The sequence below is a fragment of the Paenibacillus sp. KS-LC4 genome, from assembly GCF_036894955.1.
Classification (GTDB): Bacteria; Bacillota; Bacilli; order Paenibacillales; family Paenibacillaceae; genus Pristimantibacillus.
Map to the genome: position 1 here is coordinate 1528599 of NZ_CP145905.1, position 115343 is coordinate 1643941.

Here is a 115343-nt window from a genome sequence, read left to right on the forward strand (position 1 = left end):
AGGAACCCGCTGGATGTTAAGTTTCAATATACGGAAGCCATTGATGACCCGGAAAAACAGATGCGTATTAAATATGCTTGCTGCCATTATTATAAAGTCGAAGGCGGCCGTTACTGTTATACCTGTCCACGTATTAGCAATACGGAACGGGATCAGCGTCGAAGCGAGCACCGCGCAAAGCTGAAATAGTACTTGTCCAAATATCAGATCATTGTCGCTCATGCATCATATAAGGTGGCAATGATCTTTTTTTAACCTCAATTAACTGAAAATTGCGAATTTTCTTATTGTAACTTCATGATATTTGAACTATAATGAGTCCCAAGAACTATACATATAGAGATAATTAGGGAAACGCTTATATATAATGACTATTTTACAACTAGGAGGAATGTGGGTATGGAGTTGGATTCAATGTCGCTGGCAAGACAAGTTGATTTTGTGTTTCGGCAATTGGAGGAGGAATTAATGAATGCGATTGCAGGAACGGTATGTATACATATCCGCAACAATGCGGTTGGGAAATTTGGCATGAGGCATAATCCTCTAGAGACGAGAAATGGTCAGTTTGAAAAGCTGAGCTCAGGCATGACCGCTAAGCAGGTGCAGGATTTTCGCAAGATGGCGATAGAGGGTCTTAAATATAGACGCAATTGGACGCATGGCGAGATTATGTATGATTTTGCTGTAAAGAATGGGGCTGGATCATGGTCGGCAAGCGTCTGTTATGAGTCAAATTACAATACGTCGAACTGGAGCTACCGATATAAGCAGCCGCGCCAATCGAATTTACGCGAGCTGTATCCTGGTGCTGAATAAAGCAGGGAATATAGCAGGCTGTGCGCTGAGATTTCAGCATTTAATGAATATAGCGATTTATAGAGAAGGAGCCTTCGGAGCCGCTGTATATGAAGCGGCTTCGAAGGCTCCTTCTTGTTCAAATATAAGAATTTATAGGTTTTTCATTTATAAATAGGCTTATATTTCTAAGGCAAAGCTTTTCGCACGTCCTAGAAGGACGACGAAGTCGTATTTGCTTGGTTTCGTATGTAATAAAGCTAAAAATCAAAATTCGCATAGACATAAGGCGATTCGGGTGCCTTAATCCGTTTAATCGTGTCCAGCTTTAAGGTCAAAATTTCGTTGCCATTATACATGGAGGTCATCAGCTTGCCCGATACTTGTACCCAATCATCTGCGGCAAATTCCTTATAATCGTCTGCATGGCTTACTTGAACCATTAAACCATACGGAATGGCATCTGCCGAGCAGCAGGTCATGGCAAAGCGGCTAACGGCAAAACGCTGCTCCCCCATGTCAGCTTCTTTGTAAATAAAACCGCTGATATCAATCGTTTTGTCCATAAAATTATCTCGAAACAAATCGAGTGTTGTTAACGTCTCGATATAAGTCGCTTCCGGGATGGCGATTTCCGGCTTCTGATACAGCTTCATGCCATATTCGGCATGGGCCTTCGTGTATTCATCATACGGGAAACGCTCTGCTAATGTCAGCGGCTTTGGCGCAATGGAAGCGGACGGCTCAGGCAAAGAAGCGGCAAGCTGGTCGGGCTCGTAACCGAGTGGCTGGACTGTCGTAGAAGCCGTGAAGCTTACGCCCTTCTTCGCTGCGGCCTTACTCCCCAGTACACCGGCAGGCGAGAAGAAGCCGAGCGCCAGCGGGAAAATAAACAGGCTGTAAATGACCGTGTTTTTGAACACGGACGGCGATGGGGCATGCTCACATCCGCATTCAGCCGAATGCTTGTGCTGCTGGCGCCGCTCTTTCAATGCGAGAAACAGCTGATGAATGGCTGCGGCATACAATCCAAGAGCAGACAGTTTGACATAGAGCTCCATCCTTGGCGCAATATAAAGGGAGAGCTGATTAGTGCGGGATAAATAAACGATAAGCAAGGCGAATGCCGTTAATATAAGTGCTCTAAGCAGATGATGCTTCATGTCCATACCTCCATAATCCAGGCTCCGAGTCCAACCAGTATGAAGCAGAGCAAGGCGAGCGCCAGTACAATTTTGAGCCGAAAGGCGGACAGCAGCATAAGCATATTTTTAAAATCAATCATTGGGCCAAATACGAGAAAGGCGAGCAGCGGGCCGCTTGTAAACACATTGCCGAAGGAAGCAGCGATAAAGGCATCCGATGTTGAGCAAATCGATAAAATAAAAGCGAAAGCCATCATCGCCATATAGGATAGCAACGGCTGATCGGCTACCGTCGCAAGCACACTCCGATCCATAATAGTCTGAATCGCAGCCGTTAGCATAGCGCCGAAAATTAAATATTTACCCATTTCAAAAAATTCATCGGAAGCATGGCCTAGCATGGCAGACAATCGGCTGCCGAGACTGCCCCGAGGTTCCGCGTGATGATGCTCGTGAGAATGGCTATGATCATGCTGGTGTCCATAATGTTTACTATGACTGGAATGGACAGCCAGCTGTGGATTGCCCTCATCCCGGAGCGGACTTTTTCGCATGAACATATGCATAATCAGCCCGATTATTACCGCCGCCACAAAAGCAAGAATCAGGCGAGCATAGGCCATTTCTGGAGCTGCGCGAAAAGCGGCAAAGGTGGCTGTGAACACGATTGGGTTGACGACGGGGCCGGCAAGCAAATAGACAATGCCGATATAAGCGGGCATGCCTTTGCGGATAAGCCGTCTGACGACGGGAATCATGCCGCATTCGCATAGCGGAAAAGCAAGTCCAAGCAAGCCGCCGAACAGCACCCCGGCAATTGGGTTTTTAGGTGTAAACCTGCGGATGATCTCATCCGTGACGAATACTTGAAGCAGGCCGGAGAACAGCACGCCAAGCAGGATAAACGGAATAGCCTCTAAAATAATGCTCAAAAAAGTAATTTTGAACGACTGAGCGTGTGAATAGTCCAGAAACGCGAACGGTGAGGGCCGATTTAAAGCAATAGCGATAATCATTCCGGCACAGCCAAGCGCCAGCAGAAAGCTTATGTAGCGAAACCTGAAAATCGGCATATAAAACCACACCCGCTTTTTATAGTAATTATTACGATTATATCATAGTTTATGCTGCCGGAAAGCAAAATAGGACAACTTTATGAGCCGAAAGCGGCTGCCCTGCTGCTTGACATTGGCTGTTAGCGCTGTATAATCATTGTAAATGCGATGAAGGGAACAAGTAAGCGCAGGCAAATTGCGTCCAGAGAGCCGGTGGGTGGTGTGAACCGGTGCAAGCCTGAAGCCGAATGGGCCCCCGAGCCGAAAGCGGAACGCAGCGACTCGCGCTGCTAATGCTTCTCCGGAAATTCCCCGTTATGGAATATTGAAGGCTGTTCCGATTGTAAAGTCGCTTCATAATGGCGATTACGGATAGCGAATTAGGGTGGCACCACGGTCCCTCGTCCCTTGCGGCGGGGGATTTTTTGCGTTGATTTTTAAATTGGAGAGGAAGATTGAGGATGAAAAAAGTATTATCAGGCATTCAGCCAAGCGGTCAGCTGACACTGGGAAATTACATTGGTGCAATGAAAAACTTCGTCAAATTGCAGCATACCGAGCAATGTTATTTTATGATTGTTGACTTGCATGCTGCGACGCAGCTGCCAGACCCGGCCGCTCTGCGCGAGCAGACCGAAGCGGTGGCAGCTTGTTATATTGCTGCTGGTATTGACCCGGCAAAAGCGAGCATTTTCGTTCAGTCGCATGTGCGGTCACATGCTGAGCTAGGATGGATTTTCACAACGCTGTCCTATATGGGCGAGCTGGAGCGTATGACGCAATTTAAGGACAAGTCACAAGGAAAGGACTCGATTCCGGCAGGGCTGTTCGTTTATCCATCCTTAATGGCTGCTGATATTTTGCTCTATAACGCTGATCTGGTTCCGGTAGGTGACGATCAAAAGCAGCATTTGGAGCTGACGCGCGATCTTGCAGGCCGATTTAATAATCGTTTTGGCGAATATTTTACTATACCAGAGCCTTATATGCCTAAGCATGGCTCACGCATTATGTCTCTTGATGATGGCAGCAAAAAAATGAGCAAGAGCAACCCGAATGCAGGAAGCTTCATTGCTCTGCTCGATCCGCCAGATGTCGTTCGCAAAAAAATTAGCCGTGCGACAACGGATTCTGGCCGAGAAGTGAAATATGATGTAGCGGGCAAGCCAGAAATCAGCAATCTCATGAGCATCTATGCCAACTGTTCAGGCTTGACGATTGAAGAGGTTGAAGCCCGCTATGAAGGACAAGGCTATGGACCGTTCAAAAAAGCGTTGGCTGAGCAGGTTGTCTCCGTGCTGGAGCCGCTGCAAGCGAGATACCAAGAAATTCGCGCATCGGGCGAAATCCACGATATTTTGAAGCAGGGTGCTGAGCAAGCTGCGGAAATAGCAGATCGTACGCTAGCCGATGTAAAAGAAAGAATGGGCTTCCTAGCGCCAAAGCGCTAGTTGTTTTGCTGCTTTAGCCGTCTAAGTCTCGCTTTCACAATGAAGCCTCCGCCGATTGAGAATAACGTAAGGACAGCAAATAGCAGAGCGAGCCAGGCGTTATAGCTCATGGAAATGGCGGTAGCGCTCATCAAAAGTACAGCAATGACGGCGAAAAGCAGCGATAATGGCTTGGACATAATGAGGTTCTCCTCTAGGGCTGTAACCGCCCGATAATATTTTTTTGAAAAGCCGAATAGTTTCTTGAGTCATGCACATAATAAGCTTGCAAGCTTGCAACATATCACAGTGTACATTCGAAAGGAGAAATTCCTAATGTCTAGAAGTAACACATTGGTGGTGCCACAAGCAACGCAAGCTCTGAATCAATTGAAGCTAGAAGCAGCTCAAGAGCTTGGTGTTCAAATTCCGGCAGACGGTTATTACGGCAATATTTCGACTCGCGATGCAGGTTCGCTGGGTGGATATATTACGAAAAAACTAGTACAAATTGCCGAACAACAATTGTCTGGCGGTTACCGTTAATCGTTTTTTTCTATACAACAAAGCAACGCAAGAGAGAAGCGCAGGGGAAACCCTGGGCTTTTTCTTTTTTGTTTTGATACAATAGACTAAAATAAAGGAAAGCTGCCTCCTTCTATTGTGAAGGAAGGAGCTTTCCGCCGTCAACCCATAAAGACTGAGCTGTTAATAAGTATTCATTCGCAGCCGCTTCATTAACCGTTCGTCGCTCAGCCAGCCAACGTAGGAGCCTAAAGTTTTATATTCCTTATCCATTAATAGGACGCCTAGAAAAGGGTACTGCTTGCGATGTCTGTAGCGGACATCAGACCAACGCACCTCATAGCCCCATTCATGCTCGGTGACATCGGCGCAGGCAAATTTGGTTAAGTACAGGAAGGAGCGAATCGCGGGATCGCTTTTGGATCTGACCGCCGCGGGATGATCGGAGCATTTTACCCTATCGACCCAGCGAAGCGAGCCATTTCGCAAATCGCCAACGGCAAAGCTGCCATCCTTCATTTGCTTGACCACATTCCATATGCTGAGCGATACGGTTGGAATGAGCACATATCCGTCTGCCGATTGATGTTCCTTATCCAAGTCAGGCAGCCTCCGCATAATGCTCCGCTGTGCAATCGTTCGCCATACAAAATAAGCGGCTGTAAACAAATAAAGAATCGGAAAAATAATCGTTGGGCTTATTGCCCCGATAGCCCACAGTAAAATAGCAACAATGTGGGTAATGAAGATCACGGGATCAAAAATGTGTATAATGTTCCATGAAATCCATTTTTCCGTGAAAGGCCGCATCGCTTGTGTGCCATAAGCATTAAATAGATCGCTCAGCACATGGATGCATACGGCGAGAAGCACCCAGCCTCCTACACGGAGCAATGGCAGGCTGCCATGGTAAAACAGTTCCAGCAAGCCGGTAATAACGACGGTCCAAATGGCTATTGCAGGAATCGAGTGTGAAAGTCCGCGATGATTGCGAATATAGCTGGCATTGCCCTTTAGGCGCAGCAGCATATCGGCATCTGGAGCTTGCGAGCCAACAACCGTTCCAATCAAAACTGCCGTATGCAGCGTTGAATCAGCTGCAATTACGGGGTCAATGGTCGCAAGGCCTGCAAGGCCGATGCCTATAACTAAGTGTGTTCCTGTATCCACGGTAGCAACCTCCAGTATCTTCATTCAATCTTCTGTATACGGTAGTATCGACGACCGAGGACTGATTTATGAAGGAGAGTAAAGGAAATGAAAAGGGGCTGTAACGATGTATATTTGCTTTGCGGAATATCGAATTAAAGCAGAAAATAAAAACGAGTATTTACACTTTGTAGAGCAGAAGAAAGCCGCTCATTCTGCACTCCATGTTTATGAAGGAACAGATCAGCCCGAGCTATTCGTTGAGGTTTGGCAGGCGGAAAGCTTGGAGGAGGCGGAGCAAATAAAAGAAGAACGCCTGAATGAGCGTTCTTCTTGGCGCCAGATGGCTGATTGGGTGCCGGGCGGCGCGGCAAAGGTGCATGTGTGGACGTTTAAGCCAATTACCGCTCCATAAAGGCTATTGGCGGCGGTTATTGATACTAGTCGCGGCTTGTGTTTAACGGTGTACTGTTTGTGATCATGCCGCCTTGAAATGGATACTCATAATTGATTGGACCATCAAAGGTGACATAGTCCAGATTGATGGAAAGAAGCAGGTAGCGCATGCCGGTTGTTGGATCGCTAATAATAATGTGGTCGCGACCTGCCGCCTCTATAATGCCGCGGAATGTTTTGGCGTTCCACTCACGGTTGTTTTCATATGTCATGTAGAAGGTGGCCATTTTGCCACGGTTAAGCCGTAAAATGTTTTCTACGTATGATTCCTCTACGATTGGAACGGTAACTACATTGCCGCCTGATGGGGTTACGAAGGAGCCGCTAGGGACGTTAACCGGCATCGGCTGCATCGCTTGCATACCCGCTACCTGCTGCATGGCAGGCATTTGGCCCCCCATCATCGGCTGCATCATTGCTGGCATCGGCATCGGCGTTGGCATTGGCACGGGCTGCCCGCCCATCGGATGAGGATAGCCATAGCCCCCTGTATTTGCTGGATTAACCGCTGTTTTGTAACCATAACCATTCGTCATTTAAAATTCCTCGCTCTCCAAATAAAAAATCATTCGTTACCTTTTCTTTGCCGCTAATATACACTTGGACAATTAGCCTGGGTTGGCACGAAGAAGCAGTGGGCTTTGTAGCGGCCGCTGTTTGACTGATTGTACCAGGTGTCGGGACAGCCAGCAGCGGGGCGGAAAAACCAGAGCGCATTCGACGCTGGATGCTGCCGTTCGCCGCCAATGACGCGCTCGGCGAGCCGGATGTCGCGATCGCGCGCTTTTTGATAGAAATAGCCTTTTTGGGTTGCCTCAAAGCCACCGGGGCTTTGAAACACCATCTGCGGGATGGAGCGAATATTTCTAAAATCGAGGCAATTGCCTAGTACGCGGTTGACGCCAACATTGCCAACCATCAGCATGCCAAGCTCGCCTTCCCCTTCCGCTTCTGCGCGCATCAGTCTAGCCAGCATCTTCGTATCCTCTGCATTTGTCTTGATGACTGCCACGGGCAAGCTCCTTTCAACCCTCAATGATGCTCCGCCGAATAATAGGCGAATGATCATGGGCGTTAAACTACATACTTAGTGTATTGTGAGCCCAGAGAAAGGGTTCCAAAAATATTTTTAGCTTCATCTTGAGTGGCAAATTGATGAACAATAAGCTTGAGCGTTGTCATAACGTGGTTTTTTCTGTATGATTAAGAACGATTGACCAATGAAATGTATGGGCGCTACCTGCGCCTTGTCACATACTCGGGAGGCTCGCTTCGTGTTTAAGGACTTGATAGCATTGACAAAACCAGGTTTGCTTCGGCTCAATATGTTTGCAGCCGTCGGCGGCTTTTGGGTAGCTTCCAAATGGCAAATTGCCTGGTTTGATCTGCTCTGGATGCTGATTGGCTCAACGCTCACGATGGCGTCTGCTTGCGTCATTAATAATTATTGGGATCGTGAGCTGGATCAGAAGATGGAGAGAACGAAAGGACGAGCTTTGCCGACAGGGCGCTTGAAGCCGCTGTTTGTGCTTGGATACGGCCTTGTGCTTGGCATTATTGGGGAATTGGTGCTGTTTATAGCCGTTAATCCGTTGACGGGCTGGTTAGGGCTTTTGGGCTGGTTCGTATATATCGTTATTTATACGATTTGGTTGAAGCGCAGCTCCACTTGGAGTACATCGGTAGGTGGAATTTCGGGAGCGATGCCTCCGGTAATCGGTTATTGCGCAGTCACGAATGAAGTGGATGCAGGAGCTTGGCTCATGTTCGCTTTATTATTTTTATGGCAGCCGGCTCATTTCTGGTCGCTTGGCATTAGACGCGTGGAGGAATATCGCACGGCTGGCTTCCCTCTGCTGCCTGTCGTTAAAGGGATTAGACGCACCAAGCTGCAAATGATTCCTTATGTAGCGCTGCTTATACCTACATGTTATCTCATGTTCCATTATGGCTATACCGGCTATGTCTTTCTAGTGTTGTCGATTGCAGGCAGTGTATTGTGGGCGGTTCACACGATTCGCGGCCTTAGGGCGAAGGATACGGAAAAATGGGCAAAAACGAATTTTCTTATCTCAGTCAACTACTTAATGGTTGTATTCATTGTAATGATCGTTAATACGGTAAGGTGAAACGGCTATCGCCGTCCTTTGGCGGCGCAGCGCGTTTCAATCCGAGAAATATAAGCATATTTATAAGTGCAAAGCTTTTAATTTCTTATAGTTTAAAATAACGTGTCATGTTTGGACAAGCTTCATGGGGGGAATGGGGAAAATGGATTTTCTGAAAAAGCATAGCTTCAAAATTGCGGTGCTGGCACTTTGCTTGGGCATGGGCATATATTTATTAATGACCAATGTTTTTAAACCGGAAAAGCCAATGCCGGTTCTGCAAGAAGCGCCAGCCTTCGAGCTAACGGATTTGGACGGCAATAAAGTGACGAAGGAGTCGACGAACGGCAAAGCAAGATTGGTTTATTTTTATTTTGCCAATTGCCCGGACGTATGTCCGCCAACGACATTCCTACTGTCTCAGGTGCAGGAAGGCTTGGAGAAAGAGGGCATACTTGGAACGGATGCCGAAATGATCTCGATTACATTCGATCCTGAGCGTGATACAACCGAGGTTATTAAGGCGTTCGCGGAGCGAAATTATGCCAAGCTGAATGAAGGCTGGATGTTTTTGCGAGGGGATGATCCGCAGGCGGCCATCAAGCTTGCTCAGGATTTTGGCGCGAGTGCCATTAAGGACAAAGAGGGAACCGGCTTTACACATATGAATGTGATTACTCTGGTGGACAAAACAGGCCAGATTCGCAAGTGGATTGCTGCAAACAATGAGGAATTGACGCCGGAAAGCATCGTTGCTGATATGAAGCGGCTTGCTAAGGAATAGCGATGGCTATCTTTTATCATATTTTATGGAGTAACATTGCGCCGCTTACATTGATGATAGCTATAGGCTTCTCAATGCAGCGGCTTTTTTCTTTAGATATTAAAACCTTGTCCAAGCTGAATTTTTACGTTTTTTCGCCAGCGGTTATTTTTCAGCTGCTGCGTACGACAGAGCTTGAAATGAGCCTTATTTGGAAGGTGCTGCTGTTTGTCGTTATCTTTATGGTGCTGCAAGCTATAGCCGTAGAAATCGTTGTGAAAATGCGAGGGCTTAAGGGAGGCATGCGCGGCTCCATGCGTAACAGCGTGCTATTCTATAATAGCGCTAATTACGGCATACCGCTTAATCAACTGGCGTTTGCCGGAAACCCGATGACGCTGGCGGTACAAATATTAGTCATGACGACGCAGTCCTTTTTGCCGAATACGTATGGCATCTACAGCGTGAACGCTCATAAGCTGTCCTTGCGCGATACGCTGAAGACGATTTTCTCCATGCCGATCATTTATGTCATTCCGCTCGCATTTCTGCTGAAAGGGCTTGACGTAGAGCTGCCGCAGCCGCTGCAAATGCCGATTGAATATTTGGCAAATGCGTTTATTGGAACGGCCCTCATTACGCTCGGCGTCCAGCTAGGCAGCATGAAATGGCAATTCGACAAGCGTCTGCTTGGCAATGTGCTGCTGTCGAACGGGCTTCGCTTGATTGGAGGCCCGCTGCTCGCAGCTCTTGCTATTTGGTTGATCAGCGCCACAGGGCTGTTCGTATTCGATAAGCTGACGACGGCGGCGCTAATCGTGTCAGCCTCGGTGCCTACCTCGCTTAGCAGCGTGCTGCTGGCGGTGGAGTTCGACAATGAGCCGGAGTTTGCTTCTCAGGCGGTGTTTTTGTCAACGGTGCTGAGCATTGTGACGGTATCGTTCGTTATTTTCATCCTTCATATTTAATCTTTTGGAGCAGGAGCGGGAGGAGGGTACAGAATATGTTCCTCTAATCCCGCTTTTTCCAATTGGGCGATGACATATTCCTCGGGAGTATGCTCTACGCCCGAATAACCGCGCCTCGTATAAATATGCTCGGCATCTGGAAACACATCGCGCAGCATGCCCCGAATGCGTTTGCCGGATGAATCATTGTCTGTGAAAATATAAACGTGACGCTCGGCGATTTGCCTCTTCAGCTTCTCAAGCTGCTCGGTTCCGGGAGTTCCGTATGTACAATAGATCGGAATGCTTTCGTCCAGCACGCGCCTGACGCGGCTTTTATCATTTTTACCTTCTACAATAATCGCAATGTCCATCATGCTGATCACCTTGTTTTTTTTCTATAGTTTATCAAATTACAAGGGGAAAAGCTTGCAGCCATTATGCCATTATGCAGTAAAATGGGTTTGCGTTACAAGCGGGCTGCGACGGTGGAAAGGGAGAATCGACACAGCGAGCATCAAAACGAGAAAGGCGATATAATACGGCGACATATAGCTGCGCAATTGACCGGCAAGCATCGGACCGAGGAAGGCGCCAATCGAATAGGCAATGGATAGGGTGGAAAAGGTGCGGCCGTAGCGTGCGCCTCCACTTAGCTCAATAAGCAAGATTGAAATGGCGGGAATGACGATACCTTTTGCCATGCCTACCATCAGCAGCATAACGGCGAAGGGCAGCGGCGAATCAGCGGCGATGCTGAAATAAATCAAAGCCAGCGCGAGCGCTCCCCACAGCGTACGGCGATAGGCGGAGAAGCGGTTGAGAAACAGCATGCTGAGCGTAATGAGAGCGCCGAGGCTGACAACTGAAAAAAGCAAGCCCGTCGTCAGCATGCCAGCGGTCGTTGTCGCCATGAGCGGCAGCTCGAAGGAGAGTATGCCCTGTGCGCAGCTGATGCCAACCGGCAATATATAAATGAGCCAAGATACGGACTTCGAATCGGCAGCCGCCGGGAAAGCCAGCTTTTGGGGCTGAACGCCGGCAGGAGTGGCAGGGACGTCAGCTGCCGGGATATCGCGGATGAAAAACAGCGCGCATATCGCAGTTACGATTAAAATCCAGCCCAGCATATAAAAAGCGGTGGTGAAGCCGATTTTGGCTACCATATAAGCGCCGGCTGCTGGTGAAATGACGGTCGCCAGCGTATGTACGAGCCCGTTGCCGGCCATAAGCTTGCCCTGCTCGGTACGGTTGCTCGTCATCCGAGCAAGCAAAGCCAGACATGCCGGTGAGAGGAAGGCGAGCACGAAGCCGCTGATAGAGCGAAGGACAAGCAGCTGCCAAGGATTCGTCACCCCCGCTTGAAATAAGAGGATGATCCCTGCTCCAAGCAAGCTGAAGACGATAAACAGCCTGCTGCCAAAGCGATCAACGCCATAGCCGGCAATAAGGTTGCCGGGCAGATGCGTAATCGAGTACATGCCCATCATCAGCCCGATGAACGAGGGCGCTGCGCCAAGCGAAATGGCGAAAGGCGTCAAAATTGGATATTGCGCATGCAAATCAAAAAAAGCGACGAACAGAAAAAAATAGAGCCAGATGGCGGTTTTCATCAGGCTTCACCTCCAAATTGTAATCAGCCTAACGGGGAGCATATGGATGGCGGCAGCGCGGGTTCCATTCATAGGCCATGCCCCTCGGCCATATAAATTACTTGTACGCCAAGGTCGGACAGGATATGTCTGTATAAAGCGGGATGCCTAGCGTTTACGCTGGATTCCAGCTGGGGTATAATGTTTGATAATAGCAGTGTCCGCACGTTATAATAGGAGGGGTCAGGTTGGAGTTTCTGGATTTTACAAGTTATGACTGGAATACTTGGAGCGATTTTCTGAAGGAGCATTGGTTTGTGCTCGCGATTGCGCTTGTTGTGCTGCTGCTTGTTATCCGTATCGTCAAAACCGTTGTCAAATGGGCCTTAGTCGCCGTTATCGTGTTTGGCGTTATCGTCTATAGCGGCTATACGATGGAGGATTTGAAGGCATTTGGCACGAAGCTGGAGGAAACAACAGGAAGCCTTAAGCAGGAAGCCATCTCAGCTATGATTGGTGAAGCGAAGAACGCCAAGTTTACGACGAATAAAGACGGCTCCTATACCGTCGCAACAGATAGCGTAGCGCTGACTGGGGTTCCGGGTACGAATGAGGTTTCCGTATCTTACCGTGGAAACGATTTATTCAAAATGCAAATTGACGAGACGATACAATCCATTATTAATCAGGCCAAACAAAACAAACCATAAGCACTTTTACTAAAATATTGTTTTAGCAATGAATGAGGGGGATTACGGGAATGACGGAATGGATTCAGGCAGGCAGCCAAAGCATGATGGAGCCTGTCACTGCTGCCGTTCTCCTGGTGCTCCTTGTCTCACTCATTCAGGGATTGATTAGGGGCGCATCGGGATCGGCGAGGCGCCTTTTCTTTTTTGTGTGGGAAAGCATCGTCATCGTCGCTTGTCTTGTCCTCGCCTCGCATTGGGCGGGCAAGCTTTCGCCCGTTGCAGCGGATATGCTGAGGAAGCATGTTATCGTCCCTAGCAGAGCGCTGGGGCCGATTGAGCAGGCATGGTACACACTGATAACGAGCATAAGGGATTTTGCGCTGCTGCGTTATGTGCTGCTCTTTCTAGTCATTTATATGCTGCTGCGAGTTGCTGCCTCCGGGCTTAACCCATTGTTTGAGCTCTTATTTAGACGAAAGGCTCATGTAGACGGAGATGGCCGCCAGCAGGAGCGACGGATGACTCTCCCAAGACAGCGGGCGGCAAGCCGCGCTTTTGGGGCATTGTTAGGCGGTATCCATGGAGCAGGCCGAGCCTTCATTTTCCTTGCTGTGCTGTTCGTGTACGTGTCCTTGCTGCCGAGTGGCGTTGGAGCACAGATGATCAAGCAGTCGCCGCTGTATACGCAGGCTGCTGTATTGCTGGAACCGGTGGCGGGGGATATGCTCGCTGGACGCGGTCCTGTGTTAGCCGAAGCGATGCAGGCAGAATTCCAAAATATTTTACAGCGAAAATATGAAGTGATTGATTATGCTATACCAGCAAGCATTGAGCAGGCGGCGGTGCAGATCGTCAAGGATGCAAAAACGGATGAAGAGAAGGCAAGAGCGCTATATGAGTGGTTAGGAACGCGAATTGCGTATGATTGGGACAAGGCGCGCCAATACGAGGAGCAGGGCATTTGGCAGGAGCAATCTCCGCAAAACACATTTGATACGCGAAAAGGTGTTTGCATTGATGTTGCGAGATTGTATGACATGATGGCGCGAGCGGTAGACGTCGAGGTGCGGGTCGTAACGGGGCTTGGCGCAGATGGGAAGGGCGGCTATGGCCCCCATGCGTGGAATGAAGTGCGTATAGATGGAAAATGGCTGCCGCTTGATGCAACTTGGGCTTCATCGGGCAATTGGTTCAATTCGCCTGATTTTGAGCAGACGCATATTCGGGATAAGCAGCTAAGTATTTAATTCAATTATTCATTTTATATACTTAATTTATATTTGAGGTGAGCAGGTTGACGGATGATCCACAGAAAAGGGAAATTAACAATAAACGCCATTTTTCCTTTCGCCTGAACTTATTTTTCTTTATCGTTTTCGGTTTGTTCAGCGTACTGATTATTCAATTGGCTATTTTGCAGTTTGTTGAAGGTCCGACGCTTAGCGCGGCAGGCAGCAAGAAAAGCACGCGAAATGTGAAGATCGCGCCGATTCGCGGCAATATTTATGATTCTGAAGGCAAGGCCATTGCGTATTCGACCTCAACGCAGTCGCTTTATTTCAGCATACCGCCCAATTATAAGACGGAGGAACTGAAGAAGCTGGCTACAGAGGAAGCGACCAGACTTGTAGAGGTGTTTGATAAATACGGAGACCCCGCCCTGAAAATGACGGTGGAAGATGTCATTATGCAGATGGATTTAGGATTCAGGCTCAATACCATTTCAACGCCAAGACGTATAAAGACAGGACTGACAAATGAGGAAATCGCTTATTTTCTCGGCAACAAGAGCAGCTTTGTTGGCTTAGATATTATGGAAGAGAGTGTGCGTCACTATAGTCAGGATACGACGGCGGTTCAGCTCGTCGGATACTTGAAAAAATATAAAGGTGTACGCGAAAACTTGGATTTTTATGGAGAAAAGGCGCAGGAAAAAGACCCTCAGCTCCAATACTTGGAGGATGAAGAGGTAGGATTTGACGGCCTTGAGCTATTATATCAAGATATTTTACGTGGTAAAAACGGGCTGAAAAGCTATCCGGTCAACAATCAGGAGGTTATTGTAGGCCCTGTACAAATTACGAATCCGGAAAAAGGCGATGACCTCTATCTGACGATTAATCGAGGTGTTCAGCAAACAACAGAGCAGGCGATTATGGATCAGATTAAGAAAATCAGTACCTCATCCATATCTGCTGAACGTGCGCCTTATGCAAAAATTGGTTTTGCAGTAGCGATGGAGGTAGAGACCGGTAAAGTAATTGCAATGGCCAGTATGCCGGACTATGATCCGAATATTTGGGCGGGCGGCAGCATTAGCCAGAAGGATTATGACAACATTGAGAATGTCGTTAATAATGGAACCATTACAGAGATATATCCGAAATATGATTCGGATGAGGAGCGTAAAAGCCATCCCTCTTCACTCGTTCCACCGGGATCGACGCTTAAGCCGCTTTCCGTTTTGATTGGTTTAAATGAGGGTTTGTTTACAACAGAGTCTATTTACAACGATACGGGTTTATTTACTTTTGGTAAAGCAGGGCATGAGGTACCCATTCGAAATGCTGGTGGACACGTCTATGGGGCGCTTGATCCTGCTAAAGCTATTGAGAAATCCTCCAATCCCTTTATGGCGGCGATGATTGGCAGCAGGCTGAACCAAAAATATCCGGGTATTGAGGGTATTGATATTTGGGACAAATACATGAAGGAATTTGGCCTGGGTGTATCAACAGAAAGTGGACTTCGCATGGAGAAAAAAGGCAGCGTCGATTATTACCATGAGTTTGAGACGGCAAGTGCGCAATCCGCGCTCATTCGTGCCTCGTTCGGTCAACAGGCTCGTTATACAGCCTTGCAGCTGGCACAGTATGTTACGATGCTTGCTAATCATGGCAAGCGGATGAAGCCGCAATTTGTCAATGAGATTAAAGATTCCGAAGGCAATGTGGTGCAAGCCTTTGAGCCCGTGGTGCTCAATACAGTCGAATTTCCTGATGCTTATTGGAAAGAAATAGAAAAAGGCATGGGCAAGGTCGGCGTGCAAGGCTTCGATGGCGTAAGCTATACCTTTAATCGTAAAACAGGGACAGCACAATCGTCCGTTAAAGGCAGAACGGCGGATAACGGTGTATTTATCGCTTATGCCCCTGCTGACAAACCGAAGCTTGCAGTTGCCGTCATTATGCCGGACGGCGGTTTTGGCGGCTGGGCGGCAGCGCCGGTTGCCCGTAAAATTTTTGACGCTTATGATTATGAGATTGGCCTGAATGGTGTTCCGGGGAAGGCAAAGGATGCCGTGGCTTCGACAGATACAAATGCTGCCGGAACGGAAGCAACGGTGCAATAACACGCCCCAGTTAAATCGTCTATTTTTCAAGACCTTTTCAACAGCGCTGCTGATTGGAGAGGTCTTTTTTTAAAATAAATGTTGCACTAGAGAAACTTTTTTGTATAATATAAACAAAGAGGCGCTTAGCTAACTTACATTCGCATAGGCAAAATAAATCATTGCACTGAAAACAAATAGATGGGCAGGGGATTGGACTAATGAAGAAGCAGCGTAAAATGAATTCGGCGTTGAAGCGGTTAATTATGACGTTAATGTTTTTGGCATTATCCGCAGTTGTATTAGCAGGATGTGCAAGCGGCAGCGGCAGTGAGACGGCAAACGGAGATGGAAAACTAAAAATCACGGCGACGACCGGAATGATTGCTAATGTGGCGGCAGAGGTCGGAGGAGACGACGTTGTTGTAACAGGACTTATGGGGTCGGGTATCGACCCCCATTTATACAAAGCATCGCAGGGTGATGTAAAAAAGCTGGATCAGGCTGATATTATTTTTTATAACGGCTTGCACCTGGAAGGGAAAATGGGAGAGATGTTCGAGAAGCTGGAGAAGCTGAAGCCAACAGTAGCTGTCTCCTCGCAAATTCCACAATCGGAGCTTCATGGTAATCCAAACGGCGACTCCACTACCCATGATCCGCATATCTGGTTCAATGTTAAGCTGTGGATGTCTGCCACCGAGGTTATACGCGACACGCTAATGGAGAAGGACCCAGCGAACGAGGCGGGCTACAAGGAACGGGCGGAGGCTTACCTGGCGAAGCTTGAGGAGCTTGATCAATATGCAAGAGAGCAAATGGCCACGATTCCTGAAAAAGGAAGAATTCTCGTAACGGCGCATGACGCCTTCGGATATTTTGGCGCAGCTTATGGTCTAGAGGTCACAGGCTTGCAGGGAATGAATACGATGTCTGAGTATGGGTCGAAGGATGTAAGCGAGCTGCGAGATTTTCTCGTCGAAAAACAAATCAAAGCGGTGTTCATTGAATCCAGCGTGCCGCGCAAATCCATTGATTCCGTTATCGAGGGTGCTCAAAAATTGGGGCATGTTGTGACAATCGGCGGCGAATTGTTTTCTGACGCGATGGGCGATCCAGGCACGGTGGAAGGTACTTATATCGGTATGGTTAAACATAATGTAGATACAATTGTAAATGCACTCAAATAACAAGACGCAGTGAGAGGCGATGGCTACTATGAAAAATCATTTAAAAACGGCAGCTCCTTTGACAATTGAAGGCTTAAGCGTAGCTTACCAGAAAAAACCGGTGCTGCGCAGCGTATCTTTCTCGGTAGAGGAAGGGGAGCTGATCGGGGTAATCGGACCCAACGGAGCGGGCAAGTCTACGCTGATGAAGGCGGCGCTCGGCCTCATTCCTCGCCTTAGCGGGGAAGTGCTGATCTATGGCAAGCCGTATCGCCAGCAGCGCAGGCTGATCGGATATGTGCCGCAGCGCGAGTCGGTGGATTGGGATTTCCCAACGAATGCGCTGGATGTCGTCATGATGGGCCGTTACGGCCATCTGGGCCTGTTCGGCCGCCCGGGAGCAAAGGAACGCAGGCTTGCGATGGAATGCTTGGCGAAGGTCGGCATGGCTGATTTCGCCACAAGGCAAATCAGTCAGCTGTCCGGCGGCCAGCAGCAGCGGGTATTTCTGGCGCGGGCGCTCGTGCAGGACGCGAAGCTGTATTTCATGGATGAGCCATTCGCAGGTGTCGATGCTGCAACCGAGAAGGCGATTATTACGCTGCTCCAAGAGCTGAAGCGGCAGGGGAAAACGGTCATCGTCGTCCATCATGATTTGGCGACGGTCGAGGAATATTTTGATTCTGTGCTGCTGCTCAATGTAGAGCTTCAGGCATTTGGCAAGACCGAGCAAGTATTTACACAGCAAATGCTCCAGCAAACCTATGGCGGACGGCTTGCCTTTCTAGAGCGTGGCGGAAATGCCCGGCTTGCTGTCACGAAGGGGTGAGGCTGAGATGGAAACGTTGTGGAGACTGCTTCAAGATCCGAACATGCAATGGATTTTTCTAAGCTGCACGCTGCTTGGCTTAAGCAGCGGCGTCATCGGCAGCTTCTCCTATTTGCGCAAGCAAAGCCTGATGGGTGATACGCTGGCTCATGCGGCGCTGCCCGGCATTTGTATTGCTTTTATGCTGACAGGCACCAAATCGCTGCTGTTTTTCCTGCTTGGAGCAGGAGCAGCTGGCCTTGTAGCTACGTTCGGCATCGGCTGGATTACGCGTCATTCACGGATCAAGCATGATGCGGCAATGGGAATTGTATTGTCGAGCTTTTTCGGCTTCGGCATCGTATTATTAACGTTTATTCAGCATGGCGAGTACGGCAATCAATCGGGACTGGATAAATTTCTATTCGGTCAGGCGGCCGCAATGGTTGGTTCCGATGTACTTACGATGTCGATAGTGAGCTTATCGCTCATCGCGGTCTGTACGTTATTTTTCAAGCAATTCAAGCTTGTATCCTTCGATCCCGGCTTTGCGCGCGGACTTGGCTATCCTGTGGCTTTGATTGAGCAATTGCTTATGTTTTTGATGGTCGTAGCTGTAGTCGTAGGTATTCAAGCAGTCGGTGTTGTGCTGGTGGCCGCGCTGATTATTACGCCGGCGGTATCGGCGCGTTATTGGACGGATAAGCTAGGCTTTATGGTTGTCATCTCGGGCGTGTTCGGCGCTATGAGCGGCGGAATCGGCACGATAATTAGCTCGCTTGGCTCGAATTTGCCAACGGGTCCGCTGACCGTGCTTGCGGCAACGGCATTATTTTTAATTTCGGTATTGTGTGGTCCTCGCAGAGGCCTGCTCGCAAAACGGCTGCTGCGGCTCAAAGTCGCACGGAGCATCCATGAGGAGCAGGGGCATAAAGAACGGCAGCTGAAGGGGGAAGCGACGTTATGAGCGATTTTTGGATATTGCTGACGGGCTCGCTTGTCGCTAGCTGCTGCGGCATACTTGGAGCTTTTCTCGTTTTGCGAAAAATGGCGATGATCGGTGATGCGATCAGCCACTCGGTTATGCCGGGCATCGTTATTGCTTTTCTGATTAGCGGTTCACGCGATTCACTCGTTATGATGCTTGCTGCAATGGCTTGTGGTTTGCTTGCTGTATTCCTAATCCAGCTGTTTCAGCAAAGCGGCATTCAATCGGATGCGTCCATTGGCGTTGTTTTTACCGCGATGTTTGCTGCCGGGGTACTGCTGGTGAGCCTGTATGCCCGCCAGGTGCATCTCGATCAGGATGCGATTTTATACGGAGAAATTGCCTATGTGCACTGGAATACGTGGACGCTGAACGGCGTCAGTATGGGACCGATAGCGGTATGGCTGCTAGGCATTACGTTAACGGTCATTTTAGTCGTCATTGGGCTGTTCTATAAGCAGTTCAAGCTATGTGCCTTCGATCCAGCCCTTGCGGCTGCTTGTGGCATCCCCGTTGCCTTGTTCCATTATTTATTGATGGGGCTTGTGTCGATGGCGACGGTCAGTTCCTTCGAGAGCGTAGGAGCGATTCTCGTGGTCGGGCTGCTGGTTATTCCTGCTGCGACCGCTTACTTATTAACGGAGCGGCTGAGTGTCATGATCGCTTTGAGCGCAGGTGTGGGCATTGCCAGCACATTCATTGGTTATGGCTTGGCGACTGTGCTAGATGCCTCGATTGCAGGCTGTATCGTGAGTTCTGCGGGTGTGCTGTTCATCTTGGCCCTGCTGTTCTCGCCTAGCCATGGCGTTATCTGGAAAAAATGGCGTTTGCGCCGTTTAGCCCAATAATACGCGATATGCGAACTTTTCTTTGGCTGCGTTTTATCGCGCAGCATTCATGAAGGCCAGCCGGAAATTTGCGGTTGGTCTTTATTTTTTTGAAGTGGAGCAGGATCGTTTGGCTTACGCCCAAAATATGATAAAATGGCTGTATTGCATCAAGAGATGATGTTATGCAGCAAATGCAGGAGGTAACGATGGCAGATTATAAATTAGTAGCACTCGATATGGATGGGACGCTGCTGAATGAACTGAGTGAAATTAGCGATGAAAATGCATTGTGGATCAGAAAGGCGCTTGATGCCGGTGTAACGGTCAGTTTTTCGACGGGACGCGGCTTTCGCAGCGCCTTGCCGTTTGCCGAGCAATTGCAGCTTGAAACGCCGATGATTACGGTAAATGGCGGCGAGATTTGGAAGAAGCCTCATGTGCTGCACCGCAGAGCGCTGCTTGATCCGGTATATGTAGAGCGGCTTCATAAAATTGCGCAGAAGCATGTCGGCACCTGGTTTTGGGCATACAGCACGAAGGACATCTACAATTTAGAAAAATGGATAACGCCAGCGGATGATTATGAAGCCCATCATTGGCTGAAATTCGGTTACTACACCGAGGATGATGTCGTACTTAAGAAGATTTATGAGGAAGTCAGCGAGTGGGATGCGCTTGAAATTACAAATTCCTCGACGAGCAATTGGGAGATGAATCCAAAAGGTATTACCAAAGCATCCGCGCTGAGCGAGCTTTGTGAAGTTATGGGTATAGACATGTCGCAGGTCGTTGCAGTTGGAGACAGCTTGAACGACATAGCCGCTATTCGCGATGCTGGACTAGGCGTTGCTATGGGCAATGCCCAAGATGCTGTGAAGGATGCGGCTGATGTTATTACGCTGTCGAATAATGAGCATGGCGTTGCCGAAATTATTAAGAATTATGTGCTGAAGGGATGAAAACGGCTTGGACATCTTAGGCTGGTCTCTCGTTATCATTTTATTTATTGTCGGCATGGCGGGTACGGTGTATCCGATACTGCCAGGGGCGCTTGCCATTTACGCCGCGTTTTTTGCTTATGGTCTGTGCATTACCTTTGAGCCGTTCGGCTGGGTTTTTTGGACGCTGCAAACGCTCATCGTCGTTGTGTTGTTCGTAGCGGATTATGCGGTCAGCGCCTGGGGCGTCAAGCGATTTGGCGGCTCCAAGGCCTCTATAATCGGCAGTACCATCGGCCTTATATTGGGACCATTCGTCATTCCAGCTTTCGGTCTCATTATCGGCCCATTCGTGGGCGCGGTCATCGGCGAGTTTTTCGTCGTTCAGGAGTGGAAGCATGCTGCGAAGGTAGGTATTGGCTCGCTTGTCGGATTACTGACTAGTGTTGTGGTGAAGGTTGTTTTGCAATCCATCATGATTGTGCTCTTTATTGTTTGGCTGGTTGTGTAAAGGATGATTGATGAAAATAGTGCTGCGCTGCGTAAAAGGGTTGGTTTTCGGTCGCTGTTGCCCCAGAAATTTTTGAATATATCCGCTAAGCGGTGTAATTTCTGGGGCAAAGGCGAACGCTTCGCTCCTCAAATCCAACCCTTTTACTCCGCTTCGCCCTTTTCTTCAACAACCCTCTACACAAAAAAGCTCAGACTATCCTTCGCTTTTTACAGTTAAAACCTGAAAACCGTAAAACCTGAAAACCGTAAAACCTGAAAACCGTAAAACCTGAAGACCGTAAAACCTGAAGACCGTAAAACCTGAAGACCGTAAAGTAAAGCCTGAAAACCTGAGAGCAAACAACTGGACAACAACGTTTTGAAATCGGTTTATTATATTTGGAGGAGCTGAGAAGCGATGATTAAAGTGACGGTCTGGAATGAGTTTTTGCATGAGAAGGTGCACGAAGAGGTGCTGCGCGTTTATCCGAATGGCATACATAACGCTCTAGCAGCAGGCATCGCCGCCGATTCATTTGAAATCGCAACAGCTACGCTGGATCAGCCTGAGCACGGGCTGACCGAGGAGCGTCTGAACAATACGGATGTGCTGATCTGGTGGGGACATATGGGCCATGATCAAGTCGAGGATGCGATTGTCGAACGCGTGCATAAGCGAGTCATGGAAGGCATGGGACTCATTGTTTTGCATTCCGGTCATTTTTCGAAAATTTTCAAAAAACTAATGGGTACTGGCTGCGATCTAAAATGGCGCGAAGCAGGCGAGAAGGAACGCATCTGGACCGTGAATCCGGCGCATCCAATTGCTGCCGGCTTGCCGGAGTACATTACAATCGAGCATGAGGAAATGTACGGCGAGCATTTCGATATTCCCGCACCGGATGAGCTCATCTTCATAAGCTGGTTCGAGGGCGGTGAGGTGTTCCGCAGCGGCTGTACCTTCTACCGCGGCCAAGGGAAGATTTTTTACTTCCGACCAGGTCATGAAACATATCCAACCTATTACAATGAACAAGTGCTGCAAGTAATCAAAAATGCGGTTCATTGGGCAAAGCCTTCCCATGCTGGAGCACCCATCCGCGGCAATCACCAGCCGCTTGAGCCGCTTGTTAAACCATAATCTTGCATTCGAAAGAGAGACATACCTGCTATGAAGAAGGATTCACTTATTAAGGGAACATTGATTTTAGCCATGGCCGCACTGGTCGCCCGCATGCTTGGCATTTTCCAACGGGTGCCGCTGGAGCATATGCTGAGTAAAGAAGGCCTGGCGAGCTTTACCGTCTCTAATAATTTATATTTAACCTTGCTCATTGTAGCAACAGGAGGCATCCCGAGTGCCATTAGCAAAATGGTGTCCGAGCGTTATGCGCTTGGCCGCCAACAGGAAGCGCAGCGCATTTATAAGGCGGCGCTTCTGTTCGGTCTGGTAACAGGACTTATCTTGTCTACTTTATTGTATGTTTTTGCACCACAGCTGGCAGCATCTCAGGATTTGCCTAACGCGGTATTCGCCATTCGGGCGATAGCGCCAACGCTGCTCTTGTTTCCTCTAATCGCCATGATGCGCGGTTATTTTCAAGGGCGCCAGCTGATGATGGCGGGCGGGCTCTCGCAAATTATGGAGCAAATTATGCGCGTTATTGTCGGTGTCGGCTTGGCGATTGTTGTACTCGCCTGGGGCTGGGGTGACCAGATGGGGGCAGCAGCAGCGTCCTTCGGTAACTTTTTCGGAGCGATAGGCGCTATTGCGGTGATGGTGTGGTACGCAGTCAAGCTGCGCCGGACAGACAAGCTCGAACTGGACAAAATGCAAACAAGCAGTGAGAATGCTCAAACGCTTGCTTTACAAAAAGCCGAGGCCTCACGTATTCCGTATCGCGCTATTTACCGGGAAATATTTTCGATTTCCATTCCGATTGTCGTTACAGCTATAACGGTTCAATTCATGTATATGGTTGATAATTACTTGCTCATGAAATTGCGGTCGGGCGTTTACAGTTATAATGAGGCAGTTGAGGTATTAGCCGATTTTGGAGGGAAGGCGCAATCCATTGCGGGTATTCCGCCAATTTTGGCGATCGCGCTAAGTACCTCGATTATTCCAGTCATATCTTCTGCTTTTTCCGTGCGAAATATGTCTGAAGTTAATCGCCAAACGTCGCTCGTCATGCGTATTGTACTGTTTACAGGCATTCCAGCAGCACTGACGCTTGCTGTCCTCGCCTATTCGGTTACAGGACTGCTGTTTACAGGGCCGCAAGGCAGCGGTATTGTGGCGGCTTTGACAGCAGGTACGATTTTTCAAGCGACGATGATGATCAGCAATTCGGTATTGTTTGGACTTGGCAGACCGCGGTTAGCGATGTACAACACATTAATTGGTATTGGGCTCAAACTGCTGGGCAGCTTCGTATTGGCTCCGATATTCGGTATTTATGGGCTTATTGCCGCATCGACGCTTTGTTTTATTTTTATTACCTGGTTTAATTTGCAATCCATTCGCAGCTATGTGCAATTCAATGTGCTGGGCCGCCGCTGGGTGCCTTATTTTGCAGCGGTACTCGTTTCGATGGCAGCAGGCTGGGGAGTGGACAAAGGGCTCAGATGGCTGTTAGAAGGGATTGCGTTGCCTGATAGGCTGACCTATGTGATTTCTCTTATTGCAGCGGGCATCGTTATTGGAGGTTTGTATTTGGGTCTGCTCATCCTGCTGCGTGTCGTGACAGCGGAGGATGTCAAAGCTTTCCCTGGACCGCTTCGCAAGCTGTTTGCCAAGCTATTCAGGCTGACGGGCCGTGCTGCGGTGTAATAGGGATGCTTCCATACATTTACACTGGTGTTAGGCTCATGTACAATAAAGAGGATTTTATTCATTTTTAAATTGTTGGCGAGAGGGGTCATATACATTGAAAAAGCTGGGGAGCTTAAGAAAAGGGGTCGTCTTGCTGCTGTCTTTGGTGCTTGTGTTTGTTGCAGGCTGTCAGGCTATTAGCGGTGTCGATCTAAATAAGGCGATTACGAACTCGCTTAAGGTTACTTCTTATGAGGGCGAGCAAACGTTGTCGCTGCAATTAAAAATGAGTGAAGAAGAGCTTGAAAATATGGACGAAGATGAACTTGCGATGATGAAATTGCTCAACAACGCAAAGCTTGAGCTGACAAATATTAAAGTACAGGATGACACGCATGTATCGTACAGCGGCAAGCTTCTGCTTGCTGACACGATTTCTATTGGTTTTTCCCTCAAAATGTCCGATACAACGGCCGTCGTAGAAATTGAAGGGGCGAAGCAGCCCTTTGTTCTGGACATGAGCGAGGCGGGCCTGCCTTCCTTAATGGGCATTTCTGGCGCGATTGGCCAGTCCGTAACGGGTGGTCCGCCAGACGCCTCGCTCGTTGAGCTGGGCAAAGAAATTATTGATGCAGTAAGCGGCTATTTTATTAATCATCTGCCTAATCCCGATCAAATTTCAGTAAATGCGGTGCAGGATACGATTAATGGCCAGGCGGTATCCTTGATGAAGGTTCATACGGAACTTGATGGTCCTGCTATATGGACTTGGATTAAAAAATATGTCGATGTTCTCGTAAGCGATCGTGCTGGTCTGGACAAAATGGTTAAAGGTTTTGTAGAAGTGCTTGCCAGCCATCCGGAAGTATGGGAAGCGATTGGTGAAGTCAATCCTTTTGACCAACCGGTTGTGCTTGATGGTCCTACACAAGAGGATACGATTAAAGAACTCGCAGACAGCCTTGCAGAAGAGCTTGCATACTTTCAGGAGGAGCTGCAAGCGATAGAGGAAGAGGAGGACGGCATTCTCCTTGATTCTTTATTCAATAAGGCTACGACACTGAAGACAGACGTTTACGTGGACAGCAATTTGGACATACGCAAGCAAGTAGTCGAGGCAAACATTTTGCTTGGCGATATCGAGCCTGAGACGCAAATGAGCATTGTCATTCGCTCCGAGAGTCAAAAATGGAATGTAAACGGAGCAGTGAAGGCGGATGCTCCAGTCGTAAGCGAGAATGCCATTAATTTGGATGATATGTATGGCCTGAATGGCTATGAAACGCTGCAATGGTTTGACAAAAGCTCACATGCTTATGATCTGTTAAAAAATACGTTCCATGTGGGCGTTCAGACGGTAGAGCTTTATACACAGGATTATGGCAATCCGCCCATTATAACCCCTTCGAATATTACGCTTGTTCCTTTGCGTGATGTGGCGGAGCAGCTTGGCGCTACGATTTCATACAATAAGAAGACGAAGCAGCTGACGCTATTCGATAAGGCGACTGATACGACGATTATAGTGAAAAATGGAAGTGACGCCGCTATTGTGAACGGCAAGTCGGTCAAGTGGGCTTATCCGGCAACTACGGTAAACGGAACGGTCTATGTTTCAGCCCGCAACCTTGCGAAGTCGCTTGGCGCAACTCTGAAATGGGATTCTTATTATAACTCAGAGAAATATTTAATCATTGAACGTGAAGTTGGATAAGAAGGAGGAATGGACAAATGCTTAAATTAACGACAGATGCTACCTTTCGGGAAGCTGTACAGGCCGATGAACTGACGGTTATCGTATTCAAAACAACATGGTGCAAGGATTGCCATTACATTGAACCATTTATGCCGGAGCTTGAGCAGCAGTATGCAGGAAAAGCGGTTTTTTACGAAATTGACCGCGATGATTTGCCAGATTTATCATCCGAGCTGAACATTCTTGGCATTCCAAGCTTCCTTGCTTTTCGCAAAGGCCAGGAGGTTGTGCGGTTCGTTAATAAGCTTCGGAAGTCGCGTGAGGAAATCGAACAGTTTGTAGATCGCGCCTTGCAAGTATCCGATGCTTTGGCGGAAAACCAATAAGCACAATTTGCAAAGTCCGTGCGGCGCTGTCGCACGGATTTTTTTATGGTCACAGAAGCATCATAATTAGAGCCTTGATGGACAAGTGTCACATTTTCAACATGGCTTTTGGCATATTTTATGGCTATAATGAGTGGTAATTCAAACGAAAAAAGGTGATTGTACGAATGGTTTCAAGCCGTTTTCGCAAATTTTCAGTTGCAACATCTCTAGGCATGCTAATCATACTGCTGAACGGTGCCTTGGTCACGAACATGGATGCTGGCAGAGGCTGTGGAGATGACTGGCCTTTATGCCACGGAAAGTTTATACCGGCCTATACATTAGAATCGTTTATCGAATACACGCACAGGCTTACTACGGGGATTGAAGGCCTTTTGGTCGTTGGGATGTTTATTGCGTCCATTGTTTTGTTTAGACGAGACAAAATCGCCTATAAGCAGCCGCTGGTATTCGCAAGCAGCTCCTTGTTTTTCACAATTTTACAAGCGCTGATGGGTGCTGCTGCTGTAAAATGGCCGCAATCCCCGTGGGTGATGGCGATTCATTTTGGCATATCGCTTATGGCATTTGCCTCCACGCTGCTGCTTGTATTTTGGGCTTATCGCAACAAAAATGGCCAAGCGGTTGAATTTTCTGTACCAAGGTCGATTTTTCCGCGTTTATTAGGCTTAGCGGTGTACATTTATGTCGTTATTTATTTAGGCGCATATATTCGTCATACCGATTCCGGTGGCGGCTGTCTGGACTGGCCGTTATGCAACGGGAAAGTCATTCCTGATTTTGAAGGAGCTGAAACGATAGTATTCATTCACCGCATAGGCGCCGTTATATTGTCTCTTGCAATTGCTGGTGTATACCTGCATATTCGCAGGAAAAGTGGCGCAAACGGAGGACTGACTCCTATGGCCAGACTCTCGCTCATTCTCGTGTTGACGCAAGTGTTAAGTGGAGCGTTGCTCACATTGACGATTACTAATTCAAATTGGTTTGTTTTTACAAATTTATTGCATAATCTCATTGTTAGTGCGCTATTCGGCGTTATAATGGATATGTTGGTGCGTTCTTGGAGGCTGCGGGAGGGCGCTAAATAGCCTATAGAGGACGGAGGCACACAAGATGTTGCGATTTCTGTTTGACGAGCCAGAACGGGCAATAGAGGGACGACACGGTGAAACGGTGCGTTTAATGGAGCAGTTTATATCGCAGCTTCATAGCAAGGTGGCAGCGGGCAAGGATGTGGATCATAAGCTTCGCACGTATGAGATTTGGACACGCGGTTTAATTTCTTCCTTGAATGAGCTGGAGCAGAGCCATTATGCAACGCTTCGCTTTAAGCAGAAAATTAAATCCAGCTCGGTTAGCCAAATGCAATCCGATGAGTATCTTATGTATCAGCGCTATGTTTATTTTGACAAAAATGCATTCATTCGCGTTTTCGCCTTGCTTGATAAAATAGGCATTTTGCTAAACGATTTGCTCGCAATGAAGACAGAGCGGATTAAACCGCATTTTTCCTATTTCACGGTGCTGCGGAATATGCGAGAGCGTGGTGTGCATCGACCGCTGACCGGCGGTCTTGATGAGGTCAAAGGCTTAACGCAGGAGCCGATGGCCCGGCTGCGCAAACGGCGCAATGCAGAAATCCATTATATGAATTCCGAAATGCTTGATGATCTTGTGCAAAGCCATAAAGGCTATGGACTCGAAGTAAAGCTAGAAAACATCATGGCGCAGTCACAAGACCTGGCGGCTGGAGTAGCAATGGTGACCGACACTTTATATCTTACGTTCCAGTACGCTTGCGGTTATATACGAAAAAGATAAATAATTCGTAATCGCAAGGAGGAAGCACTGTTGGAGTTGAATGGAAAAACGGCGCTTGTAACAGGGAGCGCCAAAGGCCTTGGCAAAAGAACTGCACTCGAGCTTGCGAAGCAGGGCAGTCATATCGTCATTAATTATTTCAAGAGCGAGCAGGAAGCCGAGCAAACGAAAAAAGAAATCGAACAGCTCGGCGTAAGCGCTACCATTGTACAGGCCGATCTTTCAACGAAGGATGGTGCGACGAGGCTTGCTGATGAAGCGGCAAGCTGGAGGGGCGGCATCGACATTTTGGTCAACAATGCGGGACCGTTTGTTAGGGAGCGACGGCTGTTTGCCGACTATGAGTTTGCCGAAATATCGGACATGCTTACCAGCAACCTGCTCAGCGTCATGCTGCTGGACCACAAGCTGCTATCAGGCATGCGTAGCCGTGGCTGGGGCAGAATTATTCATTTTGGGTTTGGTCACGCCGGAGAAGCGCGGTCTTGGCCCCATCGCGCTGTATATGCGGCTGCCAAAACCGGTCTCGTTTCCTTTACGAAATCGCTTGCCGTTGAAGAAGCTGCTAATGGCATTACCGTCAATATGATTGGTCCTGGCGACATTCGCGGAGCGAATAAGGAGCGGACGATTGCCGAGGTGGAGGGCCAGGAGGATACAGAATCACCGCTTGGCCGGCCCGGAACAGGTGAAGATGTAGCACGGGTAATCACCTTTTTATGTGAACGGCGCTCGGATTTTTTAACGGGGAATATTATTAATGTCACGGGCGGTTTCGATCCGATTCGTCCTAATATTAAAGGTTTGTGAACCGAGCATATGCAAGTGCCTGCCCGCAGCTGAATAGAACATGCAAACGCCGAAAGCCCGGTAGTCCTCTGAGGACACCGGGCTTTCGCTATAGCTTGCAATAGGTTACGCTTAAAATACTTGAACGACTTCGACTACGCCCTCAACCTCTTCAAGCAGTGCGCGCTCAATTCCCGCTTTAAGCGTAATTGTGGAGCTCGGGCAGCTGCCACATGCTCCCATCAGGCGAAGCTTAATGATACCGCCCTCAACGTCTACGAGTTCGACATCTCCTCCGTCGCGCTGCAGGAACGGACGCAATTTATCCAGTACGTCCAATACTTCATCGTACATTGTGCTTTGTGCTTGTTCACTCATTGCAATCATCTCCTTTCTGTCTTATTATAGTACAAAGTCGTGCAATTGAAAATGGATACCTACAGCAAGGTAAGGTGTAAAGCTTATGTTTAAGACAATGATTGAATATTGTACAAGCAATGCCCACCATGGAACCGTGGACATTATGCAGAAATTCGAGCAAGAGGATCTCTACGAAATTACAGAATATGGCTGTCTAGGCAACTGCGGCGAATGCTACTTAAAGCCCTTTGCCCTCGTCGAGGGGGAAATTGTCGCCGCCGATACCAGCGATGAATTATATGGAAAAATTTGCGAAGCTATTATTCGTCAAGAGAACGATCGTGACGCACTGGACAAGCTGCTGGACGATCTTTAACCGAAGTGGCGCTTGGATCGCCATAAAATGCCGCTTTTTACGAGGCGTGGTACACGGCCCAAAAGCGGTGTGCCGCCCATAATGCCAAAGCCGCTCTTTTTCCCGAGCGAACCGAGAACGCCCTTGAGCTTGATTTTGCCAAGCCGGGGCGTTTTGTCATGCCAAATGGCCTGCATGACTTCAGCAATTTGTTTGCCTTGTGCGCCAGCCGCCTGTCCGCTTGGGGAGAAGGGCAGTGAAGCACAATCTCCGACGATGAATACGCCGCTGTGGGAAGGGAGCTGATGGTGCTCATTAATAATCAGCCTTCCTTGGTTATCCTTCGGCAAGTCCAGACGCTGTACAATTGGCACTGGCTGAATGCCTGCCGTCCATACCGTTACATCGCTTAGCAGCGCTTTGCTGGAGTTTTGATCGTGCAGGACGCCCTGTTCAAGCTTGCATAGGGAAACATTGCCGAGCATTTCAACCTCATGGCCTTTAAACCATTCCGCCACGAACAATTGCAGCTTGCCTGGAAAAGCTGACATGACGCCTGCACCACGGTCAATAATGCGAATATTCAAATCCGGACGGCTTTCACGCAGCTCAGCAGCTACTTCAACGCCGCTCAGTCCGCCGCCAACGATCGACACCTGTCCATAAGGCTTGACGTCATTAAGCTGTTGATACGTTTTTCGTGCGGCAGAAAACGTTTGAATGCTCGTAGAGAACGCTTCTGCCCCTTCAATGCCATGATACTTATCCGTACAGCCAAGACCGATAACGAGCCAATCGTAGGAGATCGGGTCTTGGTGCTCCAAATAGACCAGCTTATTATCGAGGTCAAGATTGTCAACCTCGCCATAAACCGTGCTCACGCGCGAGTCCGTCGGGAACTTGACGCGCAGCTCCAGATCGGACACTGTTCCGGCAGCGAGAGCATAATATTCTGTCTTCAGGCCCTGGAACGGCATGCGGTCAATTAGAACGATGGATACATCAAGCGGAATATGCTTCTCAATCAGTTCTTCAACAATAGCAAGGCCGCCATAGCCGCCACCTAAAATTACTAATTTTCTCATTTACGCCTCAACCCCGCATTATTATTAATCTGATCTATCGTGGATGCTGCAAGGGTGTGCATGTAAACCGGAAGCAAGTCCTGCGCTATGCATACACGCCTTAATATATGTGATTGGTTAGATCATTACTCATAAATCTTAACTTCGTTGTAGAAGGTGTCACGTTCAACTGGAACGCGTCCTGCACCTTTAATAAGCCAAATTAAATCCTCACGAGTAATGCCTTCTGGCGTAAGTGCGCCTGCGGCGTGACTAATACGCTCCTTCACGATGGTGCCATGAGCATCAGAGGCTCCCATTGTCAGGGCGACTTGCGTCAGCTGTGTGCCAATATTAATGAAATAAGCTTTAATATGCTGGAAGTTATCGAGCATGAGGCGGCTAATCGCGATCGTCTTTAAATCCTCGAAAGCGGAGTTGCGGCGTCTAATGCCTGCTTTAGGATTTATCGGCTGCATCGACAAAGGAATGAAGACCAAGAAGCCGTTTGTTTCATCTTGCAGCTCACGAATTTGCATCATATGTCTTACGCGATCCTCTTTGCTCTCAATGGAGCCGTACAGCATCGTTGTATGAGTTTTTAGGCCAAGGTTATGCGCCGTGCGGTGAACATCAAGATACTGTGACACATCGGCTTTCGTTACGCGCATTTTTTTGCGATATTGATCCGACAAAATTTCGGCGCCGCCGCCGGTCAGTGATTTCAGTCCTGCATTCATCAGTTCTTGCAGCACTTCTTTGTACGTCAAACCACTAATCCGTGAGAAAAAATCAATTTCAGCTGCCGTATAAGCCTTCAGCGTGACATCGGGATATTTCTCATGCAAGGCTTTCAGGGAATCGACATAATATTGGAAAGGCACATGCTGGTTGTGGCCGCCAACAATATGGAATTCGCGTACGCCCGGATGAATATGCTGTTCGACGTATTCGATCATTTGCTCTCCGGTTAGCGTATAGGAGCCAGGCTCGCCTTCATCCTTACGGAAGTTGCAAAATGCGCAGTGCGCTTCGCATACATTCGTGAAATAAAGGCTCATATTTTCAATAAAATAAACCTTATTGCCATTTTTGCGTAGGTTTGCTTCGTTCGCGAGCTGGCCAATCGTCAGCAAATCATCTGACTCATACAGAAATACGCCATCCTCGAGTGTCAGTCTTTGCCCGTTTCGAACCTTCTCAATAATTTCCTGCATACGCTTCTGTTCTGTAGGTACCGCGATAAACATATCGGCATCCTCCTTCAATTTTTCCGAGTAATGTTGCTATTAAAAAGACATAAAAGCCGGCGAATGCGATCGTCAGCTCAATCGGGTCAACCTCAGATAAGGACATCACTGTCGGTACTGATTGGGCTAATTGTGAAAAAAATAACTTGCTGATCCGATTTAGTTTGAAAAATAGCACCTTGAGATGACATTATTATAAACCTCTATGGTTGCAGCGGCAACTATTAAGTCATAGCTTTGCCATAAATGGAAGTGGGCAAAGCACGCTTGAGCTGTTTCATAAAGAGGAGTATACTAGATATATAAGCATGAATTAGAATCGTATTTTGCAGGGAGGTCATGAATGATGATCACAATCAGTGAATCGGCAACTGATAAAATAAAAGAAATGCTGGAATCGGAGGGAACTCCGGATATGTTCCTGCGCATCGGCGTGAAGGAAGGCGGCTGCAGCGGCTTCTCCTACAGCATGGGATTTGATGATGAGCAGTCCGTGGACGATAAGGAAATGGATATGACGGGACTGAAAGTCGTCGTTGATCAAAGCAGCCTGCGCTATCTGAACGGGCTGGAGATCGACTGGAAGGAATCCGCTATGGGCGGAGGTTTTACAATCGAGAATCCGAATGCGAGCGCTACATGCGGCTGTGGAAGCAGCTTCCGCACGGCGACGGACGCGGGCAAGCCTGCTGAAGCTGGCGAGTGCTAAGGTATTAATACGAGGGTTGCTGATAAAGACCTCTTATGATGGTAGTTAAGTGCTTCTACCATACGTAAGGGGTCTTTATTGTGGTATTGAACAACCACAAGCGAGTTTCCGACATGAACGGCTGCAAAATGCTAAAAACCCATAACAGGAAACTGTCCCTATATTTATAGGAGTTATGTTCGTGCTATCGGTTGTTGCGCTAATTTTATGTGAAAAATTTCTGCCTTCTTGTGACAATATCTGTATGCGAAGCCGATAACATAGATAAGGGACGAAATTAAACTTTTGTAAGATGGGGACGAGGCTATGGAGCAGCAAAAAACAACGGAGGCATTAGCTCGCAATACGCGAATTGGCGACGTATATCAGGTGAAGCAGGTCATTCATCAAAGCGAGCTTTCGATTGTGTATAAAGCGCGGCAGACGGCCACAGGAGAGCTGAAGCTAATCAAGGAGTTTTTTCCGCAACAGCTGGCGAGGAGAAAAGCGGATCATTTAACGGTAGGCTATGGTCCGGCCTTTGCTGAGAAATTTCGCGAGCTGCTTTGCGTCTTTGCTCAGGAAGCTATTCTATTAAAAAAGCTCGATCATCCGCAAATTGTAGCCTACACGGACTATATAGAAGCTCATGGAACAGCGTATTTAGTTACGGAGTTTTGCCGTGGGCTAACCTTGGAGCAATATTTACAGCAGGAGGATGTCTCCTTATCACAGTCAGAGCTGCTGAGGATTGCTGGAGGAATAGTGGGCGCGCTGAAATATGTGCATGATCAGGGCATCATACACCGCGATGTGAAGCCGGGCAACATTATGATTGACGAAGGCAGCGGGGTGAAGCTGATTGATTTTGGCTCAGCGATTCCTTATGGGAATGCTGGGAAGCAGCTTATTTTTACTTCAAGCGGCTATTCGCCGTTGGAGTTTTATTCGGAAACGTCGCGGCAGGAGCCCGTATCTGATATTTATAGTCTAGCGGCTACACTCTATTATATTTTTGCGGGGAAAGCGCCGCTTGATGTACGGCAGCGTTTGTTTGAAGATAATCTGGCCGCGGTAAGATCGTATAACCATCGCCGCATTAGCGTTCCATTCGAGAAGCTTATCCATTGGGGACTTGCGATGTCACCGGAAAAAAGATGCCGCTCTCTCGGCTGGTTCGCTGTGGCTCTTCGCTGGGAAGGCTTAATAACCGCTGGCAGAAAGCGTGTGAGGCAGCTGTAGTGGACAAAAAAGCATCGTTTCTTCTATTAGAAATAAAGAGTATAATTTGCAAAGCAGAAGCACGAAGAAGCGTCTAAGACAACATATCGACTTAGGCGCTTCTTTCGTGCAAGCATCGGTATATCATTATGCTTAATTATTAGCTTTATATAAGAGCCCCATTCTCAAGCTCAATCCGGCCGTGTAAAAATATTCGTATTCGCCTTAATTGGCTTATAGCGCAGCTCGATCTCCGTAATACCATCCTCGAACGTAATATACAGCTTGTCGCCATATTGCAGCGGCTCTTTGCGATCGTTGCGCAGCGCGGTTTTGCCGCGAACAAGTGTACAGCGCGAAGTGTGCTTCACGAATAACGCCCCTTTTTTTCCTGCATAGAAGGTAATCGCAGCTGCTTCGGGCAGCGGCTCATTAATATCAAGAGAATGGAACAGCTGTTGCAGCGTAATGGAATGCTGCGGGAACGAGGTCAACGGCCAATACGTTACCGGAATTTCATTGCCGCTCGCTGTATTGAGGAAGAAGCCCTCAAGCCTGCCAGCAAACGGCGGCTTCGGACGCAACATGAAATAAAGCACCACTGCGACAATCACCAGAATTAGTACGCTAACTATAATTTGAAGGTACAGCGTCCAGACGGACGTTACCTCCACTTTAATCGTTCGAACCAAGGAGCCGCCCTCTGTGTCGGTTGCTTCAATGACTAAGTCGGACGTCCCCGTCTTGAGCGGTTCCAGCTGCAAAATACCATCTGCTGTAATCGCTGCATCGTAATGGTTAGAAGCAGTCGAGGACGCTAGCCTGAAGGTCAATGGATCATTATTCGGGTCCATGAACAGCGTGCTTAGCGCAATATCAGAGCCGCCATCCTCCTTGCTGAGCTTAATGCGGCCATCACCTGCCGCTACTGGAGGCAAATTATTAACGGTCAGTGCTCCGCCCGGCATCACGCGGTAGAAATCTGGTCCTTCCATTCGGATGCGCCAGCTGTAATTGCCCGAGATCGGGAAGCTATAGCCCGCCTCCAGCTTATCCTCTGCCAAAGCCATCGGAATTTCCTCTGATTTTTTCGTATCCTTATTGGTAATCGTAAGCACTGCTTTCACCGTCGCATAAAAATCAGCATCTGCCAGCGGCGAGCTGTCAGGATGGAACAGCTGTGTTTCGAACGGTGTAGGCTGGCCCTTTACAATCTCCTTATCCGAAGATAGCTTTGCTTCCCCATTCAGCTCGTAGTTTGCCAAAATATAAATTTTAACCAGGTCACCTGACACGCCGCGGAATTTCAAATTAAAGGTGCCCTTAAGCGGCGACGTAATTTTTAAAATCGTATATTTGCTCGAATTATACATCCGAATATTGCTCGATTGATAAAAGAGCTGTGTCTCATTAATCGGTTTCTCCGAAATAAGAATAATATTTGCCTCGCTCATGCTCCCGTTCGCAATCGTAACTGGAACCTCCTGCAAGCTGCCCTTTGCTGTCAAAGCGGCAACCGGAAGCAATATCGACTGCACCTGATCGGCATAAATCTGGTTGAAAATTTCCGGCAAATCCTCGGCGCTGCTCGTCATAAACGATTTGCCGCCCGTTTCCTTAGCGATGCGGGCTAGCTCGTCTTTATTAACGGTCCCGTCATGATTAAGCCCAATCGTATAAATCGGGAAACCATTCTTTTTCGCCAAATTGATAGCTGCTGTCACATCTTCCCCTGAATCCTGCACTGTACGGTTGCTGGAGTAAACACCGAGATCCGTAGCCCCGTCGGACAAAAGCACAACGTAGGCCTGGCTATCCTCCTTACGCTGCTCCGCGAGCATATTTGTCCCTTTGAGCAGACCAAGTCCAATGTCCGTGTAGCCTTTGCGCTTCAGCGACTCGATTGAGCTTTTCAAGCGGGTGCGCTTCTCCTTGACCGACATATCCGTCAGTGCCTGGCTATCCACAATCGAATGATTATAAGCGACGTATCCGATGCGCGTACGCTCTGCCTCGCTCATATCCATCAGCATATGGATAACCTCGGCGGATGTATTGCCAGGATCGGTTTCGGTCATGGAGTAGCTCGTATCCAGAACGAACATGGCATCAAATTGATTGGAGGGCGGAGCGGTCTCCGCGGCGGCAGCAGGTGGGATGGGAACAGAGAGACCGAGCGACAAAATACCTATGCATAAAAATAATAAAAAGTGTATAAATGGTTTTTTAGTCATAATAGTGTCTATAATCCCTTTCTTTCTAGTTATTTATTGGTTGAACAATGGATTGAATATGGAAGTAAAGCTCGGTGCGGAGACGGTTATAGGGCGGGCGGCTTATCCGGAAAAAGTGGCGATTTACATTGTTTAGGCATTACTCTAAGAATATTATCGGATAACGACTAAAAAATAGTAATAGATTTCATAAATTAGAGACTTTAGTTCTATTTATTAATGTAAATAAGTATGAAAGTCCTAAATTGAATTTATTGACAAACAAGGATTGGAGTGTTTAGTATTATTGGTGTAAAGTCTAACTTTGTAATAATTTGTATGAAGAATGAGCCAATTGCAGGAAGGAGGGGCGCTATTTTTGCTGAAAAAGGTAGAATCACCACTGATTTTGCTAGCTTCCGCTTAAAATTATGCGCCATGCCTAATGGACATTATTAATCAGACGAACCGAACTATTCTTTTTGAGGAAATTAATCCCGAAAAACTGGACTTGATAACGCTAGTAGGCGACGTGAAGGGCATTGATAGCCTAAGCGACGACAAGGTAAAGGAACTGAATACGAACCTGCTTGTTCGCAGCTTTGATGAGTTTCTCGACAAGTTTTCGCCAAGCGTGTATTCCTTTTTCAATGCAGCGAACCAGAAGGTTGTTTATTCCTTGAAAAAGCCTGAAGGGCTTGCCGAGGATCAAATTTCAGAAATTAAGATCGACCAGCACAACGATTTTCTGAAAATGCTGTTCACGCTCATTGATGCGAAGCGCAGTCAGGGCATTTCCAACGTTGATTTTAAATTCGAGCATTTGCTCGACATGATTTCTCCGAAGAAGGTCATGGACGATATTCGCCAGGTGCGTAAGGAAATCCACTACCTGTACAGCCAGTATGAGAAGCTGGACGATGGCGATCCGAAGCAGCTGGATATGGGCGACAAGCTCAATGTGCTCTTCGAGGAAGCCAGCAAAAACTATAACAATGTAATGGCGATGCTTCCGCTCGCAATCGAGGATATTAAGACGCGGCTGCTCCTTGGCGGCTCACAGGAGGAGAACGCAAGCGAAGCGGTGCAAATTGGCTTGCTGACGATTGGTGAAAGCGGCGAGCTGAAGATCATCGAAGCACCAAAAAGCGATAGCCAAGAGCTGATGCTGCTTGATGAAAACAGCGGCAGCGCGTTGTCCGAAGTGTTCGCGGATGATTACGGCTCGGTGACGGATTCGCCGTCGGCCTATGTAAAGGATCTGGTTGTGCGTACATTCTCGCCGCTGCCAGCTGTTCAAGCAGATGTGGATACAGCGACAGAAGTGAGAAACTACAACACCTATCTGGAGTTTTACAAAACGGCGAAGGATGATTTTGTCAAAACGGTTAAGCCGCTTGTGGAGAAAATTTTGGGCGTAAAGATGTTTTTCGACCAATACACAAGCAAAAACAAAGGTATGGCGCCGTCCCTGCTTATAACGAACAATAAGCTCGACATGACGGTTAAAAGCAGCAGCATCACTAGGCTTGAGACGTACCTGAACACCGTAAATGCGAAAAATGATTTTACCGATACGATTTGGTTCGGCATCGTGCCATCCGTCGAGCTTGAAACAGCCGGAAAAGTAAAAGTATCGCGCGAGCGCTTCAAAGGCAATGAGCAGGTCGTAAAGCAGGATGGCAACAGCATGGAGTCGCTTTCTTCCTTGCTGAACGTGCTGGGCGAATATAAGATTCAAGTCTTTTTCAGCTTTGAGACTGGAGAAGAAACCACCTTCAGCAACATTGCCACTGCGGGCATCGACAAGTATTTGGACAAATGTAGCGTGCTGACCCGCAAATCCTACAGCGAATTCGCTATTCCTACCGTGCCGAACTTCACCATTATTCCGAAGGACAAGTCAGGCGTTGTCATTGACAGCCGCATGCTGCAAACCGAATATGGCGTTCAGCTTTCGCAGGAGAAGGAAGACATTTTGCGTCTGTGGATTGAGGGTGTTTATGTAGGCGCAGCTTATGTTGCTGCTGGCCTTGTAGCCGCTTATCAATGTCCGGAATATTTGCGTGACCAGTACAAGACGGTCAGCCGTGAATATCCAGGGGTACGCTTCGACATTGAAGCAGGAGACAATGCGCTTCGCGTTCCGACGACGATGGCGAAGGAGATTTCCGGCTTCACCAACAATATCAAGGATGCGATTAATCGCAAAAACTTCGGCTTTATTTTCTCCTCGGAAAATGCGCAGCTGCAAGCGAAGGACATTAGACGCATTACGGTGTACAAAGCGAGAAGCCTTGCCGCTTCGGAGGATGGATTCGACTCCATCTATAAGACGCTGGTCAGTACGTATGTTGAGCGTATTCTCCGTTTCCAGACAGGCGACTTCAAGCATGAAAATATCGTGAAGTTCTTCAGCAACAACCCGAGCAGCCAAAAAAGTAAATGGCTTGGCTCGCGCGGCTATACGAACTCGATTATTCACGATGGCGATGATATGAGCTTCATCATTGATGAGAAGAGCAATCTTTGCCACATTGATCTCGTGTTCAATGGCAATGTGAAGAACCTTGAAGTAATGATTACAAAAGGCACGACGCCGGTTAAGGCGTAACGCCTTTCGCTTAAGGCAAGTCCCCAATCGGGTGTTAAAGGAGAACGCCTTCGGGCGTTCCCCTTTCAACATATATAGAACTCGTCAGGCGCTAGCACCTGCGGGTACACCATTTCAAGGAGGAATTTTAATATGGGATTTAAGTTGACGATTGAAGGCGCAGAAAAAATCGAGCTGGGCTTGGACAACATCCAAACCGTAAAGTATGACACAGATACACCGGATGATTCCAATGCACGCTCCACGGATGTAGGCGCTACGCTTCGCGTTAGCGGCAAAATCATCACAGCAACAGACGGCGATGCTTTCGACGACACGCTGAAGCTTGCTAACTGGTCGCTCGTGCCTGCTGAAAAAGCAGACAGCTACCGCAAAGTAACGCTTGAAGTGATTTCCGCTGACCAAGTGGTTCGCAAAATCCACTTCCCGAACGCGTTCGTTGTTGACTACACAGAAAGATTTGGCGACACAGAAGGCGTCGGCACATTCGAGCTGTACATTAAGCAAAAGAAAGACAAAACCGAATTGACAACAATCGACGGCGGTTACCCGCTATAAGGTTAAAATCGGCATTGCCCGCTCGCGGGACTTGTTTCCTATAGAGCAGGCTACCAAATTCAAGAGGCACATTTATGCCTCTTGAATTTGATTAAAGGGGTATTTCCCATATTTTGAAAAGTGATGAGGGAGCTGAGTGAACAACTATTATGACGTTTTGGGCGTCCCGAAAGAGGCGGACGCAGCAGCAATTAAGCAAGCTTATCGCAAGCAGGCCAAACGCTATCATCCGGATACGAATGGCGGAAGTGCAGATGCCGAGCGCAAGTTTAAGGAAATTCAGTCAGCCTACGAAATACTAGGTGATCCAGATAAACGGAGCAGCTACGATGCGTCGCTTTCTGGCAGAGGGCATGCAGGCGGAGCTAAAGGCAACGCTTCGGGTATGGGCGCGAATGCTGGCAGGAAAGCGGCTGGCGGGGCGGCAGGAATGGCGGGCGGGGGCGGCGATGGAACACCGCTGTCAAAGCAGTTCGAGCAGTTTTTCGGCTTTAAGCCGCAGGGCAAGGAAGGCATGACGCAGAAGTCTGACGGCAAACCAAGCAATCCGCTGGATACGACGGATTTATTCAATCGCTTTTTTGGCAAAAAATAAAGCGGTGTCAAATGTTCAAGGAAGCGGGAGAACGGAGGAATGACGGTGAAGGCGACGGCTGTATCAGGTCGTAACCCGAGCGGCAGATCGGCAGGCATTATAGCCCTGGATATCATTATCGCCATTTTGGCTATTGAAGCTTTATATTATGCCTTCTTCATCAATGAAGACAAGCTGCTGCAAGGGGCAACCGGCGTAATCGCTGGAATTTTTATCGTTGTATGGCTGGCGGTCAAATGGAGACCGAAGTGGAAGAGTGCAAGCCAAGCGGCGGTTATTACTCGGCTCGTCATGATCGACGAGGAGGGTGAGCGCTTGAAGGAATGGTACATAGATGGAGAAACCTCGCTTTTAATCGGCAAAAGCTCAAGCCGCAGCGATGTTGATGTAGACCTCTCTGATGCTGAATATGCATCGATCATCAGTTTGCAGCATGCTGTGCTGAATCACTCTAAAGGCATTTGGTATTTGGAGGATTTGGATTCGACGAACGGTGTAGGATTGCGCAAGTACAACAATAGCGTCATTACGAGAATAGATAATGAACAGTCATACCGCATTGACAGCGGCGATCTGATTGTCATTGCCAATACGAGGCTGCTCGTTAAATAACGAGAGTCTGCTGTACATAACGAAGAACATACCGCGAGACGCGCGTGAGGCAGCTATGGATTAACGTTGCGGCAGCGTGCGTTTACGATTAAATAGACGGGGGAAGAGCTTAGATGAGTTTGACAAGATGCCCGAACGGCCACATGTTTAGCACTAGAAAGCATGGCAATTTATGCCCTTATTGCAGTATTAGCGTCGAGCCTGCGGCAGTCAAGGGTGGTGAGCGCAAGGCAGCCCAACAGCTGGAGACGGATGATAAGACGATGCCTTATTTGGGCGAGGTGAAGGGAATTCATCCAGTAACGGGCTGGCTCGTCTGTATTGAAGGGCCGCAGCTTGGTCAAGATTACCGCATTATGGCGGAAAAGAATTTTATCGGCCGCTCGGAGGAAATGCACATTCGCATTATTGGGGATAACACCGTCTCCCGCCGCAATCATGCCGTTATCGTCTACGATCCTAAGAAACGCAATTTTTATTTGCTTCCGGGCGATGCTTCCGGTCTTGCTTACCACAACAATGAAGCGGTTTATTCCCCTGTCGAGCTGACCTCCTACGATGTCATCCAGCTCGGACATAGCAAATTTATTTTCATTCCGCTGTGTGGCGCCCATTTTGAATGGGAGTCGGAATAAGCCAATGATTATGATGAGGCTGATGGATATTCCTCCGATCATTATATTGCTGGCTTTTCTAGCTGTAATTGTGTCGCTGCTGCTCATCCGGCGGCGCCTGCTTGCAAACAGCCCGGAGAAGGCTGAGCCCGCGAATGCCGTACAGGAGCTGCCAATTGGCAACGGCCAGACGATTGGCGCGAGAAACGAACAGGATGATTATTTTGCCAGTGCCGAGACGCCGCAAGGGGTTGTTGCGGTGCTGGCAGATGGGATAAGCGGCCTTACGAATGGGCGAATGGCAAGTACGGTGGCGGTCACAACTTTTATGCGGCAATTTATGAATGTCTCCGCTGAGAAGGAGATCGTCCCTTTTATTTCTAAGGCAGCTAAGCTTGCTAATAGTGAAATTTTAAGGCAGCTGGGCGGTGCAAGCGGAGGGACGACGCTTGTCGTTGCTGTTATGCGCGGCCTGAAGCTGTATTGGGGCGCCGTCGGCGATAGCATTTTGCTCATCTACCGCAATGGTGACTTCATCCCGGTTAACCAAAAGCATACCTATGCCACGCTGCTGGAGGAACGTTATTTATCCGGTGAAATTACCAAGGAAGAAGCGCTCGCTGATCCTCAACGCAAGCAGTTGATTAATTATTTAGGCTATGAGGGCTATAAGGAGATGGAAATCGGCGAGAAGCCGTTCGAGCTGATGCATGGCGATAAGGTGCTGCTGTGCAGCGACGGTCTATACAATACCTTGTCGGAGGTGGAAATGGAGGAGGCGCTGAATAAAAGTCAGAACCCCCATGAAGCAGCCGAATACATGATTGAGGCGATCGAGAAAAAACGTTTGGCCAATCAGGATAATGCCACCGTCATTGTGCTGGAGGTCTGGTGATCTTGTAATCGGCGGCAAGCGACAAGGATGCGGAGGTACAGATGAGAAAGGAAAACAGCAGCTTCAAAACGGATTTCCTGTCGGAGGCAGGGACGTTTATGGAAAATCGGGATTATTTTGCTTACGTCGAGCTGGATGACAGAGCCTGCTGGATTGTCGCAGATGGCTGCGATAATGATTTGGATGTCCGCAGTGCCGAAATGGTGGTGCAATGCCTGCTTGAGAACTTCACGCATAAGCCGACAATGTCAAAGCGCAAGCTGGAGGCTTATTTGCAGGAGGCGCAGGATTGGCTCCGCCTTGAAAGCAGGCGAGTACGGCTTAAGGCCAGCCTGATTATGGTCGCAACCGATTATACCCGCATCGTATGGGCGGTAGCCGGCAATGCGCGGCTTTATCATTTTCGAGGCGGGCGGCTGCTCCAGCAAAGCAAGGATTTGTCGCTCGCACAGGCGATGGCGGATCGCGAGAGCATTTCTGCTTATAAGGTGGACCGTCATGAGGAGCGTCATAATTTACTGCAATACGTCGGCAAGCCGGAGGGCTTAGAGCCGTTTATTTCGAAAAAAACGGCGTTAAATGACGGCGATGTGCTGCTGCTCGTGACCCCGGGCATCTGGGAAAGCGTAGACTTGCCTGAAATGCTCGATTCGCTGGAGGATACGGAGGACCCGACCGCACTTGTCGATACGCTGGAGGAGGTGCTGCTTAGCAAGCAGCAGCCGATCATTGGCAATTATACGGCGGCAGCTGTCTATGTAGATAAGGTGTATAAGGAAGACAAGAAAAAATGGAGCAAATGGGTGAAGCGAATTGCGCTGGTGATGATTCCGGTCATCATTGCGGCTGGCTTCGCTATTTATTATAAGGGCCGAACCGCAGCGCGGATCGCGGAAGGCATTGCCAATATGCTCGAATATGAGCAGACGGGCGACACCTACGTCGAGGAGCGAAATTATGCACAGGCGCTGAAATCGTACAGCGAAGCCCGTGCAGAGGCGAAGAAGCTCAAGGATAAAGTGCATATCGCCTTGTATGGCGTGAAATACAAAAAGGTCGATCTTATCGTCGCTGGCGACGGTTTTCTAAAGGACGGCGATTATGAGAAGGCGCTGACGCAATACAAGAAGGCGAAGGAGGAGACGAAAAGCGACGAGCTGTACGACCAGCAGGAGCTGGATCAGAAAATAAGCCAGATTGATGAATATGTCCGTATCGCCGCGATGGTGCAGGAGGCGGATTTGTTGGCCGAGGGGCAGGACTATTCGGCCGCGGTGCTGCTCTACAAGCAGGCGCGCAAGGCGGCGCTTAATGTGGGGTTTGCAGAAGGCGAGAAGGAAATAAAGACGAAGCTGGATGAAGCCGAGGCGAAAATCGCCGAGCTTGTGAAGGAGCAGAAGCTGCTCAAAGCCGAGAATTTAGAGAAGCGCGGCGATCGCAGCTTTGCCGCCGGCAATTATGAGGCGGCAATAGACGCTTATACGCAGGCACAGGCGATTTATCAGGAAATCGCGGTGCTGGAGCCGGTGCTGAAACTGGAGCGCAGCATTGGCAAGGCGGAGGATAAGCTGAACCCGGTGCCAAGCCCGGCGGCGGGCGGCGATGCAGGCACGGGAAGCGATGGCGGAGCGGGAAGTGCCGGTTCCTCGGGAAGCGGCAACGGAGCGAGCAACGCAGGAGCTGGAAGCGGCAGCGGAGCGAATAGTGATGCTGGCGGAAGCAGTGCGGGCAGCGGCAATGCAAGCAGCAGCGCTGGCACCAATAGCGTGGCAAGCGGCAGTGGTGCAGATGCTAATCCGGCAGGCGGCACCGCGAATAACACTGCCGATGCAGGGGCTTCAGCTGGAAGCGGCGCGGGAACGAGCGGCGGTGAGGCTCCTGCTAATCCGGCGGCAACGCCAGCTATGGCGCCTGATCAGGAGGCGACGCAGCAGGCGAATACAACGGGCTAGCAGCAAAGGCTAGGCCAGAGCACAGCATCCAGCAGGGAGGGAGAACGGAATGAAGGATATCATACAGGGTCGGCTTAGCCGGATGGAGGATTTGGAGCAGCGAAAAATATTAAAGCAGCTCATGACCAGCATGTTCAACGGGGTCGTCGATTATCAGGAGAAAATGAATCGCGACCTGGAGCAGCGCATCTTCGGAGAGCTGGGAGACAATGACGACAAAAATGATATTTTCGTCACCGTCTGTGCGCGGGAGGATATCGATCCGATTCATGATTTTTTATATCCCATGCTTCCAGGCGATGCAAAGCCGCCGGAAATTCCGCTGCATGATATTATTGCAGGCTTAAGCCGTAAGCAGGAGTGCAAGCTGCTGACGGTGTTTATGGAATGCGGCTATCCCGAGCTGAACGAGCTGCTGGCACGGCGCCGCATTTTTCAAGGGAGGATGGAAACGAATCGGGGCAGCTATGCGATAAGTGCGCGTGTGGAGCGGAGTCAGGTCTATACGGGCGAGATCGAGCGGCTTTATGATGTTTTTCAAAAAAACGGCATAGCGTGGAAAACGCTGAATCATCCTTACGCCTATAAATTTATTGATCTCATTCTGACTGGGAGCGATCGCATTCCGGAGGAAGATGAGGAGATTTTAGAAATTAGCGTTGATCTGGAGCAGTATGAGCGGTTTAAAAAGCCCGACATTGTGCCGCTATGGAACATTGAGCGTCTGGAAATTCGCAATAGCGGCTTTCCAGTGCCGGCTGCGGATCGCATTAATTACGAGCATGTGCTGTCGCTGCGCAAAACCGGAGCGGGTCACGGCTATCTCGTAGATGGCGATGAGCAGGATGTCCGCTACATCAAGCGCTCTGCTGAGGATTTGACGGTCGTCAGCCCGAAGGAGGCTTCCGGTGTATGGAGCGTGTGGAAGCTGACTCAGCCTATTATGTCTCAGGTTGGCAGGCTGGCTTATCCACTGTTCTCCAACCGCAAGCGCGAGGGCTTTATCGGCAAATATGCCCGTCAGCAATCGGTGACGGTACGCGCTGTCGGCGAGCTGATGCGGCTTGTACATTCGTTTGAGGCGGCGGATGCGCTGGAGCTGGCTAGCGCCGAGGTTGATGGCAAGCCGCTTGGCCGCAGTGGACAGACATACGGAATGAATCCTTTCATCAGCGATAATATTCGTTCGGAATCGGGCAAGAAACGGCTAAAGCTGACCTTTCGGAGACGCGGAATGGCGCAGGCGGGAACTGAGTTTGTGCTGAATGATGTCATGAGCTTTATAGTTTCTGAAATCCAAATGCATTTTCCGGAATACAGCTGTGAAGGAGAATGGGCTTGAACTATGTATGGGATTTAGTTATCAAAACCGAGCAGAAGGGGCTGCCGCGCAAAGGGCTTTATTTTACGCCCGCCAAAGTATATTCGCCTTATATGGAGCTAAGCCTGCCGGATCTGAATGCTTCAATGATGGATCGGGATATTGAGGTTAATGCGGATTATCGCTTCACTGAAATTTTTGACGGTTTGTTTCATCCGGATATGGAGGAATATGTTGAGCTGAGAGTGGCCCTGTTCGATATTATGATGCATTTTCTAGCCGATGTGGATTTATCGCAGGGGATGAACCTGAGGGAATATTATATCCGGTTTATTTTGCGGGATATGGAGGAGGGCTTGTTCGGCGATGAGGTGAAGCATGGGCTGACGCTGTTCACCCGCGATGAGCGGGAGGTTATAGCGGTCAATCTGCTGCGGCTTTATGAGACGGGCGAGGCTGTTTATCTATTGAAGGATACGATGCGCAAGCTGTTCAAGCGCTCGACGATATATGTGAATTGCGAGGAGAAGGACGAGCTGGTGTTTTATGTCGGGCAGAAGCGGACGGAGGCAGTCGAGGCGCGAATTGAGATGGTGCGGCGGCTGTTCCTGCCCGTACGGTTTGTGACCGAAATTTATTGGGAATATCATTTTGGCCTGCTTGATGTGGAAGAAACGATGCAAATCGACCGCATTGCGCTCTATTAGAGACAAAGGAGGAGGGCTGTCATTATGCGCAGCTATACCTATAAATTAACGAAGCCCGGTGCTGAAAATAACGCAGGAGAGCAGGCCAAGTACGAAGTAGCGGCATCTCGCGAAGCGGAGCAGTCTCAGGATGGTAACGGGCAAAATCAAGGTCAAGGCGGCCGCGGTGGCAACCCTAATCGTTATATGGATGAAGCGGGTGCAGGCGGAAAGGGCTATGGCCGTGGAGGAGCAGATGGCGGTCATGATCTAGGCGGTGCAAGCAATGGACGCGGGTTAGCGGGCGGTTATGGAAATGATGGCCTGGATGATGGCAGCTATGGCTACGGAAATGCTAACGGCAGTGCAAGCAAAAATGGGAGTGCGAACGTTAGGATGGCCGGCACAGGTCCAGCGGCCAAGCTTGGTGGCGGCTACTTGGATAAAGAGGATACAGCTAACAAAGGCAATGGAATTGGGAGTGGGAGTACCCGTAATTCGAATAATGGTGCTGGTGGCAGAGGTGATACGCGAGGACCCTCGGGAGCGGCTCGCCAGCCAACCGGCATGAGAACACATTATGCGCCGCAAGGAGCGAAGGGTCTTGACCCGCAAGCTGCTCAAAATGCTCGCGACGCAGCGGCTAGGCGCTATTCGCTTGCTGAACTGGAGCAAATGACTACGCATCAGCTGCGCAGCATTTGCCATCAAGAGCGTATCGTCAAAGGTGTTGTGGAGGCGCAGAGCCGCGAGGAGCTCGTTCGCATTGTGCTGAAATATCGCGGCGCAGTTGAAAGCCTGTTTATTGATGAATATGAGGAGCAGGGCTTTGAGCGGCTGGAATATGCGTTGCAGCATTATTTAAATACGCCGCTGCGCGATGCGGCAAGCATCCACATTCCGGCGAAAATTACGATATACAACGGCTTGCCGCTGGGTCGGCGGGATGGCTATCAGGTGCGTGCGCCTTATGTGCCAAGCGTCTGCGAATCGAATGTGCTGATTGTCAATGAGCAGGAGGAAGTATGCGGAATTTTGCGTCTGGTAAAAGATGGATTAGAGCCAGGCGTCTTTATGCTGTGTGCAGATAAAAATACGGTGTACCGCCGGACGGCGAATCGCAATTACAGCCTGCTGCTGTTCCGCAAGCAGGATTCGGAATATTTATACAAAGCCTATTACAGCAATCGACTGATGCCGCCTGCAAATTTGCATTACTGGCGCATGCCGGTGTCTGAGCTGGACATTCGCGAGGTGGAGCAGACGCAGGCGGTGCTGGCCATAGACTTCGGCACATCAAATACGACGGCCGGCGCATTTCTCGATTATGGCTTTATTGCCGAGCCGAGCAGCCACGATATTTTAAACGGCAAGCTGCGGCTGGGGGCGATTAATTATGTATCCTTTGCCAAAACGGCAGAAGGCGATGCGGCTGGCGGGGACTTCATCCATTCCGGCGAAAGCGCAGGAGGGATTGCCTCCACGGCTGGCTGGATCGAAATGCTGCCCACAGCGATAGGCGTAGCCGATTGCGCTGATTTAGGCAATATCCAGTACACCTACGGGTATGAGGCGATGCGCCAGCTCAAGCATAACGCCCATGCGGGGAAAACGAGTGTTTTTCTCGGGATGAAGCGCTGGGTGAATGGCATTGGCAAAATGGAGGAAGTGAGCGACGCGAGCGGCAATACCGCCGTGCTGAGACGAAGCGAGCTTATACGTGCTTATTTGCTGCATGTCATTCAAACGGCCGAGCACCAGTTCAAATGCCGCTTCAAGAATTTGCATTTTACAAGCCCGGTGAAGCTGAAGGAGCCGTTTATGGCGATGTTCAAGGAAGTGCTGCAAGATGATTATGTCATTGAAACGGAGCATGCGCTGGATGAGGGCATGGCGGTGCTTTACAACACGATAGCTGACCAAATCGAGCAGGATCGCTACATGGAAGGCGAGACGTTCGATGCGCTCGTTATTGATTGCGGCGGGGGAACGACGGATCTATCCTCGTGTCGCTTCCGAATTGAGGAAGGGCGCATTTCATATAACATCGACATTCGCACCGCTTACGAGAATGGCGACACGAATTTTGGCGGCAACAATCTCACGTACCGGGTTATGCAATATATCAAAATCGTGTTTGCCGATTATTATGCCCGTGGGCGAGTACTGACGGATCTCGATGAGCTGATTGGAATACCTGGTGCGGACTTATTCCGCCATGTGGACGAATATGGCGTCGCGGCGGTATATGAGCCGCTGGAGCAGCGGTACCGGGAAGCGGAGCGGGTGCTGCCGACGCGCTTCAAGCAGTACGAGAACCGGACACGTGACGATTATTGGCGGGTGCGGCGCAATTTTTATTTTTTATGGGAGCTGGCAGAGGAGCTTAAGGTTGCATTTTTCCGCCGAACGAGCACGTTTCGCAGAAAATTCGAAATCGCGGAGCAGACCGCGCGTTCTGGGCGAATGAACCGCGGGGACAATGACCTTGAGGTCATGCCAATTGCGGGATGGTGCTTGTCGCTGCTAGAAGACGGCAGGTTCACCGATCGCCACGACAGCCCGGATGCGGTGTTCACGGTTAATGAGATGTCCAAGCTGCTGCGGGCAGATATTTATAATATTGTGCGGGCTTTTTTGGAGGGTTTTTATGAGGATGGCTGTTTGCAGCAGTACGCGATGATCAAGCTGACCGGGCAATCGTGCCGGATCGAGGCATTTCGCGAGGCGCTTAAGGAATTTGTGCCGGGGCGCAGCATTGAGTTTGGGCTGAAAGCCGATGAGGCAGGCAAGGTGCCGGAGCTGAAGCTGGCATGCCTGCGCGGGGCGATCCGGTATTTGACAGCGCGCAAGCTGGGCCAAATTCAGACGACGGTGACGCGAAGTGCGCCCGTCGTACCTTATACGGTGACAGCCTATACGCATCAGGGCGGCGAAAAGGTGCTTATCAGCAGCATGGAGCAGCTAAGCCGGATGCGGGGCGCGGTGTCGCGGCCGATGCATGTATCGGAGGTCGCTTTCTATCTCAAGAGCGGGGATGACAAGCTCCAGCGCAAATACGTATATGACAACAGCCGGAGTGTGTACAGTGCCGCGTTATATGAAGAAATCGCCGCCTTGTACGGCGAACAGATTCCGCAGGAGGAAACGGATTTAATCGTAAACGGGGAAGTGAAGTTTTTCGTCGTGACGGGTGAAAATCAGTGGGGCTTCCATATCGTACCGATCGCACGGACGCAGGAGCAGCTGTTGCTGGGAGAGAAGCGGCTGTTCACTTTCGAGGACGACCTGTCGGAGCTGGATTTCTTTGACGGGCTGAAATAGATAGGTACAGATATAGATACAAAGATAGATACAAAGATAGAGATAGAGATAGAGATAGACACAGAGATAGACACAGAGATAGAGACAGAAAGCTAAAGAGGAAGTGTCAGGAGATTAGAAGGGTGAAATAGACAGGAAGGAAGTGAGCGGGCATGTTTGCAGACCGCTATCCCAGCTTTCAGAAGGGCCGAATTCTAAAGACGGAAATGCTCAGCAATTTGCGGGATTACCCGAGGCAGATGTTCGACATCCAGTACAGCAGCTATTCGGATGGCATTATTTGCGGGGCTGAGGTGCTGGTGGGTGAGGAGACGCTCACGATTAAGCGCGGTATCGTCAAGCATGGCGGGCGGCTGTTCAGCCTAGAACAGGATTATGAGCTGCCTTATTCGGCTACGGGAAATGAGACGCTGATTAAAATTTGCTTTCCCTCCGAGCCGAGCGTGCGCAGTGATATTACGAGCTATGAGACGGATATTGTGCTGGAGCCTGCTGGTCAGCTGCGCGGGAACGAGCTTGAGCTGGGACGGTACAAGCTCAAGCCGGGCGCGAGGCTGCGTCAAAGCTATGAGGGGTTCCATGATTTGATCACCGAGTACAACACGGTACAGCTCATTCATGTGGAGCATGCTGCATACGGTCGAAGCACGATGGACCCGATTGTTATGCGGCTGTATGGAGAAGAGCTGCTGATGCGCGGCTGCTCTGACCCGCATGATATCTCGTTTGCGATGCTGTGCCTGAATGAAGGGACAGTAGCGATGCCTGTCATTGAGCATTATGTAGCAGCAAGGCTGGGATTGGAGCGCCGAGGCGTGCAGCGGGGCTTCCATATGGGGTCAAAAGGCGGTTCTAGCGCTAGCGGGGGAGCGTATTCGGCGGCTGGCCGTGAACGGTCGGGCGATGCAGGGAGATTTGATGACCCGCCTTCGGTGGACCGTGAACAGCTTTATGGAAATTTGCGCCGCATCCTTGGCAGCGTGCACCGCGGCGGAGCAGCCAAAGGCGATCTTCGCCCAGGCGGCATGCGGCGGATGCTGGTGGATTAAGGACGTTTAATAAGCCCGTTCAACCGCCGCTCATGCCGTTTGGGAAAGAGTGAGCGAGCGCTCGCTCGTAGCAGGCTCCCTTTTTTAACCATTTAATAGATTAGAGGCTTAGAAGCAGGTTAGTCCAAGAACATGAAAGATGAATTGAAGGAGGACGACAAGTTGGAACATGCTGATGAGAAAATATTGAAATTGCTGCAAGAGATGGAGACGCTTGAGAACCCGCAAACGATTCATGCCGCTAGCATTCGAATCGGAGTTGAAAACTATGTGTTTGAGCCTGTTTTCTTTTTCGATGAGCGTTTATCGGTGCATTTGCCGAGCCAGTTCAAGGACATGGATGAGCAGTCGAGGAAAGCCAAATATCCGTATGAGGCGCGTCCAGATAATATTAAGGCCAATGCGGATGGAAGTATTGCTTTTACGCTGAAATATGTGGATGAGGACTTAAGCGACCCTTGGGTGGATGAGCTTACGAATGGCATGAAGAGTATGGTGAAGCGGGCGAATCCGGCGAATGTTTTTTATACGACAGAGGTTGAGGAAATTAATGGGAAACGCATCGGCTTCTTCGACTTCAAAAGCTCGGCGCTCGACGGCTACCTATATACGATTATGTTCTTCCTTGCGCTGGACGGTAAGGCGGTTATCGGGTCCTTCACATGTCCGTATAGCCTATATGCCGACTGGCGGGAGATTGCTTACCAAATGCTGCAAAGTATCCGGGTATACGAAGAAGCAGAGGAAGAGGTGCAGGCATGAGTGAACGTACAGTAAGACCGACTGAGCGAGCAGGACGTATGGAAGCTCGCGGCGCAAAACAGGAATCCGGTGGCATGGATTTTATGGCAGGCCGTGCAGAAAGACCAGCAGGTCGGGCGGAACGCTCGGAAAACAAAAATACTCACCCAGCCGCAGCCGCGATAAGAAGCGAGAGTGCAAGCAGCCAAACCTCCCACCCGATCTACACCCTCGCAGACATCCATATGACTGAAAGCCCCTATGAGCAAATAACAGCCTTGAAAATAGTAAAAGAAGTGAATGAGCATATCCAGCTGACGCTAAGCGGCATCGTGCCGGAAAGCAAGCTGGATGTGTATATCGAGCGCATCTCGGACAATGAGCCGATTGAGGTGTATACGCAGACGGAGGAGAGCGGCAAGCGGACGCTTTTTCATGGCATTATTACGAACGCCCGCATCCAAGTGGTGCAAAACGTGCGGACGCTGACGATTGAAGCCCACAGCCGCACATTCCTGATGGATCTCAAAAAGGAAACGCGCTCCTACCAAAACGGGCAGCAAACGTATGAGCAGATTTTGAACGAGCTGGCGGCAGATTATCCGAACGCGAATGTCGTGGATGAAGCGTCGCAGGGCAAGGCTATAGGCGGCCTTATCATGCAATATCAAGAAACCGACTGGGCGTTCGCGAAGCGGCTGGCGTCGCATTTCCATATGCCGCTGCTGGCGATTAGCGCGATGCCGGGCATCCGTTTCTATGCGGGCTTGCCGGAGGCGGGCGGCGAGGTCGTGCTGACGGAGAGCAACTATACGATTCGTAAGGAAATGGGCACCTACAAGCAGTTGGCTGAAAATAGCAAAGCGAGCTTCACCGAGCAGGGCCGGATGATTTATGAGGTGACGAGCCATACGGCTGTTGAGCTGGGCAGCGCCGTTCAATTTCAACGCCGCTCCTTGTTCGTGTACCGCGTGGAAGCACGCACGGAGCAAGGACTGCTTGTCTACCATTACGATCTGCGAGAGCGGGAAGGATTTCGCTGCGGCACCCGTTATCTGGAGGAGATCACGGGTATTTCGCTATTCGGCACGATTGCGGGCGTGGAGAAGGACAAGGTCAAGCTGAAGCTGAAAATCGACGGCGGCGGAGCGGATACGTGGTTCCCGTATTCGACGGTGTATTCATCGCCAGATGGCAGCGGGTGGTACTGTATGCCGGAGATCGGCGATGAGGCAAGGCTGTATTTTCCCGATGCGGAGGAGAAAAATGCGTTTGCGGCAAGCTCGGTTGACGTCGCTTCTTCGGATACGACGAAGCGCAGTGATCCAGCAGTGAAAAGCATCAGCACGAAATACGGCAAGCAGATTGTGTTTCAGCCGGGCGCGGTGGAGATTATCGGGGGCGGGCAGATGCTGCTGCGTTTGACGGATGACGGCGGAATCGAGATCAACAGCGATAAGAAAATTATGCTGTCGGCGGTGGAGGACATTGAAATAACGAGCGAAGCCAATATTTTGATCCAAGGGGAGACGGGCATTGATCTGAAGCAGGGCGATGCGATGCTGACGGTACAGGATGAAGTGACGCTGAGCGGCGGAAAGGTCAACATTGTATGAGTCAGGTGATGACGCGGGAAGAGGCGCTTGCAGACTTTATGGAACGGCATGTGTTTGATCGGTGGCAGGAGGATGTGCTGCTCGTAAACGACATTTACGAGCAGCATCAGGAAGAGATGGATGCAGAGCTGGCGAGAGCGTTTGAGGCGTTATGCGTGCGGGCAGCGGAGCTTCAAGCAGCGGAAGAGCAAGGAAAGCTGAAATATATTTATATTTCTTATTTGCGGACGAGCATCATGGAGGGGCACTGTACGTACCGAATGGATGCGTATGATGAACGCTGGCTGATGGATACGTCAGGCTGTACGGCGAGCTGGGAGCCGGCGTTTCTGTTCGCTCCAATGTTTGAGCGAGTGAAGCGGCTGGAGCCAGAAATAGTCGCTTATGCACGAAAGGTCACGCTTATGGATCTCGACGATATCCGCCAGCTGGAGGCGGAGAAATGCCATACGCTAGCGGTGGAATTCGTGCGTGGGCAGATGGAGAAGCTGATTGAGCTTGAAGCCTTCACCGCACTTGCGAAGGCGGAGGGCTGGGCGATTGCTATGGGCGAGTACCGCGATCAGACGGAAATATTGGCGGAGGATGGTCATGGGGTGCGCGCACTGGATGAGCCTGAGCCTGAGCCTGACGAAGGCGAAAGCGCGGAAGAGGAGCTGCCAGATCAGGAAGCGCGCCAGCTTCAAGAGCAGCAGGATGGAAAGGACGGTGCGTCCTGATGGACTATTTTGTGCTAAAGCAGGATAGCCGCTACACGAGTACGCCGATGCTGGAAGGGCTGCGGGAGAAGCTGGACATGCGAGATATGCACGCGGTGACCTCGTACCGAATACCGGACAAGCTGCTGTTTCAAGTCAAGGGAGAGAAGGACAGCGTATTTACGGATGTGCTGGATCGGCAGCTTTTTTTGCTCTCGGATGGCTTGAAGCGGTTAGTGGAGCTGTATGAGCCAAGAGCGGTATACAAGATGGTCATATTGATGCATCTGCTCACGCGGCGGCAGCAGACGTATTATTTGCCCTTTTTTGAGGAGCTGCCCTGTTTAAGTCCTTATGCCGAGCTGCATCAGGATCAGCGGACAATTAAGCGGCTGGTATTAGACCCAGAACGTCTGCAAGGGAAGAAAATTGTGCGGGTGAGCGAAAGCGAGCTGCCGCTGATCGTTGTGCGGCTGGATGTAGCGGAGAGCCTGCTGCGGCGGGAGCCAGTGGGCATACGGTTGGAACGGGTGGAGCTGGCTTAGACGAAGCATGCTGAAACTGAAACAATCGGTAACGGATAAGGAGGAAGCGAAATGTCGGAACAACCTGCCTATGTAGTGAGAGGGGCGACGATGGCGTGTTCATGCGGAACGCATAAGCGCCGTATCAATTTGCCCAATAGTCATGGGTCGTATGTCAATGGCAAGCCGATGATGAATGAGGAAGATAACAGCCCGGAAAATGTGCCGTATTTCGGCATCTGCATCAGTCCGAAAATGGCTGCCGGACAGATCGTCTATTTGATTGACGAGGAGGGCAACACCATCGGGGGGCCGCCATGTATGCCCGATTTTATGGGGAAGTGGCTGCAGCCAAAGGAAAATGCGAAGGTGGACAATAAGTCGGCCCTGACGACGGATTCCTTCTTGAAGTGCGCGATGGAAGGGGAGGTCTTTTTTCTCACGGATGGTCAGCACGATTCAGATTAAGCGAGGCAAGGACAATGGGGAGGAGGGGTGCAGATGATCGGATATGATCGCTTGCGGGTGGAAGGTCCCTGCAAGCTGAAGCATATGACGGATGTGGCGATGAGCTGGAAGCCGGGTGAGCATGGGACGCTGCGGATTAGCGGGATCGTCGAGGAGGAGCTGCGGACGAACGCCACGCTGGAAGCGGTGTGGCAGGATAAAATCGCCTTGTACGACGAAGAAGAGGGCAAGCGGAAGCCGCTGTTTAAGGGTGTCGTCACGTCCGTACAGACGGTGCATCACAATGGGGTGTACACCGTCGAAATTGAGGCGGTATCGGGAAGCATCTATAGCGATTTGAAGAAGCGGAAGCGATCTTTTCAGGATACGAGCCAGACGTATGGGGCAATCATGACCACGGTGCTTCGTGCCTATCCAGGTGGAGATGTGCTGCTTCAGCAAGGAGAAAAGGAAAAACCATCTGAGCCTGTCCTTCAATATGAGGAAACGGATTGGGAGCTGACGAAACGGCTAGCGAGCCAGTTCCAGTCAGTGGTCGTCTGTGATATATTGGAAGAAACGCCGAAGCTGTTCATTGGGATGCCGGAGGGGAAAGAGCATAAGCTGCCTGAAGGCGCCTCCTATACGGTCAGCAAGGATTTGGCGGCGTTTCAAAAAGCGGGCGGAGAAGCAGCGGGCCTGCATGATACGGATTTTTTCGGTTATGAAATAGAGTCTCGGACGTTCTATCGTTTGGGCGACCGCTTTAAGATTCGGGGATATATTGAGCTGATCGTCTCGTCGATGACGGCGCGACTAGAAAAAGGCCAGCTGATCTACCACTACCGCCTGTCGCGGGAAGCGGGGATACGAGAGCAACGGATGGTGAACAGCAGGCTGTCTGGCCTGACGCTGCAAGGAGAAATTTTGGCGGTGAAAGGCGAGCAGGTGCAGGTGCATCTGGCGATTGACGACAAGCAGGACAAGGGAACGGCGCACTGGTACCGCTACGCCCCAGAGACGGGAAGCGCGATGTACAGTATGCCGCAGGTAGGGACGAAGGCGAATCTGTATCTGGCCGATGCAGGTGGTCAAGAAGCGATTGTTACGGGCGGCGTACGAACGAACGGAGCGAGTGCGGAAAAGACAGCAGATCCGAACAACCGCTATTTTGGCACGGAGCATGGCAGTGAAATGAAGCTGTCGCCGACGGGAGTCGAGTTCACAGGCGGAAGCAAGGAGCCGCTGTTTTTGAAGCTGGATGATGCCGTCGGCATTATTTTGAGCAGTCCGCGCAAGCTGACGCTGACGGCGAAGGAAGAGATTTCACTGTTCACGCCGAAGCGTGTCGTGATTGGTGCGCAAGCGCTGCTAGTTGCGAAGAAGACGAGTGCGCCAAGTGGAATTACGCTGGAAGGCGAATATAACCTGATGGGGGCGCAGATTCGGACGGAGGGGAAGGATCGGACGAGCTATGCGCCGTATGACGATGCGCCCGTAGAAGGCGAGCCGCCGCCTCCACCGCCCCCACCGGAAAAGCCGCCGTTCAGCTGGAAGAAGCTCGGCATGAACGTGCTGGCAGGTCTGGCTGTCGTCGCCGTTGTCGCGGTAGCGGCAGCTTTTACGGTAGCGACATTAGGAGCCGGAGCGGTCGTTGTGGGCGCTGTGCTGGCCGGAGCGGCTATTGCAGGAACGGCGGCCGTCGTGAGCCAAGCGGTGTCGGATATTGCACGCGGTGAGGTCAGCGATATGGGCACGTATGTGTCAACGGCCTTTCGAGAGTCAATCATTGGGGCGGTATCTGGGGCAGTGTTCGGCCCGTTCGGAACGATGGCGACCTTTGGCGGACGAATGGTATTTGGCGCGGTGCAGAATGGGTTTGAGAGCGTTATTCGTCAGACAATGGAGGGTAAAGGGTTTAGCTGGAGTACGTTTGCCATGGATGTTGGGATTGGCGTGCTAACCGGTGGGATCATGGATTCGCGTTTGACGAAGGCGATAGGAAGCAAGATTGCAGATGCGAAAATCGTGAAGACCTTAGGCAACGCATTTGGTGATTCGCTGAATAAAATGACAGGCTGGATTGGGAATGCGGCGGATGCGGTTAAAGCAAAACTGATACGTGATGCATTGGATATAAAGGATGCAGCAACTACAGGTTTGAAAAAGCTACAGAATATGTTTACGCTAAATAATATGAACGGCGGACTTATTCCGGTAGGAGCTGGTGGTCAAAAAGGGGATTTTTGGTTTAATCAATCGTCTGATCCACAGATTCCAAACACAACTCAGCATCATAAAGATTTCTTTAGTGAATCCGAGGCTGGCAAGAAGGAATTGGCGGAGCGCTTAGAGAATGAGGCTAAGGATATAAATGTAAATGAGGATGTCGTTAATGAAGTATATGGTCCTTATTATGAAGAAGCCAAAAAATTATATGAATCCAACCCAGATTGGTATCCAAATCCAGATGAATCTAAAATCGTAAAAGGGAAAGAATTAAAAGAAGCTCGTGCTGAATATGAAGCAATGGTAAGAAGAGGACAACTTGAAAAAGGTCATCATGTTCAGGGATTAGCATTTGGAGGAGAAAATGTTGATGCTAATATAAAAATTACAGGTGAATCTACGATTTCTCGTACGAAACTTAGTGAGTTAGAATTGGATTTTTATAATCAAATGGGATATGGGAAAAAGAATGCGAAGGTACTAAAGATATATGAGAATGAGAATGGTATAATTGTATTTGGAAATAACCCTCAACATACTGAAGTTACTGTATTCCAAAATAAAGTTTTGAAATGGCAGAGAGAGAATAAGAAACGTTAAACTTGATAGAGGTCGGTGAAGCAAATTGGACAAATCTAAAAACCTTTTGAATAGTTCGTGGTTTGGAGAGAAATCAGAGCATTCTAACGAAGAAATTAAAGCAAATCTATTAAAGGCTGATACAGAATCACAAGTTTTAATTTTCTTAATAGAAATGTTCAAACTAGGTGATTTTACACAAAAACCGCTATTGATTCAACTAATGAATCAAACAAATGATGAAGCTGTATTAAATCTATGTATCAGGGTTTATTTTTCAATCTGTACACATGATGATTTGAATGATTCAAATAGTATGCGTTTTTTAGAAAATGCATCAGAAGATACAATAAGAACTTTTGCATCTGCTGCGACTACATCACTTTCACTAGATGCTATTCCATATTTATTGAGCTTGCTTGAAGAATGGTGTGATATTAATGATATAGCAGTAGTTTTAAGGGATTCAATCGACTTTTTTATAAACTACGAGGAGGAATTAGGAGAAGATTCTACAGTAGATGACATTGGAGAATATTATTTGAGTTACACCCAGCAACATGAAGTAGAAAAGTATTATTTTGGACAAAAACTAGCTTTTCCAGGAGATTTGGCAAAAAGGATTTTTGAAAGAGTTATGCAAGCTGTCAACAATGAAGAAATTTTTAAAATGGAATTTATACCCTCCGTATTATCCATTTGGACAGGAATAAAAGTGCCGGCTGAGTATGACACGGTTATAAACAAAGATAACTATAAAAATTTTATTTCTTATATAGAGGGGTTGTCAACCAAGGGGTGGGAAAAAGGTGAGAAGTATTTTTATGGATTTAAAATTTAGCTTTATAATTGTGGAAATGTAGAGTGTATTTACAAATTTAGAACTTAATTCAAAGGCTTACTCCATTGAATAATATGGAGTAGGCTTTTTTTCATTTTCTAGACCTGAAATAACCGCTGCGTGAAGCGAGAGTGCAAGCTTGTGCTAAAGCAGGATAGCCGCTACACAAGTACACCAATGCTGGAAGGTTTGCGAGAGAAGCTGGATGTAGCGGAGAGCCTGCTGCGGCGGGAGCCAGTGGGCATACGGTTGGAACGGGTGGAGCTGGCTTAGAAAGAACGAGTCGAGTTTCTTTTGTTAGAGCGCTTGAAAAGCTAGAACGGAACGATTCGCAGCCAGCTGGAGCATGGGATAAGAAAGTGAAAAGGGAATGGTGATCATAAAGGAGGAACCAGAATGTCGGAACAACCTGCCTATGTGGTGAGAGGGGCGACGATGGCGTGTTCATGCGGAACGCACAAGCGCCGAATCAATTTGCCCAATAGTCATGGGTCGTATGTCAATGGCAAGCCGATGATGAATGAGGAAGATAACAGCCCGGAAAATGTGCCGTATTTCGGCATCTGCATCAGTCCGAAAATGGCCGCCGGACAGATCGTCTATTTGATTGACGAGGAGGGCAACACCATCGGGGGGCCGCCATGTATGCCCGATTTTATGGGGAAGTGGCTGCAGCCAAAGGAAAATGCGAAGGTGGACAATAAGTCTGCCCTGACGACGGATTCCTTCTTGAAGTGCGCGATGGAAGGGGAGGTCTTTTTTCTCACGGACGGACAGCACGATTCAGATTAAGCGAGGCAAGGACAATGGGGAGGAGGGGTGCAGATGATCGGATATGATCGCTTGCGGGTGGAAGGTCCCTGCAAGCTGAAGCATATGACGGATGTGGCGATGAGCTGGAAGCCGGGTGAGCATGGGACGCTGCGGATTAGCGGGATCGTCGAGGAGGAGCAGCGGACGAACGCCACGCTGGAAGCGGTGTGGCAGGATAAAATCGCCTTGTACGACGAAGAAGAGGGCAAGCGGAAGCCGCTGTTTAAGGGTGTCGTCACGTCCGTACAGACGGTGCATCACAATGGGGTGTACACCGTCGAAATTGAGGCGGTATCGGGAAGCATCTATAGCGATTTGAAGAAGCGGAAGCGATCTTTTCAGGATACGAGCCAGACGTATGGGGCAATCATGACCACGGTGCTTCGTGCCTATCCAGGTGGAGATGTGCTGCTTCAGCAAGGAGAAAAGGAAAAACCATCTGAGCCTGTCCTTCAATATGAGGAAACGGATTGGGAGCTGACCAAACGGCTAGCGAGCCAGTTCCAGTCGGTGGTCGTCTGTGATATATTGGAAGAAACGCCGAAGCTGTTCATTGGGATGCCGGAGGGGAAAGAGCATAAGCTGCCTGAAGGCGCCTCCTATACGGTGAGCAAGGATTTAGCGGCGTTTCAAAAAGCGGGCGGAGAAGCTGCTGGCCTGCATGATACGGATTTTTTCGGTTATGAAATAGAGTCTCGGACGTTCTATCGTTTGGGCGACCGCTTTAAGATTCGGGGATATATTGAGCTGATCGTATCGTCGATGACGGCGCGACTAGAAAAAGGGCAACTCATCTACCACTACCGCCTGTCACGGGAAGCGGGGATACGAGAGCAGCCTAAGATGAATAGCAGGCTGTCCGGCCTGACGCTGCAAGGAGAAATTCTGGCGGTGAAAGGCGAGCAGGTGCAGGTGCATCTGGAGATTGACGACAAGCAGGACAAGGGAACGGCGCACTGGTACCGATACGCCCCAGAGACGGGAAGCGCGATGTACAGTATGCCGCAGGTAGGGACGAAGGCGAATCTGTATCTGGCCGATGCAGGTGGTCAAGAAGCGATTGTTACGGGCGGCGTACGAACGAACGGAGCGAGTGCGGAAAAGACGGCAGATCCGAACAACCGCTATTTTGGCACGGAGCATGGCAGTGAAATGAAGCTGTCGCCGACGGGAGTCGAGTTCACAGGCGGAAGCAAGGAGCCGCTGTTTTTGAAGCTGGATGATGCCGTCGGCATTATTTTGAGCAGCCCGCGCAAGCTGACGCTGACGGCGAAGGAAGAGATTTCACTGTTCACGCCGAAGCGTGTCGTGATTGGCGCGCAAGCGCTGCTAGTTGCGAAGAAGACGAGTGTGCCAAGTGGAATTACGCTGGAAGGCGAATATAACCTGATGGGGGCGCAGATTCGGACGGAGGGGAAGGATCGGACGAGCTATGCGCCGTATGACGATGCGCCCGTAGAAGGCGAGCCGCCGCCGCCACCGCCGCCGCCAGAGAAACCGCCGTTCAACTGGAAGAAGCTCGGCATGAACGTGCTGGCAGGTCTGGCTGTCGTAGCCGTTGTCGCGGTAGCGGCTGCCTTTACGGTAGCGACATTAGGAGCAGGAGCAGTCGTTGTTGGCGCTGTGCTGGCCGGAGCGGCTATTGCAGGAACGGCGGCCGTCGTGAGCCAAGCGGTGTCGGATATTGCACGCGGTGAGGTCAGCGATATGGGCACGTATGTGTCAACGGCCTTTCGAGAGTCAATCATTGGGGCGGTATCTGGGGCAGTGTTCGGCCCGTTCGGAACGATGGCGACCTTTGGCGGACGAATGGTATTTGGCGCGGTGCAGAATGGGTTTGAGAGCGTTATTCGTCAGACGATGGAGGGTAAAGGGTTTAGCTGGAGTACGTTTGCCATGGATGTTGGGATTGGCGTAATTACTGGCGGATTGTTAGATGCAAGCGTGCTGAAGGCTATAGGTAATGGTGCAAAAACCGGCTTTAACACACTAAATGGTTGGCTGGATAAGGGTTGCCGAAAAATATATGGCGAGCTTTGGAATGTTGCTATTGATCATAAGCAGTTTTTAGAGGGAAGCTTAAAATGGCTGCAAAGTATGGCGATGAAAAATCATAACAGTATTTTTGCATGGGCAGCAGACGGTGTGCCGGGCCGGAATTATTTGTTTACTAAAACATCTGAGTCTAATATTCCTAGTCCATCGGAGCAGAACAAGAATTTCTTTGCCAAATCTGAAGCGGGTGAGAAGGAATTGGCGGAGCGTTTGGAGAAAGAGGCTAAAGAAATTTCAAAAGTCTCAGATGATATTGAAGTAAAAGAATATGGTGAGTGGAAAAGTGACGGATCTGGGTCACAAAAGCACCATTTAAACCAAGATGCTGCCTATAGTTCAGTAATTCCAACAGATAAGGGTGTCACTATAGAACTTAATGGGAATATTATTAGTGGTCCTGTTGGTACTCCTCATTACAAAGCACATCAAGAAATGGAGAAGTTTTGGGATCAATTCAGAACAGCTACCAAAAAATTCCCAGCAGGTCCACGAGTTGGAGAGTATCCAACTAATCTAGAATATACTAAGGCTTTAAAACGTTCCCTAGAGGCTGCGGGTTTATCGCCAAATCAAGTAAATAAAGCTCTTAAAGAAGCGATCCATCAAAGAGTCAAACATGGATTACTGGGCGGTATGAATGTGCCATTAAAACTTGGTAAAAATGGACTTCCGAAAATTCCTGGAAGAATATATGGCGTGTATCGGGATTATAAGCCTTAACTTATACATGATAAAAAATGGAGATGATACTAGTTGAAAGAAATAGTAGTAACAACAGAGTTATTAAACACTATTAAAGATATTCCTTGGTTTAATGACTGTGGCAAGGTAAGGAATTTGGAACTACCATTTGATTTTCAGTATGTTAAAGATTGGGAAGAAGCGGAAGCATATGATGAAAAAGAAGAATGGGAGGAAATTATTACAAACAGTCGAGAAGCATTGGCTGATTTTGTGATGAAAAAACTTGGCTATAGTGTGAGAGTTTTTAATTCTATAGTTGCTACTGTAAGAGATTCCGCTGAGTATAGTTTATCGGTAGAGAAATTACGAGCAATAGTCGAAGAAAATAACATCAAGGATGAATTTGGTGATACTCTAAGTTGGATATTGCTTAATGCGGGAATTGAAGATGCATTTAAAGAATTTAAAGGGTGTCCAACATTTTTTCGTGAAATGTTAGAAGTATTTAAAAATGGTCATTGTCCTTGCGGATGGGAGGGAAGATGGCCAAAAGGGAAACTGTTTATTTATTAAATTTAAAAAATAGATTAGGAGAAAATATTATGACAGATTTTTTAGATCCAAGTAAATTTGATGAAGAAAAAGTGAGTAATGCCTCAAAAGAATTAGAATTTTTCACTGGAAAAATATTCGTTTTGCTAGATGTGAAATTTGAAAAAACCACAGAACTTGAGCGACAAGTCATTGCAGCATTTTGCTTTGGAGCAATTAATGCTGTTATTCATAGAGATGATTTAAGTCAACCACAAGCACATGCTCTAATTATATCATTACTTATTAATCAATTTAATTACAGTGAAACTCAGGCTGTTGCATTTGCTGAAGACTTAATTAAAGCAACAAATAAAGAGCATCATCCCGTAATGAACTCAATAATTCACAGAGGGATAGACGGCCACTATCAGTATGAAGGCAAAGATTTTGAGAATCTTAAAAAAAATATATTAGAAGTTATTAATGTAGTGAAAAAGAAGGCTTAATACAAAGCCATGTTATTAAAATAAAAAAAGATTTACTTCGACTTGAAAAGTTGAAGTAAATCTTTTTTTAATATAACCCAGCCGCAGCCGCTATAAGAAGCAAGAGTGCAAGCAGCCAAGCCTCCTACCCGATCTACACCCTCGCAGACATCCATATGACTGAAAGCCCCTATGAGCAAATAACGGCCTTGAAAATAGTAAAAGAAGTGAATGAGCATATCCAACTGACGCTAAGCGGTATCGTGCCAGAAAGCAAGCTGGATGTGTATATCGAGCGCATCTCGGACAATGAGCCGATTGTCCTTATAGAAAAGAAGACGATTTTATGAGGTGCCCAATAATCGCCGCAGCTTCTCCTCCGTTCCGGATTCCTCTACCGGGGTATAGACGGTGCAACGCAGGTCTACGCTGCCGAGCACTTGAAAGGAGGTCAGTGCGAACAGCATTTTGCTTGTTTTGGAGTGGCGAAATTCGATGGTGACCTCAGGTGAGCGGCTGACCTGGCTGCGCTGCCATAGCGTTTCGAATTCAGGGTGGAGCCGTGACATTTCCCCGATAAAATGGTCATACCAATCATCGCCCGCATATTGGCCGTAATAGGTGCGGAAGATCGCAAGGTAGCCTTCCACGAACGTTTCCCAATTAACGGCCAGACTGCGCAGCTCCTTGCGTGTAAATAGGAGTCGAATCAGGTTCCGCTCGCCATAGGGAATGGAATTGAAGTCGACGAATACATGCGAAGCAGCCTCGTTCCAGCCCACGATATGACAATGCCGGTCGGAAATAATCGTTGGGCAATAGCGCAGCTCCGTTAAGATTCGCTGCAAGGAAGGACTAAGCTCCAGCTCCGTCTCCTCCAGCTTCAAGCCGCCACTGCCTGTACCCGCATGATGGCCAAATGCCAGTCCAAAAATATAGTCGCGTTCATCCGCTGTCAGCAGCAGCGCACCAGCAATCGACTCCAACACTTGGGTGGACACTTGAATGTCACGTCCCTGCTCCAGCCACGTATACCAGGTTGCGCTAACGTTCGCCAGCTGCGCCACCTCCTCCCTGCGGAGTCCCGGCGTACGCCGCCGAATGCCGGCCGGCAAGCCTACCGACTGCGGTTTAATTCCAGCACGCTTCGTCTTTAGAAAAGACGCGAGCGCTTCCAGCCGAATACGATCGGACAAAACTCTCACCCCCTTTCCATTACGCTGTCATTTATTATTGTAGTATAGCTAATACTAGGATAAACGACAACTTGTAATAGGATAATGCGTTTGCCATAATACAATCAATTAAATAAAGCAGTTTATTTCTGGAAAGTGGGGAACATATGATGAGCAGAGTTGTTGTGACGGGGCTTGGTATCGTATCGCCAGTAGGAATAGGGGTAGAGACATTTTGGGAAGGAATGCTTGCGGGTAAATCAGGAATTGGCCCTATAGATGCATTTGATGCAGCGAACCATAAGACGCATTTCGCTGGTCTAGTGCGGGATTTTAACCCGGAGGAGCAGTTTGGGAAAAAAGAGGCTCGCAAAATGGACCGCTTCACTCAGTTCGGCCTCGCGGCAGCGGAAGAGGCGCTTGCCGATTCGGGCTTGCAACTGGAGCAGTTGGATCGTGAGCGGCTGGCGGTATATGTTGGCTCCGGCATTGGCGGCTTGAAGACGCTGCAGGATAACGAAGGGCAGCTGCGCCAGCGCGGGCCAGGCCGGGTCAGTCCGCTGCTTGTGCCTATGATGATTGCCAATATGGCAGCTGCGCAAATCAGCATCAGGCTCGGCTCGCTCGGCCCAACGCTTGCGCCAGTTACGGCTTGCTCCATAGGCAATACGGCCATTGGCGAAGCGTTCCGGCTCATTCGCGGCGGCTGGGCGGATGTCGTGTTTGCCGGAGGTTCAGAAGCAGCTGTAACGGATATTTCGCTTGCAGGCTTTGGCAATGCGACCGCGCTTTCCACACGCAACGAGGAGCCGCAGCGGGCAAGCCGTCCTTTCGACATCGGACGAGATGGGTTCGTCATGTCAGAGGGAGCGGGCATTTTGGTGCTGGAGTCGCTCGAGCATGCCCAAAGCAGAGGAGCACGCATTTATGCGGAGGTCGTAGGCTATGGGGCGACCTCGGATGCGTACCATATCGTAGCGACGCCGCCTGACGGAGCTGGGGCATACCGGGCGATGAAGCTGGCGCTTGAGGAAGCGGGACTAGCACCTGAGGATGTGGATGTGATCAGCGCACATGCTACAAGCACTGAGGTTGGCGATTCCTCGGAGGCTTCGGCGATTCACCGCTTGTTTGCAGCAGGCGGCAAGCAGCCGCCGGCCGTCACGGCAACAAAGTCGATGCTGGGGCATATGCTCGGCGCATCGGGAGGGGCGCAGGCGATTGCCCTCGCCAAAGGCTTGCAGGAGGGCGTTATTACGCCGACGATTAACTACGAGCAGCCGGACCCGGCTTGCGGAGATTTAGACATCGTAGCCAATGAAGCTCGCCGAGCAAATATTAAAGTCGGTCTCACTAACTCCTTCGGCTTTGGCGGGCATAATGCGGTTATTGCGATGCGGAAATTTGAAGGGTAATGACAAGCAAGCGGACGAGGCAGAGGAAAAGAAATATTTCAAATTAACTAATGTGTGCTAGGTCTATACGAGACAAATTAGAGCCCGCCAAAGCAGTGACCGAATCGGTCGCTGCTCTTGGAGGGCTCTTTGCCGCATCAAGCATTCATCCGCATAAACTGGGGAATCAGCACGTTTAGCTCTTTAATAAAGGCTTCGCAAGCAAGCGATTGCTTCTTCTTGGCATGAAGCCAGTAAAAATCGACGGGATGCTCGACCTGAAGCGGGATCGGAACGATATGCCCGGTCATGACGTAAGGATCATTTTTCAAGGAAATATCCAAATAAAAGCCGATCCCTAGTCCCTCGCTAATGACCCGTTTAGAAACCTCGGAATGCTTGGAATGAAAAATCTCCCTGCTCGTGCCATACGCCTGAAGCTCCTCCTTCATCCGCTCCGATGTGCTAATAATCGACTGCTTGCTGATTTCCTCCATCGAAAGACTCTCTTTGTAGGCTAAGGGCGACTTCCCCCCAACGCAAGCCATAATTTTGCAGGTTAAAAATTTCTCGGCGACCAGATTTTTAAAGGACATTTCCTCCGGCGCTCCAATAAGTCCCACATCCCAAGCTCCGCTCAGAAGCCGCTCTTCAATTTCACTCGGATGGCTTTCTGTAATTTCCAGTTCAACAAGTGGATATTTCTCCGAGTAATGGGTGAGCAGCTTAGGCAAAAAGCTAGTGCAAGCCCCGAAGGTTGCCCCGATAACGAGCCGCTCGTTCAGCAGCGAGCTGTTCAGCTTGGCGGTCTCTGTGAAGTTGTCCCAGCGCGACAAAATATCCTCAGCCATCTGAATTAGGTTGTTGCCGACCGGGGATAAGGTGAAAAATCAGCCCATTCTGCTCAATCGTCCCGCAAATCAGTTATAATAAAACGATAGCAATGCGGAAAATACGGCCCCTTGGAGCTGGAGACGAAAAGGACGATGAGAGATGGGAAGAGAGCTGGTAATCGGGCTTGATCTGGGGACAACTAGCGTTAAGGCCTGTATTTTTGATAGACATGGCCATTTGGTCGCAGATGTTGAGAAAATGAACACCTTCCACTATCCGCAGCAGGGCTGGGTGGAGCAAAGCGCAGTGGAAATCGAGCGCTCGGCGGTGCTCGCGATCAGAGAAGCGATTGAGAAGGCGCAGGTGCAGGAGGGCGAGCTGCTGGCGCTCGGTTTTTCTGCGGCGATGCATGCCATTCTGACGCTTGATGCTGACGGCAATCCGACTTCTCCGGCTATCATTTGGGCAGATGGAAGAAGCGCAGGAGAGGCGGAGGCGTTGTTGGCAGCAAACGGGGATCAGGTGTATAAGGCGACGGGAACGCCGATACATCCGATGACTCCGCTTATGAAGCTGCTGTGGATGAAGGAAAATAATTACGAGCCTTATGAGCAGGCGAGCTATTTCATGTCGATTAAGGAATATTTGCTTTACTGCTGGTTCGGGAAGCGCAAAATTGATTATGCAATGGCCTCGGCAACCGGCTTGTTCAATCCGGCGAAGCTGGACTGGGAAGCAGAGCTGCTGGCGCTAACCGGCATTACAGCAGAGCAACTGTCCGAAATCGTGCCGCCAACGGAAATTCTGTCTGGGCTGAATGCGGATATTGCTGCGCAAATGGGCGTCCCAGTGACTCTGCCCTTCGCAATTGGCTCCGCGGATGGGCAGCTGTCTAACCTTGGCATTGGCGCGATTCTTCCCGGCGAGGTTGCTGTATCTGTTGGGACGAGCGGGGCGATTCGCCAGCTTACGCATCAGGCGAAAGTGAGCGATAGCCGCGAGACCTTCTGCTACTCTTTTACGAAGGACACGTATATCGTGGGCGGTCCAACGAACAATGGCGGCATTGCGCTGCAGTGGCTGAAGGAGACGCTGAATTATGAGGGCGGATACGAAGCTTTTCTGGCTGAGGCTGAAAAGATTGCTCCCGGTGCGGACGGTCTGCTCTTCCTCCCGTATTTGAACGGAGAACGGGCACCGCTGTGGAATCAGCGGGCGAAGGGCAATTTCTACGGCTTAACGATGACTCATGAGCGAGCGCACTGGATTCGCGCAGTGCTGGAGGGCGTAACGTTCAACCTGTATCAGATCGGCAAGGCGCTGGAGAAGCTCGCGGGCGCGCCGCAGAAAGTGTATGTGAATGGCGGGCTGTCCCGCTCGCCGCTCTGGCTGCAAATGATGGCAGATATTTTCGATGCGGAAATATATGTCTCGGAAAACCATCACAGCGCCGCATGGGGCGCCGCTTGGACCGCTCTGGTGGCAGCGGGGCATGCGGCCTCCTTTGAGGAAATTAAGCAGCATATTCCGATGGACAAGCCCGTTGTTCCGAACCCGGAGACGAGCAAGCGCTACAAAGACATTTATGCCGATTATGAAAAGCTGGCGAAAACGATGGCAGCCTTTTTCTAAAGGGCTGACAAAGCTAGGCTGGCCGCAGTTAACAAAATCAAGCCCCGGCAGTTGTGAGTAATCACCGCCAGGGCTTGATTTTTTATTTAACATAGAAAGAAAAAATGGAGTAATTCAAGTGATGGCAATACTGTTTATGCTTTATTCAGCGAATAGCTGTAGGTGTAGCTTTTGCCATCGAGGGCACTGCGGTAAGAGAAGCTGAGCACGCCTTTGGACGTTTCACCTGTGAAAGCAAGCTCATCGCCATGGTAGGGAACATCATTCTTTTCTGCATACTCCTGTTCGGCAGCGGACAGGAACTGCTTATATAGAAGCGTAGCAGTGCCCGTCTTCAAATCGACTAAAGTGAGCAGTCCTGTCTTGTTAGGGCGAATAATGAGGTAGCCTTGGCCCATGCCGAGCACGGCATAGGATTCATCTTTGCCACCCAGCTTGGGAAGGTCATATTGCTCCAGTGCAGCTCCGCTGCTATCCAGCAGCGTTAAGGTTTTGCCATCGGTCAGCAGCGGATTATTGTTCATCGCCACAATGTTAGGCTCGTAGCGCTGATAATAATTCGCCTCAGCTTGTTTGACGAGCTTGCCATCTTTAATATAAGCGGCATGGGAACGGTATTGAATGCCGGGCTCCCCGTAGTTTATGAGAAGGGATACCATGAGTCCATTCGTTCCGACTGCTTTGATAGAAATGCCCCAATAGCCGATAAGCTCTGGATCTATTTGAAGCTTGCCCGCCAGCTTGGGAATATCAGATTTGCCAAGCGCCGTATAAAGACTGCCGGTAGCCGGATCAATCCATGCTGTGCCTGTCTGCATACTGCCACCCGTTTGATAAATGATTTTCTGGTTAATCCCTACTGTGTTGTCAGCCTGCTTCCAAGTTACGCTTGCTCCAATGGATTCGGAGAAAAAGCGCAGCGGTACGTATACACGGCCCTTAATCACCTGAAGAGGGGTGCTTAGCTTAATCTTCTTGCCGTTGTTGATCGCCTCCGTGGAGCCGATCTTTAACGTAATGAGATGTTCCGGATAGCTCATGGTGACGGTTTTGGCTGCCGCGTTCCATGTCACCATCGCTCCGAGCAGCTCGCCTACCTCGCGAAGCGGCATATACACCGAGCTTTGAGATATAAAGGGGGCCGATTCGGTCAAATACGAATTGCCGTTGATCTTAAGCGTAATTTTCTTGGCGGCTGGCGCTGCTGCTGCCGCTGTTATGTAATTGCTGCTGTTAGCGGGCAGCGCTGCTGTTGCAGGAGACGCTGCCATTAACGAAGCTGCAAGGCTGATCACTGGTACAATTGTAAAAGCGGAGCGAAAACGTTTCATTCCTATTCCTCCTGTTAAGGCTGCTGCAATGGCCATGCCTTCTAAGCTTATTCTAAAAATAAAGACGCAGCTAGACGACAAATAGTTACAATTTTGGCTGAATAAATTTTGATGTCGAGGGTGATGAAGGAATTAACGCCTTCCAGGTGGAATTTATGTATAGCTGCTTTGACAGCAATGGCTATTAATCGTTCAAAAAGTTATTTCGGAGGTATCGCATATGACGGAAGTGGCTTTATGGCCTGATTCAGTTTATGAAAATGTGGAAGGTGAGCGCCCGTATTTAGTGCCTCATCTTATTCGGTCCGACAAGCCTCTAGCGGCAGTCATCGTGCTCCCGGGCGGCGGTTATCGCAATCGCGCCGACCATGAAGGCGAGCCGATTGCCAAGTGGTTGAATGATTTGGGGCTGCATGCGTTTGTTCTTCATTACCGTGTAGCTCCGCATAAGCATCCTATTCCGCTTGGTGACGCGAAGCGCGCTATACGAATTGTCAGAAGCCGGGCAGCTGAATTCGGCATTGATCCCGCGCGTATTGGCATACTTGGCTTTTCGGCTGGCGGTCATTTGGCTTCCACAGCCGGCACGCATTTTGATGCCGGAGACAGCAGCAGTCCCGATTCGATCGAACGCGCAAGCAGCCGTCCAGATGCGATGGTTCTGTGTTATCCGGTCATTTCTTTGGGAGAGCACCGTCACGAGGGCTCCCTGGTCCATTTGCTTGGTGAGGATGCGCCTGAGGAGCTTCGCAGAGAACTGTCGAGCGAGCTGCATGTAACGGAGCAGACACCGCCGACCTTCCTCTGGCATTGCGCTGATGATGGAGCCGTTCCGGTCCAGAACAGCTTAATGTTTGCAGCAGCGCTGGCGAGCAAGGGCGTGCCTTACGAAATGCACATTTATGAAAGCGGCGGACATGGCATTGGTCTTGCATATGATCATCCTGAAGCGCATACCTGGAGCCTATGCTGCGGCAATTGGCTGAAAAAACGCGGCTTTACGGAAGAAATAGACGTACAATAACACGAGCTTCAATGGCGAACAGCAGGAGTACGGCAGCAGGGCGTAGGAGCGTATAAACCGTTCATTTTCATGTCTGGGCCACTGGGTCTGCTGCTGATTGTTCAGAGGTTTGCTGCAAGCAGCAGTCACAGGGTCTCAGGCAAAGCCGGGGACCTTTTTTGTAGTTGCAAGCCGGTATAAGTGTCAACCTTATAAAGGGCGTATGACAATATAGATAGAGAAGCGGAGCTGAGAAGCACAATGCAAATGAGTGGTAAAATCGTACTTGTCACCGGAGCAAATGCAGGCATGGGGCTGGCATCAGTTACGGAGCTTGCGAAGGCTGGCGCAGAAGTGATTATGGCTTGCCGCAGTCTGGAGCGAGGAGAGGCCGCACGGCAGCAAGCCCTTGCCGCTAGCGGAGCCTCGCATATTGAGCTGATGGCCTGTGATTTGGGGGATTTTGCGAGCATTTATGCCTTTTGTGAAGCCTTCAAGCAGCGGTACGGTCGGCTGGATGTGCTGCTGAACAATGCAGGCGTTGTATCGCTAAAGCGCGAGCTAACCAAAGATGGCTATGAGAGCATGATTGGCGTCAATCATCTGGGACATTTTTTACTGACGACCTCGTTGTTGGAGCTGCTGAAGCAATCGCCGCAGGGCAGAGTAGTCAATGTATCCTCGGGCGCGTATAAAGCGGGGAAAATCCATTTTGAGGATATCAATCTAACTCGGAGCTTCAATGTTGTTAAGGGTTATGCCCAATCGAAGCTGGCCAATATTTTGTTCACCAAGGAGCTGGCTAAGCGGCTGGCGCATTCGAAGGTGACGGTTAATTGCCTGCATCCCGGAGCGGTAGGTACATCGCTTGGCGTCAACCGCCAGACGGGCTTTGGCAAAAGCATATACGCGCTGCTGCGGCCTTTTTTCTTGACTTCGCTGGAGGGAGCGCAGACGGCGCTTTATTTGGCAAGCTCGGAGGAGGGCGGAACGGTAAGCGGGCACTATTTTTATAAGCAAAAAAGGGAGGAAGTGTCTCCAAAAGCCAAGGATGAGCAGGCGGCCAAGCTGCTGTGGGAATGGAGCGAGCAGCAGGCAAGTCAAGCAAGGCATGTGAAATAAAGCGAGATGGGGGGCGTTATGGTGGGAGGTTGTTTGAATGCTTGAGAAAACCGCCGTCAAGTCGACGCTTGCGTTGATTGCACTGTTCAGCCTTATGCTGGCTGGCTGTACGAAGGATGCACCGATGCCGGAAAGGGGCAATCCGGCCATGCTGCAATGGCTGCCGATCATTCAACAGTCGGGCAAGCTGGTTATCGCTACATCCGAAAATTACCCGTTTGAATATACGGATGAAAAGACAGGCGAGTTTATAGGGTATGATGTAGATTTGGCGCAGGCGATTGCAGACGAAATAGGCGTGGATATTGAATGGAAAAAATTTTTGTTTGCTGACTTGCTTAATGCCCTGCAATTGGGTGAAGCCGATATGATTATTTCCAGTATGTACATTACGGAGGAGCGGGAGAAAATCGTTGATATGTCGGATAAATATTTGGATAGCGGCATGGCGATCGTCAAGCGGAAGGGCGACAATTCGGTAAGCTCCCTCGATGATTTGGATGGCAAAACGATTGGGGTAAAAACACAAGGGAGAAGCGAGCGTGAGGCCGAAGCGCTGATTGCACAGGGCAAAAAAATTAAAGTACGCTCGTATGCTACGGTGGAGGAAGGATTGGAAGCACTGCGCTCCAGAGAGGTAGATATCGTTTTTAACGATTATTTAAAACAGGCCAGCTACAATCAGCATTATCCTGAGGCACAGCTGGAGCTTGTAGGCGGGGCATTTACCAAGGAAGGATTCGGAATAGCTGTCGTCAAAGGGCAGACTGAATTGCTTCAGGTCGTCAACCAGGTCATCCACAGGCTGCAGGAAAATGGTGATGCGGATGTGCTGTACAGCAAATGGCTGCAATAAACGAAGAATCAATAATCGAATGCTCAATAAACGTATGCTCAATAAACGAATGGGCATAAAAAAGACTGGCGACTCATCGGGCTGTGCATGCAGGGCACCCGATAAGGTCATCGCCAGTTTTTTTGTTTTTCGTATAAAGTCAGCGGCAAGCCAGCAAAAAGGCAAGCAGGCGGCACGCAAGTACAATGGCTAGCGAGTGCGGCCTACGGGCGGAATTGGACGTTTAGCTCAATAATTTCTGCGCGACTGCCGATGCGGAGCGGCGGCCCCCATGTGCCGAAGCCGGACGAGACGATGGCGTGAAGCTGTCCTTTTTGCAGAAAACCCCAATCGAGCTCGAACAGCCTTCTTGTGAAAAAGTGGTTCGGCATCAATTGACCCCGATGGGTATGGCCGGACAATGAAAGATCAATGCCTTGCAGCGAAGCCTGCTCCAAATCGGATGGCTGATGATCCATCATAATGAGCGGCAGGGAGGCGTCGAGCGCTGCGACGAGCTCCATAACGGATTGGCGGCCAGCGGGATCAGCTCTTTTGGCGCTGAGGTCTTTGCGTCCGATGATATAAAAGCCGTCGTCAATCTTCACGCTCTCGTCTTGCAGCACGCGAATGCCGACAGCATTCATCTCTGCAATAAAGCGGGCGATGTGACCGCCAATATATTCGTGATTGCCAAGAACGGCATAGACGCCAAGCGGTGCTTTCAGGCGCTTCATAACGTTCGACATATGATCGTCGATATAAGGGGCAATGTCATCATCAATAATGTCGCCCGGCAGCAAAATCAGGTCTGGCTTCATTTTTTCCATAGCATTTGCAAGCCGCCCCAAATGGCGTTTGCCTACGATGGTGCCCAGGTGTATGTCTGAGGCCATGCCGATACGCAGCGATTTGCGCGCTCCGGCCGACTTTGCAATCGTAATGGAATAGGTGCGAACAATCGGGGTCCAGGCATTCCAGCTGCCGCGCAGAACAATTCCAATCATAATCAAGATGACGAGGCTCCCTACGGCCAGCAAAGCAGTAGAAGCGGGGATATCCAGCTTCGTAAGCAGCCAGTATATGAGATTGGCTGGAGGAAGCAGCAGTATCCCATATTCCATAATCGCAAACCAGTAAGAGCCGATAAGCTTGAATGCACGCCCGATTTTGCGAAGTGGAGCTACAGGCTGGAGCAGTCTTCCAATGATATAAGAGAAGGAGATAATTGCGACAATAAAGGCATAGGGCCACGGGTTTTCCAAGGGAAGCAAGGCCGACAAATACAGCCATCCATTCCAGCCAATATAAAACTGAATAGCAACAAAAATGAATAATACTAAAGCGATTATACCGATCAAACGCGGTTTCAACATTCGCACTCCCCAGTCATTAGCTTTGTGCATGAGAATTAGCTGCCAAATCTATTATTATTCATGGTGAGAATACTATAGCATAATGGCAATTGTCAGGTAAAATAGAGTCAGAGACTAAGGGGAAGAAGGAGTGCCTTAACGTTGCCTTTCATCATGCAAATGTTACTGTTTATTGCGGCCGGGCTTGCAGAAATCGGCGGCGGCTATTTGGTGTGGCTGTGGCTGCGCGAAGGAAAGCCTTATTGGTACGGTATAATAGGCAGTGGAGTCTTAGTGCTTTACGGCATTTTGCCTACGCTGCAATCGTTTCCGACCTTTGGCAGAGTGTATGCAGCCTATGGCGGCGTATTCGTCGCGATGGCGGTGCTTTGGGGCTGGCTGGTAGACAAGCGAACGCCCGATCTTTACGATTGGATTGGCGCCGTCGTATGTCTGATCGGCGTATCGATTATTTTGTGGGCGCCGCGGGGATAGCTTGCTTAGGCGCCATGCTCGGTCTATTTTTGACAACATTAGCATTTGTAAGGATAATATAGCTTTACAAGCTGGACGAATGGAGCGAATGGAAGAGATGAAATCATTGGTTCTCGCGGAAAAGCCAAGCGTGGCAAAGGAAATTGCCCGTGTGCTTGGCTGTACGAACAAAAATAAAAGCTATATAGAAGGTTCTAAATATGTGGTAACCTGGGCGCTTGGCCATCTGGTTACGCTCGCGGAGCCGGAGGAATATGATCCGAAATACCGCAGCTGGAATTTGGAGGATTTGCCGCTGCTGCCTCCTAAAATGAACTTGAAGGTGATGAAGGAAACATCCCATCAATTCAAGGCGGTAGCGCAGCTGTGCAAGCGTTCGGATATTGGCGAGCTTATCATTGCGACTGATGCCGGGCGTGAGGGCGAGCTGGTTGCCCGCTGGATTATGGAGCTGGTGCATTGGCGCAAGCCGTTTAAGCGGCTCTGGATTTCGTCGCAGACGGATAAGGCAATCAAGGATGGCTTCAGCAGGCTGAAGCCGGGAGCGGAATACAACCATTTGTACGCTTCCGCTGTGTGCCGAGCCGAGGCGGACTGGCTCATTGGACTTAATGTCACCCGCGCTCTGACGACCAAATACAATGCACAACTGGCCGCAGGACGCGTACAGACGCCGACGCTTGCTGCGCTGATGGACCGGGAGAAGGAAATTGAGCAGTTCCAGTCTCAGCCATTTTGGACGGTATCTGCGGATATGGGCACTTTTCAGGCGATATGGCGCGAGCAGGATAGTCATGATGGCCGTGTATGGGGCCGGGATGAGGCTGGCGCAGTTGTCGCCCGCTTGCAGGGAAAAGGAGCGAAGGTGGATAAGCTGCGCACCGTTGAAAAGTCGGAGCTGCATCCGGGAGCCTATGATTTGACGGAGCTTCAGCGCGATGCGAACAAGCGGCTGGGCTTCTCGGCGAAGCAGACGTCTAATGTGCTGCAAAAGCTGTATGAGCAGCATAAAATCGTCACTTATCCGCGTACCGACTCGCGCTATCTATCGAGCGATATCGTGCCGACGTTCAAAAGCCGTCTGGAAAGCGTGGCGGTCGGGCCCTATGCGCCTTTTGCCCGCAAGCTGCTGCGTGGTCCGCTAACCGTGACGAAGCGATTCGTTGATGACAGCAAGGTCAGTGATCACCATGCGATTATTCCAACAGAGCAGTACGTCAACCTGTCAGCGCTAAGCGCGGAGGAGCGCAAGCTGTATGACTTGATCGTTCGCCGTTTCCTAGCTCTGTTCTCTCCAGCATACCGCTATGATGAGACGAGCGTAACGCTGGCGGTTGGCAGCGACAAGCTGTATGCTAAAGGGCGAGTCCAGAAGGAAAGCGGCTGGAAGGAGCTTTACAGCGGGGGTGGATTCGGCAGCGGAAGCTTCAGTGATGATGACGATGAAGACGATGATAAAACCCGCAGCGAGGTGGATCGCCAGTCAGAGCAGCTGCTGCCTGCCATGAGCATAGGGCAGATGCTGCCGATTAAGCAGGCCCGCTTCAAGGAGCTGCGGACGCTGCCGCCAGCAAGGTATACAGAAGCAACGCTGCTAGGCCGAATGGAGAAGCATGGCCTAGGTACGCCAGCTACGCGTGCGGATATTATTGAGAAGCTGCTCGGCACCGACACCATTGAGCGCCGGGGCAACCAGCTGTCGCCTACAGGGAAAGGGCGACAACTGATTGAAATTGTCGTTGAGGAGCTGCGAAGGCCGGAGCTGACCGCTGAGTGGGAGCGGGAGCTTGAGCGGATTGCGCTCGGCAAGGGCAATCCAGCGAAATTTATGGCGGGCATCCGCGAGCAGGCCAGCAAATGGGTAGCAGAGGTGAAAAATGAAACAAAGGAATATAAGCCTCACAATCTGACGCATTCTCGCTGCCCGGAATGCAGCAAGCATTTGATGGAAGTGAAGGGCAAGCGGGGCAAGTCGCTCGTATGTCCGGACCGGGAATGCGGTTACCGCCGCTCGGCTGAGCCGGCGCTGTCCAACAAGCGCTGCCCGCAATGCCGCAAGAAGATGGAAATTCATGACGGCAAAGCGGGGAAATACGCACAGTGCCGTCCATGCAACGTCATTGAAATGCTGGGCGATAAGCAGGGCGGAAGAATCAATAAGCATCAGGAGAAAAAACTGATTAATCAATTCAGCGATAATGTATCGCTGTCAAGCAGCTTGGCGGATGCCCTTAAGGCGGCTATGAGCAAGCAGGAGGATGATAAGTAAATTCATCAAGAGGTCATTAAGAAAGCTCATCAAGAGGTCATTAAGAAAGCTCATCAAGAGGTCATCAAGATACTCAGTTAAAAAGCTAGTCAGCAAGATATAAGCAAATAAGCAAGTGAACGGCTCTGAAAGCTTCGGCCTGCGCCACTGAAGGCAGGCTTGAAGCTTTTTCTTATATTTGAGCTTGACTAGCGATTCTATAGGCCTTAGCGTTATAAGGTATAGAGAAAAAAATTGCTTTAGTAAGCGTTTACTTTAAAAACAACGCTGTTGGGAAGAAACTACTTTGGCAGTGTCAGGAGGAGCGTTCATGTGGAAAGCAGATCAGCTATTAAATCGGCTTTATGAGGAGGCGGTTGAAGCCCATCGTGTGGCCGCGGAATCAGAAAGCAGGGAAGGCAGAAGGCTGCAATTAAAGAGTGCGCTTGCATCGGCGGTAGGTTCTTTTGAATCAAACCTTGGGCATGAGCCCGTCGTGCTTGAACGAGTACAATGCGATGGATATACGAGGGAACGAGTGGAGCTGTCTGCTACACCGGGGCTTTCATTCGCAGCGTATGTGCTTATTCCAGACGGCGCTGAGGGAGAGAGGCTGCCCGGTGTGCTCGCGGTGCATGGACATGGCTATGGCAGCAGAGAAATCGTCGGATTGCTTCCGGATGGCGCAGAAGACTTTGGCAAGCCTAACATTCATCAGCATTTTGCGGTCCAACTGGTGAAGCGCGGCATGGTCGTCATTGCACCGGATGTCGTTGGCTTCGGTGAGCGGAAGCTGGATGCGGATTTGCAGGAAAATCCCGACGCCCCAAGCTCCTGCTATAGATTGTCCACACAGCTCATGATGCTGGGCAAAACGCTTACAGGCCTGCGAACGGCCGAAGTGCTGGAAGCGCTTAATTATTTGGCACTCCGGCCGGAGGTGGATGCGAGCCGCATAGGGGCTATGGGCTTTTCAGGCGGAGCGCTTATCTCGTATGTAGCCGCTGCATTGGATGATCGGATAAAGGCCGTCGTCCTGACTGGTTTTACAAATACGATTAAGGACAGCATATTTGCCGTTCATCACTGCATTGACAATTATACGCCAGGCCTGCTGGCTCATGCCGAGCTCCCAGAGCTGATCGGTCTAATTGCGCCGCGCCCGCTGTTTCTGGAAGCTGGGCAAAATGACCCGATTTTCCCGATTGAGGGCTTTAAAAAAGCGGCAGCAGAGCTGCAAGCGATCTACGAACGCGAAGGCGCGCCGGAGCAGCTGCAATGCGACATTTTTCCAGGTATCCATGAAATCAGCGGACGGATGTCTTATCAATGGCTGCACCAAACGCTTTCAATGAAATAGAGGTTAAGCAAAGAGGATGCCGCTGAGCAGCCTCTTTGTTCTATTTACCGCCATGGTCCTCAATGTGAGCTTAAGCACAGAAAGTCTGCTTCATGCGCTTCGTTTCTGGGGTTTTCTCTGAGCATCAAACACAAGGATAGGCTTGTTGGACACAACAGACGCTATTTCCACAAATGACGGGTTAAGACACAGTCCGCGGACTCAGAAGCCGTTAATGCGCTGCCTATCATCATTTTGAGAGGATTATGTAGGCAATAGCGAATCTTCTGTCAGCTTACGGCCAAAAAGGGAATAAAAATCGAGAATAGCGGAAGCTCAGTCCGCCAAATAAGGAAGGAGCTATCATGCCCGTGCGGTATAGGAGCTTTACTCATTACAACTATGCTCATTACAACTATCCTCATACACAACTGAGCTTATACACAACTATGCTCTTTGTTAGCAACAATTGCATGCTGTAGTTCCTTAATTCCTGAATAGTCAGAGAAGATTAGCCCGACTAAGCATTAAGCTAGGAGCGGCGGAACATGCACAGTCTAACTAAATATGCACAGCCTAACTAAATGAATGCCCTGGTGACCCTGGTGGCGCTGGCGTCCTTCATAAGAGGGGCTTCTTACCTGCGTCAATCATCCAAGAGACAGACGTCTTGCCGACATATGCTATGGAGGAGGAAGCAGGAAAGGAGCTGGTAGCTTTTGAGCGAGCATCAGGGCAGGCAGTTGGCGAGCAAGTGGGCAAAGACGGCCGTATTATTGTCCCACGCGGGTATTGCCCCGCACATTCCCCCTACTAGACGGTATACTGGGGAAAACTTGAGGAGCATGCTACAATCGCATCAAATGGTTGTAATCAAGCCGGTTCGCGGAGCAGGCGGGCATGGAGTTATTAAGGTGACACAGGATGGAAGCGCAAGCTATTCCTACACTTATTATGCAAAGAAAAAGCAATTCAGCAGCTTTAACGCACTGAAGAGCGCGCTTGATAAGCAACGCAAGGGACGGGCTTATATTATACAAAAAGGCATCCGTCTGGCATCCGTCGGCAGCAGGCCGATCGACTACCGCGTGAAATATGTAAAGACCGATACGGGCTGGGTTTATCGCTCCATGGTAGGAAGAATTGCTAGAGAGGGACTATTCGTAACGAACCTCTGCCGAGGCGGAACGATGGTTAGCGCAGCAGAAGGCATAAGGCGCTCTATTTCCGGCGCAGCCGTTCGGGCGAAAAAATCGAAGATGAGAGAATTGACGGTACTTGCGACGCAGTTGCTGGAAGAGCGATTTCCAGGCATTGGGCAGTTAGGCTTCGATTATGGCATCGACAAGAGCGGGAAGATATGGATTTTTGAGGTGAACACAAGGCCGCAATAAACCCGAAAGGGTTTATTTTTTTGTCTTCCACTTCATTACCATAGGAGGGAAAAATAACTAACGACATTAAACGATAAGATTGATAGATTAAGAGATTGTAATTAAAGTTTTTTATAGAATTGGTAAAAATTGAGACTGTGTATAAACGTATCCACAATTTACACAGCGTGAATCCTCAGGATTCGACGTTTATTCACACGCCATGCACACCCTGTCCACAAGCAACTGTGTATAATCAGAACGGTTGTTCTATCGTTTATCCCCATGATAATATGGTGAAGCATTAGCAAAAGCCATGAAAGGAAGTGCCGATTATGGAGCTTATGTCCGACGATTTTCTTAAGGACACCTACTATGCGGCGGTCCAGTCTAAGCTAGATCAGGAATTTATCCAAATGCTGCTGTTTGAAATGAAGCGAAGGCAATTGACAGACGAGAATGTGCGTATTACAGCCTGAGAGGTTATGACTGCCATTCCCTTATGCACACTTCTATTGTATGCCCGCAGCTTGGGCATAGTGCTGTATGTAAACAAATTGCATCGCCATTCAGATTGCGGGTGGAACCGGAGATGGATACAGGCTCGTATGGAGCATAAGGATCATTCCATTCCAGCGTACGCCCGCAATCGTTCATCGCTTCATTGCACTTGCCACAACTTACTTCCACTCTCTTGATGCCATTGCAGACTGGACAAAACATAAGGGTATCCTCCTTGGCTTGCACCGCTTAACGCCATGCATTGCTCCAAGGTAGAATACCCTTATTTGTGTATAATTACTTCATTGCTTGTATGAAGGGCTGCGCGCGTTTGCTGCTTACAGCTTCATATTGCTGCTGTGACCAGGGGAAAGCTTCGCTTCTGGATCTACATATACTTTAGCATTGTTTATCGCGGTTGGCGCTTCGCCAAACCCAACAGCAATCAGCTTAAGCTTGCCTGGGTAGGTCGTAATATCGCCGGCTGCGAATATTCCGGGAATATTCGTTTCCATGCGTGTATCCACGACGATCGAGCCGCCTTGAATTTCAATGCCCCATTCGGCAATTGGGCCAAGGGAGGATACGAAGCCGAAGTTGACAATAACGGCATCGACATCAAGCTCGGTCGTTTCTTTCGTTTTCACGTGGGCAAGCGTTACTTTCTCGATTTGGTCCTCGCCATGCAGCGCGGTAATTTCCATCGGAGTCAGCACATTGACTTTGGAATTCATCAGGTTCTCTACACTGTGCTCATGTGCACGGAACTTGTCTCTGCGGTGAATGAGCGTTACGCTCTTCGCAATCGGCTCCAGCATAAGCGACCAGTCAACCGCGGAATCGCCGCCGCCGCTGATCAGAACATTCTGATCCTTGAAGCGTTGCAAGTCGCCGACAAAATAATGCAGATTTTTCTTCTCGTAAGCGCTGGCTTCCGGAAGCTCCAGACGACGCGGTTCAAATGCGCCTACGCCAGCTGTAATAATAACAGCCTTCGCATAGTGGGTTTCTGTATCCGTCGTAATTTCGAACAGGCGCTCATCCTTCTTAACAACCTGCTTAACCTTTTGCTCCAGGCAAATTTCAGGTTTGAAGTGGTTAAGCTGCTCGACAAGACGGTCAACAAGCTCTTGAGCTGTTACTTTTGGGAAGCCTGCAACATCATAAATATATTTCTCTGGATAAAGAGCAGCCAGTTGTCCACCAAGTTGGGGCATGCTTTCTATAAGCTTAACGGATGCTTGGCGCATGCCGCCGTAAAAAGCAGCGAATAGGCCAGCAGGGCCGCCGCCAATAATTGCGATATCGACAATGTTTTCGGGTAGTTCAGTTTGAGACAACGTAGGCACCTCCACATATTTGTATCTATCCTTATTATTATAAACATATGGACACAAAGAAGGAAATAACTAATTTGTATGCCCTTCTAAACTTTTTCGTATAAAATGCCATTGAACTTTCGTTCAAAACTCTGTAGTATGTCTGTTGTATGTTAAGATTGGCACAGCTGGAAATTAGCAAAATAGAGGGAGACTAAGTTGCACATTTAATCCTCGTAGATCATAAATGTAGAAAGAGGTTTGTGTAATTTTTCACAATATAATTAAACGCATAGGAATGGAAGGGATCATACGATGAGCAACATACCTAAGATTGTTATTCTGGGTGCGGGATACGGCGGAGTGCTGACGGCGTTGCGTTTGCAGAAGGAGCTTAACTACAACGAAGCAGATGTTACCTTGGTAAACAAGCATGACTATCATTACATTACCACACATTTGCATATGCCGGCAGCAGGAACCGATAATCCTGAAAATGCCCGTGTCAGCATTTCGAAGCTGATTGACGAGTTTAAAATTGATTTTGTAAAATCAACCGTTGTACAAATCCGCCCACAGGACAAAAAGGTTATTTTGGAAGACGGCACGCTGTCTTACGATTATTTGGTTGTAGGCCTTGGCGGCGAGCCGGAAACGTTCGGCATTCCTGGTCTTGGCGAGCATGCGATGAACATTCGCAGCATTAACTCGGTTCGTCTTATCCGCGAGCATATTGAATATCAATTTGCCCGCTTTAAGCGCGAGCCGCACCGCACTGATTATTTAACATTTATTGTAGGCGGAGCTGGCTTTACCGGCATTGAGTTCGTCGGCGAGCTGTCCGACCGCATTCCTGAGCTGTGCAAGCAGTTCGATGTGGACCCGGCGCTTGTGAAGATCTACAATATTGAGGCGGCTCCGACGGCGCTGCCAGGCTTTGATCCTGAGCTAGTGGAATATGCGATGGATGTGCTGACGAAGAAGAACGTCACGTTCCGCATTGGCACAGCGATTAAAGAGTGCACAGCAGAAGGCGTCGTCGTTGGCGAAGGCGAAGAAATCAAGTCGGCAACGGTCATTTGGACGGGCGGCATCCGCGGCAATCGCTTGATTGAGGATGCGGGCTTTGAAACGATGCGCGGACGCGTGAAAATCGACGACCAGCTCCGTGCGCCAGGTCATGAGAACATATACATTTTGGGCGACAACTCGCTCATGTTTAATCCGGAAGGCCGTCCATATCCGCCAACTGCGCAAATTGCTATGCAGCAAGGTGTCGTGTGCGCCCATAATCTGGTTGCCTCGATACGCAACCAGCCGCTTAAAGCGTTCGCGTTCAGCAATAAAGGAACGGTAGCGTCCCTTGGCAAAGGCGAAGCGATTGGCCTTGCATTTGGCAAAAAATATAAAGGCCGGGTAGCGGCATGGCTGAAGAAAATGATCGACCTGCGCTATCTGTTCATTATCGGCGGTATCCCGCTCGTCCTGCGCAAAGGGAAATTTTTCTAATGCGTCATTGCAGCGTGCAGGTTCGGGGGTTGCTGACGCGGGATGAACTGGATCGTTATAACGCTTTGATGGAAGTTGGCTCTTTTCTGGAGTCGCAAAACCGCTATGATCTGGCCTATCCGGTTCAGAAGGAAGTGGACCTGCTCATCCAGCCGGCGATTGAACGGTTGAAGGAAAAGGGGCGCGAGCGCGACCGCGCGACGCAGCAGTATTTGGAGGCGAAGCGCCTTGGCCCGGATGAAGAGGATGACGAGGAAGAAGTTTAAGTAAAGCTGATAAACAAAAAACCGCCCCGGCACAGTGACGAGCATTCGTCAGCGTATCGGGGCGGTTGTGCGTTATGTTTTAGTAGAAAAAAGGTCTACACTTTAAGCAGAGCGGTAAATTTCGCTTCATCAAGCAAATTGCCGACGTAAAAGTCGCCAAAGTCGCCGTAACGCGCGCTAACTTCATCAAAGCGCATTTCATAAATAAGCTTCTTGAATTGCAGCGCATCCTCTGCGAATAGCGTAACGCCCCACTCCCAGTTGTCGAAGCCGACGGAGCCGCTTATAATTTGCTTCACTTTGCCCGCATATTTGCGGCCGATCATGCCATGGCTGCGCATCATTGTGCGGCGCTCGTCCATACCGAGCATATACCAGTTGTCGTTGCCGTCGCGGCGCTTGTTCATTGGATAGAAGCAGATGTGGCGCGCTTTAGGCAATATCGGCTTGAGGCGGGCGAGAATTTCCGGGTTTTCCATCGGATCGACGCCCGGCTGGTTTACATAGTTGCTCAGCTCCACAACGCTTACATAGGAATAGGTAGGTGTTGTAAAAGAAGCGAATGCTGTTTTATTGAAAGCTGTCTCGATTTCATTCAGCTCCTCCAGCGTTTCGCGCAGGTGCATGAATACAAAGTCAGCCTTTTGTCCAACGATGGAATAAACGGCCGTGCTACCCTGCTTTGCTGCCTCAACGTCCGACCATTGCTTTAGAAACGTATTGAGCTCATCGAGCATACGGTTCTGCTCCTCGACGGTGCTCAGTCTCCAAGCACTCCAGTTGACGCTGCGGAAATCATGAAGGCAGTACCAGCCCTCTAATGTAATAGCTACTTCACTCATATCAGCGATAACCCCTATCTTTGGCATATTTTGCTGTGAACATTGTAACGTAGTTTAGGGCGGAAGGGCAAATGTCGGACTTGTGACAATTGGCAAATCGGAATTGACTTCCTTAAGCGGTTTCATTAAAATGTTATCGAGAGTCGAAAGAGGGGAATCGTACATGCTTCAACTAATAATTGCGACGGTGCTGTTTTTGGTCATGATGTTCGGCATCGGATTTATTCTGAATATGTTATTGAAAACAACATGGTTTCCTATTTATATGTTTATTATTGTTCTTGTGCCCTTCTACGTGTGGAGTACGTGGGATAAGACAATCTCCACCTCCGAGAACTTTACGAGCTTTACCTTCATTGATTTAGTGCCTGTGTTTGGCGCATTAATTGGCGCTTATTTAAGCGGCTGGACGATTCAGATGCTGCGCAAAGGCGGCTATAAGATGTTTTAAGCGCATAAGTAAATCCCTCACTTGGGGGATTTTTTCTATTCAAGAAAGCCGCCTTGCGGCCTTTTTTGTGTTAAACTGATAGAAAGTATGGACAGGATGGAGTAGATGCCATGCGCATCGGTAACCTATTGCAGTTTACGGAGCATCATCGCTATTATATTTTTCGTGATTTTTCATTAAGCAGTTTGGATTATAAAATATTATCGCTCATCTATCAGCCGATGATTGGCGCCTTCGCGGTTGCTTTGTACCAGCAGCTGTACCACGGTATCTCGGATGGGGCTTCCGGCTATTCCTCGCTGGAGCCGCAGCGCAAGCTGTTTCTAGGCTTAGGGCTAGAGATGAATGAGCGGGGACGCAAGCATCTCGTCGAGCAGGCGTCGCGCCTGGAGGCAGTGGGCCTGCTTCAAACGTCGCGGCTGGCACTGCCGGAGCAAAGCGATCTGATTTATGAATATGAGCTGGCTAAGCCGCTCACGCCGGGCGAGTTTTTTCAAACCCAGCATTTGGTTATGCTGCTTCGTGACAAGGTTGGCAAATACACTTTGATCGCGTTAAGGGAATCATTAGGAGCGCAAGAGCCTGACGAGCTGGCGAGCGCACAACTGAGCAAGGAGAATATTTCCGTGCCGTTTTATGAGCTGTTTCAGCTCAATCCGCAATCGGTAGACCCGGAGCTGGAGCAGGCACTAAGCGAGGTAGCGCCTTCTCGGCAAGCAGCGCCTAGACTTAAACAGGAGACGGCGGGCATTCCTTATGGGGAAATTATTTTGCGTTTTCCGCGCAATTCCGCCAACCGCAGCTATGTAGAGCGGCTGCGCGGCGATGGCGAGCAGCTTGGACAGCTGAATTACGTCGCTTATAAATACAGCTTGAATGCGAGTGATCTTTGCCGTCTGCTGGATGAGGATGGCGTCTTTGCGCCGGATGGATTGCTGCTCATTGATGAGCTGCAGATGCGGGCGAATCAGATGTATCGCCAGGATAAGAAGCGCGAAGGGGATCGCCAGCGTACGATTGCCCGCGTGCAGCAGTCTCAGGCGGAATCAGCCGAGGACAATATAGAGGAATTTGGCGTTCAGGAAGAATATTATTTGAGCGTGCCCAGCTTGCTTGATGGGAGATGCGACATTCATCAGTACAATATGCTCATGCGCAATGAGCCGCATACCCGCTTTATGCAGCGCTTCTTCCCGGGGGCTGTACCAGATTGGATAGAACGCTCCTTCGAGCGCATTGATCTCAATTACCGGCTGCCTGCTCCTGTTATTAATGTACTCATACATTATGTTATTGGCATGAATGACGCCCATCGGATGACCAAAACCTTCGTGGAAGCGGTCGTATCCAATATGCTTGTCAAGCAGATAGATACGTTTGAGAAGGCTGTTGGCTATGTTCGCGAGCAAGGGAAGATTGAAGAGAGTAAGGAACAGCGGCAAGGAAATGCACGTTCCGTGGGTGCAGCAGGTCGCGGAGGCTCACGGGCTGGAGCAAGAGGTAGTGCGTCTCGTAAGCCGAGCATCCCGATTGTACAGGATACGGAGGCATCAAGTCAGGTATCGCCGGAGAAGCTTGAAGAAATGCGCCAGCTGGCAAGGAAGCTGGATGGAAAATAAGATCGCGGGGGTGATTAAGAATGGAATCGCTGGGTGAGCTTCTGAAAGCATGGCCTGCGGGCAAGTCATTAACGGATCAAGCGGATCGCAAGCTGGAAGAGCTGCTTGCCGATCCGCTTGTGCATCGGCTGCGGGAGAAGCATCCCGAGCTGAATGAGCAGGCGGTTCGTCTTAATTTGAACCGGGTCTATCAATATGTAACCGAATATCGGAATTGCACGAACTGCCCGGGTCTCGACCAATGTCCGAATGACTTTGAGGGTCATTATACGCTGCTTTCATGCGATACGGTGCAGGAGCGCGTACAGCTGCATGACCGCAAGGTTGCGTGCAAGAAGATGATCGCTCGCCGCAATGAGGAGCGCATCAAGAAACGGATTCGCAGCTTCTATGTGGATGACCGTGCGCTCAAGAGCGGCTATTCGGCGCTCGAAATTTTGGACAAGGACCCTACCCGTGCGGAAGCGGCTTACCGCGTCATTGAATATATTGATCGGACAAAGGAGCAGGGCCTTCAGCCTAATGGTCTGTATTTAGCCGGAAAATTTGGAACGGGGAAAACCTTTCTCATGTGCTATCTGCTGCATGAGCTGGCGAAAGCTGATTATTCGGGCGTTATCGTCTATATGCCTGATTTTGTCGAGGATTTGAAGTCGATGATGCATGAGCCTGCGAAGCTGCGGGAAACGGTAGAGATGATGAAGGAAACGGATCTGCTCATCTTTGACGATATCGGTGCGGAGAACTTGAATCCTTGGGCGAGGGATCATGTGCTTGGCTCCATATTAAATTACCGAATGAACCGGAAGCCGACGCTGTATACGTCCAATTATGAGCTTGATGGGCTAGAGAGGCATTTCAGCTTCACAAGCAAGGATGGCGATGAAGTGTATAAAGGGCAGCGATTAATGGATCGTATTCGGCCCTATGTCGATGTGATTATCGTCACAGGCGACAATAAACGAGGATTAAAATAAAAAATTTGATTAAAATTTTACCCTTTAGGATATTCTAAAAACCCTGTCGAGAACGTTTCGACAGGGTTTTTTGCATCTGTAAACATTTATAAATGTTTTACTTTTGTAATGAATAAGCAATGATCGTGCAATGGCGTATCTATACCCAAAATTCTGGGACACAACGGTTCACAGCGAATGAATAAAAGTGTATGAAGCTATTTTTCCCTCTAAAAATGTAAACGCATTATTGGTATTAAATGTTAATTTATACGCTACTTGAATTAAAAATGTTTGCGTTTTCATTAAAAAATTTTAAAATTAATTTTTTGTGTTGATTTTAATCAAACGCTGTAATTTCGGACATAATACCTTACGCAAAACAGCCGTAGTATGTGATATTGCTCAGTTTTATCGAAATGGGTAGTTGATTAAGTCTGATTTTATGCTATAATCTCTAGCATCAAATAGAGAATCTCGATCTATTCATAATTATTCCTTATGCCAAATATATATTCATCTTTACATTCAGTGGATAATATTTTTTTATTTCGGTTCTACACAAATATGAACGTATGTTCACTGTATAAGGGACAAAGGAAGAATAAGAGAGATTCATATTGAAATATTAATTGGGAGGAAATAAACGCATGAAAAAGAAGTATTCGTTTTTACTCAGTACTTTGCTTGTGATGACTTTGCTCATCAGCGCTTGTGGAAATGCAGGCAAAAACTCAGGCACGAACAATCCGGGAGAGGCTAGCCCAGATGCTACCGCTGCGGAAGTGAAATTGGCTGACAAGCAAGAGATTAGCGTAAACATTGCATCTGAACCACCAACACTTAACCCTGGTAAAGCAAGCGACTCCACATCCGGTACGATTTTGCGTCAAACGTTCGAAGGTTTGACTCGTATTGGACAAGACGGTCACCCTGAAAATGCAGCAGCTTCGAAAGTTGAAGTTTCTCCTGACCAAACGGTATACACATTCACAATTCGCGACGGCGCTAAATGGTCCAACGGCGATCCAGTAATTGCCGCAGACTTTGAATATGCATGGAAATGGGTTCTTGACCCAGCTAACGCAGCAGATTATGCTTACCAGCTTTATTATATTAAAGGAGCAGAGGCCGCTAACCTCGGCAAAGGAAAAATTGAAGATGTAGGCATTAAAGCAGTTAACGACACGACGCTTGAAGTTACGCTTGCTAACCCGACTTCTTTCTTCCTTGAATTGACAGCATTCTACACCTACCTGCCAGTAAACAGCAAAATTGCTGCAGCCAACAAGGATTGGGCTAATGATGCAGGCGACCAATATACAACAAACGGTCCTTTCCACATGACCGAATGGAAACACAGCGACAACCTTATTATTGAGAAAAGCGATACGTATTGGGATAAAGACAACGTGAAATTGACTAAAATCAACTTCTCGATGATCAATGACTTCAATACTGAGCTTTCGATGTTTGACAATGGCGAGCTGGACTGGGCTGGACAGCCGAACGGTCAATTGCCAGTTGATGCGATGCAAGCTCTGAAAGACCAAGGCACTTTGCATACTCAAGCTATTGCAGGTATTTACAACTACAAGTTCAACACAAAAGTTGCTCCACTAGATAACAAAAATATCCGTAAAGCACTGGCTTACGCGATGAATCGTCAAGAACTGATCGACAACATTACACAAGGCGAGCAATTGCCAGCGATGGCAATCGTGCCTCCAACGATGTTTGCTGAGAACGAAAAAGGTTATTTTGCCGATAACGATATGGCGAAAGCAAAAGAATTTTTGGCTGAAGGCTTGAAAGAAATGGGTCTGAAAGATGCTTCTGAGCTTCCTCCAATTACGATTTCTTACAATACAAATGAATCACACCAAAAAATCGCTCAAGCGATTCAAGACATGTGGTCCAAAAACCTTGGTATAGAAGTAACGCTTGATAACGCAGAGTGGGCTGTATACATCGAGAAATTGCATGCTGGCGACTACCAAGTAGGCCGTCTGGGCTGGCTTGGAGATTTCAATGATCCAATTAACTTCCTTGAGCTGTACCGCGATGCTGACGGCGGCAACAACGATACAGGCTGGGAAAATGCAGAATACAAAAAATTGCTGATTGATTCCGCATCTGAGCAAGATGCTGCGAAACGTACGGAAATGTTGAAACAAGCAGAAGCGATCTTCATGGAAGATATGCCTGTAGCGCCAATTTATTTCTATACGATGAACTGGGTTCAAAACGAAAAACTTAAAGGTGTTGTAGTTAGCGGTTTGGGCGATTTGACATACAAATGGGCCTACATCGAAGCATAATGCTAGTATGATGTAAAAAAGAATAGTCGACCATAACCGGATGCAGCGGTATGGTGGGCGGAACATCCCGGATCACATTTTCAGGTGGTTCGGGGTGTTCCTTTGTTATGAAAATGCGGGGCTATAGTCCCCTTATATGTAAATAAAGCTCGAAACTAATAGGAGGTGCCAGACTATTATGGTGAAATATATTGGCAGACGTTTGCTGTATATCCTTTTGTCGTTGTGGCTGATTATTACAGCTACCTTTTTCTTGATGCGTCTTGCTCCTGGTAACCCGTTTACGTCGGAGAAGCAGCTGCCGCCGGAAATTAAAGCCAATCTGCTGGCTCACTATGGTCTGGATCAGCCGTGGTATGCGCAATATGGCGATTATTTGCTGAAAGTGCTTCAATGGGATTTTGGCCCTTCCTTCAAGTACAAAAGCCAGACCGTTAATGATTTAATTAACACTGGTTTTCCTGTGTCGCTCGTGCTTGGCCTCGAAGCGATTTTCCTCGCGCTTGCAGTCGGTGTTATTCTTGGTGTAATTGCTGCGCTTAAGCATAATCGTTGGCAGGATTATACCGCGATGATTATTGCGGTGGCAGGGATTTCTGTACCTTCCTTCATTATGGCAACCGTGCTGCAATATGTGCTGGCTATTAAGTTTGGCATTTTTCCTGTTGCGAGATGGGGAACCTTCATGCATACGGTATTGCCGGCGATTGCTCTGGCTTCCACGCCAACGGCGTTTATCGCTCGCCTGACACGCTCTAGCATGCTTGAAGTGCTCAGCAATGATTATATTAAGACGGCCAAGGCCAAGGGCCTTAGCGAGTTTATGATTACCGTTAAACATACGCTGCGCAATGCGCTGCTGCCTGTCGTTTCCTATATGGGTCCGCTCTCGGCGGGCGTTATTACAGGCAGCTTTGTTATCGAGCGTATATTCGGTATACCAGGCCTTGGCTCCCACTTTGTTGTGAGTATTGGCAACCGTGATTACACCGTTATTATGGGTGTTACCGTGTTCTACAGTATTATCCTTCTCTTTAGCGTACTCTTGGTTGACATTTTGTATGGATTAATTGATCCCCGTATTAAACTTGGGCGCGGGAAGAAAGGGGCTTGACGATGGAACCAATATCTAAAGATCGCTTTAAGCTGGTTGGCTTGCAGCAGCAAGGAACAGATAATGTGGCGAAGGCAAGCCTTACTTTCTGGCAGGATGTCGTTCGGCGCTTCGCTAAAAACAAACTAGCTATGGTTGGAATTGTTTTGCTCGTTATTTTGGTCTGTATGGCTATATTTGGCCCGTATATGACTGAGTTCGATTACCGCACCAACGATCTAGGCAACAAAAACCAGGCACCTTCCGCTGAGCACTGGTTCGGCACGGATGATCTTGGACGCGACATGTTTGCCCGTGTTTGGCAAGGCGCAAGAATTTCCCTGTTTATCGGCCTTGCAGCCGCACTTATTGACTTGTTTATTGGTGTCCTTTGGGGCGGAATTGCCGCTTACAAGGGCGGACGTGTGGATGAAGGCATGATGCGTTTTGCCGACGTTCTTTACGGTATCCCGTACTTGCTGCTTGCGATTATTTTGATGGTCGTATTCGGGCAAAGCTTGGGAACGATGATTGTAGCGATGACGATAACCGGCTGGATCAATATGGCGCGTATCGTTCGGGGACAAGTGCTGTCGCTGAAAAACCGCGAGTATGTGCTGGCCGCTCGTACGCTCGGCGCTACAATGCCTTGGATTATGAGAAAGCATTTGATTCCAAATGCAATGGGTCCTATTCTGATTACAATGACGTTGACCATACCATCAGCGATTTTTACGGAATCCTTCCTCAGCTATTTGGGACTGGGCTTAACGCCGCCAATCGCAAGCTGGGGTACAATGGCATCCGATGGATTGCCTGCCCTTAAATATTATCCATGGCGTTTGTTCTTCCCGGCCATTATGATTTGTGTAACGATTTTCTCATTTAACGTAATTGGCGACGGATTGCGTGACGCTCTCGATCCGAAAATGCGCAAATAATAGGAGGGAAGCATAAATGGAAAAGCTGCTCGAAGTAAAAGATTTGTGCGTTTCCTTCGGTACGCACGGCGGCGAGGTACAGGCGGTCAGAGGCATTAGCTTTGACCTGTACAAAGGCGAGACGCTTGCCATCGTAGGGGAATCCGGTTCCGGTAAAAGTGTCGCCTCTCAGACAATTATGAAGCTCATTCCGATGCCGCCCGGCAAAATTACGAATGGTGAAATTTTGTTTGACGGCGATGATTTAGTGAAAAAAACCGATAAGCAAATGGAGAAGGTACGGGGCAAGGATATTAGTATGATTTTCCAAGATCCGATGACCTCGCTTAATCCAACGATGAAAATTGGACCGCAAATTATGGAGGTGCTGAAAAAGCACCAAAAGCTTTCCGGCTCCGCTGCAAAAGAACGTACGATTGAACTGCTTCGTCTCGTCGGCATTCCGATGCCAGAGACGCGGATTAACCAATATGCTCATGAATTTTCCGGTGGTATGCGTCAGCGGGCGATGATTGCGATTGCGCTTGCGGCCAATCCAAGATTGCTCATTGCCGATGAGCCGACGACGGCGCTTGATGTGACGATCCAGTCGCAAATTTTGGAGCTGATCAAGGATTTGCAGAAAAAAATCGGCATGTCCGTCATTTTCATCACGCATGATTTGGGCGTTGTTGCAAATGTGGCTGACCGTGTAGCCGTTATGTACGCAGGTCAAATTGTCGAGGTTGGAACGGTTGATGAAATTTTCTATGATCCGCGCCATCCTTACACATGGGGATTGCTTGCGTCCATGCCGAGCCTTGATATGACGGATAAAGCCGAGCTGCTGGACATTCCGGGCACGCCTCCTGACCTGACGAATCCGCCTAAGGGCGACGCGTTTGCACCGCGCAACCGCTATGCGCTGGCGATTGATTTCGAGGAAGAACCGCCGATGTTCCAAGTATCCGAAACGCATTATGCCAAAACATGGCTGCTGCACCCGGATGCACCGAAGGTGGAGCTGCCAGAGCAGGTTAAACGGAGAGTTCGTAAATTGGCAGCGTCTTTCGATAAGCCGGTGCTTGCGGAAGGAGAGGCTTAAATGGCAAAGAAGCTGCTTGAAATTAAAAACCTTAAGCAATATTTCAACGAAGGCCGTCCGAATATGGTGAAAGCTGTCGACAATGTCAGCTTCGATATTTATGAAGGCGAGACGCTTGGGCTCGTTGGCGAGTCGGGCTGCGGCAAATCAACGACCGGCAGAACGATTCTACGGCTGTATGAAGCGACGGACGGGCAAGTACTGTTCAATGGCGAGAATGTTCATGGACGCAAGTCCAGGAGCGAGCTGAAGCGTCTGAACCGCAAAATGCAAATGATTTTCCAAGATCCATATGCCTCGCTCAATCCGAGGATGACCGTTGGCGATATTATTGCCGAGGGTATTGACCTTCATGGTCTTGCGAAAAACAGCAAGGAACGAATGGAGAGAGTGCATGAGCTGCTGGAGACGGTAGGTTTGCACAAAGACTATGCGAATCGTTACCCGCATGAAGCGTCTGGCGGACAGCGTCAGCGGATTGGTATTGCTCGCGCGCTTGCGGTTGATCCTGACTTCATTATTGCGGATGAGGCGATTTCCGCGCTTGACGTATCCATTCAGGCTCAAATTATCAACCTGATGAAGAAGCTGCAGCGGGAGAAAAACCTGACTTATTTGTTTATTGCTCATGATTTGTCTATGGTCAAATATATTAGCGATCGTATCGGCGTGATGTACTTCGGTAAGCTGGTAGAGCTTGCTTCTGCGGATGAGCTGTACAACAATCCGATGCATCCTTATACGAAGTCGCTGCTGTCGGCTATTCCGATCCCCGATCCGGAGACGGAACGCGTGCGCAAACGGACGCCTTATGATCCCAATGTGCATCAATATACACCAGAGGATCCTCCGGAAATTCGTGAAGTGAAGCCTGGGCATTTTGTTTATTGCTCGAAACGCGAGATGGAGCAGCTGCAAGCTTCTCATTAAAATGGGTTTAAGCCATCGGCCTTAAAGCTTGCAGCAATACCGCTGGCAGCATGAATAGGAAGGATCGCTCTCTAATCAGTAAAGCCCTACGGCTGCGCTGTGTTGAGAGCGGTCCTTTTTTGCGTGAATGCCTCCGAAAGCATCCTGTTTTCTATAGATGGAGAACTGCTGCAATAGCAGAGAAATCGCGGTCTTTTTGCCAAAATGATTTTAACATAAATGAATCCGCCTATTTTCAAAAACCCTATTGACTAAACAAAATTGCGCTGGTAGAATCCATCCATAACCAACTAAGCGGGTAGGAATAATATTTTATCTACCGGATCACCGGCGGCAAAACATTACTCCCGTATCCAGAACTACAGGAGAAAAAAAGAAAAAATCAGGGGTGTGAGGGTTTATGTTAAAGGGGAAATGGTCGGTTTCATTATTGCTCGTATTGGTGCTCATCTTGTCCGCATGTGGAGCAAACGGAGGCAACGAGGGAGCAGGTGCAGGAGCGGGAGAATCGCCGGCTGCATCAACAGAAGCGAGTGCCGCAGGAGAGAAGGCAGCAGAGCCAGTTAAGCTGCTGAATGTATCGTATGACCCGACTCGTGAGCTTTACGAGGAGTATAATACAGCTTTTACAACGTATTGGAAAAATAAAACCGGCCAAGACGTAACGATCAGCCAGTCTCATGGCGGATCAGGCAAGCAAGCCCGTGCGGTCATAGACGGTTTGAAAGCAGATGTCGTCACACTGGCGCTTGGCTATGATATTGATTCCTTGGTAGAGCCGGGCCTGCTGAGTGCAGACTGGCAATCGAAATTCGAGCATAACAGCTCGCCGTACACATCAACAATCGTGTTTCTTGTTCGCAAAGGCAATCCGAAGGGCATCAAGGACTGGAATGACTTGATTAAAGATGGTGTGGAGGTCATTACGCCGAACCCGCAAACGTCAGGTGGAGCTCGTTGGAACTATTTGGCGGCATGGGGCTATGCGCTGAAGCAGAACAACAATGACGAAGCAAAGGCGCAGGAGTTCATCACACAGCTATTCAAGCATGTACCCGTTCTCGACACAGGTGCGCGCGGAGCAACGACAACCTTTGTTGAGAAAGGAATTGGCGATGTGCTGCTGGCTTGGGAAAATGAAGCCTTCCTGTCCATTAAGGAGCTTGGCCCCGATCAATTCGAAATCGTCTATCCATCGGTCAGCATTTTGGCGGAGCCGCCTGTAGCGGTCGTTGATAAAAACGCTGAGGCTAATAAAAGCACCGAAGTAGCTAAAGCTTATCTGGAGTATTTGTACTCGGATGAAGGTCAGGAAATTGCAGCTAAAAACTACTATCGTCCGATTAATGAGACGATTGCAGCCAAATATGCAGATACGTTCAAAAAGCTGGATTTGCTGACGATTGACGGAGATTTTGGCGGCTGGAAAGCGGCGCAGGAGAAGCATTTTAATGCGGGCGGCATATTCGAAAAGATTTACACGCCAGGCTCGTAATGATCGCTACGTACAGCACAATGTGGAATGGAGCTGACTTCACATGAGAGGTTCCAGCAGGAGCACAGGGAGAAGTCGGGGCGGCAAGGCGCGAAACGTTTTGCCCGGCTTCGGCCTATCAATGGGATTTGCAATTGTGTATTTGAGTCTGATCGTTCTAATCCCGCTGGCCAGCGTATTTATGAAGACGACAGGACTCAGCTTTGCGGAATTTTGGGGCACGGTAACGAATCCAAGGGTTCTGGCTTCTTATCGAATCAGCTTCTTCACCGCTTTCAGTGCGGCAGCCGTTAATATGGTGTTTGGTCTGCTTATTGCATGGGTGCTGGTACGCTACCGTTTTCCGGGCAAAAAATTTATCGACAGTCTGGTCGATCTTCCATTCGCGCTGCCGACAGCTGTGGCAGGTATCGCACTAACCGCAATTTATGCGCCAAATGGCTGGATGGGCAAGCTGCTGCAGTCGCTCGGGCTCAAGGTGGCTTATACGCCGCTCGGTATTACAATTGCCCTAATCTTTATCGGCATTCCGTTCGTCGTCCGTACGGTGCAGCCTGTGCTGCAGGACCTCAATAAAGAAATAGAAGAGGCTGCCGTTATGCTTGGCGCCTATCGGATGCGTACGTTTTGGAAAGTCATATTGCCTGAGCTGCTGCCGGCTCTGCTTACGGGCTTCGCCCTAGCATTTGCTCGCGGCATTGGCGAATACGGCTCCGTCGTATTCATCTCCGGCAATATGCCAATGAAAACCGAAATCGCACCGCTGCTCATTATGACGAAGCTGGAGCAGTTCGATTACGCAGGAGCAACTGCCATCGCGCTCGTGATGCTCGTCGTCTCGTTCCTGCTGCTGCTGTTCATTAATTTCATGCAGTGGCGAATTAACCGCCGCGTCGTAGAAGGAGGCTAAGCAGGATGGCTGGAGCAATTACAACGCATTTATCGAGCGAGGCCTCCAAGCGGCCTAAGCATATTAATGAGCCGGTATTGGTGCGGATTGTGCTTATAACGGCAGCGCTCATTTTCCTCGCATTAATCGTTCTGCTGCCGCTCGTTTCTGTATTTGTTGAAGCCTTTAAGAAGGGCTTTGACGTTTACCGCGCCGCGATCACCGACCCCGACGCTTTATCGGCACTGAGACTGACGTTGCTCGTAGCGGTCATCGCCGTGCCGCTGAATACGCTGTTCGGCATATCCGCTGCATGGGCGATCAGCAAGTTTCGCTTTCGCGGCAAGCAGTTTTTAATTACGCTCATTGATTTGCCGTTTGCCGTATCTCCGGTCATATCCGGACTTATTTATATTCTCATGTTTGGCGCGCAAGGCTTCTTCGGCCCATGGCTCGATTCCCATGGCATTCAGCTCGTCTTCGCTCTGCCAGGCATTGTGCTGGCCACAGTATTCGTCACGGTGCCCTTCATTGCTCGTGAGCTCATTCCGCTCATGCAGGCGCAGGGAGTCACAGAGGAGGAGGCGGCGGCAAGCCTTGGCGCGAAGGGCTGGCAAATTTTTTGGCGAGTCACCTACCCGAACATTAAATGGGGCCTGCTGTACGGCATTATTTTGTGTAATGCTCGTGCCATGGGTGAGTTTGGAGCGGTATCGGTCGTATCAGGCCACATTCGCGGGCAGACCAATACGCTTCCGCTGCATATTGAGATTTTGTATAACGAATATCAGTTTTCAGCTTCATTCGCCGTTGCCTCGCTGCTAGTGATGCTGGCGTTCGTAACGCTTATCGTCAAGTCCCTTATGGAATGGCAAATGAACAAACGGGCTTCTGTCCAAACCGTTTGACGCTTGCGATAAGGTGAAAAGGCTGTATTTTTAGCATTAACAAAAGGAGGAGAAGACAATGGCAAAACCTTTGGAAGTCGATCAGCAGTGGCTGAAGCGAATTGCGGATCAGGTGGGCGGGCTGCAATATGGAAGTGTAAATATTACGGTGCATGACGGCAGAATCGTTCAGATTGACCGTACAGAGCGGACGCGCTATGATCAGCCCTCCAGCAAGCAGCAGGAAGCTCAGGGCGTTAAGCAGCAAGCGGGCAATAGCCATAGTAACAGTAATAGCAACAGCAACAGTAATAAGCATCAAACGGCCTAAACGTTGCGAAAGTCGTTGTCAGCTGAAAATAATGGATGAGACTGACCTTGCAAATAGAAACAGCGACAGTTAAGGACGAGAAAATAACGTCCTAGACTGTCGCTGTTTTATTGAACGAGTTCCCCGTAAATGCAATGAACATTGTTTCGCATTTGTACTTGTGATCAGGCTCACCGCGATGTCTGTAATGGCGAATTTTTTACGAAATCGACTTCTGCAATGCGGATACGATGAAAGAAATGAAATAACAGCTTAATATTGAGATGCTTGGTTAAGAGCACTTAAAAATACCTCAATTGGTTGTGCGCCGGAAATTGCGTATTTTCTATCAATGACAAAGAAAGGTGCTCCTGTTATTCCCAATTGTTTTGCTATGGCCTCATCTGAACGCACTTCGTTAGCATATTTGGATGGATTATGGAGAACTGCCATTGACTCGTCTTTATTCATTCCAACTGATTCTGCAATATTTGCTAATGTATCATGATCACTTATTAGCTTGGCGTCCGTGTAATAAGAATAGAACAGCTTCTCTGCTAATTCTTTATCTTTACCAACAGATTTGGCATATTGGGTTAAACGATGAGCATCAAACGTATTGGTGGGCTTCATTTGGTCGAAATTATACACGAGACCCATCAACGCCGCTTGTTGTCCAAGTTCAGCATTTGCTTTTTTCGCTTGCTCGATACTCATACCATGTTTCTCCGACAGAATTTGATGCATATTTTTACCTGAGTACATTGATGCTTCCGAATTGAGTTCAAAGCTTCTATATTCAATAACCACTTCATTCCGATGAGCGAATTGCTCCAGCGCAGACTCTAATCGTCGTTTCCCAATATAACAAAATGGACAAACATAATCCGACCATATCTCGATTTTCATTTTGAATGCCCCTTCACTACAAAATATTAAAAACATAGGAAGTCAGAAATTTCAGAAAACGTAATGAAGAAGACACATATGATATGATTTCCAATAATACGTTTGTGATTAATTTTTCCGTAAACAAAACTGCCATGTATCAATAACGAGATCAATAATGGGTTAATACTTACAATTTTTTAATCTTATTTGTTGTAAATAATAGGCATTTTTCTAATCAACTGGTTGTCACGAACGGCGGAGTGCATAAATTTAGCCACATTTTCCCTAGAAACAGATAATTTAGCCGATTTATCACCGAATGAATAGTCATAAGATTGCCCTTTGTGTTTAACATTTGGGTTAATAATTCGAACGACTGTCCAATCAAGATTCGATTGTTTAATAATCCCTTCCATTTTCTTCATTTCTGCGTGACCATTTGGAAGGAAAATTTTGGCTAATGCAGCTGGAAGCATCGTCGAAATATTTTTATAATCGTCATCTGATTGCAAGGCTGGCGTCGCAAGTGTAATTAACCTTTTTTTGTTAAGCTTCTTCATAGCCCTAATAATCAGTTCGTGTCCGTCAGCAATCGGCGTGCCTTTAAGCTTTCGTGACATATCGGATGCTGGTCCCAATGTGCTGATTACGACATCTGATTTAGCAATTGCCTTCTCGATGGTTGAAGCGTTAGAAAGCTCCCCTTGTACAAGGCTCAAATTTGGATGTTTGAGGCTGATTTTTTTGGGGTTTCTAACATATGCCGTAACGAAATCTCCGTGATCTAAAGCTAGTTGTGTTAGAAGCTGTCCAATTGCACCACTTGCTCCAAAAATGGTAATATTCATATTCTTTTCTTGTATCTCCTTTAAAATAAATGATCCAACTTACACGTTATCTTCCGTTATAAACTCTTCTACTCGGTCTCTTTTGGTGTACATGTCGTACCAAATATCAGCGATTTTGTCTTGAACTCCTGAATTTGGCTGCATCCAAATTCCAATCGAAAGGTGACCTGCATAAATACCTTTGTCAGCTAATTCGCTGTTCAAATTAAAGATATAATTACGAAGCCCTGAGATTGCAATTCCGACATTGCCCATCCTTGGAACTGGGTGGACTGAAGCACCTCCAGTTGTAAATAGCAGAGCACCGCTTTGCTTATCCAACATATCCGGAAGTACTTGTTTAACACTCGATAAAGCACCTAAAACATTATATTGAAATTGGTATAACGCATTTTCTTCAGTTACATCTAATGTTGGCGCTACTGAGTCAAAGCTCGGCGTTGGACTATACTCAAGAACATCAATAAATCCGAACTTCTCTTTAACAGCAGCAAATGCTATCTCAATTTGTTCTTTAATTAATATATCCGCTTGAAATGAAGCAGCTTCGATTCCCAATTGCTCTAATTCAATAACCAGTTGGTTCAACTTTTCTTCATTGCGAGCAATAAGAGCTACGCGAAAACCATTTTGTCCGAATTTCTTCGCAATGGACATTCCTAAACCTGCTCCTGCTCCAACAATTGCTATAGTTTTCATTTAATATCTCCCTTTCAATTAGAATTAATTATCAATAAGATAAATAATAGACAATGTGTTGTTTATTTATCTTTTGTTTATTATAATTAATCATAGATCAGCATTCAATGTTTAATAATTTTGATTTTGAGAGATAAAATACAGTTTCAGCTCAAATGTCGTATATCTAACAAAAAAATATAAGGGAACGAGTCATAATGAACAAAAAAACTGATTTGCGTATCATTCGCTCCAAACATTCGATAAAAAAGGCGTTTATAGAACTGCTTAATGAAAAGGGATACGAAGGGATTACGATCCAAGATATTGCCGATAAGGCGATGATTAACCGGAATACATTTTACCTTCATTATCAGAACAAACCCGATTTGTTAAATTCATCTATGGACGAATTAATAGAAGAACTAAAGAGTACACTCAAGCGTTGTTCGAGCAGTAAATCTCCTGTAAGTGGCTCTATGCTTGAACAACTAATGCAGACAATACTGGAAAAAATTAAGGACAATATTCCTTTTTACAAAGCATTGCTACTTGATGAAAATAGAATTTATGGTTTTCAATCAAAAATGGAGGGGATAATAAAAAATACAGTGGAAGATGGCTTGGATAATACTCCATTGAAGATTTCAAAGGAATTATTGCTCCAATATATCGCATCTACTTTTATGGGCATTGTAATATGGTGGGTTAAAAATGATTTTTCTTATACTCCAAATGAACTCGCTTCTCAATTCGGAAAAATCCTAACTCATGGACACTTCAAAGCTGCAGGTATTTCTATTGATGATTAATGTGATAATTGCTTAGGAACAGAAGCTGGGAGAGCTTGTTTGAGCTTAAACTAAACTGCCCCTTCGCTTAATGGGCGAGTGAGGCTATGACCAGCAAGCAATATAAAGAAAGAAAAAGAACCTTCGCATCTTCCGCCAAAAGCGGGATCGAAGGTTCTTTCCTTTGGAGCTAGGCTCGCTATTCATCTACGATATGATAAATTTCACGATTACAGCTGCTGCAAACATGACAGTCATTAGACCGAGCATGCCGCCGAAGCCGAACATTACATCCATCAGGTCGTGGCGCGGTTCTTCGTTATAATGCTCGCGCGGGTCTCTAACGTTCTCCATAACAAGCGTCCTCCCTTGAAAACGATTTAGCTACCAATAGTATACCCAACTATCTGAATAATTGTAAAGCAAAACACGGCAACTATTGTTAACGGAAGGGCGCTGCTGCTGCTTCGAAATCTATGCTACAATAAGGCATGGGAACAGATGTCCGTAAGGGAGGCTTGGAAATGAATCGGAATGAGGAGAAACAGGCGGTCAGCCCGGCTGAGGCGGCGGAGCTCATTCGTCATAAGCTGGCGCTGCTGCCGGATCAGCCCGGCTGCTATTTGATGAAAAACAGCGAAGGCACAATCATATACGTCGGCAAAGCCAAAATTTTAAAAAATCGCGTCCGCTCGTATTTCAACGGCTCTCATAATGGGAAGACGCAGCGCCTCGTTGCGGAAATCCGCGATTTTGATTTTATATTGACGAAGAGCAACATGGAGGCGCTCATTCTCGAGTGCAATCTCATTAAGCAATATCATCCGCGCTATAATGTTTTGCTGAAGGATGACAAATCCTTTCCTTATATAAAAATTACGCATGAGCAGCACCCAAAGCTCGAGGTAACCCGCAGGATGGCTAAGGATAAGGGGAAATATTTCGGCCCTTATCCGAATGCGTATGCAGCCCAGCAGACGAAGAAGCTGCTGGACCGGCTGTATCCGCTGCGTAAATGCAAGACGCTGCCCGACAAGGTATGTCTGTATTATCATATGGGGCAATGCATTGCGCCTTGTGAATACGACATTGAGCCGGGCACCTATGAGGCGATGGTTCAGGAAATTACCCGTTTTCTGAATGGCGGCCATGATGTGGTGCGAACGGATTTACAGCACAAAATGGAAGCTGCTGCCGAGCAGCTTGAATTCGAGCGGGCGAAGGAATACCGCGATCAGATTATTGCCATTGATGCGGTGATGGAGAAGCAGAAAATTACGATGTCGGACGCCATGGACCGCGATATTTTCGGCTATGCCGTCGAGAAGGGCTGGATGTGCGTCCAGATTCTCTATATGCGCCAAGGCAAGCTTATTGAGCGCCATGGAACAACCTTTCCTTATTACGGCGAAGAATACGATGATTTTATGACCTTCGTCACTCAATATTATAGTGAAAACCCGGCGCTGCCGAAGCAGATTTTGCTGCCATTTGCACCAGAGCAAGCGGAAGCCCCGCAGCTACAAGAGAAGGAGCTGTCCGTTGCCGAGGAGGCCGCTGCGGCGCTGCACCACTGGCTGAAGGTCAAGGTGCTGCTGCCGCAGCGCGGACGCAAGAGTGAGGTCGTCTCGATGGCGACGGAGAACGCCAAGGTTGCGCTTGCCGACAAGTTTCGGCTCATTGAGCGGGACGAGGAGCGCAGCGTCAAGGCGGCGGCAGGGCTTGCCGAATGGCTCGGCTTGCCGCAGGCGACCCGAATTGAGGCGTTTGACAATTCCAACATTCAAGGGACGAATCCAGTATCAGCCATGGTCGTATTTATTGACGGCAAGCCGGACCGCAAGGAATATCGCAAATACAAGGTCAAGACGGTCGTTGGACCAGATGATTACGAGACGATGCGCGAGGTCATACGCAGACGCTATGAGCGGGTGTTGAAGGATCAGCTGGCAGCGCCGGATCTCATTGTCGTCGATGGCGGCAAAGGGCAAATTTCCGCAGCGATTGACGTGCTGCAAAATGAGCTGAACCTGTTTATCCCGGTATGCGGCCTCGTCAAAGATGCCAAGCACCGAACGGCTCAGCTTATGACCGGCGATCCTGCCGAAATTATTCCTCTGCCGCGCGACAGCCAAGAGTTTTATTTGCTGCAGCGCATACAAGACGAGGTTCACCGCTTTGCGATTACGTTCCACCGCGAGCAGCGCGGCAAGTCGATGGTCGTCTCTCAGCTCGATGCCATTCCGGGCATAGGCGAGAAGCGGCGCAAGCTGCTGCTGAAGCATTTTGGCTCCATCAAAAAAATAAAAGAGGCCACGGTGGAAGATTTCCGGCCTCTTTCAATAGGAGATAAGCTTGCCGCACAAATTATTGCGGCATTGGGGGAGGAGGCGTCGCCGTAAACTGCGGCGGCCTTCCTCCTTTTTTTCTATGCCATATCCTTAGGACATAAGCAATCGGAACGGGCAGAACAGCGTAGAAAATCGCTGCCCCGATATTTAAAGCGCCGCCAACAGAAATGAGCGAGAAGCCCATTAAGAGCGAATCAAATATCGCATGAACAAATATGGCGGTAATGAGGCTATAACGCAGAAAAATGTAGCTGAAGATCAACCCAATAATAATCAGCTCAATCAGCCTGGTGTAAAAGGGGAAGATCGGGTAGGAGACATGCCCCAGCGCCCATAAGATGGTGGGGATCAAGGCGGCTACGTAAATATTTTTGAACCATCTGCGGAACAGGGCAATGCCGAAAAAGCGGTAAATGGCTTCCTCGGAAATCGCTGCGCACCAAGCCAGCATCGGCATGAGCCACAGCCATTTGATGTTGTAGGGAGACTGGGTCGCATCGCTGGTGCTCCAACTGCCGATTGCCGATTCGAGCACCAGAAAAATGACCGATTGCACGCCCAGCAAAATCAGGGCAATTAAATAGCCGAGTCCCATGCTGCGCCATACATGCTCGCCGTAATTTTTTTCCCGGAAGCCTGGCCATACCGGACGTTTCCACGAGCGCCACATGCCGTCTCCGGCGACGAAGGAGAAATAGACGGCTGCGCCAACGGGGAGCAGGAGAAGCGCAGTAAACCATGCCATGAAAGAAACCTGACCATCACTCATCACCTGTTCACCCTGCTGGGCGATAATGCCGTCCATAATGCCAAGATTGTTAATAATATAAAAAACGGTGAAAATAAGGCTAATAACAATGCCGCGTTTGAATGTCGTATGACGGCGGTATAATATCGCATAGATAATAGCAAGCACCAGCGTGATGAAAGTCATGTAGGTGAGGCTAATCAACGATAACACGTCAGCCGTATTTTTTTGCTGCTCAACAATGGCGACATAATCTGTCGGTGGCACAAATGCGGGCTTATAAGTTGAAACAATGGTTTTGTCGCCATTCTGAATGAAACCAAATCTTAGCTCAAGCTGCGAGCCGCCTGCTGCATACCCTGTGGGATGAATGACGACCTGTCCAAGGGAGTTAACGGTAGCATCGTTCAAATCCTTGGCTTGAAAGCCCTGTGTAGTCGCAAAGCTGGTCGCTGCATCTAGAAGCAGCTTCTTCTCTTTAATGGTATTTGCGCTCGTAGCCACTCCAAGGAGGTTCCAAGCGACGACGCTGCCGCTTTGCATGTGGAGATAGATGAACGCGGTGCTGCCATCGTCAAGCGTAACTTGCGTTTGGTAGGTGTCGAGCGGAAATTGCTGCATATATTTGGAGGCATACTCCTCGTACAGCTTTTCTTTTATTAAATAGCCGGTTTCATTGCTATCGGTTTGATAAACGGCATGAGCGTCCGTGACGTTAACGCCGAACTGTTTCTTGGCAAATTCCGTTGCTTTTTGCAGCGCTGCCTCATTGCCAATAACGTTGCCCTGTGATTCTGATACGCCTGAAGCTGGACCGCCAAGCATGGGCATGATTTGCAAAAATACAAAAACGATGACGCCAATGACGGCGGCCCATACAAATTTTCTCCACTCGCGTGGAGCAATAAATTCAATCATAACTCACCTCAATTTCAGTTTAATCAAAAATAAAGCATAGCACTCTTAACATACCATATTAAACCATACGACCGCCAATCTAACAGCTCTTCATCCTCTTGGGAGCTTGTCAACGTTGCCTGCATTCATAAAACAGAGAAATAACGATATCCAGCAAGCTAATGGCAGGCTGTTTCTCTTGCAGGGCTGTTTTTGAATGAAATCAGCTGTTTTTCTTGCAAAAGGCTGTTTTATACCCGGCACGCTTTAAGCTTATAATCGTTAAGTCATGTGTAATGGAAAGCTTAAGACATAACTGCTGCAAGTGAAAAGAATAATAGGCATTATTAAGGTGGATGCAATGAAAATTTCGTTTTTTTCCTTACTCAAATGGTCTCCGCCACGTATATTGGTCGTGGGCTTTGCGATTATTATTATGCTGGGAGCGCTGCTGCTATCCCTGCCATTTGCTTCGGCCGACGGCAGCGGACTGCGATTTCTGGATGCTTTCTTTACAGCTACCTCGGCAACCAGCGTGACGGGGCTTGTCGTCGTGGATTCCGGCACCTATTTCTCAATCGCCGGACAATTGATTATTATGCTGCTTATCCAAATCGGCGGGCTTGGCTTTATGACGATGGGCACGCTGTTCGCGCTTGTGCTGAAAAAACGAATTTCACTAAAGGAACGGCTCATTTTGCAGGAAGCAATGAATCAGGGGAGCATGGAGGGAATTGTTCGGCTCATCCGCAAGGTTATTGTATATTCGTTGTCCTTTGAGCTCATTGGTACGCTTCTGTTTACCCTGCGCTTCGCTTGCGACATGCCGTTTGGCAAAGCGATGTATTTCGGTTTGTTTCATGCTATATCGCTGTTTAACAATGCAGGCTTCGATATTTTTGGCGACTACCGCAGCCTGACGATGTATGTAGATGACCCAATCGTGAACCTGACTGCTATGCTGCTTATTATATCCGGGGGGCTCGGTTTTATCGTCATCTCGGATTTGCTGGAATTTCGCCGCCGCAAGCGGCTTTCACTGCACAGCAAGGTGGTGCTGGCGATGACCGGCTCGCTCATCGCAGTTGGGGCGGTCGTTATTTTCATCTTTGAGTTTTCGAATGCGTCAACACTTGGCTCGCTGGATTGGGGCGGAAAAATCCTGTCGTCCTTCTTCCAGTCCGTCTCGCCGAGGACAGCAGGTGCCAATACGCTGAACTATGCCGATTTGCGGCAAGCGACTTTATTTTTCACCATTATATTGATGTTTATTGGCGCATCTCCCGGCTCGACAGGGGGCGGGATCAAGACGACGACGTTTATGACGCTCATAGGGGCGGTTGTCGCGATGTTTCGGGGGAAAGAGGACATTGTCCTGTTCCGTTACCGCCTCGGCAAGGAGCGGGTGCTCAAGGCGCTTACCATTACGATGCTGTCGCTGGTGCTGGTCGTCGTCGTAACGATGCTGTTATCCGCAACCGAGGATCAGCAGTTTATTAAAATTTTGTTTGAAGCAACATCCGCCTTCGGGACGGTAGGCTTGTCGATGGGCATCACGCCAGAGCTGAGCGATTTCGGGAAAATCATCATCTCCATTACGATGTTTGCCGGGCGACTAGGCCCGCTGACGCTTGCTTATGCGCTCAATCCGAAAACAAGCAAGGAGCTTTATCGGTATCCCGAGGGCAAAATTACAATTGGATAGGGGAAACATGGATTTATATGAAAAAGAACCAGTTCGTCATTGTGGGGCTCGGGCGTTTCGGCTCAAGCTTAGGCAGAGAGTTGATTCAGCTAGGCTACGAGGTGCTAGGCGTGGATAAGGATGAGGAGGTCGTGCAGGAGATGAGCGATGTGCTCACCTATACCGTCTCAGCCGATTGTACAGATGAGGAGACGCTCCGCTCGATTGGCGTTCGGAATTTTGACGTTGGTGTTGTAGCGATTGGGGATGATATTCAAGCGAGCATTTTGACGACGATTTTACTCAAGGATTTGGGTGTTAAGACAGTCGTGGCCAAGGCGATGGACGAGCTGCACGGACGAGTGCTGGAAAAAATCGGCGTGGATCGCGTTATTTATCCGGAGCGGGATATGGGCATTCGTGTCGCACATCAGCTGGTGTCGCCGAATTTGCTCGATTACATCGAGCTGTCCAAGGATTATACAATTGCCGAGCTTGTCGTTACGGGAAAAATGCATGGCAAAACGCTCAGCGATCTCGACCTGCGTGCCCGCTTCGGGTGCAGCATAGTAGCGATAAATAAGCCGAATGGCATTATTATTGCCCCGACGGCAACCGATGTGCTGTACGAGCGTGATGTCATGGTCATTATCGGAACGAATGAGCAGATTGAGCAGTTTGAAGAGGCAGCAACAAGGTGACAATAAAGACAGCAGCGCTTTTGTCTATTCGCATCTGCGCTGCTGTCTTCTTGCTGCTATGCTGCTCACGACTTCGAACGGGCGGCTAGCTCCTCAATCCATAGACGTACCGCTGGATGCAGCGCTGCCGGGTCGGCGTGAATGAGCGAGGTCGTGCGCTTCGTCTCCGCTAGCTCTCTAATCGGAATGACGGTGAGGTCGTTGTCAGCCAGCAGCTGCTCGCGCACATACGATTGAGGCAATAGTGTCGCTGCTCGGCACGTGTGCTGAAGCCGAACGATGGCCTCGAAGGAGTCGATTTCCATGCGCACATCCGGCTGGAGATTATATTTGGCGAACAACTCGTCGGTAAGCATGCGATACCAGGTTCCTTTGGAGAATAGCAGAATCGGCAAGCCGTTGAGGTCTTGAATGCCGAGCATGCCTTTATCGGTCACAACCATGCTTTTCGGCAGAACGAGCAGCAGATGATCTTCAAACAGCGGGACGCAGTGCAGTTGGGCGTCTTCAATACGCGAGGCGACAATGCCGATATCCGCTTTGCCTTCCCTTACATAAGTAACGATCTCATGGGTTTTGCCCGTGACCGCCTTAATATCGAATTCAGGATGGCTGCCATTGAGCGCTTTAATAAAATCGGGCAGTGTCGTTTGCAGCGTCGTCAGGCTCGCACCAATCGTAATGGACGTTCGACCTGCCGACTCGTAATCGGCAACCTTCTGCAGGTACCGCCGGTGCAGCTGGCGAAGCTCCAGCGCGTATTCATAGGTCATCTGGCCGATAGGCGTCAGCTCAAGCCGCTTGCCGATTCGCCTAAACAGCTGTGAGCCGATATCCTGCTCAAGCTTGGCAATTTTACGGGAGAGGGCAGGCTGGGACAAATTCAGCAGCGCTGCAGCCTTGTTCATGCTGGACTGCTCGACGATGGCGGCAAACATATGCATTTCCTCAATCAAAAAAAGCCAGCTCCTATCTGCTTATGTTGATTTGTTATAACAAATTATAAAAAATAAGCAATTCCATTATAAGCTGAAAAGGAGTACGATGGGAAGTGTGACTAAACTGTGTCAACTTTTGTTGACGGAGAAAGAACCGAAGAGTAAAATGTAGATTGATTTGTAGACAAGTATTTTGAGGAAAGCGTAACCACAGTCTGGAAAGGAGACACAAAGGCATGAAAGGAAATTCGTATTTTTCCCGTAAGCTTCACTCGCTGCTTGGTATCATTCCACTCGGAATGTTTATCGTTGTGCATGCGCTTACGAACTATCAATCGTTCGAGAGGGGGGCAGAGGGGTTCAGCAGCGGCGTTAGCCTCATTAACAGCTTGCCATTGCTGCCGATTTTTGAAATTTTCGGTATTTACCTCCCGCTGCTTTTCCATGGCGTGTACGGCTTATATGTAGCCTATCAATCGGACAGCAACCTAGGGCGCTTCAAGTACGGCCGCAACTGGGCGTTTACATTTCAGCGTATAACGGGTGTTATTACGTTTATCTTCGTGTTCTGGCACGTATACCAAACTCGTTTTCAGGTGTACATGGGCCATATCACACATGAAGAGCTAGGCTCCACGATGCATAATATCGCGACTAACCCGCTTTATTTTGTATTTTATGTGGTCGGAGTCCTCGCAGCGACGTTCCACTTTGCCAATGGCCTTTGGGCATTTTTGATCAGCTGGGGCATTACAGTAGGACCTCGTGCACAACGTATTTCATCCATTATATGTATGGGTGTTTTTGTAGTCGTAGCTGCACTGTTTATCCTTTCGCTGGTTGCCTTCCGCGGCGACGAATTCAAGGAAGCAGCCGATCTTGCATGGGCTTGGACTAATATCGGATAGTTTGAACACAAGGAGTGAAGCGTGATGGCTAACAATAAAATAATCGTCGTAGGCGGCGGCCTTGCCGGTCTAATGGCTACGATAAAGGCAGCAGAAGCTGGCATGCACGTTGATCTGTTCTCGATCGTGCCGGTGAAGCGTTCCCATTCCGTCTGCGCACAGGGCGGCATCAATGGAGCGGTAAATACAAAAGGTGAAGGCGACTCGCCTTGGGAGCATTTTGACGATACGGTGTATGGGGGAGACTTCCTCGCTAACCAGCCACCAGTTAAGGCAATGTGTGAAGCAGCACCAGGCATTATCCACTTAATGGACCGTATGGGCGTTATGTTCAGCCGTACGCCGGAGGGCTTGCTCGATTTCCGTCGTTTCGGAGGTACACAGTATCACCGTACTGCATTTGCAGGTGCCACAACGGGACAGCAGCTGCTATACGCTTTGGACGAGCAAGTTCGCCGCTGGGAAGCTGCCGGTCTCGTAACGAAATACGAGCACTGGGAATTCCTTGGCGCGGTTCTGGATGACGAAGGCATTTGCCGCGGAGTATCTGCACAGGATTTGCGTTCAATGGAAGTGAAGACGTTTATTGGTGATGCCGTTATATTGGCATCGGGTGGTCCTGGTATTATTTTTGGCAAGACGACGAACTCGGTTATTAATACAGGTACAGCAGCAAGTGCGGTGTATCAGCAAGGCGTTAATTATGCGAACGGCGAATTTATTCAAATTCACCCAACCGCGATTCCAGGCGATGACAAGCTGCGCTTGATGTCCGAATCGGCACGTGGCGAAGGCGGACGCGTATGGACTTACAAAGACGGCAAGCCTTGGTACTTCCTTGAGGATAAATATCCGGCTTACGGAAACCTTGTACCGCGCGATATTGCGACTCGTGAAATTTTCAGCGTCTGTGTCGATCAGAAGCTCGGCATTAATGGCGAGAACATGGTTTATCTTGATCTTTCTCATAAAGATCCGAAGGAGCTTGATGTGAAGCTCGGCGGCATCATTGAAATTTATGAGAAGTTCATGGGTGATGACCCACGGAAGCTGCCGATGAAAATTTTCCCTGCGGTTCACTATTCGATGGGCGGCATGTGGGTGGATTACAACCAAATGACGAACATCCCTGGTTTGTTTGCAGCAGGCGAATGCGAGTATCAATACCATGGTGCGAACCGTCTCGGAGCGAACTCGCTGCTGTCGGCAATCTACGGCGGTATGGTCGCAGGTCCGAAAGCGGTAGAGTACATTAAAGGCATGAAGAAGGCTTCGGCTGACGTGGCTTCCTCCGTATTTGACCGTGAGCAAAAACGCCAGACGAATAAATACGAAAGCATTCTTGCCATGAACGGTACAGAAAATGCTTACGTTCTGCACAAGGAGCTTGGCGAATGGATGACCAACAATATGACGGTTGTTCGCTTCAACGACAAGCTGCAAGCAACGATCAACAAGATCAAAGAACTCAAGCAGCGTTATAACAATATCAACATCAATGACTCGATGAAATGGAACAACTCAAGCGTCGCCTTCACTCGCCAGCTATGGAATATGCTTGAGCTGTCCGAGGCTATGACCCTGGGTGCCCTGCTTCGTGACGAAAGCCGCGGTGCGCATTACAAGCCGGAGTTCACTGAGCGCAATGACGAGAAGTTCATGAAGTCAACGATTGCGACGTGGACGAAGGAAGGTCCACAAATTTCGTACGAGGACATCGATGTTTCCCTTATTTCACCGCGTAAACGCGACTACACAGCGAACAAGAAGAAAGGAGAATAAAGATGGCTGATACGACTACTGCTACAAAAACCGTCAAGTTCATTATCACTCGTCAGGATGGCCCGGATTCTGCGCCTTACAAAGAGGAATTTGAAATTCCGTATCGCCCGAATATGAACGTTATTAGCGGACTAATGGAAATTCAGCGTAATCCGACGATGGCAGATGGCGGCAATACAGCTCCAGTATGCTGGGAATCCAACTGTCTGGAAGAAGTTTGCGGCGCCTGCTCCATGGTTATTAACGGCAAGCCGCGCCAAGCGTGCAGCGCACTGATCGACCAATTGGAGCAGCCTGTACGTCTGGAGCCCATGCGTACGTTCCCGGTTGTGCGTGACCTTGTTATCAATCGTGAGCGCATGTTTAACGCCCTCAAACGCGTTAAGGCATGGATTCCGATTGATGGCACTTATGATCTCGGTCCTGGCCCGCGCCTGGCAGAATCGAAGCGTCAATGGGCTTACGAGCTTTCCAAGTGCATGACGTGCGGCGTATGTCTGGAATCTTGCCCGAACGTCAATGATCGCAATAGCTTTGTTGGTCCTGCGGCCATTTCTCAGGTTCGCTTGTTCAACGTTCACCCTACGGGAGAAATGAACAAGGAAGAGCGTCTGGAAGCCTTGATGGAGGATGGCGGCATTGAGGGCTGCGGCAACTCGCAAAACTGTGTTCGCTCTTGTCCGAAGGGCATTCCGCTTACGACGTCGATTGCGGCAATCAACAAAGATACAACGAAGCATCTGTTCAAAAAATGGCTTGGATTTTAAATATAAGGTCTTCCACCTGAGCGGTGGAAGGCTTTTTTTATACTGTAATAATGAGAATCAGTATCAATAATAAAAGAGATTATGGCGCTTGTCAATGATCAGCCGTGAATAAGACATTAATGCCTAGTAACAAAATAGCATAAGCAAGCTTATATTTAAAATGATGTTGATCACATAACGAAAAAATGCATCCTGATAATAGGGAGAAAATTGTAATGTTTTATATTTGCTCAATTTAACCTGTATATGTTATAATTTATTTTATCGGAAAATTTTATTGAGGGGAAGTTGTTAGAATTAGAAATAAATTCATCTATATTGTTATTTCATTATTTATTTTTGTTATAATTGTATTTACTTTTTGTTTTTGGTTTAATAAAAACACATCTTCCAAAGTAGGAGATGAGCCCACTGGAATTACTCCTTTTGAAAACCAAACCAGTACACTAAATTGGGATTTATTAAATAATACTATTGCAGACCCGGTTAACTCATGGACAGTACAGATTGGATATCCACATATTAATTTGCATGTGGAAAACACGGGAGGAAAGTCTTTTAGAGTTGAGGTAAGGCATAATACTAAGGGAACAGTTATCTTTAATCAAACCATTGCAGCAAATGGTGAACGAGTGAATTTTATAAATAATGATAATAATCCACTTGTTCCTTCAGGTACTTACACAGTGACTATTTACGGAGGAGCAGGTGCTCCAAAAGGAACGGTTATACTTAAAGCTTCTGCCACTCCTTGGTAAGCGTTATAATCTTGCATTGGAGCTGTTCCAAAAGTCATAAATAATAACTGAGATTCAAATTGGAAAGGATTCCAACTTTATTATTTATATAAAGCCAGCAAAAAAGAACCGCTCTCACGGTTCTTTTTTGCTGGCTTTATGCATTTCCTACTAATAGCTCTTAAAGCTGGCTTGTTACAGCCACTCTTCGCCCCACTTTTGAATCGATTGAATGACAGGCTGTAAATGATGGCCCTTGTCACTTAATTCGTATTCAATGCGAACAGGCATTTCTGGATATACCGTTCGTTTAATAATGGAAAGCTGCTCAAGCTCCTTCATCCGGTCCGTAAGCATCTTGTCGCTCATATCCGGAATTTGCTCCTTGATCTCCTTGAACCTCTTTGGTCCAGCTAGTAGCACCCGAATGATGAGACCGGTCCATTTCTTGCCTAAAATTTCGGCCGCTGCTTCATACTTTGGGCACATTGTTGAATAATCCAACCTGATCACCCCGTTTCTTCTTAACCTATTATAACATATCTACTTTGGAAAAGTAAGTGCATATAAGCACCATATTGCCATAAAACTTTATTTTAAATATATACTTTACAAAAGTTAGTTTATATATTAAGATGGGTTTATGAAACGCAGTGAGCAAGTATTGCAGCTGCGAAAACAAACAAAAGACGAAGGGTGAGGTTAACATGTTAGACACAGGATTATTGATTATTCGGGTAGTATTGGGTTTGTTGATGGTGGGTCATGGAGCGCAGAAGCTGTTTGGCTGGTTCGGTGGATACGGATTGAAGGGCACGGGCGGCTGGCTGGATTCAATTGGTGTTAAACCGGGTGTGCTGATGGCACTTGCAGCAGGACTAAGCGAAGCGGTAGGCGGCTTGCTGTTTGCGGCAGGCTTATGGACATGGCTTGGCGCGGTGCTGTTAATCATCCCGATGATTATGGCGATCGCTAAAGTGCATGGTGCTAATGGGCTGTGGTCAACACAGAATGGCTACGAATATAATCTGGTGCTGATTGCTGTATTTGTCGGTGTTGCTTTAACTGGTGCTGGAGAATGGTCCATCGACGCCTTGCTTAAATAAGAGGAAAATCAGCTTCGTATTAAAAAAGCCTGCTGCCAGTCGCTATAAGCGAATGACAACAAGCCCAATCATCATGCATGCGAATGCCGCCCACTGGGCGGCATTTAGCTTTTCCTTGTAAATTAAAATAGCCCCTGCTGCTACCACGAGACTGTTCGTCGCGAAGATTGGCGCAGCTAGGTTAGCTGGACCTGTCGCCAGTGCAGTTGCATAAAGCTGGAGGCCAGCGTAGGAGAAAAGGCCGGCAAGCAGTCCGTATAGCAAGCCTGTTCGGTAGGCGGGTTTGCTATACGGACTGCTTTTTTCTTGGGTTCGCAAAGCGAACCAGAGATAGGGGAGCAAATAGCCAACGAATAAAATCGGTGCGCTGGAAAATCCCCATTCCTCTGTTACCTTCAGTCCGCCATTGCGGAAGGTGAAAAACAACACCGCCGCGCCAACGTAGAAAAACCACTGCTTCTGGGCAGGGACGGCTTGTACTTGTTTTCTATAAGATATAAGCACAACCGCTAGGAGCAGTAGCAAAATGCCGCAAGCCTGCATAAGGTGAAGCGGCTCCTTATAAACAAGTGTGCCTAATGCAACGACAAGCACGATGTTCATATTCGTCAGTGGAGAGGTCAGGCTTGCCGGACCATAGTCCAGCGCCTTCATAAACACCGCGTTGCCTATGGCAGAGCCTATCCCAATGATCGCTCCAGCAACCCAGACCCGGTAATCGGCTAACGAAACAAGCGAGCCCTCGAACGCGGCATGAATCCCAAATCCGACCGAGCCTGAGGCGTAAAGACCAAGCAGCAGCGCGGAGGTCGTGCCGCCGCCCATCTGGCTTCTTTTCATCCACCAGCCCGCTAATCCGAATAAAAAGGCGCTAGAGATGGCAATTGTTAACCACATTAAGTTCAACTCCCAAAATATTTACCGTAATGTTTCATTTGTTACACAAATGAAATGATTCTGTTATACCCCTATTACAATACTAGGTTATTATAATAAACAAGACCCCCTTTTAATATATCGAATCCGGACCTGCGCTCGGCGCAGGTCCACTTTTTTTAATTAGATGTTTCATGCTGGCTTGCTGCTTGCACGATCCACACGCAAAGATGCTGCTCTGCTGATAACAGCAAAACAGCATCATTTCAAGAGGTTCATTAAGCAAAAGGCCTACAGCGGCACGATAATCTGCTTGCGCTGGCGGTAGAAGACCCATTTTTTAAAGCCAATTTCCTTGAGGCGTTTGCTGACGCGATCCCAATCGTCGCCGACCCTTGCTGGAACATGGGCATCGGAGCCGAAGGTCACTGTGACGCCGAAATGATTGGCACGCTCTAAAATGTCATCGGATGGATACCAGCCGCCTACATATTTTGTACTGCCGGAAGTATTAATTTCAATCGACACGTCGTTTTCCGCAATAATGCGAAGCGTATCATCAATTTCGGCATCGGCTTTAATGTCGGAGAAGGCAGGGTAATAGCCCTTCATTGCATCAATATGCCCCAGCACGTCAAACATGCCGCTGCGGGCCGATTGGCTAATCAGATCATAATAACGGCGCTTATCTTCGATTTGCTGCTTCTCGCTTAAGCCTTTCCAGCGGTTGCGATTAAAAATGCTTACTCCGCTTACCTGATGGACAGAGCCGATAATGTAGTCGAACGGTACGCCTTCGTAGGCGTCGCGATAAGCGGGAAGACGTTCAGGGAAAAAATCTGATTCCATACCGAGCAGCACTTCAATACGGCCCTCATATTTTGCTTTAAGCTCAAGGACTTCCTTTATGTAGTTGTCAAATTCGGATTGCGCCATAGCGATGCCAGGAAAAGGGCGATCGTCCTTATGGCCGAAATAAGGCGAATGATCAGAAATGCCGATGGCCTGCAAACCTGCGTCGAGTGCGGCAGTAATATAGTCTTCAATCGTTCCGTCGGCGTGGCCGCAACGTTCGTGATGGGTGTGCAGATCAAATTTCATAGCTGTTTCCTCCTTGAGTTGAAAATGCGCTGACAGCTTATTCGCTGCTTATGAATTGATGCTCCGGCATGCCCTTGAGATCGCTTAAAAACTGCTGCATTGCCGTGTTTAAATATCTGCCGGACTTGTAGACGACGCCGACTGGATGGCTAATTTCAAGCTCATTTACTTTAATCATCTTGAGCGAGCCCCGCCGCAGCTCTTCAGCAATGGATAGCTTGGAGACGACAGCGGCGCCGAGATTAATTTCAACCATGCGCTTCACCTCTTCGCTGCTCGATAGCTCCATCATAATGTTCGGCTGAATGTTGTACTGACGAAAAATTTTGTCAACGAAGCGCCGTCCCAGTGTGTCGGGTGCCAGCATAATCATAGGGATGTCCTTGAGCGCTTCTACGGTAGTATGCTTCAAATCGCTCAGCGGATGCTCCGGGGATACAACAAGCTCAAACGTATCGTAATAAAGAGTGGATGAGTGCAAATTTGGATTTTTTTCAAATAAGTAAGAAATACCGATGTCGATGCTGCCATTTTCCACACTGGCGGTCACCTGCGAGGACGGCATCGTATGAATCGTTGTTTTAATGAGCGGAAACTGGTCTTGAAAGTAAGATAATACCCGCGGCAAAATCTGAATCGCAATCGAAGAGGTCGTTCCAAGTAAAATGTGACCTTGAGGCGTCGTATTGAGGTCTGAAAGCTTAGCCTTAAGCTCCTCGACAATAAGCAAAATTTTCTCGGCATGCTCTAGAAAAACTTGTCCATGGTCGGTAAGGGTCACAGGCTGATTGCGGTCAATCAGAACCGTCTTGAATTCCTCTTCAAGCGTCTTGATTTGTGCGGATACGGCAGGCTGAGTTAAATTAAGCAACTCACCCGCCTTGCGGAAGCTCATCGTTTTGGAAATGGTGAGGAGTGTTTCAAGTTGGCTAATATTCACTACAATCCCCCTCCAAATTTAGTGAAGCGATAACACGCTTATAAAAATCGGCTTGCAGGCGCAAATGCCTTTCATTGTGATAGCGTTGCTTACTATTATAAAGCAAATCCGGCGAGACGGCAAAAAGCAGGAGAAGCTTTATGTATTATTCATAGAGGATATAGAGTGGCGTTGTCGAAGAGTGTTGGACGAAGGTACGTATATGAGGAGGCGTTACAACTGGACAGGAAAGCAATAAGAGGCTGGCTGATGTACGACTGGGCCAATTCGGCATTTGCGGCAACGATGATGGCGACCGTCATGCCCATCTTTTATTCAGGTGTGGCAGCGTCTAATTTATCAGGAACGAAGGCGGAAGCCTACTGGGGATACACCCAAAGCATTGCGATGCTGTTCGTTGCGGTGCTGTCGCCGATTTTGGGAGCGGTAGCCGATTATATGGGCTCCAAAATCAAATTTCTGACGGTTTTTATGCTAATGGGAGCCGCCTCTAGTGCCGCGATGGCGTTTGTTGGCGAAGGGGACTGGCTGCTGGCTTCAATCCTGCTAATTATAGGAACGATGGGCTTTGCTGGAGGCAATACCTTTTATGATGCGCTGCTGGTGGATGGCGTGCCGATGGAGCGCAGGGATGTCGTGAGTGCGCAAGGCTATGCATATGGCTATATTGGCGGAGGCTTGCTGCTGCTCGTTAATATTTTGAT

The 115343-nt window shown here is 48.8% G+C and carries 113 protein-coding genes (2 of these 113 cut by a window edge); 84 read left to right on the plus strand and 29 right to left on the minus strand.

The window, feature by feature from the left end:
* Together V5J77_RS06540 and V5J77_RS06545 are read left to right on the plus strand one after the other, a co-directional pair.
* Nucleotides 1-189, plus strand: partial view of a (2Fe-2S)-binding protein gene (locus tag V5J77_RS06540; RefSeq protein WP_338554970.1) — the 3' end only. Its footprint begins 609 nt before the window's first position; only the last 189 of its 798 coding nucleotides appear in the window; its start codon lies beyond the left edge, outside the window; the stop codon is at nucleotides 187-189.
* Between the two features lie 210 nt (nucleotides 190-399).
* Entirely contained in the window at nucleotides 400-819 is a 420-nt protein-coding gene (locus V5J77_RS06545; RefSeq protein ID WP_338554971.1) for an O-methyltransferase, read from the plus strand.
* A 239-nt stretch (nucleotides 820-1058) separates the two neighbouring features.
* Here the strand turns inward: V5J77_RS06545 and V5J77_RS06550 are convergent, their stop codons facing one another.
* Both V5J77_RS06550 and V5J77_RS06555 read right to left on the minus strand, forming a co-directional pair.
* A complete protein-coding gene (locus tag V5J77_RS06550; protein WP_338554972.1) occupies nucleotides 1059-1961 on the minus strand; it encodes a TIGR03943 family protein in 903 nt (300 codons plus the stop codon).
* Entirely contained in the window at nucleotides 1958-3016 is a 1059-nt protein-coding gene (locus V5J77_RS06555) for a permease (protein ID WP_338554973.1), read from the minus strand. The genes V5J77_RS06550 and V5J77_RS06555 overlap by 4 nt, the downstream gene beginning before the upstream one ends.
* Nucleotides 3017-3459: 443 nt before the next feature.
* Here V5J77_RS06555 and trpS point away from each other — a divergent pair, with 443 nt between their 5' ends.
* Nucleotides 3460-4449, plus strand: coding sequence for a tryptophan--tRNA ligase (trpS, locus tag V5J77_RS06560; protein WP_338554974.1), 990 nt, complete (start codon nucleotides 3460-3462; stop codon nucleotides 4447-4449).
* On the opposite strand, the gene V5J77_RS06565 is transcribed toward trpS, so the two are convergent.
* The gene (locus V5J77_RS06565) at nucleotides 4446-4628 is read right to left on the minus strand and encodes a DUF5325 family protein (RefSeq protein ID WP_338554975.1); all 183 of its coding nucleotides are present in this window, start codon (nucleotides 4626-4628) and stop codon (nucleotides 4446-4448) included. The two genes, trpS and V5J77_RS06565, sit on opposite strands and share 4 nt — an antisense overlap.
* Nucleotides 4629-4764: 136 nt before the next feature.
* Here V5J77_RS06565 and V5J77_RS06570 point away from each other — a divergent pair, with 136 nt between their 5' ends.
* A complete protein-coding gene (locus tag V5J77_RS06570; RefSeq protein WP_338554976.1) occupies nucleotides 4765-4974 on the plus strand; it encodes an alpha/beta-type small acid-soluble spore protein in 210 nt (69 codons plus the stop codon).
* A 162-nt stretch (nucleotides 4975-5136) separates the two neighbouring features.
* Here the strand turns inward: V5J77_RS06570 and V5J77_RS06575 are convergent, their stop codons facing one another.
* Nucleotides 5137-6123: a metal-dependent hydrolase gene (locus tag V5J77_RS06575; RefSeq protein WP_338554977.1), complete on the minus strand. Its 987-nt coding sequence runs from the start codon at nucleotides 6121-6123 to the stop codon at nucleotides 5137-5139.
* A gap of 106 nt (nucleotides 6124-6229) precedes the next feature.
* Between V5J77_RS06575 and V5J77_RS06580 the strand changes: the two genes are divergently transcribed.
* Nucleotides 6230-6517 (plus strand): hypothetical protein, encoded by a 288-nt coding sequence (locus V5J77_RS06580; RefSeq protein WP_338554978.1) that lies wholly within the window; start codon nucleotides 6230-6232, stop codon nucleotides 6515-6517.
* A 25-nt stretch (nucleotides 6518-6542) separates the two neighbouring features.
* Here V5J77_RS06580 and gerQ read toward each other — a convergent pair whose 3' ends face one another.
* Together gerQ and V5J77_RS06590 are read right to left on the minus strand one after the other, a co-directional pair.
* A complete protein-coding gene (gene gerQ, locus V5J77_RS06585) occupies nucleotides 6543-7094 on the minus strand; it encodes a spore coat protein GerQ (protein WP_338554979.1) in 552 nt (183 codons plus the stop codon).
* 53 nt (nucleotides 7095-7147) lie between these two features.
* Nucleotides 7148-7570, minus strand: coding sequence for a cell wall hydrolase (locus tag V5J77_RS06590; protein ID WP_338554980.1), 423 nt, complete (start codon nucleotides 7568-7570; stop codon nucleotides 7148-7150).
* A gap of 262 nt (nucleotides 7571-7832) precedes the next feature.
* Here V5J77_RS06590 and cyoE point away from each other — a divergent pair, with 262 nt between their 5' ends.
* The 3 genes from cyoE to V5J77_RS06605 all read left to right on the plus strand — a co-directional run bounded on the left by cyoE (nucleotide 7833) and on the right by V5J77_RS06605 (nucleotide 10397).
* On the plus strand, nucleotides 7833-8687 hold the full coding sequence (gene cyoE, locus V5J77_RS06595; protein WP_338554981.1) for a heme o synthase: 855 nt from the start codon (nucleotides 7833-7835) through the stop codon (nucleotides 8685-8687).
* A 142-nt stretch (nucleotides 8688-8829) separates the two neighbouring features.
* Nucleotides 8830-9450 (plus strand): SCO family protein, encoded by a 621-nt coding sequence (locus tag V5J77_RS06600; RefSeq protein WP_338554982.1) that lies wholly within the window; start codon nucleotides 8830-8832, stop codon nucleotides 9448-9450.
* Nucleotides 9451-9452: 2 nt separating this feature from the next.
* On the plus strand, nucleotides 9453-10397 hold the full coding sequence (locus V5J77_RS06605; protein ID WP_338554983.1) for an AEC family transporter: 945 nt from the start codon (nucleotides 9453-9455) through the stop codon (nucleotides 10395-10397).
* Here the strand turns inward: V5J77_RS06605 and V5J77_RS06610 are convergent.
* Nucleotides 10394-10750, minus strand: a complete 357-nt coding sequence (locus tag V5J77_RS06610; RefSeq protein ID WP_338556601.1) for a toprim domain-containing protein — start codon at nucleotides 10748-10750, stop codon at nucleotides 10394-10396. The two genes, V5J77_RS06605 and V5J77_RS06610, sit on opposite strands and share 4 nt — an antisense overlap.
* A gap of 72 nt (nucleotides 10751-10822) precedes the next feature.
* Nucleotides 10823-11989 (minus strand): MFS transporter, encoded by a 1167-nt coding sequence (locus tag V5J77_RS06615; protein WP_338554984.1) that lies wholly within the window; start codon nucleotides 11987-11989, stop codon nucleotides 10823-10825.
* A 227-nt stretch (nucleotides 11990-12216) separates the two neighbouring features.
* On the opposite strand from V5J77_RS06615, the gene V5J77_RS06620 reads away from it, so the two are divergent.
* The 16 genes from V5J77_RS06620 to V5J77_RS06695 all read left to right on the plus strand — a co-directional run bounded on the left by V5J77_RS06620 (nucleotide 12217) and on the right by V5J77_RS06695 (nucleotide 28750).
* Nucleotides 12217-12678, plus strand: coding sequence for a hypothetical protein (locus V5J77_RS06620; protein WP_338554985.1), 462 nt, complete (start codon nucleotides 12217-12219; stop codon nucleotides 12676-12678).
* A gap of 50 nt (nucleotides 12679-12728) precedes the next feature.
* Nucleotides 12729-13907 carry a transglutaminase-like domain-containing protein gene (locus V5J77_RS06625; RefSeq protein WP_338554986.1) on the plus strand — a complete coding sequence of 393 codons (1179 nt, stop codon included), beginning with the start codon at nucleotides 12729-12731 and terminating at the stop codon, nucleotides 13905-13907.
* A gap of 38 nt (nucleotides 13908-13945) precedes the next feature.
* Nucleotides 13946-16012 (plus strand): penicillin-binding transpeptidase domain-containing protein, encoded by a 2067-nt coding sequence (locus V5J77_RS06630; RefSeq protein WP_338554987.1) that lies wholly within the window; start codon nucleotides 13946-13948, stop codon nucleotides 16010-16012.
* Between the two features lie 200 nt (nucleotides 16013-16212).
* A complete protein-coding gene (locus tag V5J77_RS06635) occupies nucleotides 16213-17181 on the plus strand; it encodes a zinc ABC transporter substrate-binding protein (RefSeq protein WP_338554988.1) in 969 nt (322 codons plus the stop codon).
* 28 nt (nucleotides 17182-17209) lie between these two features.
* Nucleotides 17210-17989, plus strand: coding sequence for a metal ABC transporter ATP-binding protein (locus V5J77_RS06640; protein WP_338554989.1), 780 nt, complete (start codon nucleotides 17210-17212; stop codon nucleotides 17987-17989).
* 7 nt (nucleotides 17990-17996) lie between these two features.
* A complete protein-coding gene (locus V5J77_RS06645; protein ID WP_338554990.1) occupies nucleotides 17997-18935 on the plus strand; it encodes a metal ABC transporter permease in 939 nt (312 codons plus the stop codon).
* Nucleotides 18932-19804, plus strand: a complete 873-nt coding sequence (locus tag V5J77_RS06650; protein WP_338554991.1) for a metal ABC transporter permease — start codon at nucleotides 18932-18934, stop codon at nucleotides 19802-19804. The genes V5J77_RS06645 and V5J77_RS06650 overlap by 4 nt, the downstream gene beginning before the upstream one ends.
* A gap of 188 nt (nucleotides 19805-19992) precedes the next feature.
* A complete protein-coding gene (locus tag V5J77_RS06655) occupies nucleotides 19993-20745 on the plus strand; it encodes a Cof-type HAD-IIB family hydrolase (protein WP_338554992.1) in 753 nt (250 codons plus the stop codon).
* 7 nt (nucleotides 20746-20752) lie between these two features.
* On the plus strand, nucleotides 20753-21235 hold the full coding sequence (locus tag V5J77_RS06660) for a DUF456 family protein (protein ID WP_338554993.1): 483 nt from the start codon (nucleotides 20753-20755) through the stop codon (nucleotides 21233-21235).
* Nucleotides 21236-21634: 399 nt separating this feature from the next.
* Nucleotides 21635-22357, plus strand: coding sequence for a ThuA domain-containing protein (locus V5J77_RS06665; RefSeq protein WP_338554994.1), 723 nt, complete (start codon nucleotides 21635-21637; stop codon nucleotides 22355-22357).
* Between the two features lie 30 nt (nucleotides 22358-22387).
* The gene (locus V5J77_RS06670; RefSeq protein WP_338554995.1) at nucleotides 22388-24049 is read left to right on the plus strand and encodes a polysaccharide biosynthesis protein; all 1662 of its coding nucleotides are present in this window, start codon (nucleotides 22388-22390) and stop codon (nucleotides 24047-24049) included.
* A 97-nt stretch (nucleotides 24050-24146) separates the two neighbouring features.
* Nucleotides 24147-25745, plus strand: coding sequence for a copper amine oxidase N-terminal domain-containing protein (locus tag V5J77_RS06675; protein WP_338554996.1), 1599 nt, complete (start codon nucleotides 24147-24149; stop codon nucleotides 25743-25745).
* Between the two features lie 17 nt (nucleotides 25746-25762).
* The gene (locus tag V5J77_RS06680; RefSeq protein ID WP_338554997.1) at nucleotides 25763-26113 is read left to right on the plus strand and encodes a thioredoxin family protein; all 351 of its coding nucleotides are present in this window, start codon (nucleotides 25763-25765) and stop codon (nucleotides 26111-26113) included.
* A gap of 167 nt (nucleotides 26114-26280) precedes the next feature.
* Nucleotides 26281-27207, plus strand: a complete 927-nt coding sequence (locus V5J77_RS06685; RefSeq protein WP_338554998.1) for a COX15/CtaA family protein — start codon at nucleotides 26281-26283, stop codon at nucleotides 27205-27207.
* Nucleotides 27208-27232: 25 nt separating this feature from the next.
* Complete coding sequence (locus V5J77_RS06690; protein ID WP_338554999.1) at nucleotides 27233-27940, plus strand: Cthe_2314 family HEPN domain-containing protein; 708 nt, start codon at nucleotides 27233-27235, stop codon at nucleotides 27938-27940.
* Between the two features lie 36 nt (nucleotides 27941-27976).
* Nucleotides 27977-28750, plus strand: coding sequence for an SDR family oxidoreductase (locus tag V5J77_RS06695; protein WP_338556603.1), 774 nt, complete (start codon nucleotides 27977-27979; stop codon nucleotides 28748-28750).
* Nucleotides 28751-28861: 111 nt separating this feature from the next.
* Here V5J77_RS06695 and V5J77_RS06700 read toward each other — a convergent pair whose 3' ends face one another.
* Nucleotides 28862-29107 carry a NifU family protein gene (locus tag V5J77_RS06700; protein WP_338555000.1) on the minus strand — a complete coding sequence of 82 codons (246 nt, stop codon included), beginning with the start codon at nucleotides 29105-29107 and terminating at the stop codon, nucleotides 28862-28864.
* Between the two features lie 85 nt (nucleotides 29108-29192).
* Between V5J77_RS06700 and V5J77_RS06705 the strand changes: the two genes are divergently transcribed.
* Nucleotides 29193-29465, plus strand: a complete 273-nt coding sequence (locus tag V5J77_RS06705; protein WP_338555001.1) for a YuzB family protein — start codon at nucleotides 29193-29195, stop codon at nucleotides 29463-29465.
* Here V5J77_RS06705 and V5J77_RS06710 read toward each other — a convergent pair.
* Both V5J77_RS06710 and mqnE read right to left on the minus strand, forming a co-directional pair.
* The gene (locus V5J77_RS06710; RefSeq protein WP_338555002.1) at nucleotides 29462-30529 is read right to left on the minus strand and encodes an FAD-dependent oxidoreductase; all 1068 of its coding nucleotides are present in this window, start codon (nucleotides 30527-30529) and stop codon (nucleotides 29462-29464) included. The two genes, V5J77_RS06705 and V5J77_RS06710, sit on opposite strands and share 4 nt — an antisense overlap.
* Nucleotides 30530-30654: 125 nt before the next feature.
* The gene (gene mqnE, locus V5J77_RS06715) at nucleotides 30655-31758 is read right to left on the minus strand and encodes an aminofutalosine synthase MqnE (RefSeq protein ID WP_338555003.1); all 1104 of its coding nucleotides are present in this window, start codon (nucleotides 31756-31758) and stop codon (nucleotides 30655-30657) included.
* A gap of 346 nt (nucleotides 31759-32104) precedes the next feature.
* Here mqnE and V5J77_RS06720 point away from each other — a divergent pair, with 346 nt between their 5' ends.
* Together V5J77_RS06720 and V5J77_RS06725 are read left to right on the plus strand one after the other, a co-directional pair.
* Entirely contained in the window at nucleotides 32105-32467 is a 363-nt protein-coding gene (locus tag V5J77_RS06720; protein WP_338556605.1) for an iron-sulfur cluster assembly accessory protein, read from the plus strand.
* A 306-nt stretch (nucleotides 32468-32773) separates the two neighbouring features.
* Entirely contained in the window at nucleotides 32774-33688 is a 915-nt protein-coding gene (locus V5J77_RS06725) for a serine/threonine-protein kinase (RefSeq protein WP_338555004.1), read from the plus strand.
* 170 nt (nucleotides 33689-33858) lie between these two features.
* Here the strand turns inward: V5J77_RS06725 and V5J77_RS06730 are convergent, their stop codons facing one another.
* Nucleotides 33859-35901, minus strand: a complete 2043-nt coding sequence (locus V5J77_RS06730; protein WP_338555005.1) for a vWA domain-containing protein — start codon at nucleotides 35899-35901, stop codon at nucleotides 33859-33861.
* 424 nt (nucleotides 35902-36325) lie between these two features.
* Between V5J77_RS06730 and V5J77_RS06735 the strand changes: the two genes are divergently transcribed.
* The 24 genes from V5J77_RS06735 to V5J77_RS06850 all read left to right on the plus strand — a co-directional run bounded on the left by V5J77_RS06735 (nucleotide 36326) and on the right by V5J77_RS06850 (nucleotide 62696).
* Nucleotides 36326-38494: a transcriptional regulator gene (locus V5J77_RS06735; RefSeq protein ID WP_338555006.1), complete on the plus strand. Its 2169-nt coding sequence runs from the start codon at nucleotides 36326-36328 to the stop codon at nucleotides 38492-38494.
* 132 nt (nucleotides 38495-38626) lie between these two features.
* A complete protein-coding gene (locus tag V5J77_RS06740; RefSeq protein ID WP_338555007.1) occupies nucleotides 38627-39052 on the plus strand; it encodes a membrane-associated protease 1 in 426 nt (141 codons plus the stop codon).
* Between the two features lie 136 nt (nucleotides 39053-39188).
* A complete protein-coding gene (locus V5J77_RS06745) occupies nucleotides 39189-39647 on the plus strand; it encodes a DnaJ domain-containing protein (protein ID WP_338555008.1) in 459 nt (152 codons plus the stop codon).
* A gap of 39 nt (nucleotides 39648-39686) precedes the next feature.
* Nucleotides 39687-40259 (plus strand): FHA domain-containing protein, encoded by a 573-nt coding sequence (locus tag V5J77_RS06750; RefSeq protein WP_338555009.1) that lies wholly within the window; start codon nucleotides 39687-39689, stop codon nucleotides 40257-40259.
* Nucleotides 40260-40372: 113 nt separating this feature from the next.
* A complete protein-coding gene (locus tag V5J77_RS06755; RefSeq protein WP_338555010.1) occupies nucleotides 40373-40894 on the plus strand; it encodes an FHA domain-containing protein in 522 nt (173 codons plus the stop codon).
* A 4-nt stretch (nucleotides 40895-40898) separates the two neighbouring features.
* On the plus strand, nucleotides 40899-41768 hold the full coding sequence (locus V5J77_RS06760; RefSeq protein WP_338555011.1) for a protein phosphatase 2C domain-containing protein: 870 nt from the start codon (nucleotides 40899-40901) through the stop codon (nucleotides 41766-41768).
* Nucleotides 41769-41809: 41 nt separating this feature from the next.
* Nucleotides 41810-43720, plus strand: coding sequence for a serine/threonine protein phosphatase (locus tag V5J77_RS06765; RefSeq protein WP_338555013.1), 1911 nt, complete (start codon nucleotides 41810-41812; stop codon nucleotides 43718-43720).
* 49 nt (nucleotides 43721-43769) lie between these two features.
* The gene (locus V5J77_RS06770) at nucleotides 43770-45062 is read left to right on the plus strand and encodes a normocyte-binding protein (RefSeq protein WP_338555014.1); all 1293 of its coding nucleotides are present in this window, start codon (nucleotides 43770-43772) and stop codon (nucleotides 45060-45062) included.
* Nucleotides 45053-45748: an iron-dependent peroxidase gene (locus V5J77_RS06775; RefSeq protein ID WP_338555015.1), complete on the plus strand. Its 696-nt coding sequence runs from the start codon at nucleotides 45053-45055 to the stop codon at nucleotides 45746-45748. Before V5J77_RS06770 ends, V5J77_RS06775 begins: the two co-directional genes overlap by 10 nt.
* Before the next feature lie 24 nt (nucleotides 45749-45772).
* Nucleotides 45773-49051: a molecular chaperone gene (locus tag V5J77_RS06780; RefSeq protein WP_338555016.1), complete on the plus strand. Its 3279-nt coding sequence runs from the start codon at nucleotides 45773-45775 to the stop codon at nucleotides 49049-49051.
* Between the two features lie 152 nt (nucleotides 49052-49203).
* On the plus strand, nucleotides 49204-50100 hold the full coding sequence (locus tag V5J77_RS06785; protein WP_338555017.1) for a DNA and RNA helicase: 897 nt from the start codon (nucleotides 49204-49206) through the stop codon (nucleotides 50098-50100).
* A gap of 162 nt (nucleotides 50101-50262) precedes the next feature.
* Nucleotides 50263-50862: a hypothetical protein gene (locus V5J77_RS06790; protein WP_338555018.1), complete on the plus strand. Its 600-nt coding sequence runs from the start codon at nucleotides 50263-50265 to the stop codon at nucleotides 50860-50862.
* Entirely contained in the window at nucleotides 50859-52457 is a 1599-nt protein-coding gene (locus tag V5J77_RS06795) for a contractile injection system protein, VgrG/Pvc8 family (RefSeq protein WP_338555019.1), read from the plus strand. The genes V5J77_RS06790 and V5J77_RS06795 overlap by 4 nt, the downstream gene beginning before the upstream one ends.
* Nucleotides 52454-53176 (plus strand): hypothetical protein, encoded by a 723-nt coding sequence (locus tag V5J77_RS06800; RefSeq protein WP_338555020.1) that lies wholly within the window; start codon nucleotides 52454-52456, stop codon nucleotides 53174-53176. Before V5J77_RS06795 ends, V5J77_RS06800 begins: the two co-directional genes overlap by 4 nt.
* On the plus strand, nucleotides 53176-53700 hold the full coding sequence (locus V5J77_RS06805) for a hypothetical protein (protein WP_338555021.1): 525 nt from the start codon (nucleotides 53176-53178) through the stop codon (nucleotides 53698-53700). The genes V5J77_RS06800 and V5J77_RS06805 overlap by 1 nt, the downstream gene beginning before the upstream one ends.
* Nucleotides 53701-53751: 51 nt before the next feature.
* The gene (locus V5J77_RS06810; protein WP_338555022.1) at nucleotides 53752-54147 is read left to right on the plus strand and encodes a DUF4280 domain-containing protein; all 396 of its coding nucleotides are present in this window, start codon (nucleotides 53752-53754) and stop codon (nucleotides 54145-54147) included.
* A 33-nt stretch (nucleotides 54148-54180) separates the two neighbouring features.
* Nucleotides 54181-56955: a contractile injection system protein, VgrG/Pvc8 family gene (locus tag V5J77_RS06815; RefSeq protein WP_338555023.1), complete on the plus strand. Its 2775-nt coding sequence runs from the start codon at nucleotides 54181-54183 to the stop codon at nucleotides 56953-56955.
* Between the two features lie 25 nt (nucleotides 56956-56980).
* A complete protein-coding gene (imm47, locus tag V5J77_RS06820) occupies nucleotides 56981-57775 on the plus strand; it encodes an Imm47 family immunity protein (protein WP_338555024.1) in 795 nt (264 codons plus the stop codon).
* A 141-nt stretch (nucleotides 57776-57916) separates the two neighbouring features.
* Nucleotides 57917-58048 (plus strand): hypothetical protein, encoded by a 132-nt coding sequence (locus V5J77_RS06825; RefSeq protein WP_338555025.1) that lies wholly within the window; start codon nucleotides 57917-57919, stop codon nucleotides 58046-58048.
* Nucleotides 58049-58171: 123 nt separating this feature from the next.
* A complete protein-coding gene (locus V5J77_RS06830; protein WP_338555022.1) occupies nucleotides 58172-58567 on the plus strand; it encodes a DUF4280 domain-containing protein in 396 nt (131 codons plus the stop codon).
* A gap of 33 nt (nucleotides 58568-58600) precedes the next feature.
* Complete coding sequence (locus V5J77_RS06835; protein WP_338555026.1) at nucleotides 58601-61363, plus strand: contractile injection system protein, VgrG/Pvc8 family; 2763 nt, start codon at nucleotides 58601-58603, stop codon at nucleotides 61361-61363.
* Between the two features lie 33 nt (nucleotides 61364-61396).
* Nucleotides 61397-61900 carry a hypothetical protein gene (locus V5J77_RS06840; protein ID WP_338555027.1) on the plus strand — a complete coding sequence of 168 codons (504 nt, stop codon included), beginning with the start codon at nucleotides 61397-61399 and terminating at the stop codon, nucleotides 61898-61900.
* Nucleotides 61870-62367: an Imm48 family immunity protein gene (imm48, locus tag V5J77_RS06845; protein ID WP_338555028.1), complete on the plus strand. Its 498-nt coding sequence runs from the start codon at nucleotides 61870-61872 to the stop codon at nucleotides 62365-62367. The genes V5J77_RS06840 and imm48 overlap by 31 nt, the downstream gene beginning before the upstream one ends.
* 188 nt (nucleotides 62368-62555) lie before the next feature.
* Nucleotides 62556-62696, plus strand: coding sequence for a hypothetical protein (locus V5J77_RS06850; protein ID WP_338555029.1), 141 nt, complete (start codon nucleotides 62556-62558; stop codon nucleotides 62694-62696).
* Here V5J77_RS06850 and V5J77_RS06855 read toward each other — a convergent pair.
* A complete protein-coding gene (locus V5J77_RS06855) occupies nucleotides 62691-63542 on the minus strand; it encodes a helix-turn-helix transcriptional regulator (protein ID WP_338555030.1) in 852 nt (283 codons plus the stop codon). The genes V5J77_RS06850 and V5J77_RS06855 overlap by 6 nt on opposite strands.
* Before the next feature lie 149 nt (nucleotides 63543-63691).
* Between V5J77_RS06855 and fabF the strand changes: the two genes are divergently transcribed.
* On the plus strand, nucleotides 63692-64936 hold the full coding sequence (gene fabF, locus V5J77_RS06860) for a beta-ketoacyl-ACP synthase II (RefSeq protein ID WP_338556607.1): 1245 nt from the start codon (nucleotides 63692-63694) through the stop codon (nucleotides 64934-64936).
* 137 nt (nucleotides 64937-65073) lie between these two features.
* Here the strand turns inward: fabF and V5J77_RS06865 are convergent, their stop codons facing one another.
* Nucleotides 65074-65766, minus strand: a complete 693-nt coding sequence (locus V5J77_RS06865) for a LysR family transcriptional regulator substrate-binding protein (protein WP_338555031.1) — start codon at nucleotides 65764-65766, stop codon at nucleotides 65074-65076.
* A 142-nt stretch (nucleotides 65767-65908) separates the two neighbouring features.
* Here V5J77_RS06865 and V5J77_RS06870 point away from each other — a divergent pair, with 142 nt between their 5' ends.
* Complete coding sequence (locus tag V5J77_RS06870; RefSeq protein WP_338555032.1) at nucleotides 65909-67381, plus strand: gluconokinase; 1473 nt, start codon at nucleotides 65909-65911, stop codon at nucleotides 67379-67381.
* 134 nt (nucleotides 67382-67515) lie between these two features.
* Here V5J77_RS06870 and V5J77_RS06875 read toward each other — a convergent pair whose 3' ends face one another.
* A complete protein-coding gene (locus tag V5J77_RS06875; protein WP_338555034.1) occupies nucleotides 67516-68712 on the minus strand; it encodes a copper amine oxidase N-terminal domain-containing protein in 1197 nt (398 codons plus the stop codon).
* 220 nt (nucleotides 68713-68932) lie between these two features.
* Between V5J77_RS06875 and V5J77_RS06880 the strand changes: the two genes are divergently transcribed.
* The 3 genes from V5J77_RS06880 to V5J77_RS06890 all read left to right on the plus strand — a co-directional run bounded on the left by V5J77_RS06880 (nucleotide 68933) and on the right by V5J77_RS06890 (nucleotide 71693).
* Nucleotides 68933-69736 carry an alpha/beta hydrolase gene (locus V5J77_RS06880; RefSeq protein ID WP_338555035.1) on the plus strand — a complete coding sequence of 268 codons (804 nt, stop codon included), beginning with the start codon at nucleotides 68933-68935 and terminating at the stop codon, nucleotides 69734-69736.
* A 246-nt stretch (nucleotides 69737-69982) separates the two neighbouring features.
* Nucleotides 69983-70837, plus strand: coding sequence for an SDR family oxidoreductase (locus V5J77_RS06885; RefSeq protein ID WP_338555036.1), 855 nt, complete (start codon nucleotides 69983-69985; stop codon nucleotides 70835-70837).
* A 37-nt stretch (nucleotides 70838-70874) separates the two neighbouring features.
* Entirely contained in the window at nucleotides 70875-71693 is an 819-nt protein-coding gene (locus V5J77_RS06890) for a transporter substrate-binding domain-containing protein (RefSeq protein ID WP_338555037.1), read from the plus strand.
* A gap of 203 nt (nucleotides 71694-71896) precedes the next feature.
* On the opposite strand, the gene V5J77_RS06895 is transcribed toward V5J77_RS06890, so the two are convergent.
* Entirely contained in the window at nucleotides 71897-73048 is a 1152-nt protein-coding gene (locus V5J77_RS06895; protein ID WP_338555038.1) for a metallophosphoesterase, read from the minus strand.
* 153 nt (nucleotides 73049-73201) lie between these two features.
* Here V5J77_RS06895 and V5J77_RS06900 point away from each other — a divergent pair, with 153 nt between their 5' ends.
* From V5J77_RS06900 to sda, 5 genes are all read left to right on the plus strand, one after another.
* On the plus strand, nucleotides 73202-73522 hold the full coding sequence (locus V5J77_RS06900; RefSeq protein WP_338556609.1) for a YnfA family protein: 321 nt from the start codon (nucleotides 73202-73204) through the stop codon (nucleotides 73520-73522).
* 97 nt (nucleotides 73523-73619) lie between these two features.
* Nucleotides 73620-75791 (plus strand): DNA topoisomerase III, encoded by a 2172-nt coding sequence (locus V5J77_RS06905; RefSeq protein WP_338555039.1) that lies wholly within the window; start codon nucleotides 73620-73622, stop codon nucleotides 75789-75791.
* 310 nt (nucleotides 75792-76101) lie between these two features.
* Nucleotides 76102-77130 carry an alpha/beta hydrolase family protein gene (locus tag V5J77_RS06910; RefSeq protein WP_338555040.1) on the plus strand — a complete coding sequence of 343 codons (1029 nt, stop codon included), beginning with the start codon at nucleotides 76102-76104 and terminating at the stop codon, nucleotides 77128-77130.
* A 698-nt stretch (nucleotides 77131-77828) separates the two neighbouring features.
* Nucleotides 77829-78503, plus strand: a complete 675-nt coding sequence (locus tag V5J77_RS06915; RefSeq protein ID WP_338555041.1) for a YheC/YheD family protein — start codon at nucleotides 77829-77831, stop codon at nucleotides 78501-78503.
* A 314-nt stretch (nucleotides 78504-78817) separates the two neighbouring features.
* Nucleotides 78818-78961 carry a sporulation histidine kinase inhibitor Sda gene (gene sda, locus V5J77_RS06920; protein ID WP_338555042.1) on the plus strand — a complete coding sequence of 48 codons (144 nt, stop codon included), beginning with the start codon at nucleotides 78818-78820 and terminating at the stop codon, nucleotides 78959-78961.
* Nucleotides 78962-78965: 4 nt separating this feature from the next.
* Here the strand turns inward: sda and V5J77_RS06925 are convergent, their stop codons facing one another.
* A complete protein-coding gene (locus V5J77_RS06925; RefSeq protein WP_338555043.1) occupies nucleotides 78966-79205 on the minus strand; it encodes a hypothetical protein in 240 nt (79 codons plus the stop codon).
* 116 nt (nucleotides 79206-79321) lie between these two features.
* Nucleotides 79322-80323 carry an NAD(P)/FAD-dependent oxidoreductase gene (locus V5J77_RS06930; RefSeq protein WP_338555044.1) on the minus strand — a complete coding sequence of 334 codons (1002 nt, stop codon included), beginning with the start codon at nucleotides 80321-80323 and terminating at the stop codon, nucleotides 79322-79324.
* A 294-nt stretch (nucleotides 80324-80617) separates the two neighbouring features.
* On the opposite strand from V5J77_RS06930, the gene V5J77_RS06935 reads away from it, so the two are divergent.
* Nucleotides 80618-81811: an NAD(P)/FAD-dependent oxidoreductase gene (locus V5J77_RS06935; protein WP_338555045.1), complete on the plus strand. Its 1194-nt coding sequence runs from the start codon at nucleotides 80618-80620 to the stop codon at nucleotides 81809-81811.
* Nucleotides 81811-82077, plus strand: coding sequence for a hypothetical protein (locus tag V5J77_RS06940; RefSeq protein ID WP_338555046.1), 267 nt, complete (start codon nucleotides 81811-81813; stop codon nucleotides 82075-82077). Before V5J77_RS06935 ends, V5J77_RS06940 begins: the two co-directional genes overlap by 1 nt.
* Nucleotides 82078-82172: 95 nt before the next feature.
* Here the strand turns inward: V5J77_RS06940 and hemQ are convergent, their stop codons facing one another.
* Entirely contained in the window at nucleotides 82173-82919 is a 747-nt protein-coding gene (gene hemQ / locus V5J77_RS06945; RefSeq protein WP_338555047.1) for a hydrogen peroxide-dependent heme synthase, read from the minus strand.
* Between the two features lie 163 nt (nucleotides 82920-83082).
* Between hemQ and V5J77_RS06950 the strand changes: the two genes are divergently transcribed.
* From V5J77_RS06950 to V5J77_RS07005, 12 genes are all read left to right on the plus strand, one after another.
* Nucleotides 83083-83370 carry a YuiB family protein gene (locus V5J77_RS06950; protein ID WP_338555048.1) on the plus strand — a complete coding sequence of 96 codons (288 nt, stop codon included), beginning with the start codon at nucleotides 83083-83085 and terminating at the stop codon, nucleotides 83368-83370.
* A gap of 110 nt (nucleotides 83371-83480) precedes the next feature.
* Nucleotides 83481-84989, plus strand: coding sequence for a helicase DnaB (locus tag V5J77_RS06955; RefSeq protein ID WP_338555049.1), 1509 nt, complete (start codon nucleotides 83481-83483; stop codon nucleotides 84987-84989).
* A 20-nt stretch (nucleotides 84990-85009) separates the two neighbouring features.
* On the plus strand, nucleotides 85010-85966 hold the full coding sequence (gene dnaI, locus V5J77_RS06960) for a primosomal protein DnaI (protein WP_338555050.1): 957 nt from the start codon (nucleotides 85010-85012) through the stop codon (nucleotides 85964-85966).
* Nucleotides 85967-86595: 629 nt separating this feature from the next.
* On the plus strand, nucleotides 86596-88266 hold the full coding sequence (locus V5J77_RS06965; RefSeq protein WP_338555051.1) for a peptide ABC transporter substrate-binding protein: 1671 nt from the start codon (nucleotides 86596-86598) through the stop codon (nucleotides 88264-88266).
* A 178-nt stretch (nucleotides 88267-88444) separates the two neighbouring features.
* Complete coding sequence (locus V5J77_RS06970) at nucleotides 88445-89380, plus strand: ABC transporter permease (RefSeq protein ID WP_338555052.1); 936 nt, start codon at nucleotides 88445-88447, stop codon at nucleotides 89378-89380.
* Between the two features lie 2 nt (nucleotides 89381-89382).
* The gene (locus tag V5J77_RS06975; protein ID WP_338555053.1) at nucleotides 89383-90300 is read left to right on the plus strand and encodes an ABC transporter permease; all 918 of its coding nucleotides are present in this window, start codon (nucleotides 89383-89385) and stop codon (nucleotides 90298-90300) included.
* A gap of 16 nt (nucleotides 90301-90316) precedes the next feature.
* A complete protein-coding gene (locus V5J77_RS06980) occupies nucleotides 90317-91384 on the plus strand; it encodes an ABC transporter ATP-binding protein (RefSeq protein ID WP_338555054.1) in 1068 nt (355 codons plus the stop codon).
* Complete coding sequence (locus V5J77_RS06985; RefSeq protein ID WP_338555055.1) at nucleotides 91385-92314, plus strand: ATP-binding cassette domain-containing protein; 930 nt, start codon at nucleotides 91385-91387, stop codon at nucleotides 92312-92314. It begins immediately after the preceding gene.
* A 400-nt stretch (nucleotides 92315-92714) separates the two neighbouring features.
* Nucleotides 92715-93809 carry a sulfate ABC transporter substrate-binding protein gene (locus tag V5J77_RS06990; RefSeq protein WP_338555056.1) on the plus strand — a complete coding sequence of 365 codons (1095 nt, stop codon included), beginning with the start codon at nucleotides 92715-92717 and terminating at the stop codon, nucleotides 93807-93809.
* 43 nt (nucleotides 93810-93852) lie between these two features.
* On the plus strand, nucleotides 93853-94719 hold the full coding sequence (gene cysT, locus V5J77_RS06995; protein WP_338555057.1) for a sulfate ABC transporter permease subunit CysT: 867 nt from the start codon (nucleotides 93853-93855) through the stop codon (nucleotides 94717-94719).
* A 5-nt stretch (nucleotides 94720-94724) separates the two neighbouring features.
* Nucleotides 94725-95606, plus strand: coding sequence for a sulfate ABC transporter permease subunit CysW (gene cysW, locus V5J77_RS07000; protein WP_338555058.1), 882 nt, complete (start codon nucleotides 94725-94727; stop codon nucleotides 95604-95606).
* A 58-nt stretch (nucleotides 95607-95664) separates the two neighbouring features.
* Nucleotides 95665-95916, plus strand: a complete 252-nt coding sequence (locus V5J77_RS07005) for a YezD family protein (RefSeq protein ID WP_338555059.1) — start codon at nucleotides 95665-95667, stop codon at nucleotides 95914-95916.
* Between the two features lie 252 nt (nucleotides 95917-96168).
* On the opposite strand, the gene V5J77_RS07010 is transcribed toward V5J77_RS07005, so the two are convergent.
* The 3 genes from V5J77_RS07010 to V5J77_RS07020 form a co-directional block, all read right to left on the minus strand.
* Nucleotides 96169-96804 (minus strand): DsbA family oxidoreductase, encoded by a 636-nt coding sequence (locus tag V5J77_RS07010; RefSeq protein ID WP_338555060.1) that lies wholly within the window; start codon nucleotides 96802-96804, stop codon nucleotides 96169-96171.
* Nucleotides 96805-96989: 185 nt separating this feature from the next.
* Nucleotides 96990-97634 (minus strand): NAD(P)H-binding protein, encoded by a 645-nt coding sequence (locus V5J77_RS07015; RefSeq protein WP_338555061.1) that lies wholly within the window; start codon nucleotides 97632-97634, stop codon nucleotides 96990-96992.
* Between the two features lie 39 nt (nucleotides 97635-97673).
* A complete protein-coding gene (locus V5J77_RS07020; RefSeq protein WP_338555062.1) occupies nucleotides 97674-98333 on the minus strand; it encodes an SDR family NAD(P)-dependent oxidoreductase in 660 nt (219 codons plus the stop codon).
* 197 nt (nucleotides 98334-98530) lie between these two features.
* On the opposite strand from V5J77_RS07020, the gene V5J77_RS07025 reads away from it, so the two are divergent.
* The gene (locus V5J77_RS07025; RefSeq protein ID WP_338555063.1) at nucleotides 98531-99124 is read left to right on the plus strand and encodes a TetR/AcrR family transcriptional regulator; all 594 of its coding nucleotides are present in this window, start codon (nucleotides 98531-98533) and stop codon (nucleotides 99122-99124) included.
* A 186-nt stretch (nucleotides 99125-99310) separates the two neighbouring features.
* Here V5J77_RS07025 and V5J77_RS07030 read toward each other — a convergent pair whose 3' ends face one another.
* Nucleotides 99311-99457, minus strand: a complete 147-nt coding sequence (locus tag V5J77_RS07030) for a YqzM family protein (RefSeq protein WP_338555064.1) — start codon at nucleotides 99455-99457, stop codon at nucleotides 99311-99313.
* A 170-nt stretch (nucleotides 99458-99627) separates the two neighbouring features.
* On the opposite strand from V5J77_RS07030, the gene uvrC reads away from it, so the two are divergent.
* Complete coding sequence (gene uvrC / locus V5J77_RS07035) at nucleotides 99628-101505, plus strand: excinuclease ABC subunit UvrC (protein ID WP_338555065.1); 1878 nt, start codon at nucleotides 99628-99630, stop codon at nucleotides 101503-101505.
* On the opposite strand, the gene V5J77_RS07040 is transcribed toward uvrC, so the two are convergent.
* Entirely contained in the window at nucleotides 101471-103120 is a 1650-nt protein-coding gene (locus tag V5J77_RS07040; protein WP_338555066.1) for a type II CAAX endopeptidase family protein, read from the minus strand. The genes uvrC and V5J77_RS07040 overlap by 35 nt on opposite strands.
* A gap of 340 nt (nucleotides 103121-103460) precedes the next feature.
* On the opposite strand from V5J77_RS07040, the gene V5J77_RS07045 reads away from it, so the two are divergent.
* Together V5J77_RS07045 and V5J77_RS07050 are read left to right on the plus strand one after the other, a co-directional pair.
* Complete coding sequence (locus tag V5J77_RS07045; RefSeq protein WP_338555067.1) at nucleotides 103461-104804, plus strand: TrkH family potassium uptake protein; 1344 nt, start codon at nucleotides 103461-103463, stop codon at nucleotides 104802-104804.
* A gap of 17 nt (nucleotides 104805-104821) precedes the next feature.
* Nucleotides 104822-105484: a TrkA family potassium uptake protein gene (locus V5J77_RS07050; protein ID WP_338555068.1), complete on the plus strand. Its 663-nt coding sequence runs from the start codon at nucleotides 104822-104824 to the stop codon at nucleotides 105482-105484.
* A 65-nt stretch (nucleotides 105485-105549) separates the two neighbouring features.
* Here the strand turns inward: V5J77_RS07050 and V5J77_RS07055 are convergent, their stop codons facing one another.
* Nucleotides 105550-106440, minus strand: a complete 891-nt coding sequence (locus tag V5J77_RS07055; RefSeq protein ID WP_338555069.1) for a LysR family transcriptional regulator — start codon at nucleotides 106438-106440, stop codon at nucleotides 105550-105552.
* Between the two features lie 218 nt (nucleotides 106441-106658).
* On the opposite strand from V5J77_RS07055, the gene V5J77_RS07060 reads away from it, so the two are divergent.
* The 3 genes from V5J77_RS07060 to sdhB are packed head-to-tail and all read left to right on the plus strand — an operon-like array spanning nucleotide 106659 to nucleotide 109879.
* Nucleotides 106659-107330, plus strand: a complete 672-nt coding sequence (locus V5J77_RS07060) for a succinate dehydrogenase cytochrome b558 subunit (protein WP_338555070.1) — start codon at nucleotides 106659-106661, stop codon at nucleotides 107328-107330.
* Nucleotides 107331-107354: 24 nt separating this feature from the next.
* The gene (gene sdhA / locus V5J77_RS07065) at nucleotides 107355-109112 is read left to right on the plus strand and encodes a succinate dehydrogenase flavoprotein subunit (protein ID WP_338555071.1); all 1758 of its coding nucleotides are present in this window, start codon (nucleotides 107355-107357) and stop codon (nucleotides 109110-109112) included.
* A 2-nt stretch (nucleotides 109113-109114) separates the two neighbouring features.
* Nucleotides 109115-109879: a succinate dehydrogenase iron-sulfur subunit gene (gene sdhB, locus V5J77_RS07070; RefSeq protein WP_338555072.1), complete on the plus strand. Its 765-nt coding sequence runs from the start codon at nucleotides 109115-109117 to the stop codon at nucleotides 109877-109879.
* 932 nt (nucleotides 109880-110811) lie between these two features.
* Here sdhB and V5J77_RS07075 read toward each other — a convergent pair.
* A complete protein-coding gene (locus tag V5J77_RS07075) occupies nucleotides 110812-111120 on the minus strand; it encodes a helix-turn-helix domain-containing protein (RefSeq protein WP_338555073.1) in 309 nt (102 codons plus the stop codon).
* A gap of 203 nt (nucleotides 111121-111323) precedes the next feature.
* On the opposite strand from V5J77_RS07075, the gene V5J77_RS07080 reads away from it, so the two are divergent.
* Nucleotides 111324-111722, plus strand: coding sequence for a DoxX family protein (locus V5J77_RS07080; protein ID WP_338555074.1), 399 nt, complete (start codon nucleotides 111324-111326; stop codon nucleotides 111720-111722).
* Between the two features lie 42 nt (nucleotides 111723-111764).
* Here V5J77_RS07080 and V5J77_RS07085 read toward each other — a convergent pair whose 3' ends face one another.
* The 3 genes from V5J77_RS07085 to V5J77_RS07095 form a co-directional block, all read right to left on the minus strand.
* A complete protein-coding gene (locus tag V5J77_RS07085; RefSeq protein ID WP_338555075.1) occupies nucleotides 111765-112619 on the minus strand; it encodes a DMT family transporter in 855 nt (284 codons plus the stop codon).
* A gap of 270 nt (nucleotides 112620-112889) precedes the next feature.
* Entirely contained in the window at nucleotides 112890-113699 is an 810-nt protein-coding gene (locus tag V5J77_RS07090) for a histidinol-phosphatase (RefSeq protein ID WP_338555076.1), read from the minus strand.
* A gap of 37 nt (nucleotides 113700-113736) precedes the next feature.
* Complete coding sequence (locus V5J77_RS07095) at nucleotides 113737-114639, minus strand: LysR family transcriptional regulator (protein ID WP_338555077.1); 903 nt, start codon at nucleotides 114637-114639, stop codon at nucleotides 113737-113739.
* Between the two features lie 249 nt (nucleotides 114640-114888).
* Between V5J77_RS07095 and V5J77_RS07100 the strand changes: the two genes are divergently transcribed.
* On the plus strand, nucleotides 114889-115343 hold the start of the coding sequence (locus tag V5J77_RS07100) for an MFS transporter (protein WP_338555078.1). It continues 799 nt past the right edge of the window; the window shows 455 of its 1254 coding nt (coding positions 1-455); it begins with the start codon at nucleotides 114889-114891; the stop codon falls past the right edge of the window.

Bases quoted from the DNA above. Each gene is read 5' to 3' on its own strand.
- V5J77_RS06545 (WP_338554971.1), top strand. From the start codon at position 400: ATGGAGTTGGATTCAATGTCGCTGGCAAGACAAGTTGATTTTGTGTTT.
- V5J77_RS06550 (WP_338554972.1), bottom strand. From the start codon at position 1,961: ATGAAGCATCATCTGCTTAGAGCACTTATATTAACGGCATTCGCCTTG.
- V5J77_RS06555 (WP_338554973.1), bottom strand. From the start codon at position 3,016: ATGCCGATTTTCAGGTTTCGCTACATAAGCTTTCTGCTGGCGCTTGGC.
- trpS (WP_338554974.1), top strand. From the start codon at position 3,460: ATGAAAAAAGTATTATCAGGCATTCAGCCAAGCGGTCAGCTGACACTG.
- V5J77_RS06565 (WP_338554975.1), bottom strand. From the start codon at position 4,628: ATGTCCAAGCCATTATCGCTGCTTTTCGCCGTCATTGCTGTACTTTTG.
- V5J77_RS06570 (WP_338554976.1), top strand. From the start codon at position 4,765: ATGTCTAGAAGTAACACATTGGTGGTGCCACAAGCAACGCAAGCTCTG.
- V5J77_RS06580 (WP_338554978.1), top strand. From the start codon at position 6,230: ATGTATATTTGCTTTGCGGAATATCGAATTAAAGCAGAAAATAAAAAC.
- gerQ (WP_338554979.1), bottom strand. From the start codon at position 7,094: ATGACGAATGGTTATGGTTACAAAACAGCGGTTAATCCAGCAAATACA.
- V5J77_RS06600 (WP_338554982.1), top strand. From the start codon at position 8,830: ATGGATTTTCTGAAAAAGCATAGCTTCAAAATTGCGGTGCTGGCACTT.
- V5J77_RS06605 (WP_338554983.1), top strand. From the start codon at position 9,453: ATGGCTATCTTTTATCATATTTTATGGAGTAACATTGCGCCGCTTACA.
- V5J77_RS06610 (WP_338556601.1), bottom strand. From the start codon at position 10,750: ATGGACATTGCGATTATTGTAGAAGGTAAAAATGATAAAAGCCGCGTC.
- V5J77_RS06615 (WP_338554984.1), bottom strand. From the start codon at position 11,989: ATGAAAACCGCCATCTGGCTCTATTTTTTTCTGTTCGTCGCTTTTTTT.
- V5J77_RS06625 (WP_338554986.1), top strand. From the start codon at position 12,729: ATGACGGAATGGATTCAGGCAGGCAGCCAAAGCATGATGGAGCCTGTC.
- V5J77_RS06635 (WP_338554988.1), top strand. From the start codon at position 16,213: ATGAAGAAGCAGCGTAAAATGAATTCGGCGTTGAAGCGGTTAATTATG.
- V5J77_RS06640 (WP_338554989.1), top strand. From the start codon at position 17,210: ATGAAAAATCATTTAAAAACGGCAGCTCCTTTGACAATTGAAGGCTTA.
- V5J77_RS06645 (WP_338554990.1), top strand. From the start codon at position 17,997: ATGGAAACGTTGTGGAGACTGCTTCAAGATCCGAACATGCAATGGATT.
- V5J77_RS06650 (WP_338554991.1), top strand. From the start codon at position 18,932: ATGAGCGATTTTTGGATATTGCTGACGGGCTCGCTTGTCGCTAGCTGC.
- V5J77_RS06655 (WP_338554992.1), top strand. From the start codon at position 19,993: ATGGCAGATTATAAATTAGTAGCACTCGATATGGATGGGACGCTGCTG.
- V5J77_RS06665 (WP_338554994.1), top strand. From the start codon at position 21,635: ATGATTAAAGTGACGGTCTGGAATGAGTTTTTGCATGAGAAGGTGCAC.
- V5J77_RS06670 (WP_338554995.1), top strand. From the start codon at position 22,388: ATGAAGAAGGATTCACTTATTAAGGGAACATTGATTTTAGCCATGGCC.
- V5J77_RS06680 (WP_338554997.1), top strand. From the start codon at position 25,763: ATGCTTAAATTAACGACAGATGCTACCTTTCGGGAAGCTGTACAGGCC.
- V5J77_RS06685 (WP_338554998.1), top strand. From the start codon at position 26,281: ATGGTTTCAAGCCGTTTTCGCAAATTTTCAGTTGCAACATCTCTAGGC.
- V5J77_RS06690 (WP_338554999.1), top strand. From the start codon at position 27,233: ATGTTGCGATTTCTGTTTGACGAGCCAGAACGGGCAATAGAGGGACGA.
- V5J77_RS06700 (WP_338555000.1), bottom strand. From the start codon at position 29,107: ATGAGTGAACAAGCACAAAGCACAATGTACGATGAAGTATTGGACGTA.
- V5J77_RS06705 (WP_338555001.1), top strand. From the start codon at position 29,193: ATGTTTAAGACAATGATTGAATATTGTACAAGCAATGCCCACCATGGA.
- V5J77_RS06710 (WP_338555002.1), bottom strand. From the start codon at position 30,529: ATGAGAAAATTAGTAATTTTAGGTGGCGGCTATGGCGGCCTTGCTATT.
- mqnE (WP_338555003.1), bottom strand. From the start codon at position 31,758: ATGTTTATCGCGGTACCTACAGAACAGAAGCGTATGCAGGAAATTATT.
- V5J77_RS06720 (WP_338556605.1), top strand. From the start codon at position 32,105: ATGATCACAATCAGTGAATCGGCAACTGATAAAATAAAAGAAATGCTG.
- V5J77_RS06725 (WP_338555004.1), top strand. From the start codon at position 32,774: ATGGAGCAGCAAAAAACAACGGAGGCATTAGCTCGCAATACGCGAATT.
- V5J77_RS06730 (WP_338555005.1), bottom strand. From the start codon at position 35,901: ATGACTAAAAAACCATTTATACACTTTTTATTATTTTTATGCATAGGT.
- V5J77_RS06735 (WP_338555006.1), top strand. From the start codon at position 36,326: ATGGACATTATTAATCAGACGAACCGAACTATTCTTTTTGAGGAAATT.
- V5J77_RS06740 (WP_338555007.1), top strand. From the start codon at position 38,627: ATGGGATTTAAGTTGACGATTGAAGGCGCAGAAAAAATCGAGCTGGGC.
- V5J77_RS06750 (WP_338555009.1), top strand. From the start codon at position 39,687: ATGACGGTGAAGGCGACGGCTGTATCAGGTCGTAACCCGAGCGGCAGA.
- V5J77_RS06755 (WP_338555010.1), top strand. From the start codon at position 40,373: ATGAGTTTGACAAGATGCCCGAACGGCCACATGTTTAGCACTAGAAAG.
- V5J77_RS06760 (WP_338555011.1), top strand. From the start codon at position 40,899: ATGATTATGATGAGGCTGATGGATATTCCTCCGATCATTATATTGCTG.
- V5J77_RS06765 (WP_338555013.1), top strand. From the start codon at position 41,810: ATGAGAAAGGAAAACAGCAGCTTCAAAACGGATTTCCTGTCGGAGGCA.
- V5J77_RS06770 (WP_338555014.1), top strand. From the start codon at position 43,770: ATGAAGGATATCATACAGGGTCGGCTTAGCCGGATGGAGGATTTGGAG.
- V5J77_RS06775 (WP_338555015.1), top strand. From the start codon at position 45,053: ATGGGCTTGAACTATGTATGGGATTTAGTTATCAAAACCGAGCAGAAG.
- V5J77_RS06780 (WP_338555016.1), top strand. From the start codon at position 45,773: ATGCGCAGCTATACCTATAAATTAACGAAGCCCGGTGCTGAAAATAAC.
- V5J77_RS06785 (WP_338555017.1), top strand. From the start codon at position 49,204: ATGTTTGCAGACCGCTATCCCAGCTTTCAGAAGGGCCGAATTCTAAAG.
- V5J77_RS06795 (WP_338555019.1), top strand. From the start codon at position 50,859: ATGAGTGAACGTACAGTAAGACCGACTGAGCGAGCAGGACGTATGGAA.
- V5J77_RS06800 (WP_338555020.1), top strand. From the start codon at position 52,454: ATGAGTCAGGTGATGACGCGGGAAGAGGCGCTTGCAGACTTTATGGAA.
- V5J77_RS06805 (WP_338555021.1), top strand. From the start codon at position 53,176: ATGGACTATTTTGTGCTAAAGCAGGATAGCCGCTACACGAGTACGCCG.
- V5J77_RS06810 (WP_338555022.1), top strand. From the start codon at position 53,752: ATGTCGGAACAACCTGCCTATGTAGTGAGAGGGGCGACGATGGCGTGT.
- V5J77_RS06815 (WP_338555023.1), top strand. From the start codon at position 54,181: ATGATCGGATATGATCGCTTGCGGGTGGAAGGTCCCTGCAAGCTGAAG.
- V5J77_RS06830 (WP_338555022.1), top strand. From the start codon at position 58,172: ATGTCGGAACAACCTGCCTATGTGGTGAGAGGGGCGACGATGGCGTGT.
- V5J77_RS06835 (WP_338555026.1), top strand. From the start codon at position 58,601: ATGATCGGATATGATCGCTTGCGGGTGGAAGGTCCCTGCAAGCTGAAG.
- imm48 (WP_338555028.1), top strand. From the start codon at position 61,870: ATGGCCAAAAGGGAAACTGTTTATTTATTAAATTTAAAAAATAGATTA.
- fabF (WP_338556607.1), top strand. From the start codon at position 63,692: ATGAGCAGAGTTGTTGTGACGGGGCTTGGTATCGTATCGCCAGTAGGA.
- V5J77_RS06865 (WP_338555031.1), bottom strand. From the start codon at position 65,766: ATGGCTGAGGATATTTTGTCGCGCTGGGACAACTTCACAGAGACCGCC.
- V5J77_RS06870 (WP_338555032.1), top strand. From the start codon at position 65,909: ATGGGAAGAGAGCTGGTAATCGGGCTTGATCTGGGGACAACTAGCGTT.
- V5J77_RS06875 (WP_338555034.1), bottom strand. From the start codon at position 68,712: ATGAAACGTTTTCGCTCCGCTTTTACAATTGTACCAGTGATCAGCCTT.
- V5J77_RS06880 (WP_338555035.1), top strand. From the start codon at position 68,933: ATGACGGAAGTGGCTTTATGGCCTGATTCAGTTTATGAAAATGTGGAA.
- V5J77_RS06885 (WP_338555036.1), top strand. From the start codon at position 69,983: ATGAGTGGTAAAATCGTACTTGTCACCGGAGCAAATGCAGGCATGGGG.
- V5J77_RS06890 (WP_338555037.1), top strand. From the start codon at position 70,875: ATGCTTGAGAAAACCGCCGTCAAGTCGACGCTTGCGTTGATTGCACTG.
- V5J77_RS06895 (WP_338555038.1), bottom strand. From the start codon at position 73,048: ATGTTGAAACCGCGTTTGATCGGTATAATCGCTTTAGTATTATTCATT.
- V5J77_RS06900 (WP_338556609.1), top strand. From the start codon at position 73,202: ATGCAAATGTTACTGTTTATTGCGGCCGGGCTTGCAGAAATCGGCGGC.
- V5J77_RS06905 (WP_338555039.1), top strand. From the start codon at position 73,620: ATGAAATCATTGGTTCTCGCGGAAAAGCCAAGCGTGGCAAAGGAAATT.
- V5J77_RS06910 (WP_338555040.1), top strand. From the start codon at position 76,102: ATGTGGAAAGCAGATCAGCTATTAAATCGGCTTTATGAGGAGGCGGTT.
- sda (WP_338555042.1), top strand. From the start codon at position 78,818: ATGGAGCTTATGTCCGACGATTTTCTTAAGGACACCTACTATGCGGCG.
- V5J77_RS06925 (WP_338555043.1), bottom strand. From the start codon at position 79,205: ATGTTTTGTCCAGTCTGCAATGGCATCAAGAGAGTGGAAGTAAGTTGT.
- V5J77_RS06935 (WP_338555045.1), top strand. From the start codon at position 80,618: ATGAGCAACATACCTAAGATTGTTATTCTGGGTGCGGGATACGGCGGA.
- V5J77_RS06940 (WP_338555046.1), top strand. From the start codon at position 81,811: ATGCGTCATTGCAGCGTGCAGGTTCGGGGGTTGCTGACGCGGGATGAA.
- hemQ (WP_338555047.1), bottom strand. From the start codon at position 82,919: ATGAGTGAAGTAGCTATTACATTAGAGGGCTGGTACTGCCTTCATGAT.
- V5J77_RS06950 (WP_338555048.1), top strand. From the start codon at position 83,083: ATGCTTCAACTAATAATTGCGACGGTGCTGTTTTTGGTCATGATGTTC.
- V5J77_RS06955 (WP_338555049.1), top strand. From the start codon at position 83,481: ATGCGCATCGGTAACCTATTGCAGTTTACGGAGCATCATCGCTATTAT.
- dnaI (WP_338555050.1), top strand. From the start codon at position 85,010: ATGGAATCGCTGGGTGAGCTTCTGAAAGCATGGCCTGCGGGCAAGTCA.
- V5J77_RS06965 (WP_338555051.1), top strand. From the start codon at position 86,596: ATGAAAAAGAAGTATTCGTTTTTACTCAGTACTTTGCTTGTGATGACT.
- V5J77_RS06970 (WP_338555052.1), top strand. From the start codon at position 88,445: ATGGTGAAATATATTGGCAGACGTTTGCTGTATATCCTTTTGTCGTTG.
- V5J77_RS06975 (WP_338555053.1), top strand. From the start codon at position 89,383: ATGGAACCAATATCTAAAGATCGCTTTAAGCTGGTTGGCTTGCAGCAG.
- V5J77_RS06980 (WP_338555054.1), top strand. From the start codon at position 90,317: ATGGAAAAGCTGCTCGAAGTAAAAGATTTGTGCGTTTCCTTCGGTACG.
- V5J77_RS06985 (WP_338555055.1), top strand. From the start codon at position 91,385: ATGGCAAAGAAGCTGCTTGAAATTAAAAACCTTAAGCAATATTTCAAC.
- V5J77_RS06990 (WP_338555056.1), top strand. From the start codon at position 92,715: ATGTTAAAGGGGAAATGGTCGGTTTCATTATTGCTCGTATTGGTGCTC.
- cysT (WP_338555057.1), top strand. From the start codon at position 93,853: ATGAGAGGTTCCAGCAGGAGCACAGGGAGAAGTCGGGGCGGCAAGGCG.
- cysW (WP_338555058.1), top strand. From the start codon at position 94,725: ATGGCTGGAGCAATTACAACGCATTTATCGAGCGAGGCCTCCAAGCGG.
- V5J77_RS07005 (WP_338555059.1), top strand. From the start codon at position 95,665: ATGGCAAAACCTTTGGAAGTCGATCAGCAGTGGCTGAAGCGAATTGCG.
- V5J77_RS07010 (WP_338555060.1), bottom strand. From the start codon at position 96,804: ATGAAAATCGAGATATGGTCGGATTATGTTTGTCCATTTTGTTATATT.
- V5J77_RS07015 (WP_338555061.1), bottom strand. From the start codon at position 97,634: ATGAATATTACCATTTTTGGAGCAAGTGGTGCAATTGGACAGCTTCTA.
- V5J77_RS07020 (WP_338555062.1), bottom strand. From the start codon at position 98,333: ATGAAAACTATAGCAATTGTTGGAGCAGGAGCAGGTTTAGGAATGTCC.
- V5J77_RS07025 (WP_338555063.1), top strand. From the start codon at position 98,531: ATGAACAAAAAAACTGATTTGCGTATCATTCGCTCCAAACATTCGATA.
- V5J77_RS07030 (WP_338555064.1), bottom strand. From the start codon at position 99,457: ATGGAGAACGTTAGAGACCCGCGCGAGCATTATAACGAAGAACCGCGC.
- uvrC (WP_338555065.1), top strand. From the start codon at position 99,628: ATGAATCGGAATGAGGAGAAACAGGCGGTCAGCCCGGCTGAGGCGGCG.
- V5J77_RS07040 (WP_338555066.1), bottom strand. From the start codon at position 103,120: ATGATTGAATTTATTGCTCCACGCGAGTGGAGAAAATTTGTATGGGCC.
- V5J77_RS07045 (WP_338555067.1), top strand. From the start codon at position 103,461: ATGAAAATTTCGTTTTTTTCCTTACTCAAATGGTCTCCGCCACGTATA.
- V5J77_RS07050 (WP_338555068.1), top strand. From the start codon at position 104,822: ATGAAAAAGAACCAGTTCGTCATTGTGGGGCTCGGGCGTTTCGGCTCA.
- V5J77_RS07060 (WP_338555070.1), top strand. From the start codon at position 106,659: ATGAAAGGAAATTCGTATTTTTCCCGTAAGCTTCACTCGCTGCTTGGT.
- sdhA (WP_338555071.1), top strand. From the start codon at position 107,355: ATGGCTAACAATAAAATAATCGTCGTAGGCGGCGGCCTTGCCGGTCTA.
- sdhB (WP_338555072.1), top strand. From the start codon at position 109,115: ATGGCTGATACGACTACTGCTACAAAAACCGTCAAGTTCATTATCACT.
- V5J77_RS07080 (WP_338555074.1), top strand. From the start codon at position 111,324: ATGTTAGACACAGGATTATTGATTATTCGGGTAGTATTGGGTTTGTTG.
- V5J77_RS07085 (WP_338555075.1), bottom strand. From the start codon at position 112,619: ATGTGGTTAACAATTGCCATCTCTAGCGCCTTTTTATTCGGATTAGCG.
- V5J77_RS07090 (WP_338555076.1), bottom strand. From the start codon at position 113,699: ATGAAATTTGATCTGCACACCCATCACGAACGTTGCGGCCACGCCGAC.